103 protein-coding genes (1 of these 103 only partly in view) are annotated in these 115,343 nt (G+C 62.1%); 51 read left to right on the top strand and 52 right to left on the bottom strand.

What is annotated here, in order from left to right; all coding sequences use genetic code 11:
- The 3 genes in view from accC to aroQ are tightly spaced (at most 23 nt apart) and all read right to left on the bottom strand, a layout consistent with a single transcriptional unit that may run on beyond the window.
- Positions 1-676 carry the 5' end (the start) of an acetyl-CoA carboxylase biotin carboxylase subunit gene (accC, locus tag METAC_RS0119920; RefSeq protein WP_026608369.1) on the bottom strand. It extends 686 nt beyond the left edge of the window, so the window shows 676 of its 1,362 coding nt (coding positions 1-676); its start codon is at positions 674-676; its stop codon lies off the left edge, out of view.
- Between the two features lie 23 nt (positions 677-699).
- Complete coding sequence (gene accB, locus METAC_RS0119925; RefSeq protein ID WP_026608370.1) at positions 700-1,179, bottom strand: acetyl-CoA carboxylase biotin carboxyl carrier protein; 480 nt, start codon at positions 1,177-1,179, stop codon at positions 700-702.
- Entirely contained in the window at positions 1,176-1,631 is a 456-nt protein-coding gene (gene aroQ / locus METAC_RS0119930) for a type II 3-dehydroquinate dehydratase (protein WP_026608371.1), read from the bottom strand. The genes accB and aroQ overlap by 4 nt, the downstream gene beginning before the upstream one ends.
- A 339-nt stretch (positions 1,632-1,970) precedes the next feature.
- Here aroQ and secE point away from each other — a divergent pair, with 339 nt between their 5' ends.
- From secE to rpoC, 8 genes are all read left to right on the top strand, one after another.
- Positions 1,971-2,162, top strand: coding sequence for a preprotein translocase subunit SecE (gene secE, locus METAC_RS0119940; RefSeq protein ID WP_026608373.1), 192 nt, complete (start codon positions 1,971-1,973; stop codon positions 2,160-2,162).
- 32 nt (positions 2,163-2,194) lie between these two features.
- Complete coding sequence (gene nusG, locus METAC_RS0119945; RefSeq protein WP_026608374.1) at positions 2,195-2,725, top strand: transcription termination/antitermination protein NusG; 531 nt, start codon at positions 2,195-2,197, stop codon at positions 2,723-2,725.
- 255 nt (positions 2,726-2,980) lie between these two features.
- Positions 2,981-3,409 (top strand): 50S ribosomal protein L11, encoded by a 429-nt coding sequence (gene rplK / locus METAC_RS0119950; protein ID WP_026608375.1) that lies wholly within the window; start codon positions 2,981-2,983, stop codon positions 3,407-3,409.
- 4 nt (positions 3,410-3,413) lie between these two features.
- Positions 3,414-4,109 carry a 50S ribosomal protein L1 gene (gene rplA / locus METAC_RS0119955; protein ID WP_026608376.1) on the top strand — a complete coding sequence of 232 codons (696 nt, stop codon included), beginning with the start codon at positions 3,414-3,416 and terminating at the stop codon, positions 4,107-4,109.
- 625 nt (positions 4,110-4,734) lie between these two features.
- Positions 4,735-5,250, top strand: a complete 516-nt coding sequence (gene rplJ, locus METAC_RS0119960) for a 50S ribosomal protein L10 (RefSeq protein ID WP_026608377.1) — start codon at positions 4,735-4,737, stop codon at positions 5,248-5,250.
- A gap of 62 nt (positions 5,251-5,312) precedes the next feature.
- Positions 5,313-5,687 (top strand): 50S ribosomal protein L7/L12, encoded by a 375-nt coding sequence (gene rplL / locus METAC_RS0119965; protein ID WP_026608378.1) that lies wholly within the window; start codon positions 5,313-5,315, stop codon positions 5,685-5,687.
- A 262-nt stretch (positions 5,688-5,949) separates the two neighbouring features.
- Positions 5,950-10,068, top strand: coding sequence for a DNA-directed RNA polymerase subunit beta (gene rpoB / locus METAC_RS0119970; RefSeq protein ID WP_026608379.1), 4,119 nt, complete (start codon positions 5,950-5,952; stop codon positions 10,066-10,068).
- Positions 10,069-10,186: 118 nt separating this feature from the next.
- Positions 10,187-14,389, top strand: a complete 4,203-nt coding sequence (gene rpoC / locus METAC_RS0119975) for a DNA-directed RNA polymerase subunit beta' (protein WP_026608380.1) — start codon at positions 10,187-10,189, stop codon at positions 14,387-14,389.
- Between the two features lie 164 nt (positions 14,390-14,553).
- On the opposite strand, the gene METAC_RS0119980 is transcribed toward rpoC, so the two are convergent.
- The gene (locus METAC_RS0119980) at positions 14,554-15,534 is read right to left on the bottom strand and encodes a catalase family peroxidase (RefSeq protein WP_036256875.1); all 981 of its coding nucleotides are present in this window, start codon (positions 15,532-15,534) and stop codon (positions 14,554-14,556) included.
- Positions 15,535-15,827: 293 nt separating this feature from the next.
- On the opposite strand from METAC_RS0119980, the gene METAC_RS0119985 reads away from it, so the two are divergent.
- The 4 genes from METAC_RS0119985 to METAC_RS0120005 all read left to right on the top strand — a co-directional run bounded on the left by METAC_RS0119985 (position 15,828) and on the right by METAC_RS0120005 (position 21,452).
- Positions 15,828-16,895, top strand: coding sequence for an enoyl-CoA hydratase/isomerase family protein (locus tag METAC_RS0119985; RefSeq protein WP_026608382.1), 1,068 nt, complete (start codon positions 15,828-15,830; stop codon positions 16,893-16,895).
- Entirely contained in the window at positions 16,892-17,386 is a 495-nt protein-coding gene (locus METAC_RS24675; protein ID WP_051335719.1) for a DUF6163 family protein, read from the top strand. Before METAC_RS0119985 ends, METAC_RS24675 begins: the two co-directional genes overlap by 4 nt.
- A gap of 363 nt (positions 17,387-17,749) precedes the next feature.
- Positions 17,750-19,927, top strand: coding sequence for an RNA degradosome polyphosphate kinase (locus METAC_RS24680; RefSeq protein ID WP_051335890.1), 2,178 nt, complete (start codon positions 17,750-17,752; stop codon positions 19,925-19,927).
- A 7-nt stretch (positions 19,928-19,934) separates the two neighbouring features.
- Complete coding sequence (locus tag METAC_RS0120005; protein WP_051335720.1) at positions 19,935-21,452, top strand: Ppx/GppA family phosphatase; 1,518 nt, start codon at positions 19,935-19,937, stop codon at positions 21,450-21,452.
- Between the two features lie 33 nt (positions 21,453-21,485).
- Here METAC_RS0120005 and rnd read toward each other — a convergent pair whose 3' ends face one another.
- Positions 21,486-22,655: a ribonuclease D gene (gene rnd, locus METAC_RS0120010; RefSeq protein ID WP_026608384.1), complete on the bottom strand. Its 1,170-nt coding sequence runs from the start codon at positions 22,653-22,655 to the stop codon at positions 21,486-21,488.
- 159 nt (positions 22,656-22,814) lie between these two features.
- Between rnd and aspS the strand changes: the two genes are divergently transcribed.
- Positions 22,815-24,716 carry an aspartate--tRNA ligase gene (gene aspS / locus METAC_RS0120015; RefSeq protein WP_026608385.1) on the top strand — a complete coding sequence of 634 codons (1,902 nt, stop codon included), beginning with the start codon at positions 22,815-22,817 and terminating at the stop codon, positions 24,714-24,716.
- Positions 24,717-24,769: 53 nt separating this feature from the next.
- A complete protein-coding gene (locus METAC_RS0120020) occupies positions 24,770-25,456 on the top strand; it encodes a DJ-1/PfpI family protein (protein WP_026608386.1) in 687 nt (228 codons plus the stop codon).
- Positions 25,457-25,473: 17 nt separating this feature from the next.
- On the opposite strand, the gene METAC_RS0120025 is transcribed toward METAC_RS0120020, so the two are convergent.
- From METAC_RS0120025 to METAC_RS24685, 3 genes are all read right to left on the bottom strand, one after another.
- Entirely contained in the window at positions 25,474-25,743 is a 270-nt protein-coding gene (locus METAC_RS0120025; RefSeq protein WP_026608387.1) for a hypothetical protein, read from the bottom strand.
- A 266-nt stretch (positions 25,744-26,009) separates the two neighbouring features.
- Positions 26,010-26,243, bottom strand: a complete 234-nt coding sequence (locus tag METAC_RS0120030) for a hypothetical protein (RefSeq protein WP_026608388.1) — start codon at positions 26,241-26,243, stop codon at positions 26,010-26,012.
- Between the two features lie 242 nt (positions 26,244-26,485).
- Complete coding sequence (locus tag METAC_RS24685) at positions 26,486-27,217, bottom strand: hypothetical protein (RefSeq protein ID WP_036255743.1); 732 nt, start codon at positions 27,215-27,217, stop codon at positions 26,486-26,488.
- Positions 27,218-27,525: 308 nt separating this feature from the next.
- Between METAC_RS24685 and METAC_RS0120050 the strand changes: the two genes are divergently transcribed.
- From METAC_RS0120050 to METAC_RS0120075, 5 genes are all read left to right on the top strand, one after another.
- Positions 27,526-28,212: a helix-turn-helix domain-containing protein gene (locus METAC_RS0120050; protein ID WP_026608390.1), complete on the top strand. Its 687-nt coding sequence runs from the start codon at positions 27,526-27,528 to the stop codon at positions 28,210-28,212.
- 138 nt (positions 28,213-28,350) lie between these two features.
- On the top strand, positions 28,351-29,508 hold the full coding sequence (locus tag METAC_RS0120055; RefSeq protein WP_245257530.1) for an HlyD family secretion protein: 1,158 nt from the start codon (positions 28,351-28,353) through the stop codon (positions 29,506-29,508).
- Positions 29,498-32,257: a ribosome-associated ATPase/putative transporter RbbA gene (gene rbbA, locus METAC_RS0120060; protein WP_036255745.1), complete on the top strand. Its 2,760-nt coding sequence runs from the start codon at positions 29,498-29,500 to the stop codon at positions 32,255-32,257. Before METAC_RS0120055 ends, rbbA begins: the two co-directional genes overlap by 11 nt.
- 42 nt (positions 32,258-32,299) lie before the next feature.
- On the top strand, positions 32,300-33,427 hold the full coding sequence (locus METAC_RS0120065; RefSeq protein WP_026608393.1) for an ABC transporter permease: 1,128 nt from the start codon (positions 32,300-32,302) through the stop codon (positions 33,425-33,427).
- 152 nt (positions 33,428-33,579) lie between these two features.
- Positions 33,580-34,227, top strand: coding sequence for a BON domain-containing protein (locus tag METAC_RS0120075; protein ID WP_026608394.1), 648 nt, complete (start codon positions 33,580-33,582; stop codon positions 34,225-34,227).
- A 62-nt stretch (positions 34,228-34,289) separates the two neighbouring features.
- On the opposite strand, the gene METAC_RS0120080 is transcribed toward METAC_RS0120075, so the two are convergent.
- The gene (locus METAC_RS0120080; RefSeq protein ID WP_036255747.1) at positions 34,290-34,628 is read right to left on the bottom strand and encodes a c-type cytochrome; all 339 of its coding nucleotides are present in this window, start codon (positions 34,626-34,628) and stop codon (positions 34,290-34,292) included.
- Positions 34,629-34,874: 246 nt separating this feature from the next.
- On the opposite strand from METAC_RS0120080, the gene METAC_RS24690 reads away from it, so the two are divergent.
- Together METAC_RS24690 and METAC_RS0120095 are read left to right on the top strand one after the other, a co-directional pair.
- Positions 34,875-35,171, top strand: coding sequence for an Hsp20/alpha crystallin family protein (locus tag METAC_RS24690; protein ID WP_156898290.1), 297 nt, complete (start codon positions 34,875-34,877; stop codon positions 35,169-35,171).
- A gap of 70 nt (positions 35,172-35,241) precedes the next feature.
- Positions 35,242-35,709, top strand: coding sequence for a host attachment protein (locus tag METAC_RS0120095; protein WP_026608396.1), 468 nt, complete (start codon positions 35,242-35,244; stop codon positions 35,707-35,709).
- Between the two features lie 60 nt (positions 35,710-35,769).
- Here the strand turns inward: METAC_RS0120095 and fixJ are convergent, their stop codons facing one another.
- The gene (gene fixJ / locus METAC_RS0120100; RefSeq protein WP_026608397.1) at positions 35,770-36,423 is read right to left on the bottom strand and encodes a response regulator FixJ; all 654 of its coding nucleotides are present in this window, start codon (positions 36,421-36,423) and stop codon (positions 35,770-35,772) included.
- Positions 36,413-37,921 (bottom strand): sensor histidine kinase, encoded by a 1,509-nt coding sequence (locus METAC_RS0120105; protein ID WP_026608398.1) that lies wholly within the window; start codon positions 37,919-37,921, stop codon positions 36,413-36,415. Before METAC_RS0120105 ends, fixJ begins: the two co-directional genes overlap by 11 nt.
- Positions 37,922-38,327: 406 nt before the next feature.
- Between METAC_RS0120105 and METAC_RS0120110 the strand changes: the two genes are divergently transcribed.
- Positions 38,328-41,669, top strand: a complete 3,342-nt coding sequence (locus METAC_RS0120110) for a transglutaminase family protein (protein ID WP_026608399.1) — start codon at positions 38,328-38,330, stop codon at positions 41,667-41,669.
- 4 nt (positions 41,670-41,673) lie between these two features.
- Here METAC_RS0120110 and METAC_RS0120115 read toward each other — a convergent pair whose 3' ends face one another.
- Complete coding sequence (locus METAC_RS0120115) at positions 41,674-43,302, bottom strand: alpha-D-glucose phosphate-specific phosphoglucomutase (RefSeq protein WP_026608400.1); 1,629 nt, start codon at positions 43,300-43,302, stop codon at positions 41,674-41,676.
- Positions 43,303-43,637: 335 nt separating this feature from the next.
- On the opposite strand from METAC_RS0120115, the gene METAC_RS0120120 reads away from it, so the two are divergent.
- Positions 43,638-44,801, top strand: coding sequence for an efflux RND transporter periplasmic adaptor subunit (locus METAC_RS0120120; RefSeq protein WP_026608401.1), 1,164 nt, complete (start codon positions 43,638-43,640; stop codon positions 44,799-44,801).
- On the top strand, positions 44,798-47,962 hold the full coding sequence (locus METAC_RS0120125; RefSeq protein ID WP_026608402.1) for an efflux RND transporter permease subunit: 3,165 nt from the start codon (positions 44,798-44,800) through the stop codon (positions 47,960-47,962). The genes METAC_RS0120120 and METAC_RS0120125 overlap by 4 nt, the downstream gene beginning before the upstream one ends.
- A gap of 465 nt (positions 47,963-48,427) precedes the next feature.
- Here the strand turns inward: METAC_RS0120125 and METAC_RS24695 are convergent, their stop codons facing one another.
- The 4 genes from METAC_RS24695 to argH form a co-directional block, all read right to left on the bottom strand.
- Complete coding sequence (locus METAC_RS24695; RefSeq protein ID WP_051335722.1) at positions 48,428-50,794, bottom strand: cytochrome c3 family protein; 2,367 nt, start codon at positions 50,792-50,794, stop codon at positions 48,428-48,430.
- Positions 50,795-50,833: 39 nt separating this feature from the next.
- On the bottom strand, positions 50,834-51,805 hold the full coding sequence (locus METAC_RS24700) for a SphA family protein (protein ID WP_036255748.1): 972 nt from the start codon (positions 51,803-51,805) through the stop codon (positions 50,834-50,836).
- A 243-nt stretch (positions 51,806-52,048) separates the two neighbouring features.
- On the bottom strand, positions 52,049-53,809 hold the full coding sequence (locus tag METAC_RS24705) for an arylsulfatase (protein ID WP_084143823.1): 1,761 nt from the start codon (positions 53,807-53,809) through the stop codon (positions 52,049-52,051).
- Positions 53,810-54,117: 308 nt separating this feature from the next.
- Positions 54,118-55,497, bottom strand: coding sequence for an argininosuccinate lyase (argH, locus tag METAC_RS0120150; RefSeq protein ID WP_026608404.1), 1,380 nt, complete (start codon positions 55,495-55,497; stop codon positions 54,118-54,120).
- A gap of 129 nt (positions 55,498-55,626) precedes the next feature.
- Between argH and tlpA the strand changes: the two genes are divergently transcribed.
- Positions 55,627-56,295, top strand: coding sequence for a thiol:disulfide interchange protein TlpA (gene tlpA, locus METAC_RS0120155; RefSeq protein ID WP_026608405.1), 669 nt, complete (start codon positions 55,627-55,629; stop codon positions 56,293-56,295).
- Positions 56,296-56,472: 177 nt separating this feature from the next.
- Here tlpA and grxD read toward each other — a convergent pair whose 3' ends face one another.
- The 6 genes from grxD to purC form a co-directional block, all read right to left on the bottom strand.
- On the bottom strand, positions 56,473-56,811 hold the full coding sequence (gene grxD / locus METAC_RS0120160; protein WP_026608406.1) for a Grx4 family monothiol glutaredoxin: 339 nt from the start codon (positions 56,809-56,811) through the stop codon (positions 56,473-56,475).
- Between the two features lie 81 nt (positions 56,812-56,892).
- Entirely contained in the window at positions 56,893-57,126 is a 234-nt protein-coding gene (locus tag METAC_RS0120165) for a BolA/IbaG family iron-sulfur metabolism protein (protein WP_026608407.1), read from the bottom strand.
- A 73-nt stretch (positions 57,127-57,199) separates the two neighbouring features.
- Entirely contained in the window at positions 57,200-59,407 is a 2,208-nt protein-coding gene (gene purL / locus METAC_RS0120170; protein ID WP_026608408.1) for a phosphoribosylformylglycinamidine synthase subunit PurL, read from the bottom strand.
- Positions 59,408-59,487: 80 nt separating this feature from the next.
- Positions 59,488-60,174 carry a phosphoribosylformylglycinamidine synthase subunit PurQ gene (gene purQ, locus METAC_RS0120175; RefSeq protein WP_026608409.1) on the bottom strand — a complete coding sequence of 229 codons (687 nt, stop codon included), beginning with the start codon at positions 60,172-60,174 and terminating at the stop codon, positions 59,488-59,490.
- 12 nt (positions 60,175-60,186) lie between these two features.
- Positions 60,187-60,435 (bottom strand): phosphoribosylformylglycinamidine synthase subunit PurS, encoded by a 249-nt coding sequence (purS, locus tag METAC_RS0120180; RefSeq protein WP_026608410.1) that lies wholly within the window; start codon positions 60,433-60,435, stop codon positions 60,187-60,189.
- A gap of 144 nt (positions 60,436-60,579) precedes the next feature.
- Positions 60,580-61,374: a phosphoribosylaminoimidazolesuccinocarboxamide synthase gene (gene purC / locus METAC_RS0120185; protein WP_026608411.1), complete on the bottom strand. Its 795-nt coding sequence runs from the start codon at positions 61,372-61,374 to the stop codon at positions 60,580-60,582.
- Between the two features lie 396 nt (positions 61,375-61,770).
- Here purC and METAC_RS0120190 point away from each other — a divergent pair, with 396 nt between their 5' ends.
- The gene (locus METAC_RS0120190; protein ID WP_026608412.1) at positions 61,771-62,130 is read left to right on the top strand and encodes a DUF1476 domain-containing protein; all 360 of its coding nucleotides are present in this window, start codon (positions 61,771-61,773) and stop codon (positions 62,128-62,130) included.
- Between the two features lie 129 nt (positions 62,131-62,259).
- The gene (locus METAC_RS0120195) at positions 62,260-63,249 is read left to right on the top strand and encodes a tyrosine recombinase XerC (RefSeq protein WP_051335723.1); all 990 of its coding nucleotides are present in this window, start codon (positions 62,260-62,262) and stop codon (positions 63,247-63,249) included.
- Positions 63,250-63,351: 102 nt separating this feature from the next.
- Here METAC_RS0120195 and METAC_RS0120200 read toward each other — a convergent pair whose 3' ends face one another.
- The 4 genes from METAC_RS0120200 to METAC_RS26880 all read right to left on the bottom strand — a co-directional run bounded on the left by METAC_RS0120200 (position 63,352) and on the right by METAC_RS26880 (position 66,377).
- A complete protein-coding gene (locus tag METAC_RS0120200; RefSeq protein WP_026608414.1) occupies positions 63,352-65,133 on the bottom strand; it encodes an outer membrane protein assembly factor BamB family protein in 1,782 nt (593 codons plus the stop codon).
- 326 nt (positions 65,134-65,459) lie between these two features.
- On the bottom strand, positions 65,460-65,753 hold the full coding sequence (locus METAC_RS0120205) for an HdeA/HdeB family chaperone (RefSeq protein WP_026608415.1): 294 nt from the start codon (positions 65,751-65,753) through the stop codon (positions 65,460-65,462).
- A gap of 21 nt (positions 65,754-65,774) precedes the next feature.
- Positions 65,775-66,071 (bottom strand): HdeA/HdeB family chaperone, encoded by a 297-nt coding sequence (locus METAC_RS0120210; protein WP_026608416.1) that lies wholly within the window; start codon positions 66,069-66,071, stop codon positions 65,775-65,777.
- Positions 66,072-66,128: 57 nt separating this feature from the next.
- Complete coding sequence (locus METAC_RS26880) at positions 66,129-66,377, bottom strand: hypothetical protein (protein WP_198017253.1); 249 nt, start codon at positions 66,375-66,377, stop codon at positions 66,129-66,131.
- 88 nt (positions 66,378-66,465) lie between these two features.
- Between METAC_RS26880 and METAC_RS0120220 the strand changes: the two genes are divergently transcribed.
- The 3 genes from METAC_RS0120220 (at position 66,466) to METAC_RS0120230 (ending at position 70,273) form a co-directional block, all read left to right on the top strand.
- The gene (locus tag METAC_RS0120220) at positions 66,466-67,449 is read left to right on the top strand and encodes an AraC family transcriptional regulator (protein ID WP_245257586.1); all 984 of its coding nucleotides are present in this window, start codon (positions 66,466-66,468) and stop codon (positions 67,447-67,449) included.
- A 178-nt stretch (positions 67,450-67,627) separates the two neighbouring features.
- Positions 67,628-69,433: a translation elongation factor 4 gene (lepA, locus tag METAC_RS0120225; RefSeq protein WP_026608419.1), complete on the top strand. Its 1,806-nt coding sequence runs from the start codon at positions 67,628-67,630 to the stop codon at positions 69,431-69,433.
- A gap of 282 nt (positions 69,434-69,715) precedes the next feature.
- A complete protein-coding gene (locus tag METAC_RS0120230) occupies positions 69,716-70,273 on the top strand; it encodes a hypothetical protein (RefSeq protein WP_026608420.1) in 558 nt (185 codons plus the stop codon).
- Positions 70,274-70,417: 144 nt separating this feature from the next.
- Here the strand turns inward: METAC_RS0120230 and METAC_RS0120235 are convergent, their stop codons facing one another.
- The 7 genes from METAC_RS0120235 to METAC_RS24715 form a co-directional block, all read right to left on the bottom strand.
- Positions 70,418-71,107, bottom strand: coding sequence for a type 1 glutamine amidotransferase domain-containing protein (locus tag METAC_RS0120235; protein ID WP_026608421.1), 690 nt, complete (start codon positions 71,105-71,107; stop codon positions 70,418-70,420).
- Between the two features lie 149 nt (positions 71,108-71,256).
- Positions 71,257-71,985 carry a hypothetical protein gene (locus METAC_RS24710; RefSeq protein ID WP_051335724.1) on the bottom strand — a complete coding sequence of 243 codons (729 nt, stop codon included), beginning with the start codon at positions 71,983-71,985 and terminating at the stop codon, positions 71,257-71,259.
- A gap of 87 nt (positions 71,986-72,072) precedes the next feature.
- Positions 72,073-72,789 (bottom strand): ABC transporter ATP-binding protein, encoded by a 717-nt coding sequence (locus tag METAC_RS0120245; RefSeq protein WP_036256885.1) that lies wholly within the window; start codon positions 72,787-72,789, stop codon positions 72,073-72,075.
- Positions 72,790-72,791: 2 nt separating this feature from the next.
- Positions 72,792-73,580, bottom strand: a complete 789-nt coding sequence (locus tag METAC_RS0120250) for an ABC transporter ATP-binding protein (protein ID WP_026608423.1) — start codon at positions 73,578-73,580, stop codon at positions 72,792-72,794.
- A complete protein-coding gene (locus tag METAC_RS0120255; protein ID WP_026608424.1) occupies positions 73,577-74,422 on the bottom strand; it encodes a branched-chain amino acid ABC transporter permease in 846 nt (281 codons plus the stop codon). Before METAC_RS0120255 ends, METAC_RS0120250 begins: the two co-directional genes overlap by 4 nt.
- 1 nt (position 74,423) lies before the next feature.
- Positions 74,424-75,302 carry a branched-chain amino acid ABC transporter permease gene (locus METAC_RS0120260; protein WP_026608425.1) on the bottom strand — a complete coding sequence of 293 codons (879 nt, stop codon included), beginning with the start codon at positions 75,300-75,302 and terminating at the stop codon, positions 74,424-74,426.
- Between the two features lie 38 nt (positions 75,303-75,340).
- Positions 75,341-76,489, bottom strand: a complete 1,149-nt coding sequence (locus METAC_RS24715) for an ABC transporter substrate-binding protein (protein WP_051335725.1) — start codon at positions 76,487-76,489, stop codon at positions 75,341-75,343.
- Positions 76,490-76,724: 235 nt separating this feature from the next.
- Here METAC_RS24715 and METAC_RS24720 point away from each other — a divergent pair, with 235 nt between their 5' ends.
- On the top strand, positions 76,725-77,171 hold the full coding sequence (locus METAC_RS24720) for a hypothetical protein (protein WP_084144068.1): 447 nt from the start codon (positions 76,725-76,727) through the stop codon (positions 77,169-77,171).
- 459 nt (positions 77,172-77,630) lie between these two features.
- Positions 77,631-78,221: a hypothetical protein gene (locus METAC_RS26640; RefSeq protein WP_156898292.1), complete on the top strand. Its 591-nt coding sequence runs from the start codon at positions 77,631-77,633 to the stop codon at positions 78,219-78,221.
- A 177-nt stretch (positions 78,222-78,398) separates the two neighbouring features.
- On the opposite strand, the gene METAC_RS0120285 is transcribed toward METAC_RS26640, so the two are convergent.
- Entirely contained in the window at positions 78,399-79,409 is a 1,011-nt protein-coding gene (locus METAC_RS0120285) for an NAD-dependent epimerase/dehydratase family protein (RefSeq protein ID WP_026608426.1), read from the bottom strand.
- A 296-nt stretch (positions 79,410-79,705) separates the two neighbouring features.
- On the opposite strand from METAC_RS0120285, the gene hemA reads away from it, so the two are divergent.
- Positions 79,706-81,001: a 5-aminolevulinate synthase gene (hemA, locus tag METAC_RS0120295; protein ID WP_026608427.1), complete on the top strand. Its 1,296-nt coding sequence runs from the start codon at positions 79,706-79,708 to the stop codon at positions 80,999-81,001.
- Positions 81,002-81,022: 21 nt separating this feature from the next.
- On the opposite strand, the gene METAC_RS0120300 is transcribed toward hemA, so the two are convergent.
- The 5 genes from METAC_RS0120300 to METAC_RS0120320 all read right to left on the bottom strand — a co-directional run bounded on the left by METAC_RS0120300 (position 81,023) and on the right by METAC_RS0120320 (position 85,876).
- Positions 81,023-81,739, bottom strand: a complete 717-nt coding sequence (locus METAC_RS0120300) for a Crp/Fnr family transcriptional regulator (protein WP_026608428.1) — start codon at positions 81,737-81,739, stop codon at positions 81,023-81,025.
- A 48-nt stretch (positions 81,740-81,787) separates the two neighbouring features.
- Entirely contained in the window at positions 81,788-83,551 is a 1,764-nt protein-coding gene (locus METAC_RS24730; RefSeq protein WP_198017255.1) for an adenylate/guanylate cyclase domain-containing protein, read from the bottom strand.
- A 127-nt stretch (positions 83,552-83,678) separates the two neighbouring features.
- Positions 83,679-84,398 carry a class I SAM-dependent methyltransferase gene (locus METAC_RS0120310; RefSeq protein WP_026608429.1) on the bottom strand — a complete coding sequence of 240 codons (720 nt, stop codon included), beginning with the start codon at positions 84,396-84,398 and terminating at the stop codon, positions 83,679-83,681.
- A gap of 139 nt (positions 84,399-84,537) precedes the next feature.
- Positions 84,538-84,897, bottom strand: a complete 360-nt coding sequence (locus tag METAC_RS0120315; protein WP_051335728.1) for a cupredoxin domain-containing protein — start codon at positions 84,895-84,897, stop codon at positions 84,538-84,540.
- A 25-nt stretch (positions 84,898-84,922) separates the two neighbouring features.
- A complete protein-coding gene (locus METAC_RS0120320) occupies positions 84,923-85,876 on the bottom strand; it encodes a metallophosphoesterase family protein (RefSeq protein ID WP_026608431.1) in 954 nt (317 codons plus the stop codon).
- 197 nt (positions 85,877-86,073) lie between these two features.
- Between METAC_RS0120320 and METAC_RS24735 the strand changes: the two genes are divergently transcribed.
- The gene (locus METAC_RS24735; RefSeq protein ID WP_036255752.1) at positions 86,074-86,358 is read left to right on the top strand and encodes a hypothetical protein; all 285 of its coding nucleotides are present in this window, start codon (positions 86,074-86,076) and stop codon (positions 86,356-86,358) included.
- Between the two features lie 277 nt (positions 86,359-86,635).
- Entirely contained in the window at positions 86,636-88,453 is a 1,818-nt protein-coding gene (locus tag METAC_RS0120335; protein WP_026608432.1) for an ABC-F family ATP-binding cassette domain-containing protein, read from the top strand.
- Positions 88,454-88,493: 40 nt separating this feature from the next.
- On the opposite strand, the gene METAC_RS0120340 is transcribed toward METAC_RS0120335, so the two are convergent.
- From METAC_RS0120340 to METAC_RS0120370, 5 genes are all read right to left on the bottom strand, one after another.
- Positions 88,494-89,117, bottom strand: coding sequence for a DUF3833 family protein (locus tag METAC_RS0120340; RefSeq protein ID WP_026608433.1), 624 nt, complete (start codon positions 89,115-89,117; stop codon positions 88,494-88,496).
- Between the two features lie 198 nt (positions 89,118-89,315).
- Positions 89,316-89,531 carry a CsbD family protein gene (locus METAC_RS0120345; protein WP_026608434.1) on the bottom strand — a complete coding sequence of 72 codons (216 nt, stop codon included), beginning with the start codon at positions 89,529-89,531 and terminating at the stop codon, positions 89,316-89,318.
- A gap of 182 nt (positions 89,532-89,713) precedes the next feature.
- A complete protein-coding gene (locus tag METAC_RS26050) occupies positions 89,714-89,872 on the bottom strand; it encodes a DUF3309 family protein (RefSeq protein WP_036255754.1) in 159 nt (52 codons plus the stop codon).
- 107 nt (positions 89,873-89,979) lie between these two features.
- A protein-coding gene (locus METAC_RS26055) for an IS5 family transposase (protein WP_245257393.1) occupies positions 89,980-90,746 on the bottom strand; the annotation gives its coding sequence in 2 pieces (ribosomal slippage) (positions 89,980-90,434 and positions 90,434-90,746; 768 coding nt in all).
- A 334-nt stretch (positions 90,747-91,080) separates the two neighbouring features.
- Positions 91,081-91,410, bottom strand: coding sequence for a hypothetical protein (locus METAC_RS0120370; protein ID WP_026608435.1), 330 nt, complete (start codon positions 91,408-91,410; stop codon positions 91,081-91,083).
- 440 nt (positions 91,411-91,850) lie between these two features.
- Between METAC_RS0120370 and ampH the strand changes: the two genes are divergently transcribed.
- From ampH to METAC_RS0120390, 4 genes are all read left to right on the top strand, one after another.
- Entirely contained in the window at positions 91,851-93,005 is a 1,155-nt protein-coding gene (gene ampH, locus METAC_RS0120375) for a D-alanyl-D-alanine-carboxypeptidase/endopeptidase AmpH (protein ID WP_036255756.1), read from the top strand.
- Between the two features lie 200 nt (positions 93,006-93,205).
- Complete coding sequence (locus METAC_RS24745; RefSeq protein ID WP_051335729.1) at positions 93,206-94,024, top strand: bestrophin-like domain; 819 nt, start codon at positions 93,206-93,208, stop codon at positions 94,022-94,024.
- 67 nt (positions 94,025-94,091) lie between these two features.
- Complete coding sequence (locus METAC_RS0120385) at positions 94,092-94,817, top strand: carbonic anhydrase (protein WP_026608437.1); 726 nt, start codon at positions 94,092-94,094, stop codon at positions 94,815-94,817.
- A 168-nt stretch (positions 94,818-94,985) separates the two neighbouring features.
- Positions 94,986-95,441 (top strand): CBS domain-containing protein, encoded by a 456-nt coding sequence (locus tag METAC_RS0120390; RefSeq protein WP_026608438.1) that lies wholly within the window; start codon positions 94,986-94,988, stop codon positions 95,439-95,441.
- Between the two features lie 198 nt (positions 95,442-95,639).
- Here METAC_RS0120390 and METAC_RS24750 read toward each other — a convergent pair whose 3' ends face one another.
- Entirely contained in the window at positions 95,640-96,662 is a 1,023-nt protein-coding gene (locus tag METAC_RS24750; protein ID WP_245257531.1) for a patatin-like phospholipase family protein, read from the bottom strand.
- A gap of 520 nt (positions 96,663-97,182) precedes the next feature.
- Between METAC_RS24750 and METAC_RS0120405 the strand changes: the two genes are divergently transcribed.
- Together METAC_RS0120405 and xth are read left to right on the top strand one after the other, a co-directional pair.
- Positions 97,183-97,869: an outer-membrane lipoprotein carrier protein LolA gene (locus METAC_RS0120405; RefSeq protein WP_026608439.1), complete on the top strand. Its 687-nt coding sequence runs from the start codon at positions 97,183-97,185 to the stop codon at positions 97,867-97,869.
- Between the two features lie 297 nt (positions 97,870-98,166).
- Positions 98,167-98,976 carry an exodeoxyribonuclease III gene (xth, locus tag METAC_RS0120410; protein ID WP_026608440.1) on the top strand — a complete coding sequence of 270 codons (810 nt, stop codon included), beginning with the start codon at positions 98,167-98,169 and terminating at the stop codon, positions 98,974-98,976.
- A gap of 75 nt (positions 98,977-99,051) precedes the next feature.
- Here xth and METAC_RS0120415 read toward each other — a convergent pair whose 3' ends face one another.
- A complete protein-coding gene (locus METAC_RS0120415; protein ID WP_026608441.1) occupies positions 99,052-99,525 on the bottom strand; it encodes a cyclic nucleotide-binding domain-containing protein in 474 nt (157 codons plus the stop codon).
- An 86-nt stretch (positions 99,526-99,611) separates the two neighbouring features.
- A complete protein-coding gene (locus METAC_RS0120420) occupies positions 99,612-100,298 on the bottom strand; it encodes a response regulator transcription factor (protein ID WP_026608442.1) in 687 nt (228 codons plus the stop codon).
- A gap of 326 nt (positions 100,299-100,624) precedes the next feature.
- Between METAC_RS0120420 and METAC_RS0120430 the strand changes: the two genes are divergently transcribed.
- On the top strand, positions 100,625-101,290 hold the full coding sequence (locus tag METAC_RS0120430) for a L,D-transpeptidase family protein (protein ID WP_245257532.1): 666 nt from the start codon (positions 100,625-100,627) through the stop codon (positions 101,288-101,290).
- Between the two features lie 29 nt (positions 101,291-101,319).
- Here the strand turns inward: METAC_RS0120430 and METAC_RS0120435 are convergent, their stop codons facing one another.
- Both METAC_RS0120435 and METAC_RS0120440 read right to left on the bottom strand, forming a co-directional pair.
- The gene (locus METAC_RS0120435; RefSeq protein WP_026608444.1) at positions 101,320-101,940 is read right to left on the bottom strand and encodes a class I SAM-dependent methyltransferase; all 621 of its coding nucleotides are present in this window, start codon (positions 101,938-101,940) and stop codon (positions 101,320-101,322) included.
- 31 nt (positions 101,941-101,971) lie between these two features.
- A complete protein-coding gene (locus tag METAC_RS0120440; RefSeq protein ID WP_026608445.1) occupies positions 101,972-102,613 on the bottom strand; it encodes a YggS family pyridoxal phosphate-dependent enzyme in 642 nt (213 codons plus the stop codon).
- Between the two features lie 237 nt (positions 102,614-102,850).
- On the opposite strand from METAC_RS0120440, the gene leuS reads away from it, so the two are divergent.
- The 8 genes from leuS to METAC_RS0120480 all read left to right on the top strand — a co-directional run bounded on the left by leuS (position 102,851) and on the right by METAC_RS0120480 (position 112,263).
- Entirely contained in the window at positions 102,851-105,520 is a 2,670-nt protein-coding gene (leuS, locus tag METAC_RS0120445; RefSeq protein ID WP_026608446.1) for a leucine--tRNA ligase, read from the top strand.
- Positions 105,507-106,037 carry an LPS assembly lipoprotein LptE gene (gene lptE / locus METAC_RS0120450; RefSeq protein WP_026608447.1) on the top strand — a complete coding sequence of 177 codons (531 nt, stop codon included), beginning with the start codon at positions 105,507-105,509 and terminating at the stop codon, positions 106,035-106,037. The genes leuS and lptE overlap by 14 nt, the downstream gene beginning before the upstream one ends.
- An 8-nt stretch (positions 106,038-106,045) precedes the next feature.
- Entirely contained in the window at positions 106,046-107,059 is a 1,014-nt protein-coding gene (gene holA, locus METAC_RS0120455) for a DNA polymerase III subunit delta (RefSeq protein ID WP_026608448.1), read from the top strand.
- Positions 107,060-107,296: 237 nt separating this feature from the next.
- Complete coding sequence (locus METAC_RS0120460; protein WP_026608449.1) at positions 107,297-107,860, top strand: F0F1 ATP synthase subunit delta; 564 nt, start codon at positions 107,297-107,299, stop codon at positions 107,858-107,860.
- The gene (atpA, locus tag METAC_RS0120465; RefSeq protein WP_026608450.1) at positions 107,860-109,389 is read left to right on the top strand and encodes a F0F1 ATP synthase subunit alpha; all 1,530 of its coding nucleotides are present in this window, start codon (positions 107,860-107,862) and stop codon (positions 109,387-109,389) included. The genes METAC_RS0120460 and atpA overlap by 1 nt, the downstream gene beginning before the upstream one ends.
- Before the next feature lie 38 nt (positions 109,390-109,427).
- Entirely contained in the window at positions 109,428-110,306 is an 879-nt protein-coding gene (locus METAC_RS0120470) for a F0F1 ATP synthase subunit gamma (RefSeq protein WP_026608451.1), read from the top strand.
- A 27-nt stretch (positions 110,307-110,333) separates the two neighbouring features.
- Complete coding sequence (gene atpD, locus METAC_RS0120475; RefSeq protein WP_026608452.1) at positions 110,334-111,785, top strand: F0F1 ATP synthase subunit beta; 1,452 nt, start codon at positions 110,334-110,336, stop codon at positions 111,783-111,785.
- A 76-nt stretch (positions 111,786-111,861) separates the two neighbouring features.
- A complete protein-coding gene (locus METAC_RS0120480; protein ID WP_026608453.1) occupies positions 111,862-112,263 on the top strand; it encodes a F0F1 ATP synthase subunit epsilon in 402 nt (133 codons plus the stop codon).
- Between the two features lie 75 nt (positions 112,264-112,338).
- Here the strand turns inward: METAC_RS0120480 and METAC_RS26645 are convergent, their stop codons facing one another.
- From METAC_RS26645 to METAC_RS0120495, 3 genes are all read right to left on the bottom strand, one after another.
- Positions 112,339-112,503, bottom strand: a complete 165-nt coding sequence (locus tag METAC_RS26645) for a hypothetical protein (RefSeq protein WP_156898293.1) — start codon at positions 112,501-112,503, stop codon at positions 112,339-112,341.
- A gap of 176 nt (positions 112,504-112,679) precedes the next feature.
- Positions 112,680-112,877, bottom strand: coding sequence for a hypothetical protein (locus METAC_RS0120490; protein WP_026608454.1), 198 nt, complete (start codon positions 112,875-112,877; stop codon positions 112,680-112,682).
- 111 nt (positions 112,878-112,988) lie between these two features.
- Entirely contained in the window at positions 112,989-113,990 is a 1,002-nt protein-coding gene (locus METAC_RS0120495; protein ID WP_026608455.1) for an adenosine kinase, read from the bottom strand.
- A 542-nt stretch (positions 113,991-114,532) separates the two neighbouring features.
- Between METAC_RS0120495 and METAC_RS26060 the strand changes: the two genes are divergently transcribed.
- Positions 114,533-115,299 (top strand): IS5 family transposase gene (locus tag METAC_RS26060; RefSeq protein ID WP_245257393.1). Its coding sequence is split into 2 segments (ribosomal slippage): positions 114,533-114,845 and positions 114,845-115,299, totalling 768 coding nucleotides; the frame shifts between segments, so codons are not numbered across the junction.
- Positions 115,300-115,343: the final 44 nt, after the last annotated feature.

The raw sequence follows: 115,343 nt of genomic DNA on the forward strand, positions 1-115,343 counted from the left end.
CGCCGAGGTGAATGGCCTTGCCGCGTCCGTCGCCTAGGATCTGGACCTCGATATGCCTGGGTTTCTCGAGGAATTTCTCGAGATAGACGGCGTCGTCGCCGAAGGCTGTCTTTGCTTCGAGCCTGGCGGTCGCGAGGGCGACTGAAAGCTCGCTTTGCGACCGCGCGACCTTCATGCCGCGGCCGCCGCCGCCCGCGGACGCCTTGACGATGACCGGATAGCCGAGCTCGCGCGCGACCGCGGCGGCTTCGTGATCGCCGGAGATCGCTCCGTCGGAGCCGGGCACGCAGGGGATGCCGAGCTCTTTCACGGTCCGCTTGGCCTCGATCTTGTCGCCCATCATGCGGATATGCTCGGCCTTGGGGCCGACGAAAACGATGTGATGATCGGCGAGGATTTCCGCGAAACGCGCGTTCTCTGCGAGAAATCCGTAGCCCGGATGCAGGGCTTCTGCGCCCGTGATCTCGCAGGCCGCGAGAAGCGCCGGGATGTTCAGATAGGAGTCGCGCGCCGAGGGCGGTCCGACGCAGACGGATTCATCTGCGAGCTTCACATGCATCGCCTCGGAATCGGCGGTCGAATGCACGGCGACGGTGGAGATGCCGAGCTCTTTGGCGGCGCGCAGAATCCGCAGGGCGATTTCGCCGCGATTGGCGATCAGGATCTTGTCGAACATGTTTCTTGCCGAACGTGCGGCCCTTATTCGATGACGAGAAGAGGCTGGCCATATTCGACGGGCTGGCCGTCCTGAACCAGAATGCCTGTCACGGTCCCGGCGCGGGGCGCGACGATTTCATTGAACGTCTTCATCGCCTCGACAAGAAGAAGCTTGTCGCCGATCTTCACGCGCGCGCCGATCTCAACAAATGGCGCGGCGTCCGGGGCGGAGCGCAGATAAGCCGTGCCGACCATGGGAGACTTGACCGCGCCGGGGGATTCCGCCGCAGGCGCCGAAGTCTGAGGCGCGCTGGCGGGAACGGGCTGGGGCGCCGCCAGCGACGCTGCTGGAGCCGGAGCGGCTGTCAGCTGCCTCGCTACGCGGATCTTGAAATCTCCATGCGCGAATTCGATCTCGGAGAGGCCGAGGCGCGTGACGATTTTCGCCAGCGCCTCGACAAGCTCCGTATCGACGGCTGCGCTATTGGAATTATCGGCCGGCTTTTCCCCCGGATATTTCATTTTCTTCGACTTTCGCTTGGTCCCGCGCCAGCGAGAAGGGCCTCCAGCGCGAGATCGTAGGATAAAGCGCCGAACCCCAGGATCACGCCCTGCGCGACGGGAGAAATGTACGAATGATGGCGAAAGGGTTCCCTTGCATGCACGTTCGAAAGGTGAACCTCGATGACTTTCGTCTTGGCGCCCTTGATGGCGTCTTGCAAGGCGATCGACGTATGGGTGTAGGCGCCCGCATTCAGGATCACGGGCTCGCCGGCTAGGCCCGCATTTTGCACCCAGGTCACGAGATCGCCTTCATGGTTCGATTGACGAAAGTGCAAGGCGATTCCATGCGAGTCGCAGACGGCGGCGAGCCGCGCCTCAATGGCGGCGAGCGTCGCGTCGCCATAAAGTTCCGGCTCCCGCGCGCCGAGGAGATTGAGGTTCGGCCCGTTCAGGACATGAATTGCGTTCATCATTGTGCGGCGCGTCGGAGCGATCGGCTTCCATAGCCGGGATCATCGCGAAATGAAAGCCTCGGCGCGCAGCCTTGTTCGACGGATCCGCGCCGTTTCAGTGGGCGGCAGGGCTGTCGTCGCGCCTTGCGGAGGCCTGAGCCGGAACGACCGCCCCCCAACGCTGAAGCCGCCGCAAACCTTGGGAATTGCGTTGCGGCCCTACTTGATTATATCTTTACAATCCGACTATAAGTCGATGACAAGCGGCGCGCGGCCTTTCGGTTGCGCGCCCTGATTTTTTGGGCGGGCCGCAAAGCTCGCACCTCTAGGCCGATCTGAATTCAAGGCTTTGCTGAAATGGTCAATCCATTCGTGTTTCTTCAGGACGTCCGCGCGGAAGCCACCAAGGTCACTTGGCCAACGCGCCGCGAGACGATGATCACGACCGGCTTGGTGATCCTCATGGTCTTTTTCGCCAGCCTGTTCTTCCTCGCCGTCGATCAGGGGCTGCGTTTGGCCGTCACTTTAATTTTGAGCCTAGGGCATTGAATTTAAATCGAAAGGGATTGGAAGATTACCCGATGAGCATGCGCTGGTACATCGTCCAGGCCTATACGAATTTCGAAAAGAAGGTCGCCGAATCGATCAAGGAGCAGGCGGCGCAGCGCGGCCTGACGGGCAAGTTCGAGGAAATTCTCGTGCCGACCGAGCAGGTCGTTGAAGTGCGCCGCGGCCGCAAGTTCAATTCGGAGCGGAAGTTTTTCCCGGGCTATGTGCTGATCAAATGCGATTTGTCCGACGACATTTACCATCTGATCAAGAACACGCCGAAGGTCACCGGATTTTTGGGCGCTGACAAGAAGCCCATGCCGATTTCCGACAGCGAGGCCGCGCGGATCAAGGGGCAGGTCGCGGAAGGCGTCGAGCGGCCCAAATCGTCAATCTCGTTCGAGGTCGGCGAGACGGTTCGCGTGGCGGACGGTCCCTTCGCCTCTTTCAACGGCGTCGTCGAGGAGGTCGACGAGAGCCGCTCCCGGGTCAAGGTCGCGGTGTCGATCTTTGGGCGCGCGACGCCGGTCGAACTGGAATATGCTCAGGTCGAGAAAGTTTGAGCGACAAGGGCTCGAAGGATCTGAGTTAAGGAGATTTTCGAGGGGCGGCGCGATGCGCGGCGCTTCGAGAGCGGCGCGAAATCCTGGGTCGAGCCTGTCTCGCCATAGGGCGAGCCGAACCGCGTGGCGGATCCTCGAGATCATCCGCGCGACAGACGTGGGAGATAGGTCCGGGGCGCCGATCCGGTCCCTGTCGGCACCACGACCGCAACCGCCGCGCCTTGGACAAGGGCAGGCATTGTTTGGGAGCATGATATGGCGAAGAAGATCACGGGCTACGTGAAGCTTCAAGTGCCGGCCGGGGCGGCCAATCCGTCGCCTCCGATCGGTCCCGCGCTCGGTCAGCGCGGATTGAACATCATGGAATTTTGCAAGGCGTTCAACGCCCGCACCGCACAGATGGAGAAGGGGACGCCGATCCCCGTCGTCATCACCGCCTATCAGGACCGGTCCTTCACTTTCGAGATGAAGCTGCCGCCGGTCTCCTACTTCCTGAAGAAGGCCTCCGGCATTCAGTCCGGGTCGAAGACCACGGGGCGCGGCTTTGTCGGGAAAGTGACCAAGGCGCAGATCAACGAGATCGCCGAGAAGAAGCTGCCCGATTTGAATTGCGCCACGGTGGAAGCCGCGGCGTCGATGATCGAGGGCTCCGCCCGTTCGATGGGCCTCGAGATAGTGGGGTAGGCAGATGGCGCATGTAGGCAAGCGCGTGCAGAAGTCGCGCGAAGGCATCGACCGGGTCAAGCTCTATCCGCTCGCTGAGGCGGTGAAGCTCGTGAAGGAGCGCGCCAGCGCGAAGTTCGACGAAACCGTCGAGATCGCAATGAATTTGGGCGTCGATCCGAAGCACGCCGACCAAATGGTGCGCGGGGTCGTGAACCTGCCCAACGGGACCGGCCGCACATTGCGCGTCGCGGTATTTGCTCGTGGGGCGAAGGCCGACGAGGCGACGGCGGCGGGCGCTGACATTGTCGGGGCGGAAGACCTGGTCGCGACGGTCCAGGGCGGAACGATCGCTTTCGACCGCTGCATCGCGACGCCCGATTTGATGCCGCTGGTCGGCAGGCTCGGTAAGGTCCTCGGTCCGCGTGGCTTGATGCCCAATCCCAAGGTCGGGACCGTGACCATGGACGTAGCCGCCGCGGTCAAGGCATCCAAAGGGGGCGCGGTGGAGTTCCGGGTCGAGAAGGCCGGGATTATCCAGGGAAGCGTCGGCAAGGCGTCCTTCGAGGACGACAAGCTCGTGGCGAATATCGCCGCTTTCGTGGATGCGGTTGCCAAGGCCAAGCCGCAAGGCGCGAAAGGCACCTATATTCAACGCGTGGCGATTTCCTCGACCATGGGACCGGGGGTCAAGGTCGATCCCGGGACGGTGCCGGCTTAGGGCGTGTTTCGGAAGAAGTCAGTCGGCTTTTTTGATTAAATCATGCTCCAGCTTTGCGGTTTGGATCGCCGTCGGCGGGCGCGGCGCTGCGAGTTTCCCCTAGGGAGATAAAAGCGCGCGCGCCCCTTGGCATTCTTCGGCGAGTGGTTTACATAGAACGTTCGGGGTCGATCGGAGATAGCGACCCCGCACCCATTCAAGCTTCCGCAACTCCAGGATGCCCTGTGCCATTGGCGCGGGGTGGCTTGTGGTGCGGCGGATAGGCCGGAGGATAGGCGGGGCCCGCCTGTCCCTTCCGGCCTTGTCCTGTCCAAGACTGCCGGCGCGATATTCCGCCTCTTCGGCGGCGTTCCGCTTAATCTCTCGACCGTTGTTCCGTCTTGTGCGGGATGGCGCGGGAAGCCGGCATAGACGGGGTGAAACCGGATTGTGGAGCGCAGGACGGCTCGCCGAGCCTGCTTCCTTCGAGTTTGGTCTAAATCCCTCTGTCCGGGGCGGCGCAAGCCCTCCGGGGGACAGGCACAGCGACGCTGCAGCGCGCGGGTCTTCCGCCGTCGCGCCAAGCGTCAGTTGCAGCCTGCGGACGCCCGGCTGAAGCCAGGCGCCCGCGCAAGGAGAAAGTAACTTGGACAGAGCGGAAAAAAAGGAAAGCGTCGCCGCCCTGGCGGAGGTCTTCAAGAAGACGTCCGTCGTCGTGGTCGCGCATTATTCCGGCCTGACCGTGGCGCAAATGCAAAATCTGCGCAAGCAGATGCGCGCAGCCGGCGCCACCGTGCAAGTCGCCAAGAACCGTCTCGTCAAGATCGCTCTCGAAGGCTCGGAGGTCGCTTCGATCTCGGGTCTGATGCAGGGGCCGACGCTGATCGCCTATTCGGACGATCCGGTGGCGGCGCCCAAGGCGGCGGTGGCTTTCGCCAAGGATCACGACAAGCTCGTCATCCTGGGCGGGGCCATGGGCTCGACCGCGCTGAATCCGGATGGGGTGAGGTCGCTCGCGACCCTGCCTTCGCTGGACGAATTGCGCGCCAAGCTCCTCGGCCTCATCCAGGCGCCCGCGACGAAGCTCGCGCAGCTCGCCAATGCGCCCGCCGCCAAGCTCGCTCGCGTCTTTGCGGCTTATGCCGATCGAGACGCCGGCTGACGCTGCGATCTTCATTCAGAGACAGCACACGAACAATTGAGACCAATCGAAGGAACTGAATAATGGCCAATTTGGAGAAAATCGTCGAGGATCTGTCGAGCCTCACCGTGCTTGAAGCCGCGGAGCTCGCCAAGCTTCTTGAGGCGAAATGGGGCGTTTCCGCCGCCGCCGCCGTCGCAGTCGCCGCTGGCCCGGCCGCCGCCGCCGCCGCGCCGGTCGAGGAGCAGACCGAATTCACCGTGGTGCTCGCGGCGGTCGGCGACAAGAAGATCGAAGTCATTAAGGAAGTGCGCGCGGTGACGGGCCTTGGCCTCAAAGAGGCGAAGGATCTCGTTGAGGGCGCGCCCAAGCCGGTCAAGGAAGGCGCCAGCAAGGAAGAGGCCGAGAAGATCAAGGCCGCTCTCGAAAAGGCCGGCGCCAAGGTCGAGCTCAAGTGATTTTTCACGGATCGCCGATGCGATCTTGAATTTTCCATGCGACGGCCCTGTGGACAACCGCAGGGCCGTCGATCCGTTGCTGAAAGGTCGATTCGGCCGTTCAGCGAAACGCCTCGCGGCTCCTGCGCCGCGGCGCGGGGGGCAGCGCAATGCTCGGCGTTTGTCCCGATTTTCCAGCGTCCAAGCTGGATGCGGCAGAGGCGGGCCTCCATCCGGGAGGCCGCCGTTTTGAAGAGGTGCGAGAAGCGACATGGCTCATCATTTGGCTCAAACCTTCACCGGCCGTAAGCGTATTCGCAAATTCTTTGGCCATATCCGCGAAGTCGCGGAAATGCCCAATCTGATCGAAGTTCAAAAAGCCTCCTATGATCAGTTCCTGCTCGTCGACGAGCCGCAAGGCGGCCGGCCGGACGAAGGGCTGCAGGCGGTCTTCAAATCGGTGTTTCCGATTTCGGATTTCTCGAGCACCTCGCTGCTCGAATTCGTCAAATATGAGTTCGAGCCGCCGAAATATGACGTCGACGAGTGCCGCCAGCGTGGCATGACCTTCGCCGCGCCGCTGAAGGTGACCCTGCGCCTCATCGTGTTCGACGTCGATCCCGACACCGGCGCCAAATCCGTCAAGGACATCAAGGAGCAGGACGTCTACATGGGCGACATGCCCCTGATGACGCTCAACGGCACCTTCATCGTCAATGGCACCGAGCGCGTCATCGTCTCGCAGATGCATCGCTCGCCGGGCGTGTTCTTCGATCACGACAAGGGCAAGAGCCATTCCTCGGGGAAGCTTCTTTTCGCGGCGCGAATCATTCCTTATCGCGGCTCGTGGCTCGACATTGAGTTCGACGCCAAGGACATCGTCTATGCGCGCATCGACCGGCGCCGCAAGATTCCCGCGACCTCGATTCTCTATGCGCTCGGCTTGGACGGCGAGGAAATCCTTTCGACCTTCTACAAGACGATCACGTTCGCACGGGACAAAGAAGGCTGGCGTCAGCCTTTCGATCCCGAGCGCCTGAAGGGCATGAAAGCCGTCGTCGATTTGCTCGACGCCGACACCGGGGAGGTCGTGCTCGAGGCCGGCAAGAAGCTCACGGCGCGCACCGCGCGCCAGCTCGCTGAAAGAGGCGTGAAGTTTCTGCGCGCGCAGGACGAGGATCTCTACGGGCAATATATTGCGGTCGATCTCTACAATCCTCAGACCGGCGAAATTTTCGCCGAAGCCGGCGATGAGATCAGCGCCAAGTCGCTGCCCTTGTTGATCGAGGCCGGCTTCGATGAATTGCCGCTGCTCGACATCGACCACATCAATATCGGTCCCTACATCCGCAACACGCTCGCGGTCGATAAGAACAGCACGCGCGAAGAGGCCTTGTTCGACATCTATAGGGTGATGCGGCCGGGCGAGCCGCCAACGCTCGAGACGGCGGAGGCGATGTTCCACTCCCTGTTCTTCGATCCGGAACGCTACGATCTTTCAGCGGTCGGCCGGGTCAAAATGAACATGCGCATGGATCTCGACGCGGCCGACACGGTGCGGACGCTGCGCCGGGAGGACATTGTCGCGGTGGTGCGGGCGCTTGTCGACTTGCGCGACGGACGCGGCGAGATCGACGATATCGACCATCTCGGCAATCGCCGCGTGCGCTCGGTCGGCGAGCTCATGGAGAATCAGTATAGGCTCGGCCTGTTGCGCATGGAGCGCGCCATCAAGGAGCGCATGTCCTCGGTCGACATCGATACGGTGATGCCGCAGGACCTCATCAACGCCAAGCCGGCCGCCGCCGCGGTGCGCGAGTTTTTCGGCTCGTCGCAATTGTCGCAGTTCATGGATCAGACCAACCCGCTGTCCGAGATCACGCATAAGCGGCGCCTTTCGGCTCTGGGTCCGGGCGGCCTCACGCGCGAGCGCGCCGGCTTCGAGGTGCGCGACGTGCATCCGACGCATTATGGCCGCATCTGTCCGATCGAGACGCCGGAAGGGCCGAATATCGGCCTCATCAACTCGCTCGCTACTTTTGCGCGGGTCAATAAATACGGCTTCATCGAAGCGCCGTATCGGCGGATCAAGGACAACCGCGTCACCGACGAGGTCGTCTATCTATCGGCGATGGAGGAAGGCAAATATTACGTCGCCCAGGCCAATGCGCCGGTCGACGAAAATAAGAGCCTGACCGAGGATCTCGTCGTGTGCCGGCACGCCGGCGACGTCATGATGGTGCCGCGCGAGCGCGTCGATTTCATGGACGTCTCGCCGAAGCAGCTCGTTTCGGTTGCGGCCGCGTTGATTCCGTTCCTCGAGAATGACGACGCCAATCGGGCGCTGATGGGATCCAACATGCAGCGCCAGGCGGTGCCGCTCGTTCGGGCCGACGCGCCGCTGGTCGGCACCGGCATGGAGGCTGTCGTCGCGCGCGATTCGGGCGCGGCGATCGCCGCGCGCCGTACGGGCTATGTCGATCAGATCGACGCGACCCGCATTGTTATCCGCGCGACCGAGGAGACCGACGCCGGCAAGCCGGGCGTCGACATTTATCGGCTGATGAAGTTCCAGCGCTCGAACCAATCGACCTGCGTCAACCAGAAGCCTTTGGTGCGGGTCGGCGATTTCGTTCGCAAGGGCGACATCATCGCCGATGGCCCGTCGACGGATCTCGGCGACCTCGCGCTCGGCCGCAATGTGCTCGTCGCCTTCATGCCTTGGAACGGCTATAATTTCGAGGACTCGATCCTCCTCAACGAGCGCATCGTCAAGGACGACGTCTTCACTTCGATCCATATCGATGAATTCGAGGTGATGGCGCGCGACACCAAGCTCGGCCCCGAGGAAATCACGCGCGACATTCCGAACGTCTCGGAAGAAGCGCTGAAAAATCTCGACGAGGCCGGCATCGTCTATATCGGCGCAGAGGTGCAGGCGGGCGACATTCTCGTCGGCAAGATCACGCCAAAGGGCGAAAGCCCGATGACCCCGGAAGAAAAGCTGTTGCGGGCGATTTTCGGCGAGAAGGCCTCGGACGTTCGCGACACCTCGCTGCGGGTGCCGCCGGGCGTGCAGGGGACGATCGTCGAGGTGCGCGTCTTCAACCGCCACGGCGTCGAGAAGGACGAGCGCGCGCAGGCGATCGAGCGCGAGGAGATCGAGCGTCTCGCCAAGGACCGCGACGACGAGCTCGCGATTCTGGACCGCAACGTCTACGCCCGCGTGCTCGATCTGCTGGTCGGCAAGAAGGCGATCGCCGGCCCGCGCGGCTTCAAGAAGGAGACGGCGCTCTCGAAGGAGCTCATCGAGGAATATCCGCGCTCGCAATGGTGGATCTTCGCGGTCGAGAGCGACCAGACCATGGCCGAGCTCGAGGCCATGCGTAAGCAATATGACGAAGCGAAAAAGGGCCTCGAAAGCCGCTTCCTCGATAAGGTCGAAAAGCTGCAGCGTGGCGATGAATTGTCGCCCGGCGTGATGAAGATGGTGAAGGTCTTCGTCGCGGTGAAGCGCAAGATTCAGCCTGGCGACAAGATGGCGGGACGGCATGGCAATAAAGGCGTCGTCTCGAAGATCGTGCCGCAGGAGGACATGCCCTTCCTCGCCGATGGGCAGCCCGTCGACATCGTCCTCAACCCGCTCGGCGTGCCGAGCCGGATGAATGTCGGACAGATTCTCGAGACCCATCTCGGTTGGGCGTGCGCCGGTTTGGGCAAGCAGGTCGGCGCGGCGGTCAACGCCTATTTGCGGGACAATGACTCAACGCCTTTGCGGCGCAAGCTCGGCGAGATTTATCACGCCGACAAGGAAATCTCCGAGCTGTCCGACGTGGAAGTCGTCGAGCTTGGCGAGAATTTACGCCGCGGCGTGCCGATCGCCACTCCGGTGTTCGACGGCGCGCGCGAGAAGGACATCGTGGAAATGCTCGGGCAGGCGGGGCTCGACTCCTCTGGCCAGGTGACGCTCTACGACGGACGCACCGGCGAAGCTTTCGACAGAAGGGTGACCGTCGGCTACATCTACATGTTGAAGCTGCATCATCTTGTTGACGACAAGATCCACGCGCGCTCGATTGGTCCCTACAGCCTCGTCACCCAACAGCCGCTTGGAGGCAAGGCGCAATTCGGGGGTCAGCGGTTCGGCGAGATGGAAGTCTGGGCGCTCGAGGCTTATGGGGCGGCCTATACGCTGCAGGAAATGTTGACGGTGAAATCCGACGACGTCGCCGGGCGCACGAAGGTCTACGAATCCATCGTGCGGGGAGACGACGCCTTCGAATCCGGCATTCCCGAAAGCTTCAACGTTCTCGTCAAGGAGATGCGTTCGCTTTGCCTCAATGTTGAGCTGACGTCCACGGTGAAGCCTCTGGTCCAACCGCCGGCCGAGGCCGCTGAATAGCGCCGTGGCGCGCTGGCGCGGACCGTTGCGCGCCAGCGTCTGATTGAGCGTTATTTCGAGAGTTTCCGGCAAGCGGCTCGGCTGCGCCGCCGCTCCGCCGAAGCATCAGGAGATGGCTATGAATCAAGAGGTCATGAATCTCTTCAATCCGGTCGTGCAGCCTCAGGCGTTCGATCAGATCCAGATATCGATCGCCAGCCCCGAGAAAATTCTGTCCTGGTCCTTCGGCGAGATCAAGAAGCCGGAGACGATCAACTACCGCACCTTCAAGCCGGAGCGCGACGGCCTTTTTTGCGCGCGCATCTTCGGCCCGATCAAGGACTACGAGTGCTTGTGCGGCAAGTACAAGCGGATGAAATATAAGGGCGTCATCTGCGAGAAATGCGGCGTCGAGGTCACGTTGTCGCGGGTCCGGCGCGAGCGCATGGGGCATATCTCGCTTGCTGCTCCGGTCGCGCATATCTGGTTCCTGAAGTCGCTGCCGTCGCGCATCGGCTTGCTGCTCGATATGACGCTGAAGGATCTCGAGCGCATCCTCTATTTCGAGTCCTATATCGTTCTGGATCCGGGCCTCACGCCGTTGAAGGACCGCCAACTCCTCAACGAGGAGGATTACCTGCGCGCTCAGGACGAGTACGGCCAGGACTCCTTCACCGCCATGATCGGAGCCGAGGCGATCCGCGAGATCCTGCGCAACATGGATCTCGCCACGATCGCAGAGCAACTCAAGATCGAGATCGCGCAGTCGACGACGGAGCTCAAGCCGAAGAAGCTCGCCAAGCGCCTGAAAATCATCGAGGCCTTCATGCATTCCGGCAATAAGCCGGAGTGGATGATCCTGACCGAGGTTCCGGTCATTCCGCCGGATTTGCGGCCGCTGGTGCCGCTCGACGGCGGGCGATTCGCGACCTCGGACCTCAACGATCTTTATCGCCGCGTCATCAACCGCAACAATCGTCTGAAGCGCCTCATCGAATTGCGCGCGCCTGACATCATCGTGCGCAACGAGAAGCGCATGCTGCAGGAGGCGGTGGACGCGTTGTTCGACAATGGGCGCCGCGGCCGCGTTATCACCGGCGCCAACAAGAGGCCGTTGAAGTCGCTCGCTGACATGTTGAAAGGCAAGCAGGGCCGTTTCCGCCAGAACCTGCTCGGCAAGCGCGTCGATTATTCCGGCCGCTCGGTCATCGTCGTCGGTCCCGACCTCAAGCTGCATCAATGCGGCTTGCCGAAGAAGATGGCGTTGGAGCTTTTCAAGCCCTTCATCTATTCGCGGCTCGACGCGAAGGGCTTCTCTGCGACGGTCAAGCAGGCGAAGAAACTGGTCGAGAAGGAGAAGCCCGAAGTTTGGGACATTCTCGACGAGGTCATCCGCGAGCATCCGGTGATGCTCAACCGGGCGCCGACGCTGCATCGCCTCGGCATTCAGGCCTTCGAGCCGAAGCTGATCGAAGGCAAGGCGATCCAACTGCATCCGCTTGTCTGCGCCGCCTTCAACGCCGATTTCGACGGCGATCAGATGGCGGTGCATGTGCCCTTGTCGCTCGAGGCGCAGCTCGAAGCGCGCGTGCTCATGATGTCGACCAACAACATCCTGCATCCGGCCAATGGTCAGCCGATCATCGTGCCGAGTCAGGATATCGTGCTCGGACTCTATTATGTCTCGCTGATGCGCGACGGCGAGCCTGGGCAGGGCATGGCCTTCGCCAATATTGGCGAGATCGAGCACGCCTTGCAGGCCAAGGCGATCACGCTGCATACGCGGATTAAGGGCCGCGCCTGGACCTATGACGCGGAGGGCAAGCGCGTGTCGAAGATCTTCGACACCACGCCCGGACGCTTGATCCTTGGCCAGCTTCTACCGAACCACACGAAGATTCCCTTCGACGTCGTGAATAAGCTCATGACGAAAAAGGAAATCTCCAACATGATCGACATCGTCTACCGCAATTGCGGGCAGAAGGAGACGGTCATTTTCTGCGACCGGATCATGGCGCTTGGCTTCCGCGAGGCCTTCAAGGCCGGCATCTCCTTCGGCAAGGACGACATGGTCGTGCCGGAGACAAAGCCGCGCATCATCGCCGAGACCAGCGCGCTGGCGAAGGAATATGAGCAGCAGTATAACGACGGCCTCATCACGCATGGCGAGAAATACAACAAGGTCGTCGACGCCTGGGCCAAATGCTCGGACAAGCTCGCCGAGGAGATGATGGCCCGCATCTCGTCGGTTCAGAAGGACGACCTCGGCCGCGACAAGCCGATCAACTCGATCTACATGATGTCGCACTCGGGTGCGCGCGGCTCGCCGACGCAGATGAAGCAGCTCGCGGCGATGCGCGGCCTGATGACGAAGCCGTCGGGCGAGATCATCGAGACTCCGATCATCTCGAACTTCAAGGAAGGCCTCACCGTGCTCGAGTATTTCAACTCGACTCACGGCGCGCGCAAAGGCCTCGCCGACACGGCGTTGAAGACGGCGAACTCGGGCTATCTCACTCGGCGTCTCGTCGACGTCGCGCAGGACTCGATCATCACCTTGGTCGATTGCGGCTCTGAAAACGGCATCCGCATGCGCGCGATCATCGACGCCGGCCAGGTGGTCGCCTCGCTCGCCACCCGCATTCTGGGCCGGACCACTGCGGAGGACCTCAAGGACCTTGACGGCGGGATTATCGTCGCCGCCGGCGAGATGATCCAGGAGTGGCATATCGAGCGCATCAACGCCGCCGGCATCCAGGAGGTGAAGATCCGTTCGGTGCTGACCTGCGAAGCCAAGAACGGAGTCTGCGGCAAATGCTATGGCCGCGATCTCGCGCGAGGCACGCCGGTCAACATGGGCGAAGCCGTGGGCGTCATCGCGGCGCAGTCGATCGGCGAGCCCGGCACGCAGCTCACCATGCGCACGTTCCACATCGGCGGCGCGGCGCAGATCGCCGACCAGTCCTTCATCGAATCTAATTTCGAAGGAACGGTCAAGATCCGCAATCGCCATCTCGCCCGCAATTCCGAGGGCGACCTCATGGTGATGGCGCGCAATGTCGCAGTGGCGATCGAGGGCTCGGACGGCGTCGAGCGCGCCGTCCATCGCGTGCAGTACGGCGCCAGATTGAAAGTCGACGAAGGCGACAAGATCAAGCGCGGCCAGCGGATCGCCGAATGGGATCCCTACACCAGGCCGATCTTGACCGAAATCGACGGCGTCATCGGCTTTGAGGATCTCGTCGAAGGGGCCTCGATGACCGAAACGATCGACGAGGCGACCGGCATCGCTAAGCGCGTGGTCATCGACTGGCGATTAAATCAACGGTCGGCGACCTTGAAGCCGTCCATCGTGATCAAGACGGCGGACGGCAAGGTCGGTAAGCTGCAGCGCGGCGGCGACGCCCGCTACACGCTGCCGGTCGAGTCGATCATCGGCGTCGATCCGGGCGGCGAGGTCAAGGCGGGCGACATCATCGCGCGCATTTCGATGGAATCGGCGAAGACGCGCGACATCACCGGCGGTCTGCCGCGCGTCGCGGAATTGTTCGAGGCGCGTCGTCCGAAAGATCATGCGATCATCGCCGAAGCCTCTGGCACGGTGCAATTCGGCCGCGACTACAAGAACAAGACGCGCGTCTCGATCATCCCGAGCGAAGAAGGTGCGGAGCCGATCGAATATTTGATCCCGAAAGGCAAGCACATCCATCTTCAGGACGGCGACGTCGTGGAGAAGGGTGATTATATCGTCGACGGAAATCCCGCTCCGCACGACATTCTGGCGATCAAGGGTGTCGAGGAGCTCGCGGCTTATCTCGTCAATGAGATCCAGGAAGTCTACCGCCTGCAAGGCGTCAGCATCAACGACAAGCATATCGAGGTGATCGTCCGCCAGATGCTGCAGAAGGTCGATATCGTCGATCCCGGCGACACGGAATTTCTGTCCGGCGAGCAGGTCGACCAGCTCGAGCTCGACGAGGCCAATGCTAAGGCTGTCGAGATGGGCGGAAAGCCGGCCTCTGGAACGCCGGTTCTCCTCGGGATCACCAAGGCTTCGCTGCAGACGAGGTCTTTCATCTCCGCCGCCTCCTTCCAGGAGACGACCCGCGTGCTGACCGAAGCCGCCGTCAACGGCAAGGCCGACACGCTCGAGGGCTTGAAGGAAAACGTCATCGTCGGTCGGCTCATTCCCGCCGGCACTGGCGCGGCCATGGCGAAACTTCGCCGCGTCGCGACCCTGCGGGACGAGTTGATCCTGGCGCAAAAGGCGGAATCGTCGCAGTCCGCCGCGCCGCAGCCGACGGCCTTGCTGGAACAGCCGCGCGTGGCGGCCGAGGAATAGAACGGGCGCAGGCGCTCGCGCTTCATCGACAAACCTCGGGGCCTTCCGGTCCCGAGGTTTTATTTTGTCTCATGGCAGGGTGCTATTCGGGCGATGGGGAGCGCCAGCCGGACGTTTGGCTTGAACGCCGAGGCTTTCGTCCAGTCGGCGCAAGGCGCCCGCGTTTATGGATTTCGGCGCGAGAAGGAAACAGCGTAAGCGCCGTCGCGCACGCTGATCAGCGGATCGTCGGACAGCTCGATCCCATCGACGAGTCGACCCGGTAGGAACAAGAGCTGCTTTTGCGCCTCGAGACTGTCGGGCGCGGCTTTGTCGATCGTCAGCACGCCGAGCTCGACGACCTTATTCTCATCCGGCCAGGGGAGAGACGGATCCTTCGTTTGATCCGAAGGCGACGCGAGCTGCGCCTTCAGATAAAAGGTCACAGGGCCTTTCGCCAAGCGCGCGGTCAGTTCGTCGACGAGGAAATCCGGAGGCATTTTCGCTGCCTCCGCCTGGTCCAGATGAACGAGTTTCTCCGGGACGGCAATATAACGGACGGCTTGTTTCGCGCCTTTCTTATTGACCAGAATGAACGCGTCGACTCCGTTATATTGCTCGTCCGCGAAACTATCGGGCGTCGCGACTGTCGCCTGAGCGCGCGCAACCTGCGGATGGCTTTTGGCGAAGGTCTCGAATTTGGTCGGCTTTGGCGCATCGGGCGGACTTTCCGCCAATGCCAGCAGCAGGTCGCGGAATTCAGCGCCGGTCGCCACGGGGAAAAACTTCAATGAGTTGATGACCATATCGGTTTCATTGCCGTCCGGCAGGTGAAACTTGATCGCAAGCCCATGGGGATTGGCGCCGCCCGATCCATCAGGGATGGTGGGAAGGCCGGTCGCGTCCGAGAAGCGGACGGTCACGGGAACCGAGGGGCCATCGAACAGTACTGCTTTGCTCAGGGTCGACGCCTCTGGAGAGGGTTTGAACCGGCCCACGGCGACAATGCCCTTGGCGTGATTGGCGCGAAAGCCCGCGTGAACGCCGAAAAGCTTGTTCATCGCATCGACAATTTGGGCCTCGACGGGCGCGTCTTCGGCGCCGACGGGCAGGGACGCAATCATAAGGAGCGCCGCCGCACCGGCGGACAGTTTGGGGAGCGCCATATGAACCTCCAACGATGCTCCGGCTGCCAGATAGTCGGAGAAACACATTATAGGCCCAGAATATGTCTTCGTCTTATCCAATCGTCCGGCGATCCAAGGCTCGCGGCATCAAACCTGCCTAGAGGCAGCTGCGTTGACGCGGCCGCCTTCCGGGGTCTAATCCGTCAATCTCGAGGCGCCGGTCGACCACGATGGCTCGAATCGTAGGGCAGGCGCGTGAATCATCGAGAAGCCGGAGCCAGTCCTCTTCGAAAGCGCGCTTAGCTCTCGTGTTGAATTTTCGAGGAGAGGTCATGAGCGATCCGGAAATATCCTGCGCGAAAGAGGGACGCTGCGGCGTCATCGTCCTCAATCGCCCCGACGCGCTTAATGCGTTGACTTTGCCGATGGTGCGCGAGATCGCGCGCGCGCTCGACGCCTGGGAACATGATCCTGCGGTCCAAAGCGTCGTCGTCAAGGCGGCAGGCGACCGAGCCTTCTGCGCAGGGGCGGATATTCGACAGCTGCATGACTTGGGCAAAGCGGGACGCTTCGACGATCAGCTCGCCTTCTGGCGTGAGGAATATGTGCTCAATCGGCGCATCAAGCTTTATCCGAAGCCTTATGTTTCACTCGTCGACGGGATCGTCATGGGCGGCGGAGCAGGGATCTCGATTCATGGTTCGCATGTCGTCGCCGGAGAGAAATTCAGTTTCGCCATGCCTGAAGTCGGCATCGGCTTTTTCCCCGATGTCGGGGCCACCTATTTCCTGCCGCGCTTGCCGGGGAAAGCCGGCGTCTATATCGCCTTGACCGGCGCGCGTCTGACTTGCGGCGACGCGATCGCCTTCGGGCTCGCCTCCGCTCACGTGCCTTCCGCGCGTCATGAGGCCCTGGCGGGTAGGCTGATCGAGGGCCAAGACGTTTCCGCGGCTATCGCGGCGGAAGCCGCGCCGGCGCCTGAATCGGCTCTGGCCGGCCAGAGGCATTTCATCGATGGGTGCTTTGCGGCCAAGACTGTCGCTGCGATCCTGGACGAGATCGACGATGCGGCCTATGGCGGATCGGAATTCGCTTTCGCCACCTTCGAAACGATCCGCGCGAAATCGCCGACGAGCCTAACGATCGCTTTGCGGCAAATGCAGATCGGCGGAAGCCTCGACATTGACGAGGCGCTGCGGACGGAGTTTCGGATCGTTGCGCGCGTCGCCAGGGGCGAAGATTTCTACGAAGGCGTTCGCGCGGCCATAATCGACAAAGACCATAGTCCGGCCTGGCGGCCGGCCGAGATCGAAGCTGTGCAGCCGGCCGACGTCGATACTTATTTTGCGCCTTTGACGGCAGGCGAGCTTCAGGTCTCCGCGGAAATCCACGCGCCATGAAGGCGCCTTGGGGATCCGAAAAGAAACTGGAGCCGAGCGACTCCGGCGCGGCAATCAGGCTCGGCGATTCGACGACGAAAGGGACCGGGGAGACGTCGAGACGTTTTTCTTGGGGCCGCGTGCTCGTCGTCTTCATGCGTCTGCTGGCGGTGATCTGGGTCGCCCAAGGCCTGCTTCAATGGAGCGCGATGCTCCTGCCCGAAAAGGCGCTGTTCGATACGGCCGCGCCGATTTGGAGCGCCGCGGCAATTTTTTTCGCGATCCTCGATCTGGTGGCGGCCGTCGGACTTTGGCTCGCGACGCCCTGGGGCGGCGTTCTTTGGCTGTTCGGCGCCATCGCTCAGATCCTCGCCACCCTTGCAATTCCTAACTTCTTCTCGATGATCTGGATAAGTGTGAACATTATCTTGATCGTCGCCTATTTCACTTTAACTTGGGCGGCCGGTCGAGCGAACCCTCCATTCATCGGGGGCAGACAGCGCCGCTCTTAAATCTATGCGCGAAGGTCGGTCGCGCGAGCGGCGTGCGGCTGGCGCGTCTTGCAGAGCAAAAGCCCTGCGCGCCAAAGCGGGCGCGGCATATTTGCGGCCTAAGGTTCGACGCCGCAGCGGCGCCAGATTTCGCAATTCATGTTTACGTCATGAAAAACAATGACATTCCGGCTCGTTTCCAATGAGGAGGCCATATTGCGTCCACCGGCTCAGGGACAAAAGCCTATCGGCTCGCCGCGCGCGAGCAGGACGCGGCGCACGGCCAAGCCAGACGAGGGTTTAGAGTCCGCTGCATCCGCCGAGGCGCGCGAAAAAGGCGCGCCGAGCGCGGCGATCGAGGTCCCTCGCGCGCCCGAGCCCGCAATTAACGGCGCCCCGTCGTTGGTCGGCTTGCGCAAGGATGTCGGTGAGTTGGCCCATTCGCCGCGTCGCTTCATCAATAGAGAGTTGTCTTGGCTCGAATTCAATTGGCGAGTCATGCAGGAGGCCTCGAACCGCAATCATCCGCTTCTTGAGCAATTGCGCTTCTTGTCGATTTCGGCCGACAATCTCGACGAGTTTTTCATGGTGCGCGTCGCCGGTCTGCGTGGCCAGCTCCGCGCCGGAGTCACGAGTCCATCGGAAGACGGGCTGACGCCGGCCGAGCAGCTCGCAAAGATCCGCGAGCGGGTGAGCCTCCTAGCGGTCGAGCAACAGCGCCGGTGGCGTGAGCTGCGCCAGGATCTCGACGGCGTGGGCATCGCCATCGTCGATGCGCCCGATCTTTCCAAGTCCGAGGCGGATTGGCTCGAGCAATATTTCATCACGCATGTCTTTCCGGTGTTGACGCCGCTTGCGATCGATCCGGCGCATCCCTTCCCCTTCATCCCAAATTTCGGCTTCACCATCGCGCTCGAACTGATCGAGCCCGGCGGCAATAAAACGTCCAAGGCGCTGATCCGTTTGCCAGCCAAAATCGAGCGGTTCGTCAGGCTGCCCGAGAGCGCTGGAGACAGGCGCCAGCGCTTCGTCGCGCTGGAGACGATGATCGGCATGTTCACGCAGAGCCTTTTTCCGGGCTATCGCGTCCGCGGGCTTGGCCTGTTCAGAATTATCCGCGACAGCGATCTCGAGGTGGAGGAGGAGGCGGAGGATCTCGTTCTCCTGTTTGAGACCGCCCTGAAGCGTCGGCGTCTTGGATCGGTCATCAGGCTCGAGTTCGACAGCCTTATGCCGGAAGAACTGCGCGCTTTCGTCGCCGAAGAGCTCGCCGTGGTTGAGGAGGAGATCTTCATCCTCGACGGAATGCTGGCCTTGAACGAATTGTCTGAGCTCGTGAACCTCGATCGGCCGGATCTCAAGTTCAAGCCTTATAATCCGCGCTTTCCCGAGCGGCTTCGCGACAATGGCGGGGATTGCTTTCTGACCGTCAAGCAGAAGGACCTCGTCGTCCATCACCCTTACGAGTCTTTCGACGTCGTCGTGCAGTTCCTGAATCAGGCGGCGACCGATCCGAATGTGGTGGCGATCAAGCAGACTCTCTACCGCACCTCGTCCAACAGCCCGATCGTTCGCGCCCTCATCGATGCGGCGGAGGCCGGCAAATCGGTGACCGCCCTCGTGGAGTTGAAGGCGCGGTTCGACGAGGCCGCCAACATACGCTGGGCCCGAGATCTCGAGCGCGCTGGCGTGCAGGTGGTCTTCGGTTTCCTTGAACTAAAGACCCACGCCAAATTATCCATGGTGGTGCGCAAGGAAGGCGGCGCCTTGGTCACCTACTGCCATGTCGGCACCGGAAACTATCATCCGGTGACCGCGAAAATCTACACAGACATTTCCTTCTTCACCGCCGATGCGGCGATTGGCCGCGACGTTTCGCGCATCTTCAACTTCATCACCGGCTATGCGAAGCCCGCGAGCCTCGAGCGCATGGCGGTGTCGCCGATCTCGCTGAAGACGCGCCTGCTCGACCATGTGGCGCAGGAGATCGCCTATGTGAAGGCGGGAAAGCCGGGGTCGATCTGGGCGAAATGCAACGCCCTGGTCGATCCGGAGATCATCGACGCTTTCTATGAGGCGAGCCAGGCTGGCGTGGTCATCGACCTCGTCATTCGCGGCATTTGTTGCCTGCGGCCGGGTCTTCCGGGCCTTTCCGAAAACATTCGGGTCAAATCCATCATCGGCCGTTTTCTTGAGCATGCCCGCGTCTTTTGCTTCGGCGGCGGTCACGAGCTGCCGCATCCGAAAGCGCATGTCTATATTTCATCCGCCGATCTGATGCCGCGCAATCTCGATCGCCGGGTCGAGGCGCTCTTGCCTATCCTCAATCCGACCGTTCACGAGCAGGTGCTCGATCAGATCATGATCGCCAATCTGATCGACAATCAGCAGAGCTACCGGGTCTTGCCTGACGGATCGAGCGCGCGCATACAGGCGGCGCCGGGCGAGGAGCCGTTTAACGCCCATTCCTATTTCATGACCAATCCGAGCCTTTCCGGGCGCGGCAAATCTCTCAAGCATTCGAGCCCCAAGACCCTCTTCAAGCGGTTGGAAACCCGTTGATTCGATCATGTTGAATTTCAATCCACAACAAGCCGTGGACGTGCGGGCGAAACATCCTGTCGCGATCGTCGACATCGGGTCAAACTCGGTGCGCCTCGTGGCCTATGAGAGCCGCACGCGCTCGCCGCGGCCTATCTTCAACGAGAAATCCCTTTGCGCGCTCGGCAATGGCGTGGCGACGACGGGGCGCTTGCCGAAAGCGGGAGTGGACAAGGCGCTGGCCGCGCTGCGCCGTTTCCGCGTTCTCTGCGACATCATGGCCGTCGGCGATCTGCATGTGATCGCGACGGCCGCGGCGCGCGACGCCTTGAACGGGGTTGAGTTTCTCTCCGCCGCCTCGGAAGCCATCGGCGCGCAGATCGCGCTTCTGTCCGGCGATCGCGAGGCCGAACTCTCGGCGCATGGCGTCATCGCCGGGATCTCGAGGCCTGATGGCGTCGTCGGCGATCTCGGCGGCGGCTCGCTCGAGCTTATCGACGTCAAGGGCGCGACGCTCGGCAAGGGCGCGACCCTGCCGCTCGGCGGGCTCACCTTGATGGACGCATCCGGGCAGTCGCCGCGCGCTGCGGTCAAGATCGTGCGCGACGCGCTCGCGAAATCACGCATTCTCGATCGGGTTGCCGGGCGCACCTTCTACGCCGTCGGCGGCACCTGGCGCGCCTTGGCCAAGCTCCACATGAGCCAGCGTCATTATCCGTTGAGCGTGATGCACGGTTATGTGATTCCGGCGCAGGACGCCGCCGATTTCGCCGGCCTCGTCGAAAGGGTGAACACGGAAACCCTGATCTCGATCGAGTCCGTCAGCGCGGCGCGGCGTCCGCTCCTCGCCTATGGCGCCGTCGTGCTCGAGGAAATCATTCGCCGGGCGCAGCCCAAGGATGTGATGATCTCGACGACCGGCGTCCGCGAGGGCCTCCTTTACGAAATGCTGCACGCTTCGGAACGGCAGCAGGACCCTCTGCTCATCGCGGCGGCGGAGTTCAATCAGCTTTTCTCGCGAGCGCCGGCCCATGCAGAGGATCTTTGCGCCTGGACCGACCTCTTCATGCGCTCCACCCATCTCGAAGAAACCGCCGAGGAAAAGCGCCTCCGCCATGCCGCTTGCCTTCTCGCCGACGTTAATTGGCGCGCTCATCCGGACTATCGCAGCGAGGAAAGCCTGAATCTGATCGAGAACACGGCATTCATGGGGGTCGACCATCCCGGGCGGTCATTTCTCGTCCTGGCCATGTCCTACCGCTATCTCGGCCTCGACGCCGACGTGAGCCCGCAGATTCGCGCGCTCGTTTCCTCGCGCTCCCTCGACAAGGCGCGCATCCTCGCCGCGGCGATGCGGCTCGCCTATCTTTTGTCTGGCGCCATGCCGGACGTTCTGGCGCGAACCCCGGTCGCTTGCGTGAAATCTAGGGTAGTTTTGACCTTGCCGAGCGATCTCGCGGATCTGGCGAGCGAGCGGGTCCATAATCGCTTGAAGCAGCTGGCGAGGCTCATCGGGCGAGAGCCGGCGATCACCGTCGCGGGGTGACGCGGGACTCGAAATCCGCGCAGCCGCTGCGCGTCACGACTCCTCCGCCGCCGCCTCCTGCCATTCGAGCGTGACGACCTTGCCATGCTCCACGGTTAGGGCGAGGCGGCCCTGCTTCAACTCGAGCGCCTTGGCGCCGAATAGCTCGCGCCGCCAGCCGCGGAGAGCTGGAACGTCGGCTTTGTCATCGGCGGCGATCGCCTCAAGATCATCGACGGTGGCGACCATCTTGGCGGCCACGCCGTGGCTTTCGCTGACATGCCGCAGCAGGACCTTCAAAAGCTCGACCGTCGCGCCATTGCCGCCCCCGCGACGCTCGCGCTCGAGCTTGGGCAGGGTTTTCGCGTCGCGCGCAAGGCCGCGCTCGATCGAGGCGAGGATTTCGACGCCGGCGCGCGAGCGCTCCATGCCGCGCGGAAAGGCCCGCAGATTGCCGAGCGCATCGGCCGTCCGCGGCGCCGCGAGCGCGAGCTCGATCAGGACGTCGTCCTTGAGGACGCGGGAGCGCGGCACGTCGCGCGCCTGGGCCTCGGCCTCGCGCCAAGCCGCGACCTCCATCAGCACGGCGAGATCGCGCGGCTTGCGGACCCGGTTGCGAAAACGCTCCCAGGCGTTTTCCGGATGCTGGGAATAGGTGGAGGGCGAGGTCAGAAGCGCCATTTCGTCGCTCAGCCAGGCGAGTCTCTCGCTCTGCTCCAGTTTCTGCCGGAGGAAGGCGTAAATATCGCGGAGATAGGTCACGTCGGCGATGGCGTAATCGACCTGGGCGGGCAAAAGAGGCCGGCGCGACCAATCGGTGAAGCGCGAAGACTTATCGAGCACGACTTTCGTTACGGTCTGGACCAGATCGCCGTAGGAGACCTGATCGCCGAAGCCGCAGACCATGGCCGCGACCTGGGTGTCGAACAGAGGCGCGGGGATGAGCTTGGCGAGATTCCAGATGATCTCGATATCCTGCCTCGCGGCATGAAACACCTTGGTGAGCGACTGATCGGCCATCAGCTCGAAAAAAGGCGAGAGGTCCAATCCATCAGCCAAAGCGTCGACCGCGACGGCTTCCTCGGGCGAGGCGATCTGAACGACGCAGAGGCGCGGCCAAAATGTGGTTTCCCGCAAGAACTCCGTATCGACCGTTACGAAGGAGTGCTTTGCAAAGCGGCGACAGGCGTCCGCCAGATGTTGCGTGGTCGCGATCAGGCTCATATTCGCTCAATAAAGCAAAGCCCGACGCGCGGCTATAGGTTCGCGCCATCGGGGGACCCTCGCGCCTTGACAGAAGTCCGCGCCCATGCCGTTCTCCGCCCTCATCACGAAACGCGCCCGGCGGCCCTGTCCGCGATCCTCTTGCCTGTGACCGAAATCATGCATCGCTACCGTTCTCATAGCTGCGGCGACCTGCGCGAAGCGCTGGCCGGCGAAACGACCCGCCTCTCTGGCTGGTGCCACCGAATCCGCGACCACGGCGGCGTGCTGTTCATCGACTTGCGTGACCATTATGGCGTTACGCAATGCGTTGTCGACCCCGACTCGAAGGCTTTCGCGCTGGCGGAGAAGCTGCGCTCGGAATGGGTGGTGCGCATCGACGGGCTCGTGCGCAAGCGCCCCGACGGCACCGAGAATCCGGAAATGCCGACCGGCTTCGTCGAGGTTTACGTGACCGAGATCGAAGTGCTGGGTCCCGCCGCCGAATTGCCGCTTCCGGTCTTCGGCGAGCATAATTATCCCGAGGACATGCGGTTGCGTTATCGCTTTCTCGATCTGCGCCGCGACAAGCTCCACAAGAACATCATGCTGCGCGGTCAGATCATCGACTCGCTGCGCGCCCGCATGAAGGAGCGCGGCTTTTTCGAGTTTCAGACGCCTATCCTGACCGCCTCCAGCCCTGAAGGCGCGCGGGACTTTCTCGTGCCCTCGCGGTTGCATCCCGGCAAATTCTACGCGCTGCCGCAGGCGCCGCAGCAATTCAAGCAATTGATCATGGTCGCGGGCTTCGACCGCTATTTCCAGATCGCGCCTTGCTTTCGCGACGAGGACGCGCGCGCCGACCGCAGCCCCGGCGAGTTCTACCAACTCGACGTCGAGATGAGCTTTGTGACGCAAGAGGATGTCTTCGCGGAGGTCGAGCCTGTCCTGCGTGGGATTTTCGAGGAATTCGGCGGCGGTCGTCCCGTGACGCCGAAATTTCCCTTGATCTCCTACAGCGCCGCGATTCGCGCTTTCGGAACGGACAAGCCGGACCTGCGCAATCCGCTCCTCATTCACGACGTCACCAACGCCTTCAGGGACTCGGGCTTCGGCGTTTTTGCGAAGCGCCTCGCCGCCGATCCCGAGGCGGCGGTGTGGGCCATCCCCGCGCCGGGCGGCGGCCAGCGTACATTCTGCGACCGCATGGACAGCTGGGCGAAGAGCGAAGGGCAGCCAGGACTCGCCTATATTTTTTGGCGGGAAGGGGAGGAGGCGGGCGCCGGGCCAGTCGCCAAGAATATCGGCCTGGAGCGCGGCGAACATATTCGCCGAGGGCTGAGCGGAAGATCCGGTGAATGGGTCCAACTGCCGGCGCCCGAAACGCTGGACGACGAACGATTTCCGCTCGAAGTGGCGGAGCCCTATCGGCGTCTGCGGCCTGATGGGCTTATGGCGGGCGACGCGGTCTTTTTCGTGCTCGGCAAGCCCAAGGACATTTATAAGTTTGCCGGGGCGGCGCGGCTCAAGATCGGTAAGGAGCTCAACCTCTCAAGCGGCGACGTGTTTGAATTCTGCTGGATCGTCGATTTCCCGATGTATGAATGGAATGAAGACGAGAAGAAGATCGATTTCTCGCACAATCCTTTCTCCATGCCGAATTTCGAGCATGAAACTTTCGTCGGCCTGGATGCGGCGGACGAGAAAACCGTTCTTGGGATCAAGGCCTTCCAATATGACATCGTGTGCAATGGAATCGAGCTGTCCTCCGGCGCGATCCGCAACCATCGCCCCGACATTATGCGCAAAGCTTTCGCCCTCGCCGGCTATGACGAGAGTGTGCTCGAGGAGAAATTCGGCGGCATGTATCGCGCCTTCCAATATGGCGCGCCGCCGCATGGCGGGATCGCGCCTGGCGTCGACCGCATCGTCATGTTACTCGCAGGCGAGGAAAACTTGCGCGAAATCGTCTTGTTCCCAATGAATCAGCGCGCTGAGGATCTCCTCATGGGCGCGCCTTCGACGGTCACCGCCAAGCAATTGCGCGAATTGCACATCAGGCTCAATTTGCCCAATGGCTAGAGCCTGAGCGTCTCAAGACGGCGTCACATTCCAATGCGAGGGGAGAGGCCCGGATGAATATCGTCATGCTTCTCTACCCTCGGCTCACCCAGCTCGACCTCACCGGACCCTTCGAGATTTTCGCGCATTTCGAGGAATTGACAGTCCATCTCGTCTGGAAGGATCTCGAGCCGGTCGCGAGCGACCCCGGCGGATTGCGCCTGCTGCCGACGGCGCGCCTCGCGGATTGCCCGCAGGCGGATGTTCTCTTCGTGCCTGGTGGACCTGGCCAGGCTGCGCTCATGGAAGATGACGAGGTCCTCGATTTCCTGCGCGGCCAGGGCGCGCGCGCGGCCTATGTGACCTCGGTCTGCACCGGCTCGCTGGTTCTCGCGGCGGCAGGACTTCTGACCGGCTACCGGGCGACCTGCCACTGGGCCTCGATCAATCAGCTCGCATATTTTGGGGTCGAAACCGTCGTGGATCGAGTCGTCATCGACCGCAACCGCGTGACGGGCGCCGGCGTGACCTCGGGGATCGACTTCGCCTTGACCCTCTGCGCCGCCGTTTTTGGCGCGGATCGGGCGCGGCGCGCGCAACTTGCAGTGGAATATGATCCAAAGCCGCCCTTTGAAGGCGGCTCCGCCGAGAGTTCAGACCCGGCGCTTGTCGCGAGCCTTCGCGCGGATCTTGCGGCTTTTCAAAAGCAGCGCGAAGAGATCGCCCACCGGGCCGCGGCGGCCCTGAAATCTCGTCGCTAGGGCCGTGGAGCGCGGCGCTATTCCTCGCCTTCCTGACCGGCGGCGAGCCAGCTGTAGCCGCCCTGGTCCCAAATCTGCGCCAGTCTCTGGTCCGCGCCATATTGCGGATATTGCACCTTGATCAGATTATATTCCTTGAGGAAGGACGCGAGATCCTCGCCCTGAAGCGAGACGATCTGATTTTCGGATTTGAAATGGAGCGTATAGGCGGAGTTGTCCTCGTTTGATCGCAACTCATATTCCTCGCCGCCTTCGACAAAGACGTTCAGCTGGTCGATTTCAGCCATGTTCCCGTTCCCCCGAAGCGGGTGCTCCGCGCTCGGACTAATTTGAAGTTGCGCCATCGCGTGCGGCACCATCGGGCGGCGCTCGCGTCCCAGATCAAGCGCGGGCGTCCCGTTGCGGTCATTGTAAACGCCCGTCGGCTCTTTGTCCCCGTCCGTCGGGGCGAGCCTGACATGGACTCCGCTTAAGACGATTGGAAAGCGATTATGGTCCGGAGCGAATTGGCGCAGACCTCGGAAGTCAATCCACGCCGAGCCTGACCTCGGTCCTAAACCATCAAAATATGGTCTATGGACGAATAGGGGATGAGATAGGTGCGGCTGCCGTCGGTCCAGGACACGGAGACGTCGCCGATGGCGATTTCCTGATCCTGCACGCTATGTCCCGAGATGATATGCGTCGAGCCGGCGATCGTCGTGATCTTGGTGTCGCGATGGGCGTTTTTCGCCTTGGCGACGAGCCCTTCGATCAGGCCCTTCATGATGGCGTCTTTATCACTCATTGTTCGCCTCTGTTTCGCTTCGAGCCGCCGGATAGGGTTGGCAATCCGCCACGCTCGGCATCGGTTTGGTCCGTCCGACAGCGGTCCCGACGCGCAGCAAAGCATTCAAGAAAGGCGCCGCTCGGCGAGGCGTCGGCGCGACGCTTCGCGCCAGATCAATAAATTGAAGCACGTTCTTTTGAGACATCGGATATTTCCGGCGTCTCAATGGTGAAAAAGGCCCCCAGCTTTCGGGACATTTTTTAAGCGGCGGGCTTCGCTGCCTCCGGCGCGACATAGGGCTCGAAAAGGAAATCGCGCGTCTTCATGCTGGCGAGGCGTCCGTCGGCTCGGATCGACGGGTCGCGCGCCCGCGCGGCGGCGATCGAGCGCCAATTGGTTCCGGGGGCGGGCCAAGCCGAGAGGATTTGCTGGCTGTCATTGTTGCGATAGATCGCGACAAAGGGATAGATCGGATTTTGGATCTGGTGCTTGCTGACCTGCAGGAGCCGGCCGGAAATCTGCGCGGGGATGCTCAGCATGTCGCCAAGGCGCTCGCCGACATAGGCTTCGGCGAACGAGGCCTGCTTGTCGAGACCGACGCTGATCAGCGAAATGAGAAGGTTCTGCTGCTCCAAAGGCGTCTCGGGCGCTTCGGGCGCGCTTTGAATCGGGGAGACCGCGTCGAAAAAGGTCGGCATGATGGTCGTCTGATCGACGCAATCGGGCAGACGCAGGATCTCCTTGCTGGTCTTCACGCCATATTTTTCGGCGGCGCCATTTCGGACGGACTCAACCTCGTCGAGCTCGAAGACCGCCAGAAATTGCTGCAGGGGTCGAACGTCGATCTGGTTCGGGCCGAACGTGAATTTTTGGCCGGAGCGCATCCCCGGCAGACCGAGAACATGGTCGAAGAATTCAGCGAACCATTCATGGAAGGCCGCTTCCTTTTTCGGGACCGGATCCAATAGGACGATAAAGACGCCTTCCGACATTGATCTCGTTCCTCGAAAGCTCAAAAAAATATTTCCAGCGCGGCTGACTGGTTCCCGAGCGCCGCCTGCTTCGAACGCCTGAAGTTCGGCTCGCGCGGCCCTGTTCGTCGCCGTGAAAGCCTTGCATTCAAGAACGGCGCCGGAATTTTGTCGAAATCGACGGGGGCAGCGCCTGCGGCCAAAGGTTCCGGCGCGGATCGATTTCGGACCTCCGGTGTTCTACCTATGGGAAAGTTCCTAAGGCATCGACCCGAATGTTTCGCCCATAAAGTTCAAGTTAACTTTCGGCGTCATCAAGGAGCGCTCACATGCTTATGCAGCCGGTTACAACGAGTTCACCGCATTCCTTGCAGCGCCAGACGCATTTCGCGAACTACGATGTCGGCTTCTTCAACTGCGCGGCCGAACTCTCGGGCATGAGCTTGAACTATGCCAGGGATGAAGAAATTTATGGCGAGGGCGAGGACGCCGAATTCGTTTACAAGGTCGCCCATGGCGCCGTGCGCACCTATAAGCTGCTGCGGGACGGGCGCCGGCAAATCGGCGGGTTTCATCTCGCCGGGGATCTTTTCGGGCTCGACCTCGGCGGCCGACGGCATTTGACCGCGGAGGCGGTCGCCGACAGCAAGGTTCTGGTCTTCAAGCGGCGACAGGTCGAATCGGTGGTCGCGCAAAATCTCGCCGCCGCGCGCGAGCTTTGGCTGACCACAGCCAATCATCTGCAGCATGCGGAAGAGCACATGCTCCTGCTCGGCCGCAAGACGGCCATCGAGCGGCTGGCGGCCTTTTTGCTCGAAATGGATGCGCGCAGCGGGCAGGCTGGCCGGATCGAGCTGCCGATGCTGCGCCGCGACATCGCCGATTATCTCGGCCTGACCTTGGAGACCGTGTCGCGGAGCTTTTCCGAGCTGCAAAGCGCCGGCGTGGTTGAGCTCGACGGGGCTCGTCATGTCGTCTTGCGCAATCGCGCCGCATTGGAGGAAATGGGCGCGTAACGGGTATTTTCATTGAAAAGGACGGCAGCGGCGCATATTTTTGCGGGCGTGTCATCGCGCCATGTGCGGCGGATTGCTCCTAGCCGTCGCCGACCTGTATTTGAGGTGGCGCGGGCATCACTCCAGGACGTGCCGAGCGTGAGCAGCCTTCCCCCTGCCGAGATCGAAACGCCGCTGTCCATCGAGGCCAAAGCCCAGCGCGGCGACGCGCTGGAGACGGGGGCCCTTCCATCAGCTTCTCCGCCGTCGGCCGGGAAGTTGCCGGCGATTATCGACGCGCCGGCGCTCCCTGCCGAGCCGACGGGCCGCTCCTGGCTCCGTCGCGCAATTCTGGTCGTCCTCATAGGGGCTGGAGCGGCGGGCGGCTTTTTTTATTGGCGGCATTTTCGCGCGCCGCCCCTTCCCGCCGGCATCGTTTTTGGCAATGGCCGGATCGATGCCGAGGAAATCGACATCGACACTAAATTCGCAGGCCGCGTCGCTCAGCTCTATGTCGAGGAGGGCGACATGGTGAAGGCCGGGCAGATCATCGCCCGCATGGACACGCAGGATTTCGAAGCGACGCTCAAGAAAGACGACGCCCTGGTGAGGCAAAACGAGCATTTGCTCATGGAGGCCCAGGCCAATGTGGCGCAATTGGAGAGCCAGCTGAAATTGGCTCAGCAGGAACTCGATCGGACGAGCGCCTTGCTAAAAAGGGGCTACGCCACGCGAGAACTCTATGATCAGCGTTTGCAGGCCTTCAACGGAACTAGTCAAGGCTTGATCGCTGCCAGAGCCCGCGCCATCCAGGCCTCTCACGCGCTGGAAGCGGCTCAGCACGACGTCGAACTCGTCAAGGTCAATATCGCCGACAACACGCTCGTCGCCCCTCGCGCGGGACGTGTGCAATATCGAATCGCCGAACCGGGCGAGGTGCTCGCCGCTGGCGGCAAGGTCTTCACCATGCTCGATATCGGCGATGTCTACATGGCGATCTATCTGCCGACGCTCGACGCCGGCCGGGTCAAGATCGGCGCCGACGCGCGGATCGTGCTCGATGCTTATCCCGAGCATCCGATCCGAGCCAAAGTCACATTTCTCGCGACCCAGGCCCAGTTCACGCCAAAGGCCGTCGAGACCAAAAGCGAGCGCGACAAGCTCATGTTTCGGGTCAAGGTGCGGATTGATCCCGACATTCTGACGAAATACGCCGAGTCCCTCCGAACCGGCCTGCCTGGGAACGCCTATATTCGCGTCGATCAGAAAGTCGAATGGCCAGATTGGCTGCGGAGCCGGCCGGCCAGTGACTCCTGACGAGCAAAACGTCGCGCGGCTGGAAAAAGTCAGCCTACGTTATGGCGATAAATTCGCCCTCGATAAGGTCTCGCTCGACGTGCCGGCTGGCCGTAAGATCGCCTTGATCGGGCCGGACGGCGTCGGAAAATCCTCGCTCCTGAGCTTGCTCGCGGGCGGCCGGCGGATTCAGACGGGCGATGTATGGGTCCTCGGCGGCGATATGAGCGAGGCGCGCCACAGGACGGCAGTCTGCTCGCGCATCGCCTATATGCCGCAGGGCTTGGGGAAGAACCTTTATCCTGACCTGAGCGTCAGCGAGAATATCGCCTTTTTCGGCCGCTTGTTCGGGCAGGGGAAAGCGGAGCGCGACTGGCGCATCGACGAGCTGACTAAAAGCACCGGGCTCGCGCCGTTTAAGGATCGGGCCGCCCGGAATCTGTCTGGCGGCATGCGGCAGAAGCTCGGGCTCTGTTGCGCCCTCGTCCATGATCCGACCCTTCTCGTCCTCGACGAGCCGACGACCGGCGTCGATCCCTTGTCGCGGCGCCAATTCTGGGAACTGATCGAGCGGATCCGCGAGCGGCGCGCCGACATGAGCGTCATCGTCGCCACCGCCTATATGGAGGAGGCAGAGCGCTTCGATTGGCTCGTCGCTATGGACGGCGGCAAAATCATATCGAGAGGGACTCCGCTCGAACTCAAGACGAAGACCGGCGCGTCGAGCCTGGAGGAGGCGTTCATCGCCTTGCTGCCCGCCGAGCGCCGAAGCGGCGGCGGGAGCCTCGTCATTCCGCCCCGACCGCCATCGAAGGATGGACCTGTCATCGTCGCGCGGAACCTGACCCGCCGCTTCGGCGCCTTCACCGCCGTCGACAATGTGAATTTCTCGATCGAGCGCGGCGAGATCTTCGGCTTCTTGGGCTCGAACGGGTGCGGCAAGACCACGACGATGAAAATGCTCACCGGCCTTCTGCCAGCGACCTCCGGCCAGGCCCTTCTGTTCGGCAATGCGATCGAAGCGGAAGGCATGAGCGCCCGCGCCCGCGTGGGCTATATGTCGCAATCCTTCTCGCTCTACACGGAACTGACCGTTAGACAGAATCTCGACTTCCACGCGCGCCTGTTTCACTTGGCTCCAGCGCGGGCGAAGGCGCGGATCGCCGCGCTCATCCGTCAGTTCAGGCTCGCCGCCTATCTCGACCAAACCGCGTCGAGCCTGCCGCTCGGCATACGCCAGCGCCTGTCGCTCGCCGTCGCGATCGTTCACGAACCGGAAATGCTCATCCTCGACGAGCCGACCTCTGGCGTTGACCCAATAGCGCGAGATGGCTTTTGGCGGCTCCTCATCGATCTGTCGCGCAATCACGGCGTCACGATCTTCATCTCGACCCATTTCATGAATGAGGCCGCGCGATGCGACCGGATCGCCCTCATGGACGCCGGCCGCGTTCTCGCGACGGGCGCGCCGTCCGCCCTGGTCGAGGCGCGGCGCGCGGCGACGCTCGAGGACGCCTTCATCTCCTATCTGGAGGAATCGATCGAAGCCCGCGGCGGCGATGACGGGCGGGAGACCATGGCCGCGGCTGCTCGGGATAGGGCGGATCGACCCGCCGTCGCCCCGGGGGCCAAGCTGAACAGGTGGTTCAGCCCGCGGCGCATGTTCGCCTATACGATCCGCGAGACCCTCGAGCTCATGCGTGATCCGATTCGCTTGGGGTTCGCGTTGCTCGGGACGGCTTTTCTCATGGGGGTGATGGCGGCCGGCATTTCGACCGACGTGGATAGCCTCACCTTCGCTGTCCTCGATCATGACAATACGCCCGAGAGCCGCGCCTATCTCGAGGAGCTGCGCGGCTCGCGCTATTTCATTGAAAGGCCGCCGCTTTCGGACTATTCGGGCCTAGAGCAGCGACTGAAAAGCGGTGACATCAAGCTCGGAATCGAGATTCCGCCGAGCTTCGGGCGCGATGTTAGAAAAGGCGTCCCCATATCGGTCGGCGCCTGGATCGACGGCGCCATGCCCTTCCGCGCCGAAACCATTCGCGGCTATCTACAGGCGATGCACCAACAATATCTCGTCGATCTCGCGACAAGGGAGGGATCGTCGGCGAGCCAGGCCGAGCCAGCGACGATCGAGACGAGATGGGTCTACAATCAGGACTTTTATAGCATCTACACGATGGCGCCCTCGACCCTGGCGTTTCTGCTCATTCTCATCCCCGCCATTTTGATGGCGCTCGCGATCGTGCGTGAGAAGGAGCTCGGATCAATCACCAATCTCTATGTCACGCCGGTGACGCGGATCGAGTTTCTGCTCGGCAAGCAGCTTCCCTATATCGCCATCGGCATGGCCAATTTCGCTGTCCTCCTGCTGATGGCCACTCTCGTCTTCGCCGTGCCGCTCAAGGGGAGCCTGTTCGCGCTCGTCGTCGGGGCTCTGCTTTACGTCGCGGCCACGACGGGCTACGGCATGTTGATCTCGTCCTTCGCCAGCTCGCAGATCGCCGCGCTGTTTGGAACCGCCATCCTCTCCTATCTGCCGGCCTTTCAATTCTCAGGCATGTTGACGCCGGTGTCCTCATTGGCCGGCGCGGCGGCTGTCATGGGGCGCATGTTCCCGATGACCTATTTCCTGCCAATCAGCGTCGGCGTCTTCACCAAGGGGCTCGGCTTCGCGGATCTCGCCGGAAATTTCCGCTCTCTCGCGATCTTCGCCGTGGTCCTTATTCTGCTAAGCTTTCTTCTCTTGCGGGACCAGGAGAAATAGCGCCCGCACTCCCGCAATTCCGCTTAGATAGAGTTGGAGCCAATGCCGTCTCTGGCCAATATATTCTGGCTCGGAACCAAGGAAATCCGCAGCTTCGCGCACGACTATGTCCTTGTCGGATTGGTCATCTGGGCCTTTTCATTCGCAGTCTATTCGATGGCGCAGAGCAAGTCGCAGGAACTCAACAACGCTTCCATCGCGATAATCGACGAGGACAATTCGCCGCTCTCTCATCTTATCGTCGAAGGGTTCCGCTTGCCGCCCTATTTCAGGCCGCCAAAAGCGATCGCCTTGCAGGACGTCAGTCGCCTGATGGATAATGGAACCTACACATTTATCCTGGACGTCCCCCTGCATTTCGAGCGCGACGTCCTTGCTGGCCGGCAACCGGCGCTGCAGGTCAATGTCGACGCGACGGCCGTGGTTCAGGCCGGAATCGGCGCAAGCTACATCCAGCAGATTCTCACGACTCAAATCGCTAATTTCCTGGCCCGCTCCGAAAGATCGCAGCCGCAACGCGTGAGCCTCGACATTCGCATCGCTTTCAACCCGAACGCCACGACGTCATGGTTCACAAGCGTGATGGGCATCATCAATAATGTGACGATGTTGGCGATTATTTTGTCCGGCGCGGCGGTTATTCGCGAGCGCGAGCATGGGACCATGGATCATCTGCTCGTGATGCCGGTGACGCCGTTTGAAATCGCGATGTCGAAAATCTGGGCCAACGCTTTCGTGATCACCATCGCGGTCGGGCTTTCCTTGAGCGTGATCGTGCGCGGCCTTCTCGGGATTCCGGTGGCGGGCTCCGTGCCGCTTTTTCTTGTCGGGGTGGTGATCTATCTCTTCTTCGCCTCGGCCGTCGGCATATTCCTCGCGTCGGTGGCGCGCACCATGCCTCAACTCGGCCTTCTCTACCTGCTTGTGTCCGTGCCGATGAATGTCTTGTCGGGCAGCAACACGCCGATCGAAAGCATGCCGCGGGCGCTCCAGATCGTGATGCAAGCGTCGCCCTCGACGCATTTCGTGTCCTTCGCGCAGGCGATCCTCTACCGGGGCGCGGGACTCGACCTCGTTTGGCCCGAATTCCTCATCGTCGCTCTCATCGGAGGGCTCTTCCTCGGCCTTGCTTTGCTGCGCTTTCGGCGGATTTCGGCCGAGACTAATTAGGCCGCCCGCGAACGCGTGATCCTGCGGTCGCTTCATGGCGCGAGACCGCTCTGCTTGACCCAAATCAAACGTCGTCGCGCGGTTTTCGGCCATCGTCGCCGCCATGGCTGCGGCGCTCGGACGCTGTAGTGCGAAGCTTCAGGAGGTTCGGCATGGACGACAAGATATTGCGCCAATTCATCATTGACGAGCTCGATTTCGAGCCGAGCGTTCATGCGGCCAATATAGGCGTGGCTGTGGAAAAGGGCGTCGTCACGCTGACCGGCCATGTGGGCAGCTATGTCGAGAAGCTCGCGGCGGAGCATGCGGTCGAGAGGGTCAAAGGCGTGAAAGCGATCGCCGAGGAGATCGAGGTGCGTTACGGCGACCAACCGAAGCGTTCGGACGACGAGATCGCGCAGCGCGCGGTCAACATCTTGAGTTGGAGCGCGCAGGTTCCGAAAGAGTCCATCCATGTGAAGGTGCAGCGGGGATGGGTCACGCTCAGCGGGTCCGTCGAATGGCAGTTTCAACGCATCGCCGCGGAGTCAGCCATTCACAAGCTGAGCGGCATACTCGGGGTCACCAATCTCATCGAGATCAAGCCGCATATTGACGCGCCGGACGTCAGGAAGAAAATCATCGAGGCTTTGAAGCGCAATGCCGAGATCGAAGCCGATTCCATTCACGTGTCGGTCGAGGACAATAAGGTCATTCTCGAAGGCAAGGTCAAGGCGTGGTATGAGCGCGGCCTCGCCGAGAGGGCTGCCTGGTCGGCGCCGGGAGTGAAATCGGTGGAGGATCGGCTAACGCTCGGCTGACGAAATTGTTGCGAGACGCCTCAAGCGGCGTCTCGCAACGCGGTGAAAAGAGCGCTGTGAGCTCAACGCTCCAACGTCTTGAGGTAAGAAATCAGATTTTGAATCTGATCAGGGTCGAAGCGAAATTGAGGCATTGTCGGGTGCCCGACCATGATGCCCTCGGCGAAAGATTCCGCGAGATCCTCTACATTGTAGCGCTTATGCAGCTCGCGAAAGGGCGGCGCTTCCTTCAAGGAACTATCTCCGTAAAGTCCGATGGCGTGGCATTTCGCGCACCATTCTTGCGCAAGCCTTTGGCCGAGCGCGGGGTTCCCCTCTTGCGCATTGGCTGCGAGAGCGCCGAGCAAGAGGCAAGTTGCGCCAAGCGACAGGACGGGGGCGTAGCGGTTGAATCTGAACATCGAGAACTCACATTGAATGGCGACGGCCGCGTCACGAAGGCGCTGCCTGCGGTGATTAGCCATTGTGAGGCGTGGACGCCAGCGCGGCCTTGACCTTGATCAAACGCTGGTCGGATTTGCAGTCGCGCCAAAGCGCGAATGACGCCCGATTGGGGGAGGTTGATTGAAATCAAGGCGGCGGGCCTGGCTTGATGCTCCTTTCGTTCCGGGCGCCGCTTGCCGTCCCGCCTATTGGGAGTCTCGATCATGCCGTTCAAATCTCTGATCCCGAGTCCTGGCCTCGAGGAGAAGGATGTCCAAATCGATTTCACCGACGACGTTCTGACTGGCAAGGGCGAGAAGAAATCGGAAAAAGAGGAGAAGGACGAGAACCGCCGGGTCTCGGAGCGCAGCTATGGCGCGTCCCTGCGCGCGATTCAACTGCTGTCGGGAATCGACCCGAATTCGATCGAGGCCAATTTCGCGAAAGTCGTTCTCACGGTCAAGGCGCCCAAGCCGGCGCCTAAAGTGACTAAGAAGATCGAGATCAAAAAAGCAGGATAAGAACAGACAGGAACGCGCGCGCCGGTCCTCGGCCGGCGCATGCGTTGACCGAAGTCATTCGGAGAGTCCGATGTCCAAAGTGAAAATGCATGCTGGCGACTGGATCATCGTTTCGGACGCGCGCAAGGCGCTGCTGCTCGAGAATGAGGGAGACGAGATGTTTCCCAATCTGAAGACGCGGGAGGTCCGCGAGCATGAGGAGGAGCCCAATCGCGTGTTGAATGCCGATAAGCCGGGCAGGGTGCAGCAATCGGCGGCGAGCTTCCGCAGCGCGGTCGAGCCGTCGGATCGACACGAGGAGGCGGACAAGAATTTCATCAACGCCTTGGCGCAACGCCTACATGAGCTCGTGTCGAGCGGCCAAACCAAAGGCCTGTTCATCGTGGCGCCGGCGCATGCTCTTGGCCTTATTCGGAAAAGTAGCTCGCCTGCAGTGAGGTCTGCGGTTCGCGCTGAACTGGACCGGGATTTGATCCATCTGCCGGTCTATGAGATCGAAAAGCATCTGTTGAAATGGGGCGCGGAGCAGGCCTCCTGAGGGCATGGAGCGCTGCATCGCGCGAAACCTGACGCCTGGAAGGCACCTGACGCGCCCTCTTCAGAGGCGCTCGGGGGGCTCGGGTTCGAGGGCGGCGAAGCCTGCCTTGATCGCGAAACGCACCAGTTCGGAAACGCTATCGGCTTTCATCTTGGCCATCAGCTTGGCCCTGTAGACTTCGACCGTGCGCGCGCTCAGACCATGCTCGCGCGCGATCTCCTTATTAGTCTTGCCATACATGAGCCCGCTCAAGACTTCGGTTTCGCGGTGACTCAATGTCGCGAGTCGCGCGCTCATTTCCTCGGTCATGGCGTCCGCCGCGTGGGTCTGGCCGTCTTTTTCGATTGCGGCGCGCACGGCCGCGATGAGCACATCGCCGTCGAAGGGCTTTTCGATGAAATCGGTCGCGCCGAGCTTCATCGCCTTGACGGCGAGGGGCACGTCCCCGTGCCCGGTGATGACGATCACGGGGATGGCGTGCTTCCCCGCGCCCAAGCGGCGGGCGACCTCGAGCCCGTCCAATCCCTGCATGCGGACGTCGGTGATGACGCATCCCCCGCCGATGGAGGGGAGCGCATGAAGAAACGCCTCCGCTGAATCGAACAGGCGCACCGCGAAACCCGCCGATCCAAGCAGGAAATCGAGCGAGTCGCGCAACGCCGGATCGTCGTCGATCACATGCACCACGTGGCATGAGCCGTTGCTAGCGCGCATGGGCCTTCGCTTCCGGCGCCTTGGGGATCGTGAACCGAAATACGGTTCCTCCCGAAGGATTGGATTCCATCCAAAGGCGCCCGCCGTGCGCCTCGACGATGGTCTTGCTGATCGACAGTCCGACGCCCATGCCGGTTTCCTTGCTCGTCACGAAGGGCTCGAACAGCTTCGGCAACACGTCGGAGGAGACCCCGTGACCAGTGTCGGAGACCATGATCTCGACAAGGTCCGTCGGAAAAGGCGTGGCTGTCACCATCAGCTCGCGGCGTGGCGCGCATTCCATTGCTTCGAGCGCGTTGCGGAAGAGATTGACGAGAACCTGCTGGATCTGCACGCCGTCAACAAGAACGAATTCGATCTCGTGATCGATATGAAGACGCAACATGACGCCTTGCTCTCGCGCGCCGACGAGAGCCAGGGCGCTCGCCTCTTCGATCAGGCGCGCGACTCTGTGGCGCGTTTTGTTTGTCTCTCTCCTTGTGACGAAGTCGCGCATGCGGCGGATGATCTCGCCTGCGCGCAAGGCTTGAGCCGCCGCTTTTTCGAGTGCGTCCTGGACGGCTTCCGCGTTTCTCTCGCGATCGGTCTGGAGGAGCCGCTGGCAGCCTTTGATGTAGTTGCTGATCGCGGCGAGAGGCTGATTCAGCTCATGCGCGAGGCTCGAGGCCATCTCGCCGAGCGCGCTCAAGCGCGAGACATGAACGAGCTTTGATTGCAGATCCTGAAGCTGGGCCTGAGTTTCCTGACGTTCGGTCAAATCGCGAATGAAGCCCGTGAAGTGGCGCCGCGCGCCCGCGCGGACCTCACCGATCGAGAGATGCATCGGAAAGGTCGACCCGTCTTTGCGCAGGCCTGTGACTACCCTTCCGACGCCGATGATCCGCTTCTCGCCGGACTCGAGGTAGCGCCCGACATAGCCGTCGTGGCGCTCTCGGTCGGGCGCCGGCATGAGCACGCTGACATTGCGGCCGATCGCTTCATCGGCCGAATAGCCGAACAGGCGCTCGGCCGCTGCGTTGAAGGATTGCATGATGCTGTCTTCGCCGATCACGATCATGGCGTCGGGCACGGCGTTGAGCAGGAGCCGGAGATGCTCCTTGCGTCGCCGCAGTTCGTCTTCCATCCGCTTGCGGTCGTCGATGTCGATCGTGACCCCGCTCATCCGCCTAGGGCAGGCGCCGGGATCGCGGTACGCGCGACCTTTTGAATGCAGCCATCGCACGCGTCCGTCGGCGAGAGCGATGCGGTACTCGACGTCGAAATCGCCATGCTCCATAGCGGCGGCGAAGGCCAAGCCGACGCGTTGGCGATCATCCGGGTGGATCAGCGAATCAAAGGCCTGATAACTCATGGCGGCTTCGGGGCCGACGTCGAAAAATTGGGCGCAGATGTCCGAACAGCTGAATGCGTTGCCCTCTATATTCCAGTCCCATGTCCCGATCCCGGCTGCTTCGATCGCGTAGCGCGCATGCTCGCTTTCGTGAAGCTGATCAGCCAATGGAGCCTCCAGCGCGGGGGGGTCGGTGAAATCCAACCGTCATTGATCTTAGTCAACAACGGCTCGAATTCCTAGCGCCGCCTTTGCGGCTCTCTCAAGCTTAGGCGTCACAGGATGCAAGAGGACGATCGGAGCCGAGGCCTTGGGTCCCGTCGGGAAAAAACGATTCAAGCCCGAATGCTTGTGATCGTCTTCGCCCGTCGGGTGCCGTGGCTCGTCGAAGCTGGGGCGCCTCGAATTTGTGCTTGCCGAGCGCGACGAATTTTGGTCTCGAACAGAGCCTATTCGGACGGGATCAGGTCGGCCGGCCGCCTCGGCTCCCTGCAGATGCCAGATTTCTGAGGCTTGCCTATGAGGCCTCATGAAGCGTCGGCGAGCGGCACCGCCAAGCCGGACGAGGGTTCCAATGACCATTTCCGCCGCGATTCACCACGTCACGCATTACAAATATGATCGGCCGATCTCGCTCGGGCCGCAAACGATTCGCCTACGTCCGGCGCCGCATTGCCGAACCAAGGTCCTCGGCTATTCGCTCAAGGTGACGCCCGCAAACCATTTCGTGAATTGGCAGCAGGACCCGCACGGCAATTGGCAGGCGCGCTTCGTCTTTCCCGAGAAAGTGACCGAGCTGAAGATCGAGGTCGATTTGACCGCCGCGCTGGCCGTGGTCAATCCGTTCGATTTCTTCATCGAGCCCTATGCCGAATCCTTTCCCTTCGCCTACGATCCTGCGCTTAAGGCCGCGCTCGCCCCCTATCTCGAACTCGAGCCGCTCGGTCCTCGCCTTGCAGCCTATCTTGAGTCCTTGCCGAAGCAACCGGTCCATAGCGTCTCATTTCTCGTCGATCTCGTCGCCAAGCTGCAGCAGGCTATTCGTTACGTGATCCGGATGGAGCCGGGCGTCCAGCTCCCTGAGGAGACGCTGGAGCTCGGGTCTGGGTCCTGCCGCGATTCCGCCTGGCTGCTCGTCCAGATCCTGCGGCGGCTCGGCCTCGCCGCCCGATTCGTGTCGGGCTATCTGATCCAGCTGCGCGCGGACATCGAGCCGCTTGAAGGGCCGAAGGGGACTCAGCAGGATTTCACCGATCTTCACGCCTGGGCGGAGGTCTATTTGCCCGGCGCCGGCTGGATCGGCATGGACGCGACCTCCGGCATGTTCTGCGGCGAAGGCCATCTCCCTTTGGCGGCGACGCCGCATTATCAGTCGGCCGCGCCGATTTCCGGCGTCGTCGAGCGGGCGAATGTCGATTTTCATTTTGACATGCAGGTCATGCGCGTCGCCGAGGCGCCGCGAATCACGCTGCCTTTCTCCGAAGAAGCCTGGGAGAGGCTCGACGCCCTGGGCGAAAGGGTCGACGCCGATCTCATAGCGCAGGACGTTCGCCTGACCATGGGCGGCGAGCCCACCTTCGTCTCCATCGACGATTTTGAATCGGCGGAATGGAACACGGCGGCCGTCGGACCGACGAAGCGCGCCTTCGCCGACAAGCTCATCCGCCGCTTGCGCAAGCGTTTTGCGCCGGGCGGCATGCTCCATTACGGTCAGGGCAAATGGTATCCGGGCGAAAGCCTGCCGCGCTGGGGGTTTGCAGTCTATTGGCGCAGGGATGGCGAGCCGATCTGGAAGAATCCCGGCCTTATCGCGGATGTCGGAGAGACCAGGGCGGCGGAACAGGAAACGGCGGCGCGCGACGAAGCGCAGCGTCCGCTGGCGGAACGCCTGACCGTGGGCATCGCCGAAGGACTCGGCATCGAGGCCGACTATGTGCACCCGGCCTATGAAGATCCCGCGGCTTGGCTCATCAAGGAAGGCAACCTGCCCGAGAACACGGACGCGCTCGATCCGAAGCTAGAGGATCCGGAGGAGCGCAACCGCATGATTCGCACCTTCGCGCGGGGGCTCGCCCATCCGTCCGGCTTCGTCCTGCCCGTTCAACGTTGGAACGCGCAGGCGAACGGCGTTCCGCGATCGCGCTGGCTCAGCGAGAAATGGAGCCTGCGGCGCGGCAAGCTGTTTCTCGTGCCGGGGGATTCGCCGGTCGGCTATCGCTTGCCTTTGTCGTCGCTGCCTTGGGTGCCGCCGGCGTCCTATCCCTATGTCGTGGCGCAAGATCCTTTCGCGGAACGCGCGCCGCTGCCGCCGGCGCATGAGATCGCGCAGCCGTTCGAGCGAGTCGCGGAGGAGCCTGGGGCCGGGCGGCAGGAGCGCATCGAGCAAGAAGCGATCGCCGGCGCCGTGCGCACCGCGATTTCGGTCGAGCCTCGCGACGGCGTCCTTTGCGTCTTCATGCCGCCGGTCGAGACATTGGAGGATTATCTCGAACTCCTCGCCGCGGTCGAGGCGAGCGCGGAGGCCGCCGGCGCGCAAGTTCACATCGAAGGCTATCCGCCGCCGCAGGATCCGCGGATCAATGTCGTGAAGGTCACGCCCGACCCCGGCGTCATCGAGGTCAATGTCCATCCGGCGGAAAGCTGGCGGGCCGCGGTGGAGACGACGACCGGCCTTTACGAGGATGCGCGCCACACGCGTCTCGGCGCCGACAAGTTCATGACGGACGGACGCCATACCGGGACCGGCGGCGGCAATCATGTCGTGCTCGGCGGCGCGACGCCCGCCGACTCGCCTTTCCTGAGGCGGCCGGATCTCCTGAAAAGCCTCATCCTCTATTGGCAGCGCCGGCCGTCCTTATCTTATCTTTTTTCCGGCCTCTTCATTGGCCCGACAAGCCAGGCGCCGCGCGTCGACGAAGCGCGGCACGATCAACTCTACGAGCTCGAGATCGCGCTCGCCAATGTTCCAGGTCCCGGAGAGCCCGCGCCATATTGGCTGATCGACCGCTTGCTGCGAAACCTTCTGGTCGACGTCACCGGCAATACGCATCGCTCCGAAATCTGCATCGACAAGCTTTTTTCGCCGGACGGCCCGACCGGACGTCTCGGCCTTCTCGAATTCCGATCGTTTGAAATGCCGCCGGACGCGCGCATGAGCCTCGCGCAGCAGCTTCTGCTGCGGGCGCTCGTCGCCTGGTTCTGGCGCGAGCCTCAACAAGGCAATCTGATCCGCTGGGGCACGGCGCTCCATGATCGCTTTTTATTGCCGCAATTCATCTGGGAGGATTTCCTCGGCGTTCTCGCGGATCTCGGCCGCGCCGGCTACCCTTTTGATCCGGTCTGGTTCGAGGCGCAGCGCGAGTTTCGTTTCCCGCTCTATGGCGTGGTCGAGCATGGCGGCGTGCGGCTGGAGCTGCGCCAAGCCCTCGAGCCTTGGCATGTGCTCGGTGAGCAAGGCGCGATCGGCGGCACGGTGCGCTTCGTGGATTCCTCGGTCGAGCGCCTACAGGTGAAGGCGTCGGGCTTTGTGGAAGGGCGTCACGTCATCGCCTGCAACGGCCGGCGCATGCCGATGACGCCGACCGGCGCCTCGGGCGAGGCTGTCGCCGGCGTGCGGTTCAAGGCGTGGCAGCCAGCTAACGGGCTGCATCCGACCATTCCCGCCCATGCGCCCTTGACCTTCGACCTCGTCGACACCTGGAGCGGGCGAGCGCTCGGCGGCTGCGTCTATCATGTCGCGCATCCCGGCGGACGCAATTACGATACGTTTCCGGTCAATTCCTATGAGGCGGAGGCGCGCCGCCTCGCGCGCTTCCAGGACTTCGGCCACACGCCCGGCCCTTGCGAGGCGCCGCCCGAGGAGCGCTCGGCGGAGTTCCCTTTGACCCTCGATCTGCGCCGGCCGCGCGCGATTTGACGGTTCAGGTGATGACCGACGGCGCTTCGCGTCCGGTGAAATGGCCGATGCGGGCGAGTTCGCGCGAAATCCCGATGAGATCGGCGAGCGCAGCTTGCGTCTCGAGATTCTGGCGCGCCTCATCGGGCTCGAAGCGCTCGATATAAACTCTGAGGGTCGCGCCGGAGGTCCCTGTCCCCGAGAGGCGGTAGACGATGCGCGCGCCGTCCTCGAAAAGGATGCGTATGCCCTGATGTTTCGAATCCGAGCCGTCGACCGGATCGTGATAGGCGAAGTCGTCGGTTTCCGCGATGGTCAGCCCGGCGAAAGTCTTGCCCTTTAGGTCGGGCAGGGCCGCGCGCAGCCCCTCGATCAGCGCATGCGCGCCATCGGAATCGACTTCTTCATAGTCATGGCGCGAATAATAGTTTCGCCCGTAATAGGCCCAATGTTTCTCGACGATGTCCTTCACGCTCTCGCGCCGCGCGGCGAGAATATTGAGCCAGAGGAGAACGGCCCAAAGACCGTCCTTCTCGCGCACATGGTTCGAGCCGGTGCCGGCGCTTTCCTCGCCGCAGATCGTCGCCTTGCCAGCGTCGAGCAGATTGCCGAAGAATTTCCAGCCGGTCGGCGTCTCGAAGAGCGGAATTTTCAGCCGGGCGGCGACCTGGTCGGCGGCGCGGCTCGTCGGCATGGAGCGCGCGATCCCGACGATTCCCTTCGCATAGCCCGGCGCGAGATAGGCGTTGGCGGCGAGGAGCGCGAGACTGTCGGAGGGCGTCACGAAGAGCCCCCGGCCGATAATGAGATTGCGGTCGCCGTCGCCATCCGAGGCGGCGCAGAGATCCGGTCCGTCCACGCTCATGGCGAGATCGAACAGATGCTTGGCGTGGACGAGATTGGGATCGGGGTGGTGGCCGGCGAAATCGGGCAGCGGCGTCCCATTGAGCACGGTTCCCGCCGGCGCGCCGAGCAGATCCTCGAAAATCCGCGTCGCATAGGGGCCGGTCACGGCCGACATGGCGTCGAAGCGGAAGCGAAAGCCCGATTGGAACAGGGCGCGGATCTTGTCGAAATCAAAGAGCTTCTGCATCAGCTCCGCATATTCCTCGACCGGATCGATGACGACGACCTCGCCCGGTCCGAGAAGCGTGGGCCCAAGACGATCGAGATCAATGTCGGGCGCGTCGATGATGCGATATTCCGAGATCGACTTGGTGCGGGCGAAGATCGCCTCGGTCACCTTCTCGGGCGCGGGGCCGCCGTTCGAGACATTGTATTTGATCCCGAAATCGCCGTGTGGGCCGCCCGGATTGTGGCTTGCGCTGAGGATGACCCCGCCAAAGGCGCCGTGCTTGCGGATGAGGTTCGAGGCCGCGGGCGTCGACAATATGCCGCCTCGCCCGACAAGGATTCGGCCGAAGCCGTTCGCGAGCGCGATCTTCACGACCGTCTGAATCGCCTCGCGGTTGAAATAGCGCCCGTCGCCGCCGACAACCAGCGTTTCTCCGTGAAACACGTCGAGGATATCGAAGATCGATTGGACGAAATTCTCGACATAGCGCGGCCTTTGAAACTCCGCGACCTTCTTGCGCAGTCCCGAAGTGCCCGGCCGCTGATCCGGAAATGGCGTGGTGGCGATGCTCTTGATCATGAAAATTTCCGTAAACCGAAACGCGAGCAGCCCTGCTTTTTTCGCTTGTCGTCGGCGCCAGTCCGGGGGACGACGCCGCCGAGCGAAGCAATGATTGGGCGCAAGGTCAAGACGTTCCCGAACGACAGATCGGTTGATCCTATGGCGCCTCGATGAATAGTCGTTGAAGCCGAGGAAATTATGTTCGCCTGCTGGTTTTAGCTGACGACAGAGGTTAACTTGCGGCGAGATTCGCTGAGACGACAAGCGGGATGAAGGCTCATCTTCGCGGCGATGGCCGCGCTGGTGCTTTCCGAACGTTCAAAACATAGGGAATCGGAACTGGGAATCGGGCTATGGCGCGGGACATTGCGGCGAAGCTGCGTTACGTTTTGGCGGCCGGGGCCTTGTCGCTTCTGGCTCTGACCGGTTGCAACGAAAACAAATATCAACCGCCACCCGTCCCTGACGTCACGGTTGTCAAGTCGCAGCAACGTAAGGTGACGCTTTATAGCGAGCTGACCGGCTCCACGGCGGCCTACAACAGGGTCGATCTCGTCGCCCGCGTGCAGGGCTTTCTGCAGACGCTTGGCTACAAGGACGGCGCGAGGGTCAAGAAGGGCGATCTCCTGTTCCAGATCGATCCTCAAGACTACAAGATCGCCTTGGCGATCGCCAAGGCCGCACAGGAGCAGCAGGAGGCGCTTCTCGTGCAGGCCGACGCCGATCTTAAGCGCAAGCAGGAGCTGGTCGCGCGACAATCTTCCTCGGTCGCCTCCCTCGACGAGGCCAAGGCGAAGCGCGATTCGACCTATGCGGCGCTGGCGCAGGCCAAGGGCCAGGTCGATCAGGCTCAGCGCAGTCTGGACTATACGACCATCGTCGCGCCCTTCGATGGGATCGTCTCGGCGCGCCTCGCCGACATCGGCGCCTTTGTCGGCGCAAACGGCCCGACCAAGCTCGCGACGATCGTCCAGGTCAATCCGATCTATGTCAATTTCAATGTCGACGAGCAGCAAGTGCTCAGGATCCGGCAAAGGCTCGCCGAGCTCGGCGTGACCATGCGCGAGATCCAGCCGGTTCCGGTGGACGTTGGGCTGCAGACCGAGGCGGACTATCCGCATTCCGGCGTGATCGACTATATCGCGCCTGAGATCGATCGAAACACGGGCACGCTCCCGGTCCGGGCGGTTCTCGACAATAAGAACACGCCGCTCCTTCCCGGCCTGTTCGTGCGCGTGCGGCTGCCGATCGAGCGTGACGCCGAGGCCGTTCTCGCGCCCGAGATCGCGCTAGGCACGTCGCAAGCGGGCCAATATCTCCTGATCGTGAACGACAAGAATATTGTCGAGGAGTGCCGAGTCGACGTCGGCGATCGAGTCGATGGCGGTTTCAGGATCATCAAATCCGGGCTCAAGCCGGACGAGAAGGTCATCGTCGGCGGCTTGCAGCGCGCCATTCCCGGCAATCAGGTCCATCCGCTGGAGACTGAAGCCACGGCCTCGCGGGACCAGCCATGATCGCGCGCTTCTTCATCGACCGGCCGGTTCTCGCCAATGTCATCGCCTTCCTGATCGTGATCTTGGGGCTCGTCTCCCTTCTCGGCCTGCCAGTCGCGCAATATCCCGACGTTGTGCCGCCGACGGTGCAGGTGACGGCGCGCTATCCGGGCGCGAGCCCGTCCACGGTCGTGCGCGACGTCGCGCTTCCGATCGAGCAGAAGGTCAATGGCGTCGAGGGCATGATCTACATGTCGTCGATGAGCACGAGCGACGGACAATATACGCTCACCGTCACCTTCAAGATCGGCACGGATGCGGACAAGGCGCAAATCCTCGTCCAAAATCGCGTGTCGACGGCGATGTCGACCCTGCCGCAGGCGGTGCAAGTTCAAGGCGTGCAGACCAACAAGCGCTCGACCTCCATTCTCGAGATCGTCGCGCTGAACTCGCCGGACGGCCGCTACGACAGTCTTTTCCTGTCGAATTACGCGACCATCAACCTGCTCGACGCAATCTCCCGCATCGACGGGGTCGGCAATGTGTCGATTTTCGGGGCGAGCCAATATGCGATGCGGATCTGGCTCGATCCGCAGAAATTGGAGGCGCGCAAGCTCTCGCCCTCCGACGTGACGAGCGCCGTGAACCTGCAAAGCCGCTCGACGGTCGCAGGCCAGGTCGGCATCCCGCCGGCGCCGCCGGGACAGAATTTCCAATACACGATCAACGTCCCGAGCAATCTCGACAAAGTCGCCGAGTTCGAGAACATCATCGTCAAGGCGGCGCAGGAGAGCGGCGGCCCGGTCACGCGCCTGAAGGACGTCGCCCAGATTGAGCTCGGCGCGCAGCAATATAGCCAGGACTTCAAGCTCGACGGGCGCCCGTCGGCCGGCCTCGCCATCGTCCAGCTTCCCGAGGCCAATGCGCTTGACGTCGCCAAGCGCGTCGAGGGCCGCATGACCGAGCTTGCGGCGTCTTTTCCGCAGGGCGTGACCTGGGCCGTTCCGTTCGACACGACGAAATTCGTCGGCGCGGCCATCCATGAAGTCTATAAGACGCTGATCGAGGCGGCCTTTCTTGTGCTGGTCGTCATCCTCGTCTTCCTCCAGGACTGGCGCGCGACTCTCGTGCCGGCGACCACCGTTCCGGTCACCATCATCGGCGCCTTCGCCGCTATTGCGGCCTTCGGCTTCACCGTCAATCTTTCCACCTTGTTCGCGATTATTCTTGCGATCGGCATCGTGGTCGACGACGCGATCATCGTGGTCGAGGGCGCGGCCAAACATATCGAGCGCGGGCTCTCCTCGCATGACGCCGCGGTCAAGGCCATGGAAGAGCTGCTCGGGCCGATCATCGGCATCACGCTCGTGCTCATGGCGGTCTTCGTGCCGGCGGCCTTCCTGCCGGGCCTCAGCGGCCAGATGTATCGCCAGTTCGCGCTCGTCATCGCCGCCACCGCGTTGATCAGCGCAATCAACGCCATGACCCTGAAGCCGACGCAATGCGCGCTCTGGCTACGGCATGTCACGCCCCCGGAGCAGCGCAATATCTTCTACCGCGGCTTCAACGCCGTTTATAACGTCTGCGAGCGCGGGTATGCGGCCTTGATCACGCGCATGGTCGAGCATGCCGGGCTCATGACGGCCGTCGTCGTCGGCCTCGTCGTGCTCTCCGGCTTCGGCCTCAGCCGCGTGCCGACGGCCTTTTTGCCGATCGAGGACCAGGGCTATTTTCTCGTGATCGTGCAATTGCCCGAGGGCGCCGCGCTCGAGCGCACCGTGCATGCGCTGGACGAAGTCCGGGAGCGGGTGAAGGCCCAGCCGGGCGTCAAGCAGGTTGTGGCGATATCGGGCGTCGCCGCGCTCAACGACAATGCGAGCCTCTCCAACGCCGGCGTCGCCTATGTCATCCTCGAGGATTGGGATAAGCGCGGTAAAGGCGAGGATCTGCTCGGTCTCTACAACGCCCTGTCGGCGCGGGTCGCAACGCTCGAGGATGGGGTGGCCTTCGTCATGCCGCCGCCGCCGATCCAGGGCGTAGGCAATGTCGCCGGCGCGACGATGAAGGTCGAGATCCGCGACGGTAGCTTCGACTACGCTGAATTGCAGCGGCTCGCCAACGCCGTGGCGGACCGGGCCTCGCAACAGTCGATGTTCTCGCTGGCGCGCAATTATTTCCAGGCCGACGCGCCGCAGCTCGACGTCGCCTTTGATCGGGTCAAGACCGAGACGCTCGGCGTGCCGCTCGGCAGCGCGCTCGACGTGTTGAGCGCCTACATGGGCTCGAGCTATGTCGGCCAGTTCAACAGATTCGGCCGGGTGTTTCAGATCTATGTGCAGGCCGAGGCCTCGGCGCGCGTCAACGCCGAGTCGCTGCGGACCCTCCAGGTCAAGAACAGTTCCGGCGACATGGTTCCGCTCGGCACCGTCGCCGACATCAAGACGGTCGCCGGCCCGCCGCTGATCAGTCTCTATAATCTTTATCCGGCCGCCACCGTTATGGCCAATACCGCGCAGGGTTATAGCTCCGGCCAGGGCATTTCGGTCATGGAGCAGATCGCCAAGAGCACATTGCCGCCCGGAGCCGGCTATGACTGGACGGCCATGTCCTTTCAGGAGAAGCAGGTCGGCGGGCAGATCTATTTTGTCTACGGGCTGAGCCTCCTCTTGGTCTATCTCGTCCTGGCGGGACAATATGAAAGCTGGATCGCGCCTGTGACGGTGATCGCCTCGGTGCCGCTCGCCCTGCTCGGCACCGCCGGCGCGCTCATCGGGTTGGGGGTCGCGAGCAATCTCTACACACAGATCGGTCTGATCCTGCTCATCGCCTTGTCGAGCAAGAACGCGATCCTGATCGTTGAAGTCGCCCGAGAGCTCAGGATCAAGGAAGGCCATGATATTCTGATTGCGGCGGTCGAGGCCGCGCGTTCCCGCTTCCGCCCAATCCTGATGACGTCCTTCGCCTTTATTCTCGGCGTCGTGCCGCTGGTGCTCGGCTCCGGCGCCGGGGCCAATGCGCAAAAGTCGATCGGCATCGCGGTCCTGACGGGCATGTTGGGATCGACGATTCTGACCGTGACCTTCGTCCCGTCCGTCTTTGTCGTGTTGCAGCGCTTCGAGGAATGGCGGGCGCGCGCAAAAGCGGCGAAGCAAAAGCCGGAATTGGCCAAGCAGGCCCATTGAGGGGCGCGACAAAGCGATCTTTCGGCGCATCCCGCTTCAGCGGCGAGGCCTGCGCGACTTGGATCCAATACTGGGTAGAATAAAGGGCGGCGCTGCGTGCCGCCCTTAAAAACTCTAACGCCAGGCGCAGACGCGCCGCCCCCTACGCCACCAACACACTCTGCGGCGCGGCCTACGCACCACCACGACTGCGTCCTGGACGAGATTATTCGCCGGAGTCGGCGGGGCCTTCATCGTCGATAGGGGCGCCGATAAAGCGGCGCTCGACGCTGCTTCCAAGCCAAGAACAGCGATTGCGGACGCTCCGAAGAAAGTCCCGAGCATCGCGCGGCGATCCATTACAGTCATTGGTTTCCTCCGGTTCACGGCTGTAGCGCCGGCGCGATTTAGATAGCGTCGCCGTGCGCGGAGTCCATAGGGACCGTCGCAGAATTCAAGCCGTCGTTCCTGCGAAAGCGCAGCGCTTTATTGCGCCTTGCGGCTTTCGAGAGCGCGGACTAGATCGCGATATTGCGCTTCGGTTGGATCGAGCGCCGCAAGCTCCCGGGCATGGGCGAGCGCAGTCGCGACATCGCCGGACTCCCGAGCCATGGATATGAGCGCCAGAAGAACGTTGCGGTCCGCGGGACGCTTCAGATGCGTCTCCGCGAGCAGCGTCATGGCCTGATCGCGCGCGCCGATGGAATGCAACGCCACCGCATAGACATAGGCGTAGCGCGCATTATCGGGAGCGAGCTCGTGGGCTTCGCGCAATTGCGGAAGCGCGTCGGCGTAATTGCGCTGCCGCACGAGCGCCAATCCTAACGAATGCCTGACGTCGGCGCTTCTAGGGTCCAGCGCCATGGCTTTGCGCAATAGATCCAGGCTCTCGTTGCGGCCTCGCATGCGGTCGAGATCGGCAAGATTGATGAGCGCCGGCGTAAAATTCGGGTCTAGGCGAAGAGCGGTACTATATTGCTCTTCCGCCTCGGCCGGATGCCGGAGGCGGATCTCCAAAAGACCGAGGTTCAGATGCGCCTCGGGCCGGTCTGCGTCGACCATTTCGGAATCGTAGAGTTCTAGATACGCTTTTGCGTAAGCGCTCTCCTGCTCTGGCGTCAGCGCGTTGTGATCGGCGCCGGCGAGCGCGCGCGCCGCCTCGATTCGGACGGCGCGAAAGGAATCTCCGAGGAGCGGCGCGACGACCTGAACCAAGGTCGCCGGGGGCGGCGAAGGCAGCGCCCGCGGCGCCGCAGAGCGAACCAGCGGATCTGGATCAGCGATCGCCGTTTTGATCGCGCTCTCCGAAGCGGATGTGGCGTAGAGCGATAAAAGCGCGAGAGCGCTCGCTCGCGCGATCGCGGGTTGGTCTCGATCTACGACCAGCTCGATGAGGCGCTGCTCCGCATCTGCGGCGCCGGACCGGCCCGCCGCGAGAGCCTCGCCATAATGAGGCCTGGTCTGGCGTCCTGCAGGAAACCAAGCGGCGACGGCGCGCGCCGCCCAGTCGGCCGGCTTGTCGGCATGACATTTGGCGCAGGCGTTCGGCGCGCCCAGCGTCAAGGTGAGATCCGGGCGCGGGACTCGCAAGCTGTGGTCGCGCCGCGCGTCGACCTCCATGTAGGTTTTGGTCGGCATGTGGCAATTGACGCATTGCGCGCTCGCGCTTCCCGGCGCGTGGTGATGATGCGCTTCGACGTCGAATTTCGCCGGCAAATGGCATTGAGCGCAAAGCGCATTGCCTTCCGCACGCAGCTTCGCGCCATGCGGCTCGTGACAGTTGGAGCAGGCGACGCCGGCGTGATGCATGCGGCTTTGAAGAAACGAGCCATATTCGAAAACCTCGCCGTCGATCTGCCCATCGGCGTGATAGAGGCCGGGCTCGAGCAGGGCCGGCAGATAGCCGTCGAGGACGGCTGCGCCGACAGATGGGTCTTTCGCGATCGGCTTGCGGCGGGAATGGCAAGGCGCGCAAATCTCGAGTTCTCGTCCTGTCGCGGGGGCGACGCGCTGAGCGATGCCGGTCGTCGAATTCATGCGCCATTGGTCGAGCGCAGCGTCTTCGAGCCGCGTCGTCAATCCCATCCGCGGGCCGACGGCGCTCTCCGCTGGCGCGCCCTCGGACGGCGCCGAGGGGCCGGCATGTTCCTTGGCCCAGGCGATATGGCGCGAGCCGGGACCGTGGCAGGCCTCGCAGCCCACATTCACATCGCTCCATGCAGTCGAATAGGCGTTTGCTGCGAGATCATAATTCTTGCGCAGATCCGTCGAATGGCAGGCGGCGCATTGATAGTTCCATGTCTGGTCGCGGCCGGTCCAATGGAGCGGATCGCCGGCACGCAAGGCTTGGTCGGGATAGAGATGGAGCCAGCGCTGGCCGCCTTGCGCCTTGGGCCTGCTGTCCCAGGCGACGCCCAGCGCCTGATAGCGTCCGCCGGGAAAGGCGATCAGATATTGCTGCAGCGGAAAAACGCCGAACGTGTAGGCGATGTCGTAATCATGCGCCACGCTGTCGGGCCCATCGGTGTGAACGATGAATTTTTCGCCGGCGCGGGAAAAATGTGTGACGACGCCGAAATGCTCGAGCCGCGCGCCGTTGAAATCGCCGAGAACGGTCGATGGCGTAGCGTTCCGCATCGCCTGAGCGTGATGCGAGACTTTCCAGCGCTCTGTCTCGGCGGCATGGCAGGAAGCGCAAGCCGATGCGCCGACGAAATGCGCGGGCGCCTCGGCTTGCGGTTCGGCGCGCGCGAAAAATCCAAAAGCCAGCGTGGCCAGAGCGAAGCCAGCGGCGAGCGCCGTTAAGCCGGCGCGCGCGCGGATCGATCTTCTGGCGGCGCTGGCTCCATACATTCTGCTACCGTCGAGCAGTCCTCGCCGAGCCGATTGGCGCTAGAGAGGAAAGGAGAGGGAGGCGAAGACCGAATTGCCTTGGACGCGATTGGCCACGTCGAACTCATGGAACCATCGGCCGCTTACAGTCACCTGTTGCGCGCCCTGTTGGAATGTGTAGGTCAACAGCGGCCCGATGGACGCGACGCGCCCACGGAAGGCGCCGAGTCTATCGCCCGAGCCGCTGTCCGGCGTCACCTGCTGATAGTAATAGCCGCCGACGCCCGCTGCGAGGCCGAAGGGCAAATGCTCCATGAGCGCCCCTTCGAAATGGAGCTCGTCTCCGCTTTGATAGTTCGTCGCGCTGTTGACGGCGTTGATGGTTATGCCGAGCGCGGCCGAGGCTTCAAATCCGGTCTGGAGGCTCAGATAGGTGTAGCCGCCCTTGATGTCCACGCCCGGCCGATTCAAGCCGGTGAAGCTAATCGATGTGGATGAATCATAGCCTGTCGGGGCGAACCCGGTGAGGGTCGCGTTCCAATGATGCTCGCCCGAATCCCAGCCGATGAAGGCCGCATAGGCGCTGTCGCCGAGCGCATTCGTGCTCCCTGTCCGACTGCATTCGCGCTGGACGCCCAAGCGGCCGACGAATTCGAGGCTCGCCGTGGTGCGCTCAGCGATGAGAGGCAAGAGGGCGGCGAAGCCGAGCGAGCCGCCGAGAATCTTCAAGTCAGTGACCCAGGAGATTTGGCTTATGTTCGCCACTATGCTGTAGCCGATTCCGGCGTCGAGGTGTTTGCCTAAAGGAAACTTGATGGTCGGGCTTGCGCTGCCAGAGTAGAGATAAAACGTGTTCGAGTAATAGACGCCGGGCGGGGGCGTGAAGCCGGTCATGGGTAGGCTATATCCGAGGAGATAATTACCGAGGCCGTATTCGGTCGCCGCCGCTGGCTGGCTGACGGCTAGGAGCGCGCCGAGACAAAGCGTCGCTGAGAGGGATTTCGGGGCGGCGGGCCTAAACGGGCTATGCATGCAGAACTCCAACTGCCGCTTTCGTCGAAGGCGGCGGCGCCTTCCGGGCGAAAATTAATTTGGAGCCTATTACCATCGTCGGCTACCGGTTGCGCAACCCGCACGCCTGTTTTCTGTCTTAGAGTTGCCGATTTGACACAGGCGCGGCGGCGTCATCGGCCATGAGCTTCTCGCGAGAGTATGGTTCCGTGTCAGCGCTCGAGCGGCGACGGACGCTCCAGAGCGCGCCCGCCGCTGCGAAATCTATTGCCCTTCGTGGGCTTTGATGGCTTCTTCAATTTTCTCCTTCACAGCCTGGAGATTGAACGTCGCCGGCGCCTGCATCGGCGGATAGTCGATCGCCGTCTCGCCGAGCTTCGCCACTTCTTTCTGGACGAGCACGAAGCGCCAAAACTCGCGCGCCATGAAGTCGTTCATATAGCCGCCGCCGAGATTGTTGAGCGTTTCGCCGCGAATTGACGGCGTCCGCTCGAACGGATCCTGGCGAATGTTGATAATGGTCGGCATGTCGGTGTCGACCTTTTCGCCCGGCCAGCCATAGGGCTGTTGGAAGAACTGGTATTTGAAGTCGTCGAGCCGCAGCGCGCCGAGATGCGGGCCGCCGAAGTAGAAGATTTCATGCCGTGCGGTCGGCCCCTTGCCCAGTAGCAAATCCGTTTGATCGTAACCGTCGAGATGATTCTTGTAGGTCCGGCCGCCGAGCTCAACGCCCTTCAGAAGCTTGTCCTTGATGTCGGGGGCGCCGGCGGCGGCGGCGAGCGTCGGCAGCCAGTCGAGACCGGAGAAGATTCCGTTCTCAACAGATCTCGGCTTGACCTTGCCCGGCCAGCGGATGATCGCCGGAACGCGGAAGCCGCCCTCATAGATCGTGCCTTTGGTCGACCTGAAGGGCGTCATGCCGCCATCCGGCCAGGTGAACACTTCCGCGCCATTGTCGGTGGTGAAAATGACGATCGTGTTGTCGGTCTCGCCCATGTCCTCGATATGCTTGAGAAGCGCGCCGACGCTGTCGTCCAATTGCGCCATGCCGGCTTCTTCGAGCCCGTAATTACCCGTCGCATTCATGCGCGCCTGATATTTCGGCGGCAGAAAAGTGAAGACATGCATGCGCGTCGTGTTGTGCCAGACGAAGAAGGGCTTTCCAGCCGTTTTCGCCTTGTCCATGAAGGCTTCGGAAGACTTGACGAGCACTTCGTCGAAAGTCTCCATGTCGTATTTCGCCTTGCGGCCTTCCTGCCAGCCCTGCATGTCCTTCATGTCGGGGAAGGGCGCGAGCGGTCCTTCGTCGATAATCTTCTGCTTGCCGATCTTGCCCCAGCGCGGCTGCTCGGTCGCATCGTCGACGTCCGATGCGAAGCTGTGCACCAGCGTGCGCGGCCCGTATTTGTCGACCCAATCCTGGGGATAGGAATACCAGTAGGGGTCCGACATGGCGTCGAGGTGATAAAGGTAGCCGAAGAACTCGTCGAACCCGTGCACGGTCGGCAGGAATTTGTTGAGGTCGCCGAGGTGGTTCTTGCCGAACTGGCCGGTGGCGTAGCCCTGCGCCTTCAGCACAGTGGCGAGCGTGACGGCCTGGTCCGGCAGGCCGACGTCGGCGCCCGCCTGACCCACGGTGGTGAGGCCGGTGCGGATAGGCAATTCGCCGGTGATGAAATTGGCGCGGCCCGCCGTGCAGCTCGCCTCTGCGTAATAATCCGTGAAGATCATGCCTTCGTCGGCGAGCTTGTCGAGGCTAGGCGTCTTGCCTGACATGATGCCGCGATGATAGGCTCCTATGTTGAACCAGCCGACGTCGTCGCCCATGATCACAAGAATATTCGGCTTCTTTTGGTTGGGAGATTTCGGCTCGGCCGGCGGCTGCGCCGGCTCTTGCGCCGGGCGTTGTTGGGGCGGCGTTGGCTTCTTGACTTGCGCCTGCGCCGCGCCGGCGAGCAAGGGGAGCGTCGCGAAAATCGTCCCTGCGGCGAGGCCGCCGAAGATGCTTCGGAAATTGGCGCGCATGAATGGTTCCTCCCATCGGTTTCTTTTTCAGAAACGCTGCGCCCCGCGACGGAGCGGCGCCGAAGGTCCCATTATCCAAAGCCTAAGAAAAACGGCTTACGACAGATCAATTTCCGAGGGAAAGCGCGAACCGATCGAGAACGCGGCGTTGGGCGTCTGGCGGTAGGCGCCGTCTCAGAACGATCCCATCCTTCAAAGGCTTTCATGGCGACGAGGCCGAGCTCGAGCCGGTAGGACGTCGGCTCGAGCGCTCGCCGCATCCTTTGAGACGCTATCGCCTACGATAGGTTTCTCAGAGAGGATTCTTCTCACTTTAATCGCGCAAGCCAATTTTCCGCCTGCGCTCGGACATTGGATGGCGCCGCGCCGCCATAGCTCGTGCGGCTCGCGACCGAGTTGTCGACGCCGAGAACGGCGTAGACGTCGTCGCGGATGTTCGGCTCGACGGATTGCATCTCGGCGAGCGTCAGCTCGTCGAGCCCGATGTTCTTCCCCGCCGCGAGGGCGACGAGCCGGCCGGTGACGTGATGCGCCTCGCGGAAAGGCAGCTTCAGCTCGCGCACCAGCCAATCGGCGAGATCGGTCGCAGTGGCGTAGCCCGCGCCGGCGGCCGCTTTCATGCGCGCGAGATCCGGCTCGAGATCGCGGACCATGCCGGTCATCGCGGCGAGGCAGAGCGAAAGCGATTGCAGTGCGTCGAAGGCGCCTTCCTTATCCTCCTGCATGTCCTTGGAATAGGTCAGCGGCAGGCCCTTCATGACGATGAGCAGGCCACTGAGCGCACCGATGATGCGCCCCGATTTGCCGCGCACGAGCTCTGCCGCGTCGGGATTGCGCTTTTGCGGCATGATCGACGACCCGGTCGTGAATTTGTCAGAGAGAGAGGCGAAGCCGAATTGCGGCGTCGCCCAAAGCACGATCTCTTCGGCGAAGCGCGACAGATGGACGGCGCAGATCGCCGCCGCGCTCAACGTCTCCAAAACAAAATCGCGATCGGACACGCTGTCGAGCGAATTGGCCGTCGGCCGATCGAAGCCGAGCGCCGCGGCGGTCGCCTCCCGGTCGATCGGGAACGACGTCCCGGCGAGGGCCGCAGCGCCGAGTGGACATTCATTGAGGCGGACCCTGGCGTCGCGCAAGCGCGAGCGGTCGCGGGCGAGCATTTCGACATAGGCCAGAAGATGATGGCCGAAGGTGACGGGCTGGGCCGATTGCATATGAGTGAAGCCGGGCATGACGCTGCCGGCATGGGCGAGGGCCTTCTCCGCCAGGGCCTCTTGCAAATCGCGCAATTGCAGGTCGAGCGCGTCGATCGTGTCGCGAATCCAAAGGCGGAAATCAAGCGCTACCTGATCATTGCGCGATCGCGCGGTATGAAGCCGCCCGGCCGCCGCGCCGATGAGGGTTGTCAGCCGCGACTCGACATTCATATGGATGTCCTCGAGGGCGCGGGAAAACACGAAAGTTCCGCTTTCGATCTCGACGCGAATGGCGTCGAGCCCTTGCGCAATCGCCGCGGCGTCCGCCTCGGTCACGATTCCCGCTTGCGCCAACATGGCCACATGGGCCTTGGAGCCCGCGATGTCCTGCAAGGCGAGGCGGTAATCGAAGCCGATCGAGGCGTTGATTTCTTCCATGATGGCGTCGGGTCCGCTCGCGAACCGGCCGCCCCACATCTTGTTGCTCATTTTGATCGCGCTCTAAAAGACAATGCCGAAAAAGTGACGCTTGCGCCGCCGGCCGCTATGCATTGAAACCAGGGTCCGGTGCATGATAGCGATCAACCGAACCGCAGACGGATCGTGAAGGATGTCGGCATGACGCAGCAAGTCTCTAAACAGGAGAAGCGGCCGGGTCTTCCGCGTGGCCTCTCGGTCGCGGCTGGCCTCGTTGCGGCCGCTGTAGTCGTTGTCGGGGTGCTTTACGCGATCAAGCCGCCTTCCGGCAAGGTTGCCGAAAGCGACCCGGCTTGCCAGGAGTCGGCGGCCAAGGCCGCGCGGCTTCAGCCCTTGGCTCGCGGCGAGCTTGCGGCGCTGAGCCTTGCAAAGGCGTCTCGCCCGGTTCCCGCGCTCGCCTTCAAAGGGTCGGATGGCGCGCGTGTGAGCCTCGCCGATTTCAAGGGTCGCGATCTTATCTTGAACCTATGGGCCACTTGGTGCGTGCCTTGCCGGCAAGAAATGCCGGCGCTGGACCGTCTTCAAGGGGCGCTCGGCTCCAAGGATTTTCAGGTCGTCGCGGTCAATATTGACACGGCGAAGCTCGAGCGACCGAAGGCCTTTCTGAACGAGATCGGGGTGAAGAATCTCGCCTTTTACGCTGATGAAACGGCGGATATTTTTCAGACCTTGAAGCAGGCCGGCAAGATTTTGGGCCTGCCGACGACGATCCTTATCGGCAAGGATGGATGCGAGATCGGGACGCTCGCCGGGCCCGCGCAATGGGATTCGCCAGAGGCTTTGGCGCTGCTGAAGGCGCTTCAGGGCTAGGCCTGCTCGGAACGCGGCCAGGGCGGGCAAGCGATGCGCGGCGGAAACTTCCGAGAAGCAACGGGCTATCCGAACCGTCGAGCAGAGCGTTCCCTCTCGGCGTGGCCACGGAGCCCGGAAATGAAACGCCCGGCGCGAGGCCGGGCGGAATATGTGCGGCTGGCCGGAGCGGCGGACTCAGGCCTTGGCCGGAGCCTTGTGCTCGACGCCCTTGCCGGTCAGATGGGCAGATAGCTCGCCGGACTGGAACATTTCGCGGACGATGTCGCAGCCGCCGACGAATTCACCCTTGATGTAAAGCTGGGGAATGGTCGGCCAGCTCGAGAATTCCTTGATGCCCTGACGGATCTCGTCATTTTCAAGGACGTTCACATGCTCATAGGGAACGTCGAGATGGGCGAGGATTTGGACGAGCTGCCCGGAAAAGCCGCATTGCGGAAAGTTCGGGGTGCCTTTCATGAACAGAACGACGTCGTTCTTGTCGATGGTCGATTGAATAATATCCTTGATGGGCATTGCCGGATCCTTTCAGATAAAGCTTCGCCTCGGCCGGGGCGATTGAAGCGGTGCGACTTTGTCAGCTTTCCGACAAAAGCCTTATTTTGGCGCGTAGGTGGTGAGCTGCAAAGCATGGAGGGCGCCACCCATATTGCCGCCGAGCGCCTTGTAAACGATTTGATGCTGCTGCAGTTTGGTCTTGCCGGTGAACTCGGAGGAAATCACCACCGCCGCGTAATGGTCTTTGTCGCCGACGAGATCGGTGACCTGCACCTTGGCGTCCGGGATGCCTTCCTTGATCAGGCGCTCGATATCTGCTTGTTCCATCGCCATGAAATTCGTCCTCGTCCTTATGATGCGCCGCGACAGGGGCGGTCTCTCGCTGCGCGGCCGCCCACCGAAGCGCTCAGGGATCGCCGCCGGCCATATAATCGGGCAGCCAGTTTTCGTACCCTTGCAATAGGTCAGCCAACAATATGGCGGTCTCATCCCCAAGGGTCAACGCGTCGCCGCCGGTCGACCCGATAATTTCACAGGGGACCCCGGCCTTTGTCGCTTCATTACGGATCGCTTCGGCTTTTTCTGGCGCAGCCGTGGCGAGATAGCGCGCCTGATCCTCGCCAAAGAGGAAATTCGGCGAGGGAATGGCCTTGGGCGTCTCGATTGTCGCGCCGATCCCGCCGGCTATCGCCATTTCGGCGAGGGCGACCGCGAGCCCTCCGTCCGAGATGTCATGCGCCGCTGTGAGCGCGCGATTATTGATGAGGCCCCGGACAAAGTCGCCGTTGCGCTTCTCGGCGGCGAGATCGACGGGCGGCGGCGCGCCTTCCTCGCGCCCGCAAATCTCGCGCAAATAAAGCGATTGGCCTAGCCAGCCCTCGGTCGTTCCGAACAAAAGGATCGCGTCGCCCGGCCGCTTGATCGAGAGCGTCGCGGTGCGGCTCACGTCCTCGAGGAGCCCGACGCCGCCAATCGCGGGCGTCGGCGGGATCGCGCGCCCGCTTGTTTCATTATAGAGCGAGACATTGCCGGAGACGATGGGGAAGTCGAGCGCGCGGCAGGCCTCGGCGATCCCATCGATGCAGCCGACGAACTGGCCCATGATCTCCGGCTTTTCCGGATTGCCGAAATTGAGATTATCCGTCGCCGCGCGGGGCAGGGCGCCGACGGCGGTGAGATTGCGCCAGGCTTCGGCGACCGCCTGCTTGCCGCCTTCATAGGGATCGGCCTCGCAATAGCGCTGCGTGACGTCGGTCGTGAGCGCCAAGCCCTTAGGGCCGTCGCCGATCCGGATCACGGCCGCGTCGCCCCCGGGTCCCTGCGCTGTATTGCCGAGGATCAGATGGTCGTATTGCTCATAAATCCAGCGCTTGGAGCAGAGATCCGGCGTAGCGACGAGTCGCAGCAGAGCCTCGGCGTTCGAGACCGGCGCCGCAATGGCTCCAAGCGGCGGCTGCTTCTGAGAGACGATATGCGGGCGATCGTAAAGCGGCGCGGCGTCGCCGAGCTCTTTGATCGGCAGATCGGCTTTCACCTCGCCCCGATGCTTGACCACGAAGCGTAGGTTCGCCGTCGTCTTGCCGATGATCTTGAAGTCGAGGCCCCATTTATGGAAAACGGCCTCGGCCTCCTGCGCCTTGCCGGGGTCGAGCACCATCAACATGCGCTCCTGGCTCTCCGAGAGCAGCATCTCATAGGCCGACATGCCGGGCTCCCGGCAGGGCACGGCGTCGAGATCGAGCTCGATCCCCAGATCGCCCTTGGCCCCCATCTCGACCGCCGAGGAGGTGAGGCCCGCCGCGCCCATGTCCTGAATGGCGATGACGGCCCCGGTGCGCATCAGCTCGAGGCAGGCTTCGAGCAGCAGTTTCTCGGTGAACGGGTCGCCGACCTGCACGGTCGGCCGTTTTTCCTCGGCGTCCGCCTCGAAAGAGGCCGAGGCCATGGTCGCGCCATGGATTCCGTCGCGGCCCGTTTTGGAGCCGAGATAGACGATCGGATTGCCGACGCCGGTCGCCTTGGCGTAGAAAATTTCGTCCGTCCTGGCGACGCCCACGGCCATGGCGTTGACGAGAATATTGCCGTCATAGCCTTTGTGAAAATTGGTCGCGCCGCCGACGGTCGGCACGCCGAAACTATTGCCATAGCCGCCGATGCCGGCGGTGACGCCGGCGACGAGATGGCGCGTGCGCGGATGGTCCGGCGCGCCGAAGCGCAGGAGGTTCAGGCAGGCGACCGGCCGCGCGCCCATGGTGAAGACGTCGCGCAGAATGCCGCCGACCCCCGTCGCCGCGCCCTGATAGGGCTCGATATAGGAGGGGTGGTTGTGGCTTTCCATCTTGAAGATGCAGGCGACGCCGTCGCCAATGTCGATCACGCCGGCGTTCTCGCCCGGTCCTTGGATTACCCAGGGCGCCTTGATCGGCAGCCGGCGCAAATGCAGCCGCGACGATTTATAGGAACAATGCTCGTTCCACATGGCCGAGAATATGCCGAGCTCGGTAAAGCTCGGCGTCCGGCCGATGAGGGCGAGAATGCGCTCATATTCGTCGGGCTTGAGGCCATGCGCGGCGGCAAGCTCGGTGGTGACGGCGGGGTCGGGGTTTAGGGGCAAGGGAAAGTCCAATTTTGGCCTGCGGCGTAATAGGCACGCGGATCCTTCTCCCGCAAGCGGGGGAAGGGAAGGCGAGGCCTTCAGGCGCGCGCCGCCAAGCTCTCGAACATGCCGATTCCATCCGTCCCGCCGACCAGCGGATCGATCAGATTTTCTGGATGCGGCATGAGGCCGAGAACATTGAATCTTTCAGAATAAATCCCGGCGATGTCGTTCATCGATCCGTTCGGATTGCCGGTGCCTCCAATGGCGCCATTGGCGTCGCAATAGCGGAAGGCGACGAGACCCTCGCCCTCGAGCCGCGCGATCGTCTCGGCATCGCCGATATAATTGCCCTCGCCGTGGGCGATTGCGACCTTGATGACCTGGCCCGTCTCATAATGTGAGGCAAAAGGCGTATCCGCACGCGCGACGCTCAAATGCTGCATCCGGCAGATGAAGCGCAAATTGGCGTTGCGCATCAGGACGCCCGGCAGAAGGCCGCTCTCGACGAGAATTTGAAAGCCGTTGCAAATGCCGAGCACGAGCCCCCCGCGCGCGGCATGGGCGCGGACCGCGTCCATTATGGGTTCGCGCGCGGCGATCGCGCCGCAGCGAAGATAATCGCCATAGGAAAAGCCGCCGGGCAGCACGACGAGATCGACGCCTTGCGGCAGCTCGCGCTCGCGATGCCAGACAATGGCGGCCTCGGCGCCAGCGGCCTTGAGGGCGCGCAAGGCGTCGCCCTCGCGATTGGAGCCGGGGAAAAGAAGTACGGCGGCCTTCATGCTTCGATCAACTCATTGCGCCGCAAGGATCTCGACATGGAAATTCTCGACGACCTGGTTCGCCAGAAGCTTCTCGCAGGCCCGGCGGAGCAGAGCTTCGGCGGCGCCGCGATCGGCGGCCGCAAGCTCGATGTCGAAGATCTTGCCCTGGCGGACGCTCTCTATCCCCTCGACCTCGAGCGATTTCAGCGCGCCCTCGATCGCCTTGCCCTGCGGATCGAGAATTCCATTCTTGAGCGTGACGGTGACGCGGGCTTTCATCTCGGATCGATCCAGCTTTTCATCTTCGCTCGAGAGCGCTCGGGATTTGCAAATAAAAACGGAGGCCGAAGCCTCCGCATAGTTCGATTTGCGTCTGATCGCAAATCCCACCCCAGTTCGGCCGGAGCGGGCCGATCGGCGCTTTTACTGAACCAGTTTAGGGCCGGCCGCGCGGGGCGCCTCGCCCTCTTGCAGGATGCCGAGGCGACGCGCGACTTCCGTGTAGGCCTCGACAAGCCCGCCGAGATCGCGGCGGAAACGGTCCTTGTCGAGCTTGTCGTTGGACTTGATGTCCCACAGCCGGCAGGAATCGGGGGAGATCTCGTCGGCGACGGCGATGCGCATCATGTCGCCTTCCCACAAGCGGCCGCATTCCATCTTGAAGTCGACGAGGCGAATGCCGACGCCGAGGAAGAGGCCGGACAGGAAATCGTTGACGCGAATGGCGAGGGCCATGATGTCGTCGATCTCTTGCGGGCTCGCCCAGCCGAAGGCCGTGATATGCTCTTCCGACACCATGGGGTCGTTGAGCTCGTCGTTCTTATAGTAGAATTCGATGATGGAGCGGGGGAGCTGCGTGCCCTCCTCGATGCCGAGCCGGGTCGAGAGCGAGCCAGCGGCGACATTGCGCACGACGACTTCGAGCGGCACGATCTCGACTTCGCGAATCAATTGCTCGCGCATGTTGAGGCGGCGGATGAAATGGGTGGGGACGCCGATATCGTTGAGATTTTGGAAGATGAACTCGGAGATACGGTTATTGAGCACCCCTTTGCCGTCGATCACCTCGTGCTTCTTGGCGTTGAAAGCGGTTGCGTCGTCCTTGAAGTGCTGGATGAGCGTGCCCGGCTCCGGTCCTTCATAAAGGACCTTGGCCTTGCCCTCATAAATGCGACGGCGGCGATTCATTGGGATTAACCGTGGCTTGAGATGATCCATGGGCGGCCGTGGCTCCTGTGAACGTCCTAGGCGCCGAGTCCAAACCTGCAACGGCGCTGCGGAGTCCGGACGGGCGGGCGTAGGCTACGCATCGAGCGTCGCCGAAAACTCGGCCGAGGTCCTAGCTCTTTCCAGCCTTGGAAACAAGCTGACCGGTCGACCCTATCCGAAAGCGGACGATCGCACAATGCTGGGCCAAACGCTTGAGAAATATCTAATATTGATTCTCCCAATTCGTTGCCAGCCTCGACTTTCTAGCAGAGTTCAGCAACCGAATACAGAAGGAAATCGAGCTTCGACCTTGCCGCGCGACGCATGGCTTTTTCGCGAAACTTCGCTAAAATAGGCCTCATCCCGCGAAGGCGGATTTCTTGACACTTCCAAATGGGGAGCCTCATGACGACTTTCGACCAGCGTGAACAGGCCTTCGAAGCCAAGCTTGCGCATGACGAGGAGCTGCGATTCAAAGCCAATGTTCGGCGCAATAAATGGCTCGGGCTCTGGGCCGCGGAGAAGCTCGGCAAGACCGGCGCAGACGCGGAAGATTACGCGACCTCGCTGATCGCCGCCGATCTCGAGGAAAATCACGCCGACGAGATTTTCAAGACCATTCGCGCCGATTTCGACAAGGCCGGCGTGGAGCAGTCCGACCATCAGATCCATCGCAAGGCCGATGAACTGTTCCAGGCGGCCGTCGAGGAGATCAAGACCGTCGCGGCGGAAGCCAAGGCGCAGGGCTTCGGTCACGGTCACTAAACAACGCGGCTTCTGTTCGAGGCGCGCGTCTGGACAAGGCGGGAAAGGCCATGGCCGGACGACCTTTTCTCTGACGCCGATCCCTGTGGAATTGATAAAGTCTTAAGGGCGCGGCGCGATCCTCTCCCCATGGCCGCCGCCCCTCTCCCCAGCGCTGACTCCGCAGCCCCCGCGTCGCTCGTCTTCTCGCCCGCCGATCCCGAGCTAGCGAAAGCGGCTCAGCATTGGCTTGGGCATTTGATCGGCGAGCGCCGCGTCTCCGCTCATACGATCGACTCCTATTCGCGCGATCTGCGCCAATTCCTGGCCTTCGCGGCAGTGCATTTCGGCGCCGCTCCGGGCCTCGCCACATTCGGCGCGCTTGCGCCGGGGGATGTGCGCGCCTTCATGGCCAAACGGCGGGGCGAGGGCGCGGGCAGCCGCTCGCTTCTTCGCCAACTCGCAGGCTTGCGCTCCTTCGCGCGCTATCTCGAACGCAATGGCGAGACCGCCACAAGCGCCTTCGCGCTCGCGCGGGCGCCCAAGATCCAACGTCGTCTCCCGAAGCCGCTGCCCGCAGGCGCGGCGCGCGAGGCGATGCGCCCCGAAGCCCGCGCCGGCGAGGACAAGCCGGCCTGGATTCTCGCCCGCGACGCCGCCGTTCTCGCGCTTTTATATGGCGCCGGCCTGCGCATTTCCGAGGCGCTCGGCATAAAGCGCGCGGAGGCTCCGATCGGCGAAATCGACGCGCTGACGGTTCTCGGCAAAGGGCGCAAGGCGCGCAGCGTTCCGGTCATTGCACCGGTGCGCCGCGCCATCGAGGCCTATCTAACGCTCTGCCCATATGTCCTGCCGCCGGACAAGCCGATGTTCGTCGGCGCCAAAGGCGGCCCGCTTTCGCCACGTATCGTGCAACTCGCTATGGCGGGCCTGCGCGGCGCGCTCGGCCTGCCTGAGACCGCGACGCCGCACGCCCTGCGCCATTCCTTCGCTACCCATTTGCTCGAGCGCGGCGGCGATCTCCGCGCGATCCAGGAGCTATTGGGCCACGCGTCGCTCTCGACGACGCAAATTTACACGGCGGTGGATAGCGCCCGTCTCCTCGCAGCCTATCGCGACGCGCATCCGCGGGCCAAGTAAAGTTTCGTCCATGCGCGGGTTTTCGATTTTGAGCCAGGTTTCGCGGCGTGCCGCTCGACCTAAAAGTTTGACTCCAGGGACGCGCAACTTGGCCCACAAACCCTAATCGACTCCGAGAATAGAAACTTTGGCGGTGGTGATTTCCGTTGGCCAAAGGATTTCGGTCAGACCCGTGGAGACGGCGACCCGTTGGGATTGGCCAGCCAAATAGGTAATGACGCCGCCGCCGACGGCGCCGCCGATTTTCTTGCCCCATAATTTATGCCCGTCAAAGGCGTCGAGCGCATAAAAATTGCCGCCCATGTCGCCGAAAAACACGACGCCGCCAGCGGTTGGGGTCATGCCGCTCTGAATCGGATAATTCGTCCTCGCCCGCCATCGCCATTGGCCGCTATCGGCGTCAACCGCATAGACCCAGCCGGCCCAGTCGCCGAATGGATCTTGCTTGCCCCAGACATTAAAGGGATTTAGCGACGCCTCGCCGGACCAGGGCTGTCCTGCCTTGGCGGCTTGCATTTGCTCCTTCGTTTGCAAGGTCACTGTCGTGCACCATTGCACCTCCCCGATCATCACGAGATTGGTCTGCGGATCATAAGCCGGCCCGTTCCACTCGGCGCCGCCGATCGAGCCGGGGCAAAAATGAACCGGCTGGCCGGCTGAAAATTCGACGTCGGCATTCTCGACCTTGGTCATGGGCTCACGATACAGCATCGCCTGAGTCGAGAGGTCGAAACCATAAAGATGGCCGTCTTTCGGAGCGACGACCATCAGGTTCTTGCCCGCCGCAGTCTTTATCAGTGCCGGCGCGCCGGAGACGTCCCAATCGTGCCAATCCTTCGGCACGAGCTTGTAATGGGTCCGGTAATTTCCCGTCTTGGCGTCGAGCACGACAACCGAGCCGGTGTAAAGATTGCCGCCCTTGCGCATGTCGGCGCCGAAGTCGGGACCTGGGTTGCCGCCGGGCACATAAAGCAGGCCGCTTTCTGGATCGAGCGTGTAGGAGGTCCATGTGCCGCCGCCGCTGATTGGCGATCCGGGCGGCCTTTCCCAGGTGGAATTGTCGAGCGTCGATTTGCCCTGCGGCCCGCGCTCGACGTCGCCGGGAGCTTTCGGGACGAGATAAAGCTCCCAGACGATCTTTCCGGTCTTCGCGTCGAGCGCATACATGCGGCCCTTGACGCCCTTTATGTCCCCGCCGGCGTTGCCGATGAAGACAAGTCCGTTCCATGCGATCGGCGCCGCAGGCGCGCTTTCGCCTTTCTTGGGGTCGGCGATGGATGTTGCCCAAAGCCGTTCGCCGGTCTTGAAATCATAGGCGAGAACGCGCCCGTCCTGCGCGCCGCGGAAAAGCGCGCCGTCGAGATAGGCGGCGCCGCGAGACACGCCTTGCGGGGTCGCCGGCTGATAGTCCTCGTGGACTCGCCAGTTCAGGGTGCAATCATTTGGATTGATGGAGAAAATATCAAATTCGGTCGTGAAGATCAGAGAGTCGCCGATCTTCAGCAACCCGCTCGTAAATCCCGTATATTGCCCTGTGTCATAGGTGCAGAGAACCTTCAGATTTGCGGCATTGGCCGCCGTGATCTGATCGAGCGTAGAAAAGCGATTCGAGGTCAGAGTCTTATTGTAGCTCGGCCAATCCTTGTCTCCCGCGTCGGCCCCATTGGCCGGTGAAGGCGAGTTGCGTCGAGCGGGCGTCGATTGCCTGGAACTCGCCGCGACTTCGGTGGCGATGGTTCCTGCGGGGGCGCCCACATAGCGGATATAATTAACGCCCATCGATATGACTTGAACGGCTTGGTTCCAGTCCGCATAAATGACCATCGCGAGGACGGCGCCGAGGACGAGCACGCCGCCCGCGATAAATTTTTTCCATTCGCCCATGTCGACACCATCGCGTTCATGAGAGGGGCGAGGCCGCCGCCCTAACGACTTTGCAAGTTCAGCATGAATCGACGCTGGTTGCGCGAACATAATTCATCGCGGGCGAATGGCTGCCTGCGTTTCCATGGGAGCAAGGGAGAGTGTATTAGGGAAATCAAATGGTTCAGCGCCGCCACGCGGTTCGACGAGAGAACGGGAAATCTTGTGGGTGGCGCGAAGCTGGTTTCGCGCGGTAGGTGTATGCGTCTTGATGAGTCAACCGACCAAAGGGCCGCGATGCGACTTTCATAAGAAAGAAGCCCGGCCTTCCGGGCGGGCTTCTGCTATTATCGCGCGTTCTTCTGGATCGCATCCATGAAAGACGATTTCGGCAATTTCTTGCAGTAGCGGAGAATCTTTTCCGTGTTCCGCTTCACGTAACGGGAATCGATAACCGTGAGGTTGCGCTTCGCCATGAAATAGCCGCGCATCCACTCGGTGACGAAGTCTTGCGTGTCGTGGTCGTATCCCGCGAAGTCCTTGCAGGTGATCTCCGACATTTCGATCGTGACTTGCGCCGTCGCTGGCGCGACCGCGAAAAGGGTGGCGAGAGCGCCGGCAAAAAATAAATTGCGTTTCATGTCCGTCCCCAATCGTCTTTCTTATTTCTTCTCATAGGCGCGCTGCAGCCCGGCCATGAGCGATTCCGACTTGTTGGACTTGCACCAATCCATCACGCTCACGACGTTCTTCTCGAACAGGCCCACGTCAACGAAAGTGCGGTTGTTCTTCTGGGCGAACCAGCCGCTGAAGAAGGCGGCGAAGTCGCTTTGATCGTCGGCGGGCATCGCAAGCACCTCGCCGCAGGTGATCTTCGACATGTCGATTTTGACTTGCGCGTTGGATTGAGCGGGCGCGAACGCCCCTGCCAAAACCAACGCAAGCACCAGATATTTCATCAGCCTTTCCTCCGTGAATCCCATCGAGCCAAGTGTGGGAATAGGGCGCCGCCAATCTCACCGGGCGACCGCAACGCGACAATTCCATATCGCGCCGCCGCGTCGTCTCGGCTTGGCCTTCTTCGCCGACGTCCGTTCGATGGCCAGGTCTCGTTTTGCAAATTGCTCGAACGGGCGCTTGATCTCTTTAGCTTGCAACGAAGTTGAAGTATTGCCATTTCGCGCCATTTCGACCAACCTCGCAGTTGGGCAAAAAGCCGGCAATAGGGCTGCATCGACTTTTGCTCTCACATCATCCCAGTGCATTTGCGCCCAGAGTTTCGAACGTTCACGTGATGCGTCAGTAGGTTTTCAAATGTCCGATCGCTCCCCGATTTGCGCGAGCATTCTGCACATGCTTCCGCAAGTCCTAGATCAGCGGGATGACGTGCTTGCCTTGACGTACCGGCGGGCGGGTCTTGATAGCCCGTCGGATGGGGGACGGTGCGAATTTGTCACGAGGGCGCAGGTGCTCACCGCATTCAGCGTCTCCGGGCGGTTTCTCGGCGACGACGCTTTTTCCCTGACTTGCGCGCAAGCCGCCGACCCCGCCCGTCTCGGCTTGATCGGGCGCACGCTCATGTCCGGAGCGACCTTGCGCGAATGCTTGCAGAATCACGCGCGCGCCGTGCCTTCGTTCATGGCCGGCTCGGACGTCAAGCTCGTCGTTCAAGGCGAACAGGCTATATGGAGTCATTGTCTCGTCGGCAGCGATCCGGACGCCGCGCGGTTTTTATATGAGGCGGTGTTCTTTTTCGTTGTCCGGATGATCCGTTCGCTGGTTGGCTCGGAATGGGCGCCGAGCCTTATTGAGTTTCCGCATCGTCCTCCGCCAAAGACGCAGCGAATTGAGGAATTCTTCTTGGCTCCTGTCAAATTCGGAGTCGGGAAAGCTGCCGTCATCAAATTTCCGGCGGCCGACCTTGAGTCGAGAATCAGCAAATTCCAATTTGAACAGCCTCACGATTGGACGTCGTCCGAACTGGCGAGGCGCAAGCTCGACTTGTTTTGCGTGGATGACGCGGTGCTCGTTCAATCGATTCAGCGCATCATTGACGTGATGACGGCGACCGGAAAAATATCTCTGCCCGCCGCGGCTCGAACGCTCGGCATGTCGGTCCGGAGCGTGCAGCGCCGTCTTTCGATGCTGGGCACAAGCTTTGAAGAGCTAACCGATCTGCGGCGGCGCAAACGCGCGATCGAAATGCTCGAAAATCCGGCTCTTCGCATAGCTGACGTCGCTCTGGCGCTCGGATATTCCGACTCGGCCCATTTCATCCGGGCCTTCTATCGGTGGCATGGCTTATCGCCCACCAAATTCAAATCTCGATCGCTTTGATCTTGCCTCCTTCGCCCGCGGCTTCGTTTTTTGCCCCGCTTTGGTCGATCAGGCGCGCCGCTCGGTCTCTTAAAGCCCAGCTTTGCCAGAAGGGACGCGCCGACGCAGCCGCGCCGGCCTGGCCTCCCCGCGCCGGTTGTCCTTCCCTTGACCGTCCGCCCCTGCTATTTCGCAGGCCATGACAACGCATCCCCTCGAAAATATCCGCAATTTCTCCATCGTCGCCCATATCGACCACGGCAAGTCGACCCTTGCCGACCGCCTGATCCAGGCGACGGGGACGGTCGCCGCGCGCGATATGGTCGAGCAGGTGCTCGATTCGATGGACATTGAGCGTGAGCGCGGCATCACGATCAAGGCTCAGACGGTTCGTCTCGAATATAAGGCGCAGGACGGCAAGACCTATATTCTGAACCTCATGGACACGCCCGGCCATGTCGACTTCGCCTATGAGGTCTCGCGGTCGCTCGCCGCCTGCGAGGGCTCGCTGCTCGTCGTCGACGCGAGCCAGGGCGTCGAGGCGCAGACGCTCGCCAATGTCTATCACGCGCTCGACGCGGGCCATGAGATCGTGCCGGTCCTGAACAAGATCGACCTGCCCGCCGCCGAGCCGGAGCGGATCAAGCAGCAGATCGAGGACGTGATCGGCCTCGACGCCTCCGAAGCCGTGCTGATTTCCGCCAAGACCGGGCTCGGCGTCGATCTCGTGCTCGAGGCGATCGTCAAGCGCCTGCCGGCGCCCAAGGGCGATGAGGCTGCGCCCTTGAAGGCGCTGCTCGTCGACTCTTGGTATGACGCCTATCTCGGCGTCGTCGTGCTCGTGCGGATCATCGACGGCGTCATGAAGAAGGGCCAGAAGATCAAGATGATGGGCACGGACGCCCATTATGAGATCGACAAGATCGGCGTGTTCCGGCCCAAGATGCAGGACGTCGCGGCGCTTGGGCCCGGGGAGGTCGGCTTCATCACCGCCCAGATCAAGCAAGTGGCCGACACCCGCGTCGGCGACACGATCACCGACGAGCGCAGATCCTGCGACGCGGCTCTGCCCGGCTTCAAGCCGGCCCAGCCTGTGGTCTTCTGCGGGCTCTTTCCGGTGGACGCCGCCGATTTCGACGATCTCCGCGCCGCCATGGGGCGGCTTCGGCTCAACGACGCGAGCTTCTCCTTCGAGATGGAAAGCTCGGCCGCGCTCGGATTCGGCTTTCGGTGCGGCTTTCTCGGCCTGTTGCATCTCGAAATCATTCAGGAGCGGCTCGAGCGCGAGTTCAACCTCGACCTCATCGCGACGGCGCCCTCGGTCGTCTACAAGATCATCCAGCGCGATGGCGAGACGATCGAATTGCATAATCCGGCCGACATGCCGGACCCGACCCGGATCGAGGAGATCCAGGAGCCGTGGATTCGCGCCACCATCCTGACGCCGGACGATTATCTCGGCGCGGTGTTGAAGCTTTGCCAGGAGCGGCGCGGCGTGCAGGTCGATCTGAACTATGTCGGCAAGCGCGCCATGGCGACCTATGACCTGCCGCTCAACGAGGTGGTGTTCGATTTTTACGATCGGCTGAAATCGCTGTCCAAAGGCTACGCCAGCTTCGATTACAACATCACCGACTACAAGCCGGGCGATCTCGTCAAAATGTCGATCCTCGTCAACGCCGAGCCGGTCGACGCCCTCTCCATGCTGGTGCATCGCGATCGGGCCGACATGCGGGGCAGGGCGATGGTGGAGAAGCTGAAGGAGCTGATCCCGCCGCATATGTTCCAGATCCCGATTCAGGCGGCGATCGGCGGCAAGATCATCGCGCGCGAGACGGTGCGGGCCTTGCGCAAGGACGTGACGGCCAAATGCTATGGCGGCGACGCGACCCGCAAGCGCAAGCTGCTGGAGAAGCAGAAGGCCGGCAAGAAGAAGATGCGGCAATTCGGGAAAGTGGAGATCCCGCAGGAGGCCTTTATTGCGGCGTTGAAGATGGATGGGTGAGAAATTAGGGCGCGGCGCGGTTTGCCGTGTGCAATGTGGGAAATTGTCGGACCGCGAAGACCCGCAGCAAGCATGAGCGGTTGCGGCTCATTGAACTCCGGCGAATTTGGTCTATAACATTCTTGTGAATGACAGCCAGCGCCGACCCTGTAGGCGTGGCGCTGAATGATCAGCGGCTGATTTCACAACATAGGAAGGAAATTCTGAAATCGTCCGAAGGGCGGCGCGGGGAAAGTTCCGGCCGCCGACTTCGAACCCTTTGATGCGGCAAAAGATTGTTCCTTGCAGAATAACAAGCAAGTGGAGGAAACGATCATGTCGAAAGGCGGACGAATTCTATCCTACGCAGCGGCGCTGCTCGCTCCTGCTACAATATTGTTGGTCGCTTGGCCGATGCTCGCCAGAAATCTCTTCGCGAGAGGCTTTGGCGATGAGTCCTTCATGCCCCACGGGATGTGCTACTTGTGGGTGACGCAGCTCTATATGATGCATGTCGGCTCTGATCTCCTCATCGGATTGTCCTATATAGCGATCTCGTCTACGCTCATCTATCTTATCTACCGCGCTCGCGAAGACATGCCCTTCTCGTGGATCTTCGTGGCCTTCGGCGTCTTCATCCTCGCCTGCGCCGCGACGCATTTCATGGAGGTCTGGACCATCTGGAATGCAACCTATTGGCTCGCCGGCTATATCAAGCTTTTGGCTGCGGCCGCCTCGGTCGCGACTGCAATCGTCCTTCCCTTCCTTGTGCCGAAAGTGCTGGCGCTAATTAAAACCGTGAAGCGCTCGGAAGATGGAAGCGCCCAGCTGGGGCATGGCCAGCCTAGTATGGCGGAATAAATTGGCGGGAGGCCGAGCCGCAAAAGGAGTCGGCCTCCACTTTCGGCTTTCCCGGACGCCGAGTTTCGACGCGACTTCAGCGCAAGCTTTTGGAAGCAAGGTCGAGTATCTGCGTTGAAAGCCTCTCCGCATGACTGACCGTGGCTATCGCCCGCGCTTTTTCAGCGTATCGATCAGAAGCTTGGCGGTCGGGCCGGAGGAGGCCGGATTCTGGCCAGTGATCAGCTGGCCGTCGGCGACCGTGTGAACGTCCCAGTTCTTGACCTTGGAAAAAATGGCGCCGAGGCTTATGAGCTCATCCTCGACAAGGAAGGGCACGATTTTCGTCAATCCGACCGCGTCTTCCTCGCCATTGGTGAAACCGGTCACGGTCTTGCCGGCGACGAGCGGCTTGCCGTCCGGGGTCTTGACGTGGCGCAGAACTCCGGGAGCGTGGCAAACCAGCGCGAAGGTCTTGCCGGCGGCCAGGAAGGATTGGATCAGCTTGATCGAGCTCGCGTCTTCGGCGAGATCCCACATCGGCCCATGACCGCCAGGGTAGAAGACGGTGTCATAGTCTTCCTGCTTGACGCTATCGAGGCGCACGGTTCTGTCGAGCTGGGCTTCGGCGTTGGCGTCCTTCTCGAACCGCCGGGTGATGTCGGTCTGGAAGTTCGGCTCATTGCTTTTGGGATCGAGCGGCGGGCGGCCGCCCTTGGGAGATGCAAGGGTGATCTCGGCCCCAACATCCTTGAAGACGTAGTAGGGCGCCGCCAATTCCTCCAGCCAGAAGCCGGTCTTGCGGCCCGTGTCGCCGAGCTGGTCGTGGGAGGTGAGAACCATCAACACTTTCATGATCCGCTCCTGTCCGTGGTCTTTTGAAGCGTGGCCCAGAGGGCTGTGCTGGATCATGATGATTTAGAGCGGGATCGGCGTAAGTTTAGGCAATCTGCGGGAACTCGATTGCGTTTAACCTCGGCTGGATCGACACAAAAAATTCTTCTTCAAAGAAAGTTTCTGGGCCAGATCATCGTGCGCCACATATGTGCGACGGGGGAATTGTCGAAGCCCAAGCCTTCCTTCGGCTGGCGGAAATGGCGTCCGATAATGTCGGAGAAGACCTGGAGATCGACCTTGGCGTCGGGATCAAAGGCGTAGAGATCATTGAGCGTGATGAGCCGCGCCTTGCCGTACCATTTGTGGTTGCGCGCATAATCGTAATCGGCCCGAATATAGGGCTCCGGCTGATAATCTTCCCCGAAAAGCTCGATATAGGACTTCGGATATTCATAGCCGACTGATGCGTCGGGGAAGAAGCGCAGCGCCTGATGGTAGCGCACCGCAAAGGCGACTTCTTCGTCCACATAGGGTTCGATGAGCTGCGCGCCCCAATAGCCGTGGTCGCTGCCGATCAACCCGCCGAGCGCGATGTCATGGAGGAGGCAGGCGAGCACGTCTTTCTCGCCCGCGCCGGACTTTAGGGCGAGGGTTGCGCTCTGCAGCAGGTGATTGACGGTGTGCGGATGGATCCTCTTCTCGAAGAATTCGAGCAATGTAGGCGCGTCCGACATTTTCGACAGGGCGGGGTCTTCCCCCATCACCACCTTGGGCTTGGGCGGCTTCCGCGTGGGGAGAATGGCGTCGAATTTGGTCAGATGATCCGGCTCGCCGATGGTCGCGATCGCCGGCTTAATCGCAATTCTTTCGGGGAAGGCGTCAGGTCGATCGTCCATCGCAAAACTCTCGTTCCCGGCTGAAGCCTGTTTGTGATGCGCAGATAGGCGCCCTCGTCCGGCGCGGCAAGCGCGGCGTCGGGCGGTTTATCCGCCGAGATAGGCGTCGGCGATCTCTGGTCGCGCGAGCAATTCACGGCCGGGGCCTTCGATCGAAACCTTCCCGGTCTCGAGCACATAGGCGTAATCGGCGAGCTCGAGCGCGGCATGGGCGTTTTGCTCGACCAGCAAGATGGTCCGGCCTTCCGCCTTGAGCGCCGCGATGGCGCGAAAAATTTCGTCCACGAAGAGCGGCGCGAGCCCCATTGAGGGCTCGTCGAGCAGAAGGAGCTTCGGATCGGCCATCAGCGCGCGTGCGATGGCGAGCATTTGCTGCTCGCCGCCGGAGAGGAGCCCGGCCCTTTGGCGCATGCGTTCGGCGAGGCGGGGAAAGCGGGCGAGCGCGCCTTCGCGCCTTCGCGCCGTCTCGGCCTTGCTCGGCGACAGATAGGCGCCCATCGCAAGATTTTCGGAAACCGTCATCTCGCCAAAAATCTGGCGGCCTTCCGGCGCATGGGCAATTCCGGCCCGGGCGATGCGATGCGCCGGCTTATTGGCGAGATCGGTTCTCTCGAAGAGCACCGCGCCCCGGCGCGCGCGAATGAGGCCGGACAGGCCGCGCAGGACCGTGGTTTTGCCGGCGCCATTCGCCCCGATCAGGCAGACGATCGCGCCCTCGGGAACGGACAGGTCGAGGCCCTCGACCACGGTGCTGCGGCCATAGCCGAGCTCGAGCCCGCGAACCTCCAAAAGCGCGCCGTTCATGCTCATGGCGAGGCCAGGGCGTGCGCGCTCTCGGCGCCGAGATAGGCCTCGATCACTTGGCGATCGGCGCGGATCTCGCGCGGCGCGCCCTCGGCGATCTTGCGGCCGAAATTCAAAACGGTGATCTTGTCGCAGAGGCGCATCACGAGTCCCATGTCATGCTCGACGAGCAGCACTGTGACGCCCCGCGCCTTCACGCGCTGCAGCAGCTCGGAGAGCGCCCGGGTCTCGGCCGGGTTCATGCCGGCGGCGGGCTCGTCGAGCAGGAGGAGCTTCGGCGCGGCGGCGAGCGCGCGGGCGATTTCCACGCGACGCTGATCGCCATAGGAAAGCTCCCCGGCGCGGCGGCGCGCGACGGCGGCGAGTCCGACGAAATCGAGCAGCGCGCGGGCCTCTGTCACGGCGTCCCGCTCGACCCGGCGGGTTTTGTCCGGACGCAGGAGAATCTCGAAGAGCGAGCCTTTGAGGCGCGTGTGCATTCCAGCGAGGATATTCTCCAGGGCCGTCATCTCGCCGAAGAGGCGGATGTTCTGAAATGTGCGGGCGAGCCCGCGCCGCACCCTTGCATAAGGCGGCAGACCCTCAACCGGCGCGCCGTCGAGACGAATTTCGCCCGCACTGCGCCGAACCGCGCCGGCGATCAGGTTGAAGGCCGTGGTCTTGCCGGCGCCATTGGGGCCGATCAGCCCGTGGATGGCGCCGGCCTCGACCGTGAGATCGAGACGGTCAACCGCGGTGAGGCCTCCGAACCGGACGCTGAGGCCGGAGATTTGGAGAAGCGGCCGGGTCACGCCTTGGCTCCGATGCGGCCAATGGGCCAGACGAGCAGGCCATGCGGCATGAAGAGGACCGCGAAGACGATGATCAATCCGTTCACGACAAGCCGATAGTCGTGCAGCGGCCGCAACAGCTCCGGCAGAAGAGTCAGGATGAAGGCGCCGATCACGGGGCCGAAGGGCGAGCCTATGCCGCCGAGCAGGGCGAAGCTAAGGATCGTCACGGCGGCGTCGAAGCCATATTCGTTCGGGCTGATGAAGGAGGAAATATGCGCGTTGAGCGCGCCGGCGAGGCCCGCGAGCATGGCCGAGGCGACGAGCGCCGCCATCTTATAGGCCGGCAGATCGATCCCGCTCGCGCTCGCCGCGATCTCGTCTTCCCGGATCGCCTCCATGGCGCGGCCGATGCGGGAGCGGCAAATCAGCGTGAAGGCGACGAGCGCGAGGGCGAGGCAGGCGAAGATCAGAGGCAGGCCGGCTTTCTCTGGAATGCCGGAGAGGCCGAGGGCGCCGCCGGTCAGGTCGGATTCGACGAGAACGACGCGCAGGATCTCGCCGAGGCTCACCGTCGCCAGCGCGAGATAGACGCCGGAGAGACGCAAGGTCGGCGCGCCGATGACGAGCGCGACGGCCGCCGGAACCAGCATGGAGGCGGCGATGACTGCGGGAAACGGGGCGTCGAGCTTCAGAGTCAGCAGGGCTGAAGCATAGGCGCCAAGGCCCATGAAAGCCGCCTGGCCGAGGGACAATTGGCCGATGGCGAGAACGACATACATGCTCAGCGCCAAAAGCCCGTTGACGCCGAGCGAAGCGAGGAGGTTCTGATAGGTCCAGAGGAAGTCGTCGATTTGCGCCATGTCAGGCCCGCCTCGCGCCGGGACGCCCGAACAAGCCTTGCGGCCGCACCCAGAGCGTGAGCACCAGGAGCAGGAATCCGACCGCCTCCTTATAGACAGAGGAGACATAGCCCGCCGTCAACGCCTCGAGCACGCCGACGAGGAGACCCGCCGCGAGCGCGCCGCCAATATTGCCGAGTCCTCCCAGGATGATGATGGCGAAGCCCTTTAAGGTCATCGCCTCGCCCATGTAAGGGGCGATGGCGTTATATTCGAGCCCGATCAGCACGCCGGCCGCGCCGCCGAGCGCGCCCGAGAGGAAGGACACGCGTCGCATGATCGCCTGCGTGTCGACGCCCATCAGCTCCGAGGCGTCGCTGTTCTCGGCGAGCGCGCGCATGGCGAGGCCGGTGCGGGTCGCGCCCATGAGGCTGACAAGGCCGAGCGAGAGCAAGACCGCCGTGCCGACGATCAGGATCTGTCCCACGGAAATCCGATAGGCTCCAAGCGCGAAGGCGCCATTGTCGAGGAGGCCGGCGGGGAAGCGGCGAATTTCCGAGCCGAGGAGGGCAGACATCGCGGAATAAAGAAAGAGCGTCGCGCCGAGGGTCACCATAAGGGAGGCGAGTTCCGGCGCGCGGGTCCGGCGCAACCGCGTCAGAAGCAGGAAATCCAGGACGACGGCGACGAGCCCGGCTAGGATCGCCGCTAGAGGCAGAGCCAGAGCGATCGGCGCGCCGGCGCCGGCCGCAAGCAAGGCGAGATAGGCGCCGACAGCGAAGTAAAAGCCATAGGTCAGGTTGACGACGCCAAGGACGCCGAACATCAAGGTCAGGCCCAATGCGAAAAGCGCATAGGCCGAGCCGGCGACGAGTCCGTTGATGATTTGCTGGCCGAGCATGTCCGGTCTTGGCGCGAGAACTTTATCGTCTTGGTGGATCAGTCGAGGATCTTGAACGCGCCATGCTCGACCTCGAGCACGAGAACGCCCGACGAATCGGCAGGGTCTCGGTCGGGCGTGAAGGACAGCGGCCCGGTGACGCCGACGATCTTCGTCTTGGTCAAGGCGTCGCGGATCGCTTCGCCGGTCACATCTTTCGCGGCGTTGATGGCCGAGGCGGCGACATGCAAGGCGTCATAGGCCTGGGCCGCGAACTGATCGGGCTCGCCGCCATATTTCGCTTTGTAGTCGGCGATGAACTTCTGGTTCGCGGCGTCGGTCTTGCCGATGAACCAAGGGCTGCCGACGAGAAGTCCGTCGGCGGCCGCGCCGGCGATCTCCAGAACCTTCGGCGAGTTCAGGCCGTTGCCGCCGATGAAGCGCACTTTGGGCGCAAAGCCCTGGGCCTCTTTGGCGAGTAAAATGCCGGCGCCGGCGTCGGCGAGCGCGGACATCACAACCGCGTCCGGGTCGAGGCTCTTGATCTTAGTGAGCTGAGCGGAGAAATCCGTGTCCTTCGCGCCGAAGGTTTCGGTCGCGAGCGTCTCCACGCCCAATTTTTCCAAGGCCGCCTTCATCACGTCATAGCCGGATTTGGTGAAGGCGTCGTCGCGGCCGTAGAGAACGGCGACCTTCTTCACCCCGAATTTCGCTTGGGCGGTCCGCAACGTGACCGGGACGACATCGGCTTCCGGCAGGGAGGTGCGGAAAACATAAGGGCCGATCGCGGTGACGCCATTGGCCGTGGTGGATGTGCCGATGATCGGAACCTTGCGCTCATTGGCGATCGGGCCGACGGCGAACATTTCCGTCGACAGGGTCGGCCCGAGCAGCAAAGGCGCCTTGGTTCGAGCGATCAGCTGGCGCGCGGCGTTGATCGCCTGCTCCTTGCTGCCGCCGGTATCTTCATAGGCGATCGCCAGGGGGCGGCCGCGCACGCCGCCGGCGCGATTGACCTCCTCGAGGGCGAGATCGAAGCCGTTCTTGATCGAGAAGCCATATTTGGCGTTGGGTCCGCTCAGGATCTCGATCGCGCCGATAGTGATTGGATCGGCGGCCTCCGCCCCCCGCGCCAAGACGGCAAATCCGAGCAAGGCGCAAAGAAAAACGGAGCGGCGCGACGGCGATAGTTTTGGCGCATGCGTCATTTGGCGTCCCACCCAATGTCAAGGTCGGGATGCTTGTCATATTTCGATGGCGGAGAAAAGCTCTCCCGCGCCGCTTCGGCCTGGGTCATTCCACGCGGCGCGGTCGCTCGGTCTCATGCGGTGGAACAATTTCCTTCGTCGCCGCATTGAACTCAACGCGCCCTCCGCATCACAACGGCGATTGGCCTCGAAGCATCGGGCCGCGCTCGCGGAGGGACATCAAAAGGAGGAAGCGATGAGACGCATTTTTGCATTGGCGAGCGCTGCGGCGCTTGGCGTCGCTTTAACATGCAGCGGTCCGGCTTTTGCGCATGGCCCAGGCTACCGGCACGGCGGCTGGCATCATCCGCACGGCTGGCATCAGGCGTGGCGGGGTGGCTGGCGTCATCACGGCATGGCCTGGAACTACGCCTATCCCTATAATTTTGCATGGGGTTATGGCTATCCCTACAATAACGACTGGGGATTTTCGCCTGTCGCGGCCGCTTTGACCGCGCCTTTGGCCGTCGCAGCCGCGGCGACTGCGCCACTCATGACCGGCCGGAGCGTGGCGGTCGGCGGTTACGGCAATTATTGTGCGACTGATATGAAAACCTGCCTGCTCTACGATACCGCTTACCTTGGGACTGGCTGTTCCTGCAAAGTGCCGGGCGGTCGCGCGCGCGGCCTAGTCACGAATTGACTTGAATGCATGTTCAAGCAAAGCAATTCTAATTTTGATTTAACAAAATACGTTGTTCAAGCTGCGCGAAAGCAACTTGTTTATCGGGCTAAATCGTAGTGGCCGGCGTTTATGCGAAATGCGGGGCGAATGCCTCGCGGGGACTGCGGCTGAGATCAGTTTCAGCCGCAGTTTATTTGAGCGCTACGCTCCAGCGTGGTCTGATCCGATTGAACTAATCAAATGAGTCCGTCCACCCGGAAAGCGTTCGACGGATATTAAAGAGGCGGTTCGTAAAGCTGGAGACCGGCCAAACAGCCTTCCATGCGAGATCTGCGCTCCGGCCGAACTCTGTTCGGCCTACGGAACAATTTCCTTCGCCATCGCGTTAAATTCCGTTCTCACCCTTCGCCCCGACGTCGATGAGCGACGCTTCGAGCTTCGGCCTAAGCCAGCGGGGGGCCTCAAAAGGAGGAAGCGATGAAACGCATTTATGCATTGGCGAGCGCGGCTGTGCTCGGCGCTGGGCTGATCGCCAGCACCCCCGCCATGGCCTTCCGGGGCGGTGGTTTCCACGGCGGCGGCTTTCATGGGGGCGGTTTCCACGGCGGCGGTTTCCATGGGGTTGGCTGGGGCGGCGGCTGGCGCGGCGGATGGGGCGGCTGGCGCGGCGGCTGGAACGGCTGGCGCCATGCGGGCTGGGGCCCAGGTTGGGGCTGGCGCAACCGCTGGGGCTGGAACAATTCCTGGGGGACCGTGGGATGGCCGGCCGCGGGCCTCGGTTGGGGCTGGGGCTGGGGCACGGATTACCCCTATGACTATGCGTATGATTATCCCTATGGGTGGGACTGGGCCGCGGCGCCTTTGGTGGCGGCGGCTGTGACTGCGCCCTTGGTCGCGGCTGCGGTGACGGCGCCGGTCGTGACAGGCCGAAGCGTGGCTGTCGGCGGCTACGGCAATTATTGCGCGACGCCGGCGAGAACCTGCCTGCTCATTGAGGCGTCGTTCATCGGAAACGGCTGCTCCTGCCGCGTGCCCGGCGGCCGCGCGCGCGGTTCGGTCACGCAGTGACACGAGCGCGTTCGGTGCGAAGGTAAATTTATTTGACTTCAAAAGTTTTCGTTAAGGCGTAGAAGGCCGCCGCTTACTCGAAGCGCGCTCGGGCGTGAGTCGCGTCCGAGGCGGCGGCCGCAAAATCGGCTTTCCGGTCAGTCGCGATCGGAAAGCCGGCCCGGCGCCATCGAGGCGTCACAAGCCGAAATAGGCGCGATACCAGGCGATGAAGGCGTTGACGCCGTCCTGGAGCGTCGTGCGCGGGGTGAATCCGGTCAGTTGGATCAGCAGCCTCGTGTCCGCATGGGTGAGCGGAACGTCGCCCTCCTGCATGTCCATGAAATTGCACGCAGCGCGGAGGCCGGTCGCCGCCTCGATCGCCGCGACGAAATCCATGAGAGCGATCGGCGTTTGCGCGCCGATATTGACGACGCGCCACGGCGCCGTCGGAGAAAGGCTGTCGATTTCGGAGGGAGCGGATTGGCGTCGGGACGGGGCAGGCGGGACCTTCTCGAGAAGGAGGATCATCGCTTCGACGAGATCGTCGATATAGGTGAAGTCCCGCCGCATGTCCCCCCGGTTATAGATGTCGAGGGGGCGCCCCTCGAACAATGCCGCGGCGAATTTGAACAGCGCCATGTCCGGCCGGCCCCAGGGACCGTAAACCGTGAAGAAGCGTAGCATGGTGATCGGGATCCCGAAGAGATGGCCATAGGCGTGGGCCATCTCCTCGTTCGCCTTTTTGGAGGCCGCGTAAAAGGTCAACGGGTGGTCGGCGCGGTCAATCTCGCGGAAAGGAACCGAGGCGTTCGCGCCATAGACCGAGGAGGTCGACGCCATCAAGGCGTGCGCCGGAGGCTTATGGCGCATGAGCTCCAACAGATTGAAGGTCCCGACCAGATTAGCGTCGACATAAGCGCGCGGATTCTCGAGGCTGTAGCGGACCCCGGCTTGCGCGGCGAAATGGTAGACGGCGTCGTAACCCTCGCCATATATGTCTTGCAGCGCCGGGAGGTCCTCGAGCATGGCTTCGCAGCCGGTGAAGCTCTGGCTCTGAGCCAAAATCTCGTGGCGCTTGAGCTTGAGCGTTCGGTCGTAATAGGGCGTGAATCCATCGACGCCAACGACGTCATGGCCGGCTTCGAGGAGGCGGCGAGCCAAATGAAAGCCGATGAATCCGGCGCTGCCGGTAACGAGGATGCGCATGGACAATCGTTTGCGGAAGGGTGATTTGACCGCTCGCGCGAAGGTCTCTACATTTTTTCGCGACGGAGTCGGGGCGGCGCGAGTTTCCTTGCACATTTCCGGCGCGATTGCCACGCGCCAGCCGGCATGCGCGGCTGGCTGAGACCATACGCCGCCGGGGAAAGTCTTTTGGGGCCGACGAAAAAAGGATAAACGAAGGCTCGTCGTCTTAGACGAGCATCTTCGGATTTGAGCTTTGGGCGGCGTCTCAATCCGTCCATCCCGCCGCGGCGATCGGAGCCTGGGGAACGTTCAGCATGGTGTATCGGCGGATTTTCGACGATGCGATTACGCGCTTGAAGGATGAGCGCCGCTACCGGGTCTTCGTCGATCTTGAGCGCGACGCTGGCGCTTTTCCCCGCGCGCTTTGGCGGCGCGGCGAGGGACTTCCGCGCGAGGTCACGATCTGGTGCTCCAATGACTACCTTTGCATGGGGCGTCACCCAGAGGTGATCGCGGCCATGTCTGAGGCGGCGGCGCGGCATGGGGTTGGCTCCGGCGGCACGCGCAATATTTCTGGGACCAATCATCCGCTTGTCGAGCTCGAGGCGGAACTCGCCGGCCTTCACGGCAAGGAGGCGGCGCTCGTCTTCACGTCCGGCTGGATCTCCAATCTGGCGACGATCTCGACGATCGGCGATCTTCTGCCCAATTGCCTGATCCTATCGGATCAGCTCAATCACAATTCCATGATCGAGGGCGTTCGTCGCTCGAAGGCGGAGCGGCAGATTTTCCGCCACAATGATCTCGCCCATCTCGAGGAGCTGTTGGCTAAGGCCGGGCCCGAGCGCGCCAAGCTGATCGTTTTCGAGAGCCTCTACTCGATGAACGGCGACATCGCGCTCGTCGGTCAGATCGCCGATCTCGCCAAGCGCTATAACGCCATGACCTATATGGACGAAGTCCATGCGGTCGGGCTCTATGGCCCCCATGGCGGCGGCATCGCCGAGCGCGACGGCGTCATGGATCGGATCGACGTGATCGAGGGGACGCTCGCCAAGGGGTTTGGCACGCTCGGCGGCTATATCGCGGCGAGCGAGGCGATCGTCGACGCCGTGCGCTCCTATGCGCCGTCCTTCATCTTCACCACTGCGCTGCCGCCGGCGGTCGCGGCGGCGGCCAAGGCGGCGGTGGGCTTTCTCAAGCAGCGCCAAGGCGCGGAGCTTCGCGCGCAGCATCAGCGTCAATCCATGCTGACCAAGCACGCCTTGAGCGCGGCCGGGCTGCCGGTGATGGCCAATCCCTCCCATATCGTGCCGGTCCTGGTCGGCGACGCGGAGCTTTGCAAGGCCGCGACCGACATGCTGCTGGAGCGCCATTCGATCTATATTCAGCCGATCAACTATCCGACCGTGGCGAAGGGATCGGAACGGCTCCGCATCACGCCGACCCCGCTCCATTCGGACGCGCATGTCGCCGAACTCGTCGAAGCCTTGGTCGATGTCTGGCAGAGCTTGAAGCTGCCTTTCGTCGAGCAGCCGAAGATCATCGAATTCCGCCGCGAAGCGGAAGCGCATTGCACCTATCCGGAAATGAAGCGCGCGGCGGAGTGACGGGCGGCGGTAGGGGTTGGCTCAAGCGTCGCGGCGCAATTCGCTCAAATCCTTGTCTTCGTCGATCATCGCCATTAGCCGCGGAACGTCGAGGAGGACGAGCGCGCCCCGGCTCTTGCTGAGCAGCCCTTCGCGCTCCAAGGCGCTCAGCTCCTTCGTCACGGCCTCGCGGCGCGTGCTGATTCGTCCCGCGAGATCGGCATGGCCGGGCGGCGGCGAGACGATCGCTCGGCGCGCGTCGTCGCGATCCGGGCGAGAAAGCCGAAGCAGTTCCAGATAAAGGCGATCGCGGACCGCAAGCGTCGTGAACTCATTGACGCGATTGGCGAGCATCCGAACTTGCCCGGTGACGAGCCTCAGCAGCTGCAGGCAAACGTCCGGATGAGCAGTGACGGTTTCGAGGAAGGTCGGGGCGGACATTTTCGCGATCGTCGCCTCGGTGATCGCAAATATTCCCGCCGATCGCGTTTGTCCGTCGATTGCGGCGAGCTCGCCGAAAAACGCCCCTGCGTTGATGTCCCGCAAAATGGTCTCGCGCCCGGATATGGCGCGAATCATGACCCGTACGACGCCGCTCACCAGAAAGAAGACGTCGGTGCCTTCCTCTTGATAGTCGAGGATCCATTCCTTCGCGTCGGCGCGCCGCCAGATGCAGCGCGTATCGAGCCGCGCGATTTCATCCGGCGTCAGCGATCGGAATAATTCCACGCGGGCAAGGGTTTCGTTATGCCTGACCATGTCGCCGCCAGCGTTGCGCGGGCCGATGAATTGAAGGCCCCTCTCGAACTATGCCGAAGTTGGGTCCTCCGGCAATCCCTTGCGGTGAAACCGTCGGCGCTGTTCAAAGACGCGTCCCGCGCGGGCGGCGAGCAGATGATCGAGGTCGTCTTGCGCGCGGAGCGCGATCATCTCGATTTCCGCGCTCACATTCCTGATCTGGACCCGATGGCTTTCCGCCGCCGTGGTCGCGAGGCCAGCCTGCTCGATCAAGGCGCGCGAGAGGAGCGCCGCGCATTCGAGTTCCTTGGTCAGGCCTTCGAGCCGCGCCGCTATATTGCCGACCTCGCCAAGGAATTGGGTCGAATGGCGGCTCGCGAGCTCGCCGACGACGGCGAGGCCGACATGGCAGCCGGCGCCGAAACGCAACTGGAAATCGAACGCGCGCTCACATTCCTCGCTGAAAGCGGCGAGCGCCCGCCATATGTCGCGCAGCGCCAATAGCGCATGTCGGCAAGCGGTCGGCGCGTCGCAGTCCGCGCCGAAGAAGCTCATGATGCCGTCGCCGGCGACGCTGGTCACCTGACCACCGTGGGTTTCGACTGCGCGACAGACAATCGAGACATAGCGGTCCACCACGTAAAGCGAGTCATAGGGCAAGCGCCCGTCCGCGAGCCGCGTCGAATCGCGTAGATCGATGAAAAGCGCGGCGATGACGCGTTCTTCGGAAGCGGCGAAAACGGGCGGGCCGAGGCTTGGATCGAAATTTTGCGGCGAAAGCAGGGGAACGACGGCGATTGGGTTCGTTGGCCTCACCTGGCAAGCGAGGCGCACCTTATGATAGGCGCCGATCCATGCGAGCGTCCTCGTCTCGGCGGCGTTCGGCGACGGAAGCAGGTCTAGCCCCGCCAGCACGAGCACGCGACAGGTCGAGCATCGGGCGCGTCCGCCGCACATGGACATATGCGCTATGCCCGCCCATCGGCTGGCTTCGAGAATGGAGAATCCGCGCGGCGCATTGACCTCGACGCCGCCCGGATAGCGGATCGAGACGGCGCCGAAGCGTTTCTCGCGCCATTCGCGCGCGCCTTGAAACGCGAAGACCGCTCCGACAAGGCCGAGATAGATCAAGATCAAGCGCTCGCCAATTGCGCCCAGCGCAGCGGTTTGCGCCTTGGTCTGAACCTCGTTCCGGGCGAGAAAGCCTTTGTCCTGCGCCGCCCTCTCGTCGAAATCCCGCCCTCCGTCGACGAGCCCCACAATGGCGAGGCTCGGGATCAAAACGGCGAGCGCCGCGAGGGCCGGCAGCCTGCGTTGATACCAGGGCTTTGCGCGCAGCCAGCTGTTGAGGCCGATGCAGCCGTGAATCCAGACGACCAGCAGCAGGACGAATTGCCGCGGCAGGCTGAAATGGGGAGAGAGATCCCAATAGCGGTGAAGAATGCCCGGATAGGCGAGATCGAGGCCGAAGAGCAAATGTCCGAGCCGGACATTGGTCGCGTGAATAATGACGAGGGGAGGGATCGACAGACCGAGAAGAAGCTGAAGCATCTCGGCTTTTGGGATCCAAAAATGGCGGCGCCGAAAGATGGCGTAGAGGCCGAGGCCGCCATGAATAATGAAAGACCCATAGAGCGCCGCCTGTCCGACCAACGTGCGCCAGGGCCAGATGAGCACGACGCGGACTGCCTCCATGACGTCGAGGCGGAAGATCCCGAAGGCGTGATTGAGAAAATGGCTGGCGGCGAAGGCGAACAGCGTCAAACCGGTCGCCAGCCGAAGCGGACGTTCGATCGGCGTCCCTTTTGGAGGCGCGGCGGCGCTGTCGGTCATGAGCGGTCCGTCGGAAGCGCCGGCCATTGGCCAACAAATGCCGTGATGCGCGGCTCACTTTCAACAAAGGCCGCCGCGCTGCAACAGGTTTGTCGGCCTTGCGCGCGGTTCGACCTCGTTGGCGAAGTTATAAGCTTCTGAGATCCGTTTGCTTTCGGGCGAAGCTGAGCAACCGATGCCAGCCGAATCGCGCCACTTCATGGGCGTCGTCTAGCCCTGCCGCACGAGCCTGAGATTCCAAAGTGGCGCGCGTTTCGGGCAGGTCATTGTTAACGAGATGATCGCAAATCGCCGCTTTCTCGTCTACGTTCAACCCATGCCAATCGCGGCGCAACCAATCGCAATATTTCTGGAAGTAAACCGCGAGGCTTTCATCCTCCTCGCGCGTGACGTCGGTCAGTAAAAGAATTCCGTCTTTTTCCAGCCTCTTTGCGACGCCGGCGAAGAACTCAGCCTTCCGATCCGTGGATAAATGATGAACGGCATAGCTCGAGTGAATAATGTCGTAGCGCCGATGGCCGTTATTCAGGGCCTCGACGAGATCGCAATGAGTCAGACGCACAGGACAAGACAGAGAGTTGAGATTTTGCTCCGCCAGCGCCAGGGCGGCCTCGGACAGATCTACGCCTTCATAGGTCTCAATGTTCATTTTCGCGAGAAGGGCGGCGAGGATCGACGCGTCGCCACAGCCCAAATCTAAAACGGAGAACGGCCGACCGTCGAAACGCGAACGCAGAATTCGCTCGATCGCCGCGCTGAACTCCGCGTGGTGCATATAGTTGGCGTCGACGACCTTGCGGTATCTCTGCCAGACCGTGAAAAAATCTATCGCTGAATTTTCGGACATGAAGGGTCCTGCAATCAAGGGCGCCGGAAAGAGCCTAACCTCGATGCGTTTAGGTTAAACGCATGGGAAGGTTCAAATTCTTTTTGAGGCTTGCAGTCGCTCCGGGCCCTGATCTGATCGAAAACTGTGATCGCCGCGCTCAAGGCGCGACGATGATCTTGCCGGTCATTTTCGGGTGCAGGCCACAAAAATACTCGTAAGTTCCGGGCTTTTCGAAGGCGAAGGAGAATGTCTCGTCGGTGTCGAGCGCGCTCGAATGGAACGACTGGTTGGACGAGACGACGCTGTGCGGAATATCGTCCCGATTGCGGAAAGTCACGGTCGCTCCTACTTTGACCGTGAGTTCGGCCGGCGCAAAGGCGAAATTGTCGATATTGACCTCCGCTTCGGCGGCTGCAAGAGGCGATGCGCTAAGGGTTGCGAGGCAGGCGGCGGAGAGGAGCGCGACGCCGCTCTCGCGCCACCCTCGGGCGCGGCGCGCCGGGTTCAGCTTCTGCATGTTTTGTCCTTTGGCTCCTATAGGCTCAGCTCGAGGCGAGCGACGAATCGGTGATGGCGAGCGCGGCCTTGCCCGGCCAATATTCGACGCGCGTCACGCCGAGCACGGAGCGGAGCTTGTCCGCCGCCACGAGCATAGGTCCGGGTGAGGGCGCGGTTCCAGGCGCCGGCTGCGGAAAAGCGGTCGACATGGCCGTGTGAAAGGCGACGTTCCCTTCCACTTTTTGCATCAATTGATGGATATGGCCATTCAGAACTGTAACCGAGCCGAAACGCTTCAGAAGCGCCAGCGCCTTGGCGGAATCGTCGGTGCCCCAGCCCCATTCCGGATAGACGGCCCAGAGCGGAATATGGGCGAAGACGATGATCGGGGTCGAGGCGGACTTGCCTTTGAGGTCGTCGGCAAGCCAGGCCAATTGCTCGTCGCCGAGAAAGCCCAATCCGCCGCTCTTCAGGTTCACGACATTGACGAGGCCGATGAAATGCGCCCCGCCGGCGTCGAAGGAGCGCCAGCCTGCGCCCTTCGCGCCTTTGCCGAAGCGCTCGAGATAGGCTTGGCCATTTTGCTCGTCGATCACGTCATGCTCGCCCGGCACATAATGGACGTCGAGCTTGGCCTCGCCGATCGCCTTCTCGGCGTCGTCGAATTGCTCCGGCTTGGAGAGATGGGTGATGTCGCCGGTGTGGATCATGAAGGCCGGCTTTTCCGGCAGGCTGTTCACCTTGTCGATCGCCTCCTGCAGGGTTCCGAGCGGATTGGGATTGGCCGGCTTGTTGAAGCCGATATGGCTGTCTGAAATCTGCAGGAAACTGAAGCCTTTCTGCGCTTTTTCCGCAGCCTGCGCCGCACCGCCCACTGGCAAGAGCTTGGACGTCGGCACGCCGCCGTCGAGGGTCCAAAGGACGCCTGCGCCGGCCCAGACCATGCATTCGAGCGCGCCGCGGCGGTCGATCTTTTTCCCGTCGATTTCAATGGACATTTGCGTCTCCATGAGCCCGGCGCATCGCGCCGCTATCGAGGAGACTTCAAGACCTACATTGTTATTCCCGCCGCTCGCTAAATTTTTTGCTCCGCCGCTGCCTTGGGTCGAAACAAAAACGCAAACGTGACGCGCCAATTAGGAGCAACCATTCATCGATCGAACAGTTGTCCTTCAACCATTGATAGGAGTTCATTATGACTTGCAGGATAATCCTATATGCGGCCGCCGGAAGCTTCGCCCTCATCACAAGTGCGTCGGCCTTGACTTTGAACAAGCTGCCGACGGACAGCGGCGTTATTGAGGCCCGCACGGTCTGTAACGACGATGGGCGATGCTGGCGTGAAGCCGATCCGGACGAAGGTGTCGCCGGCGGCGTGCTTCGCGGTTTAGAGGGCCGGAGCATCCATAGGGACGACGATTCGGATCGAGACCGCGACGACCGGCGTTTCCGCGACGATGACCGACGCGACGAGCGCTGAAATCGAATAGACTTAATCTTTATCTTTCTAGGTCTTCGGCGCACAGTGTCGGCCGTAAGCTGATATGTGCGGGGTTTGGCGTGTCCAACGGCCGCCGAAACGGCATCACGGCTCGAAACGAGCGCAAAACGAGGTGATTGCGGCGGCCGCGGTTTCGGAAAAGGAAATCAGGGCAACCGCCTTGTTTTTGTCGAGGCGGGTCCCGGAGTTTCCCACGCGCCGGAAAATGCGTTAGAGGGACCAGAACCTCCGGCAAACCCCGCGATTTCAGGCAAGAATGGCCCCTCCTCTTCTGCTTTTGCAGAATATTTCGCTCACCCTCGGCGGCAGGCCGCTCTTGGAATCGGCCGAGATTTCCGTGTCAGCCGGAGAACGCCTGTGCCTCGTCGGGCGCAACGGCTCCGGCAAATCGACCCTTTTGAAGATCGCCGCCGGCCTGCTCGAATGCGACGGCGGGACGCGTTTCATGCAGCCGGACGCCAATGTGCGCTATCTGCCGCAGGAGCCAGACCTTTCCGGCTATGCGACCGCTTTCGCCTATGTCGAGGCGGGGCTCGGGCCGACCGACGATCCCTATCGGGCCAGAACCCTGCTGAATGAGCTCGGCCTCAGCGGCGAGGAAGACCCGGCCCATCTTTCCGGCGGCGAGGCGCGGCGCGCCGCGCTCGCCCGCGCGCTCGCCCCCGAGCCGGACATTCTGCTCCTCGACGAGCCGACCAATCATCTCGACCTGCCCGCCATTGAATGGCTCGAGGCGGAGCTTAAGGCGACGCGCTCCGCGCTCGTGTTGATTAGCCATGACCGGAAATTCCTGCAGAATCTGTCGCGGAAAACGGTCTGGCTCGATCGCGGCCGCACCCGCGCGCTCAATCGCGGCTTCGCCGAATTCGAGGCCTGGCGCGACGCCGAGCTCGAGGAAGAAGAGCGCCAGCAGCATAAGCTCGATCGCAAGATCGTGGCCGAGGAGCATTGGCTGCGCTATGGCGTCACCGCGCGGCGCAAGCGCAATCAGAAGCGGCTCGGCAATCTTTTGACCATGCGCACGGAGCGGCGCGAGCGCACGAAAGCCGCGGGCGAAGTGCGGCTCGTCGCGAGCGAGGGAGCGGTCTCCGGCAAGCTCGTCATCGAGGCCGAGGCCGTTGCGAAAGCCTTCGGCGAGCGCGTCATCGTCAAGGATTTCTCGACCCGCATCCTGCGCCATGACCGGCTCGGGATCATTGGCGCCAATGGCGCGGGCAAGACCACGCTCATAAAGCTCCTGACCGGCGCGCTCGCGCCGGATGCGGGCGCGATCCGCCTCGGGGCCAATCTCCAGATGGCGACGCTCGATCAGGGCCGCGCGAGCCTCGACGCCGACACGACGCTGAAGGACGCGCTCACCGGCGGCGGCAGCGATTTCGTCGAGATCAATGGCGAGCGCAAGCATGTCGTCGGCTATATGAAGGATTTTCTCTTCGGCCCCGAGCAGGCGAGGACGCCAATCGGCCGGCTTTCCGGCGGCGAGCGCGGCAGGCTCATGCTCGCCCGCGCCCTGGCGCGGCCATCGAATCTTCTTGTTCTCGACGAGCCGACCAATGATCTCGATCTCGAGACGCTCGATCTGCTGCAGGAAATGCTCGCGGACTACAAGGGCACCTTGCTGCTTGTCAGCCACGACCGCGATTTTCTCGACCGGATCGCGACCTCTGTCGTCATGAGCGAGGGCTCGGGCCGCTGGATGGAATATGCCGGCGGCTATTCGGACATGGTGGCGCAGCGCGGAGCCGGGGTGAGCGCCGCGCCGATCGCGAATGTTTCGCGCGGCGAGAAGCCCAAGGCCGAGGCGCCGGCGCGGGCGGAGAAAAAGCCGCCGGCCAAGCCCCGCCTGTCCTTCAAGGAAAAACACGCTCTGGAGACGCTTCCGAAGCGCATGGAGGAGCTGCGGGCGACGATGGCCAAGCTTCAAGCGGCGTTGGACGATCCCGGTTTATATGCGCGAGATCCAGCGAAATTTTCGGCCGCATCCGCGGCCTTCGCCAAGGCGGAGGCGGAGCTACAGGCTGCGGAAGAGGAATGGCTGGAGCTGGAAATTCGGCGCGAGGAAATCGGAGGGTAGGGGCGGCGAAGAGTTCGAATGTCTGGAATTGCCGGCCAATTCATCTGGGCTGTTTTCGAACGATAAGATGTGCTTCCCCAACCGGAATGAGCAGAAGGGACACGCTCAGCCGGTAATCAGCCGTCCCAGATTGCATGAACACAAAGACTTCCTTGAAATCAAGGTCGTGGGTCGCGCCATCCTTCGTCGGGACGCGGGCGCGATAGGCGATATCGATTTTATTGCCTTGCGCGCTGACCGTCGCCTGGCCGATCAGATCGGCGCGCTGACCGATGTAGCGCCCTTCGGCGACCTTCAAGAATCTCCAGACCCTGTGCTGCTTCTGACCATCGGAATAGACCGTGTCTTCAATGAGTTTGAATGCGTTTCCTTCCGACGCCCCGCGGATGTCGACCCGAACGCCGCGCGCGGAACCATCGAGATGGTTTTGGAACTTTCCCGTAGCGGTCAGATGACCGCTGAAAAACGTCGCGAGATCACGCGATTTTTCTTGCGCCGATAAGGGAGAAGCTCCGACGGACGCGGCTAAAACGGCGGCCGTGAAACTATGACGACGGAAAAAACGTGATGCGGCGAACCATAAAACAGCATCGCGCTTTGCAGCCTTTGTTGCCGCGCCGACGACTAAATTTGCAGTCGAGACGATTCTATTGTCGGAGCGCACATCACAACCTTCGGACATCCGGCCAGGTTGACAGGCCGCTCTCTGGCCACGGGCTCAAAGGGCTTTGGTCCAATAGCCCGCCGTCGGACGAGGCCGGCAACTCAAATAACTAAAAAATGCGATGCGCCGAGCCGGCCCAAAGATGGGCCGGCCAAGCGACTAGAGCGATTGGCTGAGTCTATCCAATCGGAACGCGCTCTAGAGTTTCTTGTTGACCGCATCAGCCACCTTGTTCGCGCCGTGCTTGATTGCGTCCTTGGCTTCGCCGACAGCCTGCTGGGCTTCGCCTTTGGCTTCTTGGACAAGCCCTTCCGCCTCAAGTTTATCGGAGCCGATAACTTTGCCGACGGCCTGCTTGACATTGCCAACCGCTGTGTTGACGACGCCCGTAACTTTGTCTGTTGTGCTGCTCATGATTTAACTCCAATAAAAATGGGCGGCTCAAAACCAACCATTGAGAAAATCGCCATCGACCTAAAATGTTCCGAAATAAAGTTTTATATATTTTTTCGTCTTTGCAGCGATTTGTCTGTATAAATTTCCAAGCCGTCAAAAAATAGCTTGGAAAAAGAAGTTTTTAAGACCTGTTCGCCGGCTCATATTCGGCCGAGAATTACAAGCACAAGAACGACGAGCAGCACCGTGCCCAGAAGGCCCGACGGACCGTAGCCCCAATTGGCGCTGTGCGGCCAGCTCGGGAAGACGCCAATGAGCATGAGGATAAGGAGGACAAGCAATATCGTTCCGAGTGACATGGCGCTTAAACTTTCTTTTGGCATGAAAACCGAAAGCAGAGCATACTTAAACTAAGAATCCAGCGCTTGATTTGGCTCAGAATCCACACACAAAAAGGCATAAATGCCTAGGTCCTGTTGACAAATATGCGCATCCAGATCCTGATCGCGGCGATTTGGACGAACCCGAGATAGCTGGCTGCGGTTTTGTCGTAGCGGGTTGCGAGGCGCCGAGAGTTTTTGAGCTTGTTGAAGCAACGCTCGACGCGGTTGCGCAAGGCATAGATGTGACTGTCGATCTGGATTTGGATCTTGCGGTTTCGGCGCGTCGGAATGATGGCCGCAGCGCCTGTTTTCTCCAGCGTTTCGCGAATATGATCGGAATCATAACCACGATCGGCGAGCAGGACTTTGGCCTCAGGTCCTTCCGCTTCCATCAAGGGGGCGAAGCCCGAATAATCCGAGACCTCGCCTGCGGTGATCTTTGCGGCTATCGGCAGTCCTTCGCCGTTCGTGCGGAGGTGAATCTTTGTCGTGAAGCCACCTCTCGAGCGGCCAAGACCCTGACGCGGAGTCCCCCTTTAGCGCCGGCGGCGCAGTGATGCGCCCGGATGATGGTCGAGTCGATCATCTGGACGGTCTCGCCAACGCCCTCGGTTTCATTCAGGGCTTCCAGAAGGAGCTCCCACAGCCCACTGAGAGTCCAGCGCCGGAACTGCCGATAGACCGACGACCATTTGCCGAAATGCTCGTGCAGGTCCCGCCATTGCGCGCCGGTGCGGGCAATCCAGAAAATCCCATCGAGAACGAGGCGGTGGTCCTTCGGCCGTCGCCCGCTATGCGCGCCGCGAACCGTCACGAACGGCTCGAAACACGCCCATTCCTCATCCGACATCAATCCCCGAATCAAGCCCGCCTCCTTCCGAAAGCGACCTTGAATCAGAACCTTACCCTAATGGGAATCCTATTTGTCAACGGGACCTAGATTTAGCTGACTGAATTGAAATTTTTACGAAGAATTTGAGTATGGCGGGCGGAAGAAGAATGGCTGGAGCTCGAGATCCGGCGCGAGGAGATCGGAGGATAGTTGAGTGAGCTTGAACCGATGCGGAAGGAAGCGGTCATTGGCTAAATGACGCTGATGCGTCTCTATCTCATTCTGAGAGGAGACCGAGCTCACTCGTCTGGTAGTTTGAAAATGAATTATTTCATCGTGTAACCGGGCGGCGTCATTCCGCCGTTTTTTCTGGCGGCTCGTGCCAATGATCGACGACATTTTTCGCCTTGTTATGGACCATGCGCATAAAAGCGTCGCCCATATCTTTCTTCTCGAGAAACGGCTTCATTGTCTCGGTAAAGCGAAAGAATGCGACTGCGAGCAAGACGCCGGTCAAAGCGTGATTGATGAAGTTCTGCAAGTCGGCATGATCGGGGTTGTCGACGAGCTGTCGTGAGATGGCCTCGAAGGTGTCCTCCTCCTCGCTCACGCAGCCCCATATGCGGTTGATGAGATCAACCTCCAAGCTCGCGAGCTGTTCAACCGTTTGATCCCTGTCCATCGCTCATTCCGTCGTTTCATTTTCGCAGGGTCTAGCCCGTTCCGATTTTGAGCGCAAAGAATTGATGGCGAGGGCTGGAGATTCATGGGCGCGGAGTCTCCGGCTCGAAGGAACAGTTATTTTCATTTTCCGCGATAGGCTATGCGACTCCGATCGCCGCTCTCGTCCCGAAGAAGAGCGTCGCATCGGAGATAGTCCGTCGCCCAAAATGCTGCTCGGTCGACAATCTGACCTGGGCAGGCTTGTCATCTGACGTTTTCGAATAGAGATTATCGAGGTTTCTCGTCTTCCCCCGCCGGGATTTCCCCTATGATCGACGCTTGGCTCGCCCCGCCTTCGCCGTTGATGGTCCTGGTTGTGGCTGGGTTTTATGCGGCGTTTGGGACCGCAAGCGGCGCGCCGTGGCAATCAGGCCTTCACCGCCCGATCAGGATGAGCCGATGAGTCGAATGCTTCACGCGCTCATCCGCCTTCTCGCCGTCATGGCGATCGAAGTCGCCCTCTTCGCGCCAAGCGCCCGGGCGGAAGACAAGCTTCTCAACGAGACGGTCGAATTCACGGGGACGGTGCTCTTCTTGCAAAGCCGAGTTCCCGCGCTCGTAATCGGAGTCGTGCGCAACGGCGAGACCGCGGTTTATGGCTTCGGTGAAACTTCAGACGGATCAGGCGCGGCGCCGGACCGACACACAATGCTTCGCGTCGGCTCTTTGACCAAAGCATTTACGGGACAAGTTCTCGCCAGCCTCGTGGCGGACGGAACGGTCAAATTTACCGACCGGCTGCAAGACCGCATTGGCTGGAACGTCATGATTCCCGGTCGCGACGGGCGTCAGATAACTCTGATAGAATTGGCGACGCATTCGTCGGGCCTTCCGAGGGAGGTCGCGCGCGCGTCGGGCCCGCCCGACGACCCGTTTTCGACTCTCACGCCGGAAGCCTATCGAAAGGGGTTAGAGTCCGATCCTTTGATTTTCGCGCCGGGCGCCGGCGCGCTTTACTCCAATTTCGGATTTGACGTGCTTTCGGCTGCTTTAGCGCATGCCGCGGGCAAGCCCTATGACGCTTTGCTCGAGGAGCGCGTCCTCGGCCCGGTCGGCCTGAAGGACACGGTGCTCGCGCTGCGTCCGGGCGATCATGAGCGTCTCCTTCAGGGGCATAATTTCAACGGCGAGCCGCTGCCCGACGTGAAGACGCCGCTGATCGCTGGAGGCGCGAGCGGCATTTATTCGACTCCTGGCGACATTTTACGCTGGCTGTCTTGGCACCTCGATCGCTTTGCGTCGAAATCGGCGGAGATTCGGCTGCTCGATCACGCCGCCTATCTACAACGCGACGGCCTCGATCCTGTTTATGGCTTGGATGAGTCCGGCCATATGGATGCTCTCAGCCTTGGCTGGATCGTCATGGAGCCGCACGGCGACCTGCCGCTCATATTGCAAAAGGCCGGAGGCCTGCAGGGCATATTCTGCTACACGGCTTTCGCGCCGACGCGGGGAATTGGCGCTTTTGTCGCCATCAACAAATTCGACTTCGGCGCCGCCATGGCGATGGCCGGCGTCGTCAACCATTTGATCGGAGAACTCGCTCCGCGCTGAGACGCATGGCGTCGCGGCTGAAGTTGATCTCGGCATCGATGCGGCGATCGCCGCAAGGGGGCAGAGAGCAGGAGGCGCGCCGCGCTTGCCCACCGCCAAAATCTGTCCATATCGCAATCTTGACCTCGGCGGGCTTGTCATCTGACGTTTTCAGTTAGAGATTATCGAGACCTCTCGTCTCCCACCACCAGAGTCCCCCTATGATCGACGCCTGGCTAGCCTTGCCTTTGCCGTTGATGTTCCTGGCCGTGGCCGGGTTTTATACAGTGTCCGCCGTGTTCTTGTTTTGGTTGTGTTTTGGCCGCGCGACACGCAAATGGATGCTGTCCTTCAATGGCGCGGTGGCGGAGCTTTTCAGCGCCATCATGGTCATATTCGGCATATTGATCGGCTTTGTCGCAAGCGACGTCTGGGACCGCGAGCGGCGCGCCGCCGCCGCTGTCGAGACTGAAAGCGCCAGCCTCAGCATGCTCAGCGCGCTCGCCGCCGCCAGCGGCCTGCCCGCCGACCGCATCCGTCAATCCATTCGCTCCTATGTCGTGGCCGTCACCGAGAAGGAATGGCCGAGCATGGCCGACGCGGGCGCCGGCGCGCCCGAGGCTGAGGATGCGCTGGGCGCGCTGCTCAAGGTCGTCGCGGCGACCCAGCATGATCCCAAGGACGCCAATGCGAAATTCGACGGCCTGCTGCTCGACACGGCGCTCAAAGTTCAAAGCGCGCGCGCGGATCGCCTCGTGCTCAGCGCCGGAACCTCGGAGACGATCAAATGGGCCTGCGTCCTGATCCTCGCGCTCACGGGACAGATCAGCATCGCGATGCTGCATCTTGATCGGCCGAGGCCGCATCTCGCCGCGATGGTCATCTTCACCGTCAGCACGGTCTTGATCATCGCCTTGATCGCCGCCAATGAAGGACCGTTTCAGCCGCCGATCTATGTGTCGAGCGATCCGATCTCGCGCGTCCTGAAATCGATGCCTGCCCCCGACGCCAAGCCGCCCAGCAAACCATCCGCGATCTGATCGGCGCCCTCGACGGCCTTTTCGTCGGCGGGTTGCGCGCGCCCGCGGCAAGGCTTAAACGAAGGCCATGTCCGAACCGTCGCTCGACCCTTCCGACGCGCCCACGAGGCCGCTGCTGCCCGAACGGCTTGTCTCCGGCTATCGCGCCTTTCTCGAAGGGCGCTTCGCGCGCGAGCATGATCGCTTCCAGCAATTGGCCGAAGCCGGGCAAAATCCGCGCATCATGTTGATCGGATGTTGCGACTCGCGGGTTTCGCCCGAAGTGATCTTCGACGCGGGGCCGGGCGAGATCTTCGTCTTGCGCAATGTGGCCAATCTCGTGCCGCCCTATGCGCCGAACGATGATCTACACGGGACTTCGGCGGCGCTCGAATATGCCGTGCTCGGCCTGCGCGTCGCCCATATCGTGCTGCTGGGCCATGCGAGCTGCGGCGGTGTGCGCGCCTATGCGGAGGCCGATCTCGATCCCTACCAAAGGCCGCTCTCCTCCGGCGATTTCATCGGCAAATGGATCAGTCTGATCGGCCCGGCCGCGGCCAAGATCGGGCCGGCGCGCGCGCCGCTCGAGCCCTATGTCGAGCTCTTGGCGCAGGCATCGATCATCCAAGGCCTCGCCAATCTGCGCAGTTTCCCCTCGATCGCCAACCTCGAGCAGCGCGGCAATCTTAGCCTGCACGGGGCCTATTTCGGCATAGCCGAAGGCAAGCTTCTGGCGCTCGACGAGGCGAGCGGCCGGTTCATGGCCGTCGCCGCGAAAGACTACGCCGAAGCCCTGGCTGAGCCGCGCTTTTAATCGCTCTACAGCATCCATCAGTCTCTGTAGCGAGCCGACTTCGGCCGCTGTAACGCGCTATTGCGCGTTGGTGAGAACAAGCGCATTCTTTCAAGAAAATATCTGCCGTCGCTGTTGGCGGCTGAAGCGCGGCCAAATCGGCTGCGACTATCTTCTAGGGAGGCGTGGATGACAATTGCTCGCATTCTCTCGGACAAGGGCCGGGAGGTCGTCACGACGCAGCCGCATCGCACTTTGGCGGAAGCCGCCGATATTCTCGTCGCCAGAAACATCGGCGCCGTGGTGGTGGCCGACGCCGAAGGCAAAGTTCTCGGCATTGTGTCGGAACGCGACATCGTCCGCGCGATCAGCAAGGGCGGCGCGGCGGCTCTCTCCGACGCGGTGACCGCCCATATGACCGGCGTGGTCGAGACCCGTGAGGACGAGCATATTCTCAGCGCCATGGAGAAAATGACCAAGGAGCGCTTCCGCCACCTTCCCGTCATGTCGGAGGGCCGACTCGCGGGGATCGTGTCGATCGGCGATCTGGTCAACTACAGGATCGCGGAATGCGAGTTCGAGCATCGGGCGATGCGGGAATATATCGCGACGGGGGGCGCCGCGGAATCATCGCATAGCCGTTAGGATGATCCGTCAGCCGTTCCGGCTCGGCGGAAAAGGCGGAGGCGACCTTTCGCCTCTTTCCTTATTTTATCTCCGGAGAACGTCTGGAGCGGAATGCGAAAAAGCGAAATCCGGCTCTTTGCGTAGAATCCCGCTCGAGTTCTCGAGACTTGATTAGGTTGCTTGCTTTTGGGTGTCGCGATCCAAAAGCATCATGATCTAGGCGCTGGCGCTGGCCGGCGTCATGGCGATGTGATCGGCGATTTCGGGGATCGCCCGCCGCGTCGCCTCGCGGCCCATCTCGATGAGCTCATCGGCGCGGTGGAAGTCAAACAGGCCGATCTTGGCCAGCCTCGCGTTGATGGTGACATCCGGCGGATCGCCGGCGAGGCGCGAGCGCGAGATGCGCCCCTGCGCGATGTTGAACGCATCCATCATGGCGGTCGCAATGCCCGGGGCGCCGTCTTCGCGCTTGCCGAAGAACCGGCGCAGGTTTCCGCTCATCCCGCCGAACAGCCGCGCGCTGAGCGACTGTAGATTCTGCGGCTTGGCGCCGAGCGTTTCGAGCGTCGACTCCATCGAGAGCCGATCGTCGATGACGATCCCGCGAAACGCGCCGTCGCCGATAAGGTTGACGGCGATGACCATGTCGGCGCCGAGCGCGCGGCAGACGGTGACCGGCACTGGATTGACGAGAGCGCCGTCGAAAAGCCAGCGGCCGTTGATCTGCACGGGCTCGAATATGCCGGGCAGGGAGTAGGACGCGCGAATGGCCTCCATCGCGTCGCCCTTCGTCAGCCAGATTTCATGTCCGGTCTCGACCTCGGTGGCGACCGTGGCGAAGCTCTTGTCGAGATCCTCGATGCGGCGGTTCCCGATGGCTTGGCTCAGGTGATGTTTGAGCCTGCCGCCGCTCAACATGCCGACGCCCGAAAAGGACACGTCCATCAAGCTGACCACGCGCTTCTTGGTCAGGCCGCGCGCGAAAGCCTCCACCATCGCGAGATTGCCCGCGGCATAGCACCCGCCGACGACGGCGCCGATGGACGTTCCCGCGACGACGTCGGGGAAAATTCCATGTTCGCCGAGCTCCAGCAGGACGCCAATATGCGACCAGCCGCGCGCCGCGCCGGCGCCGAGAGCGATGCCGATCTTCGGCCGCGCCGCCTCTGCCGGCGCGTGTTTCGGGCCGGCAGAGGCGGCGTCCTGCCGCCTATGGGCAAGCGGGTGGATCTGGTTCAACTCCTCGTTCCTCGCATGAGAAACGCGCCGTTGCAGGTCGCGGCGCTGCGGGGCTAGCTGCGATAGATGATTGAGCGGGAACACGTCTCTCTCCGAATCATTCCCCCCGGCGGTTGACAATTCCTGAAGCCGCGCAACGTTCGACCTAAGATATAAAATCGGCCCTGCTCTTGCTCAAGGGGCGCCGGCCGACGGGGACCGCATACGACCTTGGTCTCGGCCGGCGCCCGATGCGCCGAGGCCGGCTTTCTTCAATCGGAAACCGCCGCGGCTCAATCTTCCCCTCGGCTTGCAAAGCGCGCGGCCGGATGTGGTCGAAGCGAGCTGCGGTCTGCAAACGGCCTCGGTCGCGCCGTAATGGATTGAAATCGGACAAGTTCAAGGACTCGGCCGCAAGCGGAGGCGTAATTCTGGCGACTATAGCCGGGCAATTCAGCGAAGCCAGCGCTGGACCTCACCTTCCATTAACGGCATATCAACTTTCAAATCGTGAAGTTTTACGACCTCAGAGGCGGCGTTCATGAAATCATGGGTTAGGGCATTTCTCGCGATCGCGGTCGGTATCGTCGCCGCTCCGGAGCTTCGCGCCGAAGCGGCGACGACCAATCCGAAGCCGGCCAAGCCCCCCGCGGCCGCCGCGCCGGCCAAGCCCTTCGTGCCGCTCGAGCCAGCCGTCGCGATCCAGAAAGCCAATGATTATTTCAACGCCGCCATGACGATGGTCGGCGATTTTGTTCAGATCGGCGCCGATGGCCGACGCTCGGAAGGAAAGATCTTCGTTCAGCGGCCCGGAAAGCTCCGGTTCGAATATGCCGAGCCGGCGACGCTGGAGATCGTGGCCGATGGACTCTCGGTGGCCGTGCATGACCGGAAGACCGCCACCAAGGATATTTATTTCATCAGTCAGACCCCGCTGAAATTCCTGCTCAAGGATCACGTCGACCTCGTCAATGACGTGAAGGTCGTCGATGTCGCGAGCGATCCGAACGCGGTCACGATCGTGGTCGAGGATAAGGCGACCTTCGGCGGAACCTCGCGCATCAGGCTGGTGTTCGATCCGGCGAAATTCACCTTGAAGCAATGGCAGATCACCGATCCGCAAGGCTACGAGACGTTGATTTCGCTCTTCAACATTGACCTGTCGAAGAAGCCGGATCCGGCCCTTTTCCAGATCACGCAGGAACGCGTGCTCAACACAAATAATTGACCCGCCGACGGGCCGAACAAGCTAGCTGCGAAGCTTGAATCCGCGCCCGGCGCGATTATTTTGGTCTCATGTGAGCGATGCCACTGGCCGGACGTATCCCCCCGTTTCGTCTGGATCAGCATTCGTCGGACCCCTCCCGACGATATTTCGCTCCTAGAGGGCGTCCGGTCACAAGCCGGGCGCCCATCTTTTTTGTTGCTCCGAAGCCTTTTTAATCTTGTGGGCTGCTTGCGCTTGAGGCTTGCGGCTCCCGCTTTTGCATGGTCAGTCGCAGACGCCATTGATATGGGGTTCGACATGCGCCTGACATTCGCCACCTGGAACATTAATTCCGTTCGCTTGCGCATCGACCTCGTCGCTCGCTTTCTGCGTGAACAGGCGCCGGACGTGCTCTGCCTCCAGGAGACGAAATGCCGCGACAGCGAATTTCCTTTGGCGGCTTTTCATAAGCTTGGTTATGCGCATGTCGCGATCAACGGGCAAAAGGGTTATCATGGCGTGGCTATCGCCTCGAAACTGCCTTTGGCCGAAATCCGCCGCCGCGAATTTTGCGAGAAGGGCGACGCTCGACATATCGCGGTGAGCCTGACGCCCGCCGGCGGCGACGCCATCGACCTCCATAATTTCTATGTGCCGGCGGGCGGCGACGAACCAGACCCGGAGATCAATCCGAAATTCGCGCATAAGCTCGCCTTCCTGGAGGAGATGGAGCGTTGGATGGTTTCCGACCGCATCGCAGGCAAGAACGCGATCATGGTCGGCGACCTCAATATCGCGCCGCTCGAGACGGATGTCTGGAGCCATAAGGCCCTGCTCAAGGTCGTCAGCCATACGCCGATCGAGGTGGAAAAGCTCGGCCGCGTATTCGAGGCCGGGCCTTGGGTCGACGCCCTGCGCCAATATGTTCCGCTCGAGGAAAAGCTCTATACGTGGTGGAGCTATCGCGCGCAGGATTGGTCGAAATCAGACAAGGGCCGGCGGCTCGATCATGTCTGGGTCAGCCAGAGCCTCAAGCCGCGACTCGGCGGAATGCAGGTGTTGCGTGAGAGCCGTGGGTGGGACCGCCCGTCCGATCACGTGCCGGTGATCGTTCACTTGGATCTGTAGGACGCCTGGCGTTCCGTGGGATCTGAAATCTGAGGCCAGCGCCCCACCGGCCTCGATGCGCGCATGCCGGAAGCTTCAGGCCTCTTCTTCATCCGATGGAGACAGCGCGCCGCGCCTCAGATCGCCGAGTTCCTTCGCATATTGCGCAAGCTTTCCGGCGAGGGCCCGGCGCAGCCGTTCGGCGCTGCGTGGATGCTCGCTCAGGACGCGATGAAAAAGGTGGCGAGAGATGCGCAACACGCTCGAGGGCTCGCGCGCGATCGCTGTCGCCGGCCGCAGAGTCTCGGTCAAAAGAGCCGTCTCGCCGATGAGCGCCGGCGGGCGCAGGATGCGGGCCTTGGCGGCGCCGAGATTGGACGCGTCGAGCGCGATGGAGCCTGAAAGCACGACGAACCCGCAATTCGAGGGCTCGTCGCGGCGAAACAAAATATCGCCCGCGCGAAGGATTCGCGTTTCGGCCGAAAAGGCGATCAACCGCAAAGCCTCCGGCTCCAGCGCCGCGAAGGCGGCGTTGCGGCTGAGCTTCGCAATATCGTCATCCAGGGCCATCGCGGCGTCCTCCCGGCCCGAATGAGAGCCCATTCGAGCGCATCGACCGCCCCAGATTTGACGGGTCCGTCCATTCGGAACGCGCGCTAGGGCATCAGCTTATAGCCGCCCGCCTCGGTGACGAGAAGCTGCGCCTTGGCGGGATCTCGCTCAATTTTCTGGCGTAGTCGATAGATATGCGTCTCCAGCGTGTGGGTCGTCACGTTGGAATTATAGCCCCAGACCTCGCGGAGAAGCACTTCCCGCGTCACGACGGCCTGCCCGGCGCGATAGAGAAAGCGGAGGATGGCGGTTTCTTTTTCGGTCAGGCGGAGTTTCACGCCATTTTCGCCCACCAAATGTTTGGCGCTCGGCTGAAACGTATATTGTCCGACGCGGAACATCGCTTCTTCATTTGTCTCATGCTGGCGCAGGTGCGCGCGCATGCGGGCGAGCAGGACCGCGAAGCGAAACGGCTTGGTGACGTAATCATTGGCGCCCGCGTCGAGGCCCTGCACGGTGTCCCATTCGGTGTCGTGCCCGGTCAGCATGATGATCGGATTTTTGAACCCCTCCTCGCGCATGCGCTTGACGGCCTCACGTCCATCCATGTCAGGCAGGCCGACGTCCATGATGACCAGATCCGGCGGCTCCTTGCGCGATGCGTCAAGCGCGCCTTCAGCGGAATCCGTATGGACGGCGGCGAATTCCTCGTGGAGGGAGAGCTGCTCGGCCAACGCCGCGCGCAGATCTGCGTCGTCGTCTGCGATCAGGATTTTCAGAACCTGCGTCATGGACCTGTCCTTGGTGGAATCCGCATCATCGCCCCCCGGCCCGATGATCGGCATATATTCCGTGCGGCGCGTCTTCGCTAGATGAAGACGATATTGGAATGGATCGAACCAAAATCAGGAATACGTACGTTTCCCATGACTGAGAGCCGGGCGCCGGGGAAAAATTCGAGGCTGCTTTTCCGAATCGTGCTCTATTCGCATCTCTCCTTGGCGCATGCTTTCGTCCCCGGACTTGAAAGAGTCATTTGCTTTGCGCTGCTTGGCAAGCTTTAAAGCCGATCTGGCGATGATCTGGTCGTGAAATGCACAAGGAAAGACATTTTCCGGTGAGCTCAGCCGCGAAATCTCCCCGCCAGATCCGCAATCGCCGCGATTTCTCCACGGCGCCGCGCGCCGGAAATGGAGCGGCTGTGGGCGCCGGAAAAAAACGCGATCTGGAGCCCGGCCTCCGCCAGCGCCATCTCCGCAGCCTCGTCGTGACGCTCCAACCGGCCGGCGCATTCTTGCAAAGTTTTAGCTTAGGGCGGCTCCGGGCGGGGGCCGTGACGCTCGGCTGCGCGATCGGCGGCGGCCGGATCAAGCACGACAAGCGGGAAGGCGACCGCGCCACGCCGGCTGGTCCCTTCCGCCTTCTTTTCGGCTTCTACCGCGCCGATCGCGTCGCGCGAAACGAGACGCTTTTGCCGATGCGGCCGCTCTCCCGACGCGATCTCTGGTGCGACGATCCGGAAAGCGCGCGCTACAATCGTCTCGTCGCAGCGCCTTTCCGCCCGTCTCATGAAAAACTATGGCGCGACGACCATCTCTACGACATTGTGATCGCGCTCGACTATAATCTTTACCCGCGCCGCAAAGGACGCGGGAGCGCCATCTTTCTCCATTGCGCGCGGCTGGACTTTTTACCCACCGAGGGTTGCATCGCGCTCAAGCGCGACGACTTGCGTCGGCTTCTGCCGCGCCTTTCGCAGAAGACGATCTTGATCATCAGATGAAGGGGCGCCGACACTGGTCAGCGGCCAATTCACGATAAGCGGCGAAAACAGCTGAACTGGAAACGCTGCGTGACTCCGGACGGCGTGACATGCTCATGTCGGCGGGAGTCATAGAGTGCGAAACCGTCTCCGAGAATGGCGCCGATCGAAGCGGAATCATGCCGCTGGACGGGGAGGCCGCTGCAGCGCTCGGGACCATCCAGAGCGAAGGCGCCGATGATGACATGCCCGCCTGGCGGCACCGCCTTCGCGACACGCTCGGCGTAAGCCAGGCGATCAGCCCACTCGACGAGAAAATGAAAGGTCGCGCGATCGTGCCAGAGGTCGTATGTCACGAATGGCTCCCAAACAGTGATGTCGGCGACGATCCAGGTTATATGTGCGGCCTGCGGACCGAGCCGGGCCTTGGCGGCGGCCAGCGCCTTTTCTGAAATGTCGAGAACAGTGACGGCCTTGAACCCTTCGCGGCAAAGGGCGTCGACCAATCGAGACTCGCCGCCGCCGACGTCGATGATCGAAGCCGTCGGCCGAATCCCCGTCGCATGAATAAGGTCGAGCGAGATCGCTGGACTTTCCTCGAACCAGCTCAGCTCATTCTCGGCCTTGGCTCCATAGACGCGATCCCAATGAGCCCGCCGGTCGATGCTCAAGCACCGTCTCCTTCGCCCTTAACCTTTAGCTTTATCTCGGCCCAAAAATCGCGCTGCCGACCCGGACATGAGTGGCGCCGAGCTGGATAGCGAGCTCGAAATCGCCGCTCATGCCCATTGAAAGCGCGCCAACGCCATTGCGCTTGGCGATCTGGTTCAAAAGCGCGAAATGCGGCGAGGCCTGCTGGCCGACGGGCGGAATGCCCATCAGGCCTGCTATTTCGAGCCCGTAAATCTCGCGGCACGCTTTGATGAAGGCGTCGGCCTCTTCCGGCAAGACGCCCGCCTTCTGGGGCTCGGCGCCGGTGTTGACCTGAACGTAAAGGCGCGGATGGCGCCCGGTTTTGCGGATTTCCGCGGCCAGCGCCCTGGCGATCTTTTCCCGGTCCACGGTCTCGATCACGTCGAAGAAGCTCACGGCCTCATGCGCCTTGTTCGATTGCAGCGGGCCGATGAGATGCAATTCGAGGTCTGGATGGCGCGCGCGCAAGGCGGGCCATTTCTCCATGGCTTCCTGCACGCGGTTCTCGCCGAAAACGCGCTCCCCCGCTTCGATCACCGGCTCTATGGCGTCGGCGCCATATGTCTTCGACACGCAGACGAGGGCGACCTCGTCCGGCTTGCGGTCGGCGTCGCGGGCGGCGCGGGCGATCCGCTCGCGAACTTCGGCCAAGCGCTCGAGCGTGGTTTGCGAAAGGTTAACGCTTTGACGCGATGGTGCGTCTTGGCCGGGAGGAAATTGCTGCAAAGCTGTCGCCTTTCATTCGTGGGCCATTCGTGCGGCGACGGGCAGCCCATGCGGAGCGCGTCTGCGCCCGGAGGTTGCGGCGCAATTGACCCACCGGTCCAAATAATGCTGTGTACGCACCAGTGACGCCTCAATATCAAACGCGACCGACGATCGGAAATCATGGACTGCGAGCGCTATAACGCACGTGAGACGGAACCCAAATGGCGCGCGCTATGGGATGAATCCGGCACGTTTCGAACCCTCAATGAGGAGTCCCGGCCCAAATATTATGTGCTCGAAATGTTCCCCTATCCGTCCGGGCGGATTCATATGGGGCATGTCCGCAATTACACCATGGGCGACGTGATCGCACGGTTCAAGCGCGCGAGGGGGTTCAACGTCCTTCACCCGATGGGGTGGGACGCTTTCGGCATGCCGGCCGAGAATGCGGCCATGCAGAACAAAAGCCATCCGGCGGCTTGGACTTACGCCAATATCGCCAGCATGAAGGCGCAGCTCAAGTCGATGGGCCTATCGCTCGATTGGTCGCGCGAGATCGCGACCTGCGATCCGAGCTATTACAAGCATCAGCAAAGGATGTTTCTCGATTTTTTGGCCGCCGGGCTCGTCGACCGCAAGCAGTCCAAGGTCAATTGGGACCCGGTCGATCATACGGTGCTTGCCAATGAGCAGGTGATCGACGGGCGCGGCTGGCGCTCCGGCGCGCTGGTCGAGCAGCGCGAGCTGACGCAGTGGTTCTTCAAGATCAGCGACTTCGCGGAGGATCTCCTGCGCGCGCTTGATGATTTGCCGCGCTGGCCGGAAAAAGTCCGACTGATGCAGGCCAACTGGATCGGCCGCTCGGAAGGCCTGCTCGTGCGCTTCGAGATCGCGCCTGCGCCGTCTATCGAAGCGGGAGAGGTCGAGGTCTATACGACGCGGCCCGACACTTTATTCGGCGCGAAATTTATTGCGCTCGCGCCCGACCATCCGATCGCGGCCGAACGCGCAAAGGCGGATCCGGCGCTCGCCGCCTTCATCGCCGAATGTCAGCATCTTGGCACCTCCGAAGCGGCCGTCGAGACCGCGGAGAAGCGCGGCTATGACACGGGGCTCAGGGTTCGCCATCCTTTCGATCCGGATTGGCTCCTGCCGGTCTATGCAGCGAATTTCGTTCTAATGGATTATGGGACGGGCGCCATTTTCGGCTGCCCGGCGCATGATCAGCGCGACCTTGATTTTTCCAATGTCTACGGCCTCGGCAATGCGCCCGTCGTCTGTCCGCAGGGAGTCGATCCGGCCTCCTTCACAATTACCGACGCGGCCTATGACGGGGAGGGTGTTCTGATCAATTCGCGCTTCCTCGACGGCTTGACGATCGAGTCGGCGAAAGAGGAAGTCGCGCGGCGGCTCGAGACGACGCCGCTCGGCAATCGCCCGCAAGGCAAGCGCCAAGTTAATTTCCGCCTGCGCGATTGGGGGATTTCCCGTCAGCGCTATTGGGGCTGCCCAATCCCGATCATTCATTGCGAGGCTTGCGGCCCTGTCCCCGCGCCAGAGCTTCCGGTCGAATTGCCGAAGGACGTCACGTTTGACGAGCCTGGCAATCCGCTCGACCGGCACCCGACATGGAAACATGTCGCCTGTCCGTGTTGCGGCGCGCCGGCGCGCCGCGAGACCGACACGATGGACACTTTCGTCGATTCCTCGTGGTATTTCGCCCGATTCACCGATCCTTGGAACGAGGCCGCGCCGACGAGCGCAGGCTTGGTCGAGCGCTGGCTGCCGGTCGACCAATATATCGGCGGGATCGAGCATGCGATCCTGCATCTTCTCTACGCCCGCTTCTTCACCCGCGCGATGCAGGCGACCGGACATGTCGGCGCGTTGAAGGAGCCCTTCGCGGGGCTGTTCACGCAAGGCATGGTGGTTCACGAAACCTACCGCACGAAGGACGGCGCCTGGCTCAATCCGTCCGAGGTGGAGATTAAGCAGACGCCTGAAGGCCGAAAGGCATTCCGTCTGGGCCACTCACGACTCGGCCATGACCGCCTCGGGCATGGTCCGGAAATGGTTGAAGAAGACGTCGACATCGGCCCTATCGAGAAAATGTCGAAATCGAAGCGCAATACGGTCGATCCAGACGAGATCATCGAGACCTATGGCGCGGACACGGCGCGCTGGTTCGTCCTCTCCGATTCTCCGCCCGAGCGCGACGTGATTTGGACTGAGGAAGGCGTGCAAGGCTCGGCAAAATTCGTCCAGCGCCTTTGGCGGCTCGTCGGCGAGCTGGCGGATCTCGCCGCGCCGAATGACGAGGTGTGGCCCGAAGATCTGTCCGAGCCGGCGCTGAAGATCCGCAAGGCGGCCCATGCCGCCTTGATCAAGGTCGAGGAGGACATCGAACGCCTGCGCTTCAACAGGGCGGTCGCGCAGGTGCATGATCTCGCCAATAAGCTCTCGGCGGCGATCGGCGCGATCGAAAGCGCGGAGATCGGCGCCGACATCCGCCGGGCGTTCCGCGAGGCGGCCGAATTCCTCGTGCTTTGCTTCGCGCCGATGATGCCGCATCTTGCGGAAGAGTGCTGGGCGCGGCTCGGCAATGCCGGGCTCGTCGCCGAGGCGGCGTGGCCCACAGCCGATCGGGCGCTCGTCGTCGAGGACGCCATCACCTTGCCGGTGCAGGTCAATGGCAAGAAGCGCGGGGATCTCGTCATCGCGCGCGACGCAAAAAACGAGGCGATCGAGGCCGCGGCTCTCGCGCTCGACGGGATTCAGCGCGCGCTCGAGGGCCGCGCGGTCAAGAAGATCATCATCGTTCCGCAAAGGATCGTGAATGTCGTCGTCTGATCTTTTTGCGCGCGCGCGCAAAGGAGGCCGCCTGGCCGCGCCGTTTCTTGCGCTGGCGCTGGCGGGCTGTTTCCAGCCGCTTTACGGGCCGCTCAGCGCCAGCGGCGACGTCGCCGGCGAGATGCAGGCGATCGCCATCGATCCCGTGCCCGACAGGCTCGGGCATTATCTCGTCAACGAGCTGATCTTCGCCCTGAATGGGACGGGCTCGCACGTGACGCCCCGCTACAGATTGATGATTGGCGTGCGGGAAAACGCGCAGACGCCTTTGATCGACACGGTCACCGGCTACCCGAGCGCGGCGACCGTCGTCGTCACGGCCGAGTATAAGCTCATTCCCGTGCAAGGCGGCGATCCGATCCTGAAAGGAAGCGCGACCACTTTCGCGACCTATGACCGGACCAGCCAGAGATTCGCCAATATTCGCGCCTCGCGGGACGCGGAGATCCGCGACGCCAAAACGCTCGCCGATCAAATCCGGACCCAGATCGCCGCCGCGCTAGCCGCGCGCGGCTAGGCCCTCGCATGGTCGCGGTCAAATCCTACGAGGCTGACCGTTTTCTAGGCCGTCCTCCCGCCCATGTATTTCTTTATCTTGTGTTTGGCCCCGACGTCGGGCTCGTCGCGGAACGTCGGCGGGCGCTGATCCGCGCGGCGGTCGACGACCCCAAGGACCCGTTTCAGCTGGTTCGCCTTTCGGGGGACGATCTCGCCGCCGATCCGCTCCGGCTCGCGGACGAGGCCAACACAATCCCGCTTTTCGGGGGAAGGCGGGCGATCGCGATCGAGGCCCAGGGGAAATCCTTCATCGCCGCGATTGAGGCAGTGCTTGCGGCGCCGCCGCGCGACTGCGCCATCGTGATCGAAGCCGGCGCCCTGAAAAAGGACGCGCCGCTGCGAAAGCTTTGCGAGCGCGAGAAAAACGCCGCGGCGATCGAATGCTATCCGGATTCTCCCAAGGAGGTCGGCCAGTTGATCGACGCTGAGATCGCCGCCGCCGGGCTGTCGATCGCGCCTGACGCCCGGGCGCTCTTGGCCTCCTTGCTCGGTCAGGATCGCTCATCGACGCGCTCAGAAATTGCCAAGCTTACGCTCTACGCCCATGGCGACGGCGAAATCAACGTCGATCACGTTGCGGCCATCGTCTCGGACGCTTCGAGCCTTGTGCAGGACCAGGCCGTCAACGCGGCGTTTCAAGGCGATCTGGCGGCGCTCGAGGCCGGCGCGCGCCGCGTCTTCCATGAGGGCGGCGATTATAACCAGCTCCTCGGCGCGGCCTTGCGTCACGGCTTGACCTTGCATCGGGCCCGTCTCGACTTGGAGGCCCCAAATGCGTCGCAGGACGCAGGCGCCGGCGGATGGCGGCGTCCCGGCGCATTCGATCAGCATTTGCGCGCCTGGACCTCGGCGCGGCTTTTGCGCGCGGTCGAACTGCTCGCCGAGGCGATCGGCAGGGCGCGGCGCGAGCCGGGCCTGTCGCAAGCAATTGCGATGCGCGCCCTTTGGACGATTGCGAATGCGGCGCGCAACGCGCGGTGACTCATTCGATGCGCCGACGTTGATCGCGGCAATTACAAGCGAGGCATTCGTCTCTGTTAGGGTTGCGCTGCAAAAAGCTCTATGTTAGGGACCGCTGCCTTCGGGGATCTGGACGCTTTGTTCTTTGCGGCCTTCCCCGTATTCACTTCAGCCCGCAGCTCATGGGGTTTTGCGCAGTCGGCCGCGAAGAGCCGGACCGATTGGCGCGTGCGGGCGCAAGGATTTTGGGGACCGGCGTTGGCGAAGCAAGAAACACTCGTTTCCGGAATGGCGGGACGCTACGCCGAGGCGCTCTTCGCTCTGGCGCAAGAGACGGGCGCGACCGATCAGGTCGCAGCCGATCTGGCGCAATTTTTAGGCCTGATCGAATCGAGCGCCAATCTCGCGCGCTTCGTCAAGAGCCCGGTCTTCACCGCCGCGGAGCAGGTCCGGGCCCTCGGCGCCATCCTCGACAAGGCCGAGATCGGCGGCGCGGCCGCCAAGTTTCTCAAGCTGATCGCCTCCAAGCGCCGGCTCTTCGCCGTCGAGGACATGATCCGCGATTTCAACATCCTGAACGATCACGCCAAAGGGCTCGCCCGCGCCTCCGTCACGGTCGCCGAGCCGCTCAAGGACGAGCATGTCGAGGCCTTGAAGGCTGCGCTCCTCGAGGTCGCTGGAGGCAAGAGCGTCGAAATCGACGTCAAGGTCGATCCGGCGATCATCGGCGGGCTCATCGTGCAATTGGGCTCGCGCATGATCGACAGCTCCCTGAAGACAAAACTCAATTCGATCCGCACACGCATGAAAGAGGTCGGCTGATGGATATCCGCGCCGCAGAAATTTCCGCAATCCTCAAGAACGAGATCGCCAATTTCGGCAACGAAGCGGCTGTCACCGAGGTCGGCCAGGTTCTCTCCGTCGGCGACGGCATCGCCCGCGTCTACGGCTTGGATAATGTCCAGGCCGGCGAGATGGTGGAGTTCGAGAACGGCATTCGCGGCATGGCCTTGAATCTCGAGGTCGACAATGTCGGCATCGTCATTTTCGGCGCCGACCGCGACATTAAGGAAGGCCAGACGGTCAAGCGCACCGGCGCCATCGTCGACGTGCCGGTCGGCAAGGAATTGCTCGGCCGCGTGGTCGACGCGCTCGGCAATCCGATCGACGGCAAGGGACCGATCAACGCTTCGCTGCGCGCCCGCGTCGACGTCAAGGCTCCGGGCATCATCCCGCGTAAGTCGGTGCATGAGCCCATGTCCACCGGCCTCAAGGCGATCGACGCCTTGATCCCGATCGGCCGCGGCCAACGCGAGCTGATCATCGGCGATCGTCAGACCGGCAAGACCGCGGTCGCGCTCGACGCCATCCTCAACCAGAAGCCGTTGAATCAGGGCACGGACGAGTTCGCCAAGCTCTATTGCGTCTATGTCGCGGTCGGGCAAAAGCGCTCGACGGTCGCGCAATTCGTGAAGGTTCTGGAAGAGCAGGGCGCCCTTCAATATTCCATCGTCATCGCGGCGACCGCTTCGGATCCGGCCCCCATGCAGTTCTTGGCGCCCTTCGCCGGCTGCGCCATGGGCGAGTATTTCCGCGACAACGCGATGCATGCGCTGATCATCTATGATGATCTCTCCAAGCAGGCTGTCGCCTATCGGCAGATGTCGCTGCTGCTGCGCCGCCCGCCGGGACGCGAGGCCTATCCGGGCGACGTCTTCTATCTGCATTCACGCCTGCTCGAGCGCGCCGCCAAGCTCAATGACGCGAATGGCGCCGGCTCGCTCACCGCTCTGCCCGTGATCGAAACGCAAGCCAACGACGTCTCGGCCTATATTCCGACGAACGTCATCTCGATCACCGACGGCCAGATCTTCCTCGAGACAGATCTGTTCTACCAGGGCGTCCGGCCGGCCGTGAACGTCGGCCTCTCGGTGTCGCGCGTCGGCTCTTCGGCGCAGACGAAGTCGATGAAGAAAGTCGCCGGCAAGATCAAAGGCGAGCTCGCCCAATATCGCGAGATGGCGGCCTTCGCCCAGTTCGGCTCCGATCTCGACGCCACGACGCAGCGTCTGCTCGCGCGCGGCTCCCGCCTCACCGAGTTGCTGAAGCAGCCGCAGTTCTCGCCGCTGAAGATCGAGGAGCAGGTCGTCGTGATCTACGCCGGGGTCAACGGCTATCTCGACGCCTTCCCGGTCAACCGCGTGCGGGCCTTCGAAGAGGGGCTCCTGGCGCTGGTGCGCACGGCGCATGCCGATCTGCTCGAGACGATCCGCGCCTCGAAGGATCTGTCGGACGACTCTGCTGCGAAGCTCAAGTCGATCGTCGAAAATTACGCCAAGAACTTCGCCTGATCGCCAAGCGCGACGTCGAGACATAGAGTGGACAGACCATGCCCTCGTTGAAGGACCTGCGCAACCGGATCGCCTCCGTCAAGGCGACGCAGAAGATCACCAAGGCCATGCAAATGGTCGCGGCGGCGAAACTGCGGCGCGCGCAAAACGCGGCCGAGGCCGCGCGCCCCTATGCCGAGCTGATGGACAAGGTCTTGGCGAGCCTCGCCTCCAAGATCGGCGATGGCTCGCCGGCGCCGGCGCTCCTCGCCGGGACCGGCAGGGACAATGTCCATCTTTTGGTCGTCTGCACGGCGGAACGCGGGCTTTGCGGCGCGTTCAACTCCTCGATCGCGCGGCTCGCGCGCGACGCCGCGATCTCGCTCGCGGGGCAGGGCAAGACGGTCAAGATCCTCTGCGTCGGCAAGAAGGGCAATGATCTTCTCCGCCGGCAGTTCGAGCGGCAGATCATCGAGGTCGTCGATCTTCGCGGCGTTCGCTCGCTCGGCTTCGACAACGCCGACGCCATCGGGCGCAAGATCGTCTCCATGTTCGAGGCTGGCGAGTTCGATGTCTGCACCCTATTCTTCTCGCGTTTCAGATCGGTCATCGCCCAAATCCCGACGGCGCAGCAGCTGATTCCGCTCGCGCTTGGCGGCGCAGCCAATGGCGCGGCGCCTCAGGCCGTCTATGACTACGAGCCGGACGAGGAAGAGATTCTCGCGACCCTTCTGCCGCGCAACATCTCGATCCAGGTCCTGCGGGCCTTGCTGGAAAACGCAGCGTCCGAGCAGGGCGCGCGCATGAGCGCGATGGACAACGCCTCGCGCAACGCCGGCGAAATGATCAAAAAGCAAACGATGAAATACAACCGCTCGCGCCAGGCGATGATCACCAAGGAACTGATCGAGATCATCTCCGGCGCCGAAGCGCTTTGAGCATTAAAGACATCAAGAGGACGAACCATGGCTGACGCCGCACCCAATACGCCCACAGGCTACGTCACGCAGGTCATCGGCGCCGTCGTCGACGTGAAGTTCGAGGGCCATCTGCCGGAAATCCTCAATGCGCTCGAAACCGATAACGGGGGCAACCGTCTCGTCCTCGAGGTCGCGCAGCACCTAGGCGAAAACTCGGTCCGGTGTCTCGCGATGGACGTTTCCGAGGGCCTTACGCGCGGACAGGCGGTGACGGATACTGGCGCGCCGATCACGGTGCCGGTCGGCGAGGCATGCCTCGGCCGCATCATGAATGTGATCGGCGAACCGGTTGATGAGGCCGGCCCCATCACGACCCCAGACCATCGTGGAATTCATCAGCCGGCACCCTCTTATGCGGAGCAGGCGACGGAAGCGCAAATCCTCGTGACCGGCATCAAGGTCGTCGATCTTCTCGCCCCCTACGCGAAGGGTGGAAAGGTCGGCCTGTTCGGCGGCGCAGGCGTTGGCAAGACGGTGTTGATCATGGAGCTGATCAACAATATCGCCAAGGCTCATGGCGGCTATTCGGTTTTCGCAGGCGTCGGCGAGCGCACGCGCGAAGGCAATGACCTTTATCACGAAATGATCGAATCCAAGGTGAACCTGGATCCGCGCGAACATAGCGGTTCTGCGGCGGGCTCGAAATGCGCCTTGATATATGGCCAGATGAGCGAGCCTCCGGGGGCTCGCGCCCGAGTCGCCCTGACCGGCCTGACAGTCGCCGAGGATTTCCGCGACAAAGGCCAGGACGTGTTGTTCTTCGTCGACAATATTTTCCGCTTCACTCAGGCGGGCTCGGAAATGTCGGCGCTGCTCGGCCGCATTCCTTCGGCGGTCGGGTATCAACCGACTCTTGCGACGGACATGGGCGCGCTTCAAGAACGCATCACCACCACGACCAAGGGCTCGATCACTTCGGTGCAGGCCATTTACGTGCCCGCCGACGATTTGACCGATCCGGCGCCCGCCACCTCCTTCGCCCATCTGGACGCGACGACCGTTCTGTCGCGCACCATCGCGGAAAAGGGCATTTATCCGGCGGTCGATCCGCTCGACTCGACCTCGCGCATGCTGTCGCCGCTGATCGTCGGCGATGAGCATTACGCCGTCGCGCGCCAGGTTCAGCAGCTGTTGCAGCGCTACAAGGGCTTGCAGGACATTATCGCCATTCTCGGCATGGATGAATTGTCGGAAGAAGATAAGCTGACGGTCGCCCGCGCCCGCAAGATCGAGCGCTTCCTGTCGCAGCCGTTCCATGTCGCCGAGGTCTTCACCGGCTCTCCCGGCAAGCTCGTCTCCCTCGCCGACACGATCAAGGGCTTCAAGGGCCTCGTCGATGGCGCCTATGATCATCTGCCGGAGGCGGCCTTCTACATGGTCGGCTCCATCGACGAGGCGATCGAGAAGGCCCAACGCCTCGCGGCCGAAGCCGCCTAAGAGCTTTTGGCCCTATGTCCTCGAGTCGCTTCATATGGTGCGACTCGAGGCGTGAATTTACATTCAAGGATGCGACATGGCGGCTTTTCACTTCGAACTCGTTTCGCCCGAAAAACTCGTCTTTTCCGGTGACGTCGACTCCGTGGTCGTCGCTGGCGTCGAGGGCGAGTTCACGGTTCTCAAGGATCATGCGCCTTTGATGTCCACCTTGAAGCCGGGCGTCGTCGAGATCAGCGCCGCGCCGGCGACCAAGCTCCGCTATTTCGTGCGCGGCGGCTTTGCCGATGTCGCGCCGGGCGGTTTCACGATCCTCGCCGAGCGTGCGATTCCGCTCGACGAATTTGACGCCACGAGGCTCGCCGCCGACGTCAAGGATGCGGAAGAAGACGTCGCCGATGCGAAATCCGACGAGGCGCGCCGGCTCGCGACGGAAAAGCGCGACCAATTGCTCGAGCTGAAAGCCGCGCTCAAGATTTAGAAGTCTTGGGCTTCCGGGAAAAAGCGCAAATTCCCTCGGCTGGGCGTCTCACGGTTTGGTCGAATTGTCCCCGCGTTAGTTCAGCAAAGGCTTGCCATAAGCGGGCGTGAAGGCGGCATCCGCTCCGATGATCGCAGGGGGCGAGGGGTGGCGTATCGCCATGCAGGTGGCGATCACGCTCGTCACGGCCAGTCCGACGACGATTAATCCCGCCAGCAAAATTTTAGATGTTTTTTTCATGGCTGCGCTCCGCGTGGCTCGAAATCGATCGCCTCTCCCCCGTCCGGCTCCGAAATTCGGGTAAGCCGATCCTGTTTCGATCACTAATCGAAACAGGATCTCAGCGGGGTTTGGTTGAGTCCAAGATCTTCTAAAGATCTATCGTTCGACGCTTTCGCGATTCGTCCGGGCCGCGATCAGGCCGTGTCGCCGACGTGGCCATTGCCTTCGGGCGCCGCGTAGGACGCGGTGTCGACATGGCCATTGCCTTCTGGCGCGGCATATGAAGCCGTGTCGCCGACATGGCCGTTGCCCTCGGGCGCCGCGTAAGTGGCGAAAGCGGGCGCAGCCAAGACCAGCGCAGCGCCAAAAAGCGTGATTTTCAGAATTTTCATCGTCTTTCTCCTCAGGACTGTCCGCCTCGCGGTTTTCGCAGGCGGCGTGCTTCTGAAGTAGGACGATGCCGGGACTGGTCTTGTGGGATTTCACACCCCTTGAAAAGCTCCTTACAGCGTGACCCCGCTTTGCGCGGCGAGCTGCGCCAGATCGGCTTGGGGCCGCGCGCCAATGTGCTGAATGACCTCGGCCGCCGCGAGCGCGCCGAGCCTGGCGCAGATCGCGAGATCCTTGTCCTTGGCTAGTCCCGCGAGGAATCCAGCCGCGAATAAGTCGCCGGCGCCGGTCGTGTCGACGACCGCCTCAACCGGCGCGGCGGGGGCCGTCAGGATCTCGTCGCCTGTCACGACGACGGAGCCTTTTTCCGAGCGGGTCACAACGCCGAGGATTTTTTCCGCGCGGAGCTGTCCGAGCGCCGTGTCAAAATCGGCGGTCTGATAGAGCGAGTGGAGTTCGCTTTCATTCGCGAAGAGAATCTGAACCGAACCCGACCGAATGAGCCCGATGAATTCGTCGCGATAGCGATCGACGCAAAAGGAATCGGACAAAGACAAAGCCACCTTGCGCCCAGCGCCGCGCGCGATTTTCGCGGCTTTGACAAAAGCCGCCTTGGCCTCCGGCGGGTCCCATAAATAGCCTTCGAGATAGATGAAGCGAGCGTCCTTCACCCGCTCTTCATCGACGTCGCTCTCGGTCAGATTCTGGCTCGCGCCGAGAAACGTGTTCATGGTGCGTTGGCCGTCAGGCGTAACGAGAACTAGGCACCGCGCGCTCGCTGGGCCATCAAATGAAAAATTGGTGGAGAAATCGACTTTGGCGGCGCGGATGTCATGCGCGAAAAGGCCGCCGAGTTCATCGTCTTTGAGCTTGCCGATGAAAGCGGCGCGGCAGCCGAGGCCCGCCATGCCGATGATCGTATTGGCGGCCGAGCCTCCGGAAATGACGGTCGCCTGCCCCATGGCCCTGTAGAGTTCTTCGGCGCGGGCCTCGTCGATCAGCGCCATCCCGCCTTTGTTCAGGCCTTGGGCGGCGAGGAAGTCATCGTCGGTCCGGCTGATCACATCGACAATCGCATTGCCGAGGCCAAGAATGTCGAAGCGGCTTGCTCTCATGAAAACTCTCAAAAAAAGGGCCGGGCGATCGTTTGGCTCGACGGACGGAAGCGGTTGGATCGCCGCGCGAACGCGGCGGCGCTTCATAGCGCAGTCTGACGCGCCGCGCCATATCGGCGTCGAGGAAGCAGCTCGGCTGTCTTGGATCGGGCGAGTCCTAGACAGTCGAATCGAAATGAACGGGAGCCGAGTTGCGCCATCGGAAGACATAACGGGCCGGTCCCACGTGCATAATTTAAGAATGATGCTCAAAGAAGATAGCATTGACTTCAAAAAGCTTTTTTGGTGCAAAACTCAGGTGCAATGGATACTGCTGCTTGGCTTCTCTCCCGTACCGATATAATTTCGGAAAATCAAAATCATCATCGAGCCCTGCGCCCTGCCGGAAGACGCTTTGTCCTGCGTTTGGAATTTGATAGTGTAAATCTCAGGATCAAAAGGATTCGTTCGACCTAGGTCCCGTTGACAAATAGGATTCCCATTAGGGTAAGGTTCTGATTCAAGGTCGCTTTCGGAAGGAGGCGGGCTTGATTCGGGGATTGATGTCGGATGAGGAATGGGCGTGTTTCGAGCCGTTCGTGACGGTTCGCGGCGCGCATAGCGGGCGACGGCCGAAGGACCACCGCCTCGTTCTCGATGGGATTTTCTGGATTGCCCGCACCGGCGCGCAATGGCGGGACCTGCACGAGCATTTCGGCAAATGGTCGTCGGTCTATCGGCAGTTCCGGCGCTGGACTCTCAGTGGGCTGTGGGAGCTCCTTCTGGAAGCCCTGAATGAAACCGAGGGCGTTGGCGAGACCGTCCAGATGATCGACTCGACCATCATCCGGGCGCATCACTGCGCCGCCGGCGCTAAAGGGGGACTCCGCGTCAGGGTCTTGGCCGCTCGAGAGGTGGCTTCACGACAAAGATTCACCTCCGCACGAACGGCGAAGGACTGCCGATAGCCGCAAAGATCACCGCAGGCGAGGTCTCGGATTATTCGGGCTTCGCCCCCTTGATGGAAGCGGAAGGACCTGAGGCCAAAGTCCTGCTCGCCGATCGTGGTTATGATTCCGATCATATTCGCGAAACGCTGGAGAAAACAGGCGCTGCGGCCATCATTCCGACGCGCCGAAACCGCAAGATCCAAATCCAGATCGACAGTCACATCTATGCCTTGCGCAACCGCGTCGAGCGTTGCTTCAACAAGCTCAAAAACTCTCGGCGCCTCGCAACCCGCTACGACAAAACCGCAGCCAGCTATCTCGGGTTCGTCCAAATCGCCGCGATCAGGATCTGGATGCGCATATTTGTCAACAGGACCTAGCGTCGACGAACGCGGCGCAAGAGCCGCATCACCGACCCGCCCAC

Source organism: Methylocapsa acidiphila B2 (assembly GCF_000427445.1).
In the GTDB taxonomy this organism is placed as follows: Bacteria; Pseudomonadota; Alphaproteobacteria; order Rhizobiales; family Beijerinckiaceae; genus Methylocapsa; species Methylocapsa acidiphila.

Bases quoted from the DNA above. Each gene is read 5' to 3' on its own strand.
- accB (WP_026608370.1), bottom strand. From the start codon at position 1,179: ATGAAATATCCGGGGGAAAAGCCGGCCGATAATTCCAATAGCGCAGCC.
- aroQ (WP_026608371.1), bottom strand. From the start codon at position 1,631: ATGAACGCAATTCATGTCCTGAACGGGCCGAACCTCAATCTCCTCGGC.
- secE (WP_026608373.1), top strand. From the start codon at position 1,971: ATGGTCAATCCATTCGTGTTTCTTCAGGACGTCCGCGCGGAAGCCACC.
- nusG (WP_026608374.1), top strand. From the start codon at position 2,195: ATGAGCATGCGCTGGTACATCGTCCAGGCCTATACGAATTTCGAAAAG.
- rplK (WP_026608375.1), top strand. From the start codon at position 2,981: ATGGCGAAGAAGATCACGGGCTACGTGAAGCTTCAAGTGCCGGCCGGG.
- rplA (WP_026608376.1), top strand. From the start codon at position 3,414: ATGGCGCATGTAGGCAAGCGCGTGCAGAAGTCGCGCGAAGGCATCGAC.
- rplL (WP_026608378.1), top strand. From the start codon at position 5,313: ATGGCCAATTTGGAGAAAATCGTCGAGGATCTGTCGAGCCTCACCGTG.
- rpoC (WP_026608380.1), top strand. From the start codon at position 10,187: ATGAATCAAGAGGTCATGAATCTCTTCAATCCGGTCGTGCAGCCTCAG.
- METAC_RS0119980 (WP_036256875.1), bottom strand. From the start codon at position 15,534: ATGGCGCTCCCCAAACTGTCCGCCGGTGCGGCGGCGCTCCTTATGATT.
- METAC_RS0119985 (WP_026608382.1), top strand. From the start codon at position 15,828: ATGAGCGATCCGGAAATATCCTGCGCGAAAGAGGGACGCTGCGGCGTC.
- METAC_RS24675 (WP_051335719.1), top strand. From the start codon at position 16,892: ATGAAGGCGCCTTGGGGATCCGAAAAGAAACTGGAGCCGAGCGACTCC.
- METAC_RS0120005 (WP_051335720.1), top strand. From the start codon at position 19,935: ATGTTGAATTTCAATCCACAACAAGCCGTGGACGTGCGGGCGAAACAT.
- rnd (WP_026608384.1), bottom strand. From the start codon at position 22,655: ATGAGCCTGATCGCGACCACGCAACATCTGGCGGACGCCTGTCGCCGC.
- aspS (WP_026608385.1), top strand. From the start codon at position 22,815: ATGCATCGCTACCGTTCTCATAGCTGCGGCGACCTGCGCGAAGCGCTG.
- METAC_RS0120020 (WP_026608386.1), top strand. From the start codon at position 24,770: ATGAATATCGTCATGCTTCTCTACCCTCGGCTCACCCAGCTCGACCTC.
- METAC_RS0120025 (WP_026608387.1), bottom strand. From the start codon at position 25,743: ATGGCTGAAATCGACCAGCTGAACGTCTTTGTCGAAGGCGGCGAGGAA.
- METAC_RS0120030 (WP_026608388.1), bottom strand. From the start codon at position 26,243: ATGAGTGATAAAGACGCCATCATGAAGGGCCTGATCGAAGGGCTCGTC.
- METAC_RS24685 (WP_036255743.1), bottom strand. From the start codon at position 27,217: ATGTCGGAAGGCGTCTTTATCGTCCTATTGGATCCGGTCCCGAAAAAG.
- METAC_RS0120050 (WP_026608390.1), top strand. From the start codon at position 27,526: ATGCTTATGCAGCCGGTTACAACGAGTTCACCGCATTCCTTGCAGCGC.
- METAC_RS0120065 (WP_026608393.1), top strand. From the start codon at position 32,300: ATGCCGTCTCTGGCCAATATATTCTGGCTCGGAACCAAGGAAATCCGC.
- METAC_RS0120075 (WP_026608394.1), top strand. From the start codon at position 33,580: ATGGACGACAAGATATTGCGCCAATTCATCATTGACGAGCTCGATTTC.
- METAC_RS0120080 (WP_036255747.1), bottom strand. From the start codon at position 34,628: ATGTTCAGATTCAACCGCTACGCCCCCGTCCTGTCGCTTGGCGCAACT.
- METAC_RS24690 (WP_156898290.1), top strand. From the start codon at position 34,875: ATGCCGTTCAAATCTCTGATCCCGAGTCCTGGCCTCGAGGAGAAGGAT.
- METAC_RS0120095 (WP_026608396.1), top strand. From the start codon at position 35,242: ATGTCCAAAGTGAAAATGCATGCTGGCGACTGGATCATCGTTTCGGAC.
- fixJ (WP_026608397.1), bottom strand. From the start codon at position 36,423: ATGCGCGCTAGCAACGGCTCATGCCACGTGGTGCATGTGATCGACGAC.
- METAC_RS0120110 (WP_026608399.1), top strand. From the start codon at position 38,328: ATGACCATTTCCGCCGCGATTCACCACGTCACGCATTACAAATATGAT.
- METAC_RS0120115 (WP_026608400.1), bottom strand. From the start codon at position 43,302: ATGATCAAGAGCATCGCCACCACGCCATTTCCGGATCAGCGGCCGGGC.
- METAC_RS0120120 (WP_026608401.1), top strand. From the start codon at position 43,638: ATGGCGCGGGACATTGCGGCGAAGCTGCGTTACGTTTTGGCGGCCGGG.
- METAC_RS0120125 (WP_026608402.1), top strand. From the start codon at position 44,798: ATGATCGCGCGCTTCTTCATCGACCGGCCGGTTCTCGCCAATGTCATC.
- METAC_RS24695 (WP_051335722.1), bottom strand. From the start codon at position 50,794: ATGTATGGAGCCAGCGCCGCCAGAAGATCGATCCGCGCGCGCGCCGGC.
- METAC_RS24700 (WP_036255748.1), bottom strand. From the start codon at position 51,805: ATGCATAGCCCGTTTAGGCCCGCCGCCCCGAAATCCCTCTCAGCGACG.
- METAC_RS24705 (WP_084143823.1), bottom strand. From the start codon at position 53,809: ATGCGCGCCAATTTCCGAAGCATCTTCGGCGGCCTCGCCGCAGGGACG.
- argH (WP_026608404.1), bottom strand. From the start codon at position 55,497: ATGAGCAACAAGATGTGGGGCGGCCGGTTCGCGAGCGGACCCGACGCC.
- tlpA (WP_026608405.1), top strand. From the start codon at position 55,627: ATGACGCAGCAAGTCTCTAAACAGGAGAAGCGGCCGGGTCTTCCGCGT.
- grxD (WP_026608406.1), bottom strand. From the start codon at position 56,811: ATGCCCATCAAGGATATTATTCAATCGACCATCGACAAGAACGACGTC.
- METAC_RS0120165 (WP_026608407.1), bottom strand. From the start codon at position 57,126: ATGGCGATGGAACAAGCAGATATCGAGCGCCTGATCAAGGAAGGCATC.
- purQ (WP_026608409.1), bottom strand. From the start codon at position 60,174: ATGAAGGCCGCCGTACTTCTTTTCCCCGGCTCCAATCGCGAGGGCGAC.
- purS (WP_026608410.1), bottom strand. From the start codon at position 60,435: ATGAAAGCCCGCGTCACCGTCACGCTCAAGAATGGAATTCTCGATCCG.
- purC (WP_026608411.1), bottom strand. From the start codon at position 61,374: ATGGATCATCTCAAGCCACGGTTAATCCCAATGAATCGCCGCCGTCGC.
- METAC_RS0120190 (WP_026608412.1), top strand. From the start codon at position 61,771: ATGACGACTTTCGACCAGCGTGAACAGGCCTTCGAAGCCAAGCTTGCG.
- METAC_RS0120195 (WP_051335723.1), top strand. From the start codon at position 62,260: ATGGCCGCCGCCCCTCTCCCCAGCGCTGACTCCGCAGCCCCCGCGTCG.
- METAC_RS0120200 (WP_026608414.1), bottom strand. From the start codon at position 65,133: ATGGGCGAATGGAAAAAATTTATCGCGGGCGGCGTGCTCGTCCTCGGC.
- METAC_RS0120205 (WP_026608415.1), bottom strand. From the start codon at position 65,753: ATGAAACGCAATTTATTTTTTGCCGGCGCTCTCGCCACCCTTTTCGCG.
- METAC_RS0120210 (WP_026608416.1), bottom strand. From the start codon at position 66,071: ATGAAATATCTGGTGCTTGCGTTGGTTTTGGCAGGGGCGTTCGCGCCC.
- METAC_RS26880 (WP_198017253.1), bottom strand. From the start codon at position 66,377: ATGCACTGGGATGATGTGAGAGCAAAAGTCGATGCAGCCCTATTGCCG.
- METAC_RS0120220 (WP_245257586.1), top strand. From the start codon at position 66,466: ATGCTTCCGCAAGTCCTAGATCAGCGGGATGACGTGCTTGCCTTGACG.
- lepA (WP_026608419.1), top strand. From the start codon at position 67,628: ATGACAACGCATCCCCTCGAAAATATCCGCAATTTCTCCATCGTCGCC.
- METAC_RS0120235 (WP_026608421.1), bottom strand. From the start codon at position 71,107: ATGAAAGTGTTGATGGTTCTCACCTCCCACGACCAGCTCGGCGACACG.
- METAC_RS24710 (WP_051335724.1), bottom strand. From the start codon at position 71,985: ATGGACGATCGACCTGACGCCTTCCCCGAAAGAATTGCGATTAAGCCG.
- METAC_RS0120245 (WP_036256885.1), bottom strand. From the start codon at position 72,789: ATGAACGGCGCGCTTTTGGAGGTTCGCGGGCTCGAGCTCGGCTATGGC.
- METAC_RS0120255 (WP_026608424.1), bottom strand. From the start codon at position 74,422: ATGGCGCAAATCGACGACTTCCTCTGGACCTATCAGAACCTCCTCGCT.
- METAC_RS0120260 (WP_026608425.1), bottom strand. From the start codon at position 75,302: ATGCTCGGCCAGCAAATCATCAACGGACTCGTCGCCGGCTCGGCCTAT.
- METAC_RS24715 (WP_051335725.1), bottom strand. From the start codon at position 76,489: ATGACGCATGCGCCAAAACTATCGCCGTCGCGCCGCTCCGTTTTTCTT.
- METAC_RS24720 (WP_084144068.1), top strand. From the start codon at position 76,725: ATGAGACGCATTTTTGCATTGGCGAGCGCTGCGGCGCTTGGCGTCGCT.
- METAC_RS26640 (WP_156898292.1), top strand. From the start codon at position 77,631: ATGAAACGCATTTATGCATTGGCGAGCGCGGCTGTGCTCGGCGCTGGG.
- METAC_RS0120285 (WP_026608426.1), bottom strand. From the start codon at position 79,409: ATGCGCATCCTCGTTACCGGCAGCGCCGGATTCATCGGCTTTCATTTG.
- hemA (WP_026608427.1), top strand. From the start codon at position 79,706: ATGGTGTATCGGCGGATTTTCGACGATGCGATTACGCGCTTGAAGGAT.
- METAC_RS0120300 (WP_026608428.1), bottom strand. From the start codon at position 81,739: ATGGTCAGGCATAACGAAACCCTTGCCCGCGTGGAATTATTCCGATCG.
- METAC_RS24730 (WP_198017255.1), bottom strand. From the start codon at position 83,551: ATGACCGACAGCGCCGCCGCGCCTCCAAAAGGGACGCCGATCGAACGT.
- METAC_RS0120310 (WP_026608429.1), bottom strand. From the start codon at position 84,398: ATGTCCGAAAATTCAGCGATAGATTTTTTCACGGTCTGGCAGAGATAC.
- METAC_RS0120315 (WP_051335728.1), bottom strand. From the start codon at position 84,897: ATGCAGAAGCTGAACCCGGCGCGCCGCGCCCGAGGGTGGCGCGAGAGC.
- METAC_RS0120320 (WP_026608431.1), bottom strand. From the start codon at position 85,876: ATGTCCATTGAAATCGACGGGAAAAAGATCGACCGCCGCGGCGCGCTC.
- METAC_RS24735 (WP_036255752.1), top strand. From the start codon at position 86,074: ATGACTTGCAGGATAATCCTATATGCGGCCGCCGGAAGCTTCGCCCTC.
- METAC_RS0120335 (WP_026608432.1), top strand. From the start codon at position 86,636: ATGGCCCCTCCTCTTCTGCTTTTGCAGAATATTTCGCTCACCCTCGGC.
- METAC_RS0120345 (WP_026608434.1), bottom strand. From the start codon at position 89,531: ATGAGCAGCACAACAGACAAAGTTACGGGCGTCGTCAACACAGCGGTT.
- METAC_RS26050 (WP_036255754.1), bottom strand. From the start codon at position 89,872: ATGTCACTCGGAACGATATTGCTTGTCCTCCTTATCCTCATGCTCATT.
- METAC_RS0120370 (WP_026608435.1), bottom strand. From the start codon at position 91,410: ATGGACAGGGATCAAACGGTTGAACAGCTCGCGAGCTTGGAGGTTGAT.
- ampH (WP_036255756.1), top strand. From the start codon at position 91,851: ATGAGTCGAATGCTTCACGCGCTCATCCGCCTTCTCGCCGTCATGGCG.
- METAC_RS24745 (WP_051335729.1), top strand. From the start codon at position 93,206: ATGATCGACGCCTGGCTAGCCTTGCCTTTGCCGTTGATGTTCCTGGCC.
- METAC_RS0120385 (WP_026608437.1), top strand. From the start codon at position 94,092: ATGTCCGAACCGTCGCTCGACCCTTCCGACGCGCCCACGAGGCCGCTG.
- METAC_RS0120390 (WP_026608438.1), top strand. From the start codon at position 94,986: ATGACAATTGCTCGCATTCTCTCGGACAAGGGCCGGGAGGTCGTCACG.
- METAC_RS0120405 (WP_026608439.1), top strand. From the start codon at position 97,183: ATGAAATCATGGGTTAGGGCATTTCTCGCGATCGCGGTCGGTATCGTC.
- xth (WP_026608440.1), top strand. From the start codon at position 98,167: ATGCGCCTGACATTCGCCACCTGGAACATTAATTCCGTTCGCTTGCGC.
- METAC_RS0120415 (WP_026608441.1), bottom strand. From the start codon at position 99,525: ATGGCCCTGGATGACGATATTGCGAAGCTCAGCCGCAACGCCGCCTTC.
- METAC_RS0120420 (WP_026608442.1), bottom strand. From the start codon at position 100,298: ATGACGCAGGTTCTGAAAATCCTGATCGCAGACGACGACGCAGATCTG.
- leuS (WP_026608446.1), top strand. From the start codon at position 102,851: ATGGACTGCGAGCGCTATAACGCACGTGAGACGGAACCCAAATGGCGC.
- lptE (WP_026608447.1), top strand. From the start codon at position 105,507: ATGTCGTCGTCTGATCTTTTTGCGCGCGCGCGCAAAGGAGGCCGCCTG.
- holA (WP_026608448.1), top strand. From the start codon at position 106,046: ATGGTCGCGGTCAAATCCTACGAGGCTGACCGTTTTCTAGGCCGTCCT.
- atpA (WP_026608450.1), top strand. From the start codon at position 107,860: ATGGATATCCGCGCCGCAGAAATTTCCGCAATCCTCAAGAACGAGATC.
- METAC_RS0120470 (WP_026608451.1), top strand. From the start codon at position 109,428: ATGCCCTCGTTGAAGGACCTGCGCAACCGGATCGCCTCCGTCAAGGCG.
- atpD (WP_026608452.1), top strand. From the start codon at position 110,334: ATGGCTGACGCCGCACCCAATACGCCCACAGGCTACGTCACGCAGGTC.
- METAC_RS0120480 (WP_026608453.1), top strand. From the start codon at position 111,862: ATGGCGGCTTTTCACTTCGAACTCGTTTCGCCCGAAAAACTCGTCTTT.
- METAC_RS26645 (WP_156898293.1), bottom strand. From the start codon at position 112,503: ATGAAAAAAACATCTAAAATTTTGCTGGCGGGATTAATCGTCGTCGGA.
- METAC_RS0120490 (WP_026608454.1), bottom strand. From the start codon at position 112,877: ATGAAAATTCTGAAAATCACGCTTTTTGGCGCTGCGCTGGTCTTGGCT.
- METAC_RS0120495 (WP_026608455.1), bottom strand. From the start codon at position 113,990: ATGAGAGCAAGCCGCTTCGACATTCTTGGCCTCGGCAATGCGATTGTC.